This window comes from Lentzea waywayandensis (genome assembly GCF_900115955.1).
GTDB lineage: Bacteria > Actinomycetota > Actinomycetes > Mycobacteriales > Pseudonocardiaceae > Lentzea > Lentzea waywayandensis.
On sequence record NZ_FOYL01000004.1, the window covers coordinates 683086 to 794652 of the forward strand.

Genomic DNA, 111567 nt, shown 5'->3' on the forward strand with positions numbered 1-111567 from the left:
ACGATCGAGACCGACGAGTACCTCGACAGCGATGAGGCGTGCGAGGCCCTGGCCTCGGCCGCGCTGATCGCCGCGCAGTGTCCGGGCGGAACTCCGATCACCACGGCATACGCCCCCGACAAGCCGCTGCCGGTCTTCTCACCTGACCTGCGACCCCTCGCCGTCCAGGCCTTGGACCGCATCCTGGCAGCGGATTCGGAGCTCCCTGAACTGTGGGACGACACCGAGCACGGCCCGCAGTGGCGGCAGAGCGTCATCGACCTCAAAGCCGTCCTTCTCACCTGACGGACGGCGGACTTCCGGGACGTTCTGCTGCTGGTCGCTCAACTTCTCCAGGTGCCGAACGACCGGGCACCGCGGAAGGCCTCAGTGAACCCGGTGCAGCGATGTCCTTCGTTGGCCAGGACGTCGAGCAGTTCGTCCACGGAACGCGGCGCTCGCCGATACCGGGACACCTGTCGCCGCAGTGCTGCGATCACCAGTTCAGGTGCGAGATCAAGCTGGTCGAGCAGGAACTCGTCTTGGTGCAGGACCTCGATGCCGAAGCGTTTGACGGCGGCATCAGGAAAGTCCTTCAGGTTCTCGGTGACCAGCAGTTCGGCACCGCCCCACACGGCTGCCGCGAGAACATGCCGATCCTTGGGGTCGTTGTCCATCGACTCGACCAGGTGCTGGTAGCCGGTCACCTCGGCGTCCGGGAAGTGTTGTTGCATCTGTTCGAGCCGGTGAGCCACCTGCTGCTCTGACGCGCCGCGCTTGCGGAGGTTCCGGTCAAGTTCGGCCATCACGTCCCTCGACCACAACGGACGGTAGACGCCACTTTCGCTGATCGTGAGCAGCGTGTCGCACAGGTACGGCTTGAGGAGGACGCACGTGTCGATGAAGACGGGAAGCACTGATCACCTGGGGTCGTCGTTCGTCGGCATCCGCTCGAACGGCGTGTCCAACGGGAGGTCGTACAGGCCGCCGTCCTCGCCGTCACGGACCATCTCGTCCAGTCCTGCGGCACGTGCCCTGCGGGAGCGGTCCTGGTAGGCGAGGAGGTCGGCCAACCGAACCCTGCGATGCCTGTTCGGCTGCTCGTAAGGAATCTCGCCCGCTTCGAGCAGGCGTACCAAGGTCGGCCGGGACACTCCCAGCAGGTGCGCGGCTTCGCTCGTGGTGAGCACGGTGTGTTGCGGGGCCACCGTGATCGCCAGACCCTGCGACATCGCGAACACGACCTCCCGCAGCACCTCGAAGATCTCTGCGGGCAGCTTGAGGTGCGTGCCGTCCGGTGCGACGAGCGCGGCGGTTTCGCTACCTGACCGTGCCAGTGCGGCCACCCACGGGGTCAAGCTCTCCGGCCGTGCCGGAGGCAGCACTGTTCGTTCGCCTGCACCTGCCGTCATGCCTCGATGCTAGCTCAAAACGAACAAAACGAAAGCGCCCACGATGTGGACGCCGGAACACCCCAACCGTCCACAGTGTTGGATACGGCCGTGACGACTGTGAAGCGCCGTGCCCGTGTCCGTGCCCCTGAACTGGCAGGACGGGGCTGGCTGAACACCGGCGGCGAGCAGATCAGCCTCAAGGACCTGCGCGGCAAGATCGTGCTGCTCGACTTCTGGACCTTCTGCTGCATCAACTGCCTGCACGTCCTGGACGAGCTGCGGCCCCTCGAGAAGGAGTTCGAGGACGTCCTCGTCACCATCGGCGTGCACTCGCCGAAGTTCGTCCACGAGGCCGACCCCGAGGCGCTCAAGGCCGCCGTCGAGCGGTACGAGGTGCACCACCCGGTCCTGGACGACCCGGAGCTCACGACCTGGCAGCACTACGCCGTCAAGGCGTGGCCGACGCTCACGCTGGTCGACCCCGAGGGCTACGTGGTGCACGTCGCCGCTGGTGAGGGGCACGTCGAGGCGCTGAAGACCATCATCAAAGAGCTGATCGACGAGCACGACGAGAAGGGCACGCTGCATCGCGGCGAAGGTCCGTACAAGGCGCCGGAGCCGGAGAACACCACGCTGCGGTTCCCCGCGAAGGCCATCGTCACGCCGAGCAAAACCATCCTCGTCAGCGACTCCGCTCACCACAGCATCGTGGAGCTCGAAGCGGACGGCGAGACGGTCATCCGCCGCATCGGCACCGGTGAACGCGGCCACCAGGACGGCACGACTCCGGCCTTCTCCGAGCCCGCGGGCCTCACGCTCGTCCCCAACACCCACGGCTACGACGTCGTCGTCGCGGACACGGTCAACCACCTCCTCCGCGGCCTCGACCTCGAAACCGGCGAGGTCACGACCCTCGCGGGCACCGGGGAGCAGTGGCGTGACGGCGAGACTGACGGGCCGGCCGACAAGATCGAGCTGACGAGCCCGTGGGACGTCGCCTGGTGGAACGGTGGCGTCGCCATCGCCATGGCCGGCAACCACACGCTGAGCTTCTTCGACCCCGAGACCAACACCGTCGAACGACTGGCCGGCACCACCGTCGAGGGCATCAACGACGGGCCGGCGGCAGGGGCGTTCTTCGCGCAGACGTCCGGGCTCGCGGCGGACGGCGACCGGCTGTGGATGGTCGACTCCGAGACGAGCGCGTTGCGCTATCTCGAGAACGGCGAGGTGCACACGGTCATCGGCAAGGGGTTGTTCGCGTTCGGTCACAAGGACGGCGCCGCGGACGAGGCCCTCCTTCAGCACCCGCTGGGCGTCACGGTCCTCAAGGACCACTCGGTCGCCATCAGCGACACCTACAACAACGCCATCAGGCGCTTCGACCCCGAGACGAACACCCTCACCACCATCGCCACGGACATCGCCGAGCCGTCCGACGCGCTGATCGTCGAGGACGAGCTCGTGGTCGTCGCGAGTGCGGCGCATCGGCTCGAACGGTTCGCGGCCGCCGCGACGAAGATCGACGGCGCGGCCCACGAGGTGAAGCGTCCGTCGACCGACATCGGGCCGGGAACGTTCGAGCTCGCGGTCGTCTTCACCCCGCCGAGCGGGACGAAACTGGACGAAAGGTACGGACCGTCCACCCGTCTGGAGATCACCAGCTCACCTCCCGAGCTGATCCTGGAGGGCGCGGGTGTCGGTACGGAACTGGTACGGGCGTTGCGGATCAACGATCAGGTCACGAACGGCGTGTTGCACGTTGTAGCGCAGGCGGCCAGTTGCAGTGACGATCCTGCCGACGAACACCCGGTCTGTCGTCTGACCAGGCAGGACTGGGGGGTGCCGGTTCGAGTTGTTGCCGATGCACCTACCAGGCTGCCGTTGCTCATGGGCGGCATGGACGAGGAAGGTTCGCAAGCCACGTAGACTCTGCGGGTGCCTGATGTCAAGCTCGAGATCCAGATGCTGTACGACCGCGTCATGGTCCGCATCTCGCCGGAGGACGGCGAGCGGCGTTCCAGCGGAGGCATCGTGATCCCCGCTACGGCCCAGATGGCGAAGCGGTTGGCGTGGGGTGATGTGTTCGGAGTCGGTACCAGCGTGCGCCACGTGAAGGTCGGCGACCGGGTGATGTTCAACCCGGAAGATCAGCTTGAGGTCGAGGTGCACGGCACCACGTATCTCGTGATGAGGGAACGCGATCTGCACGCGGTTGCGACGGAGCTCACCGAGCACGGTACTGGTCTGTATCTATGAGCCGCCGGTTCGTGATCGACGCCTGATAGCTGCACACATTTGCCACCTCAGGAGAGACAGGGCGACGGGGAGAGCTGTGCCGTACGACGCTGACAAGACGAGAGCGATGCCTCCGGTGGGTCCCGGCGGCACGTCCTCCGAGCAGACGACCAAGATCAGTCCGGTCCGGGTGGACGCCTCGACCGAGGCGTGGCCGTCTGAGGAGCCGGACTCGAGCGAGCCGACCGTCACCGCTGCTGTGCCCGGTGTCGGGTACCCGGCCAGCGAGGACGCCACCGAGTACATGAGGCCGGTGCTGCCACCGGAGCCGCAGCCGGAGGACTCCGGTGTCTACGGGCCGGTGATGATCGAGCCCGGCGAGGAAGAGGCCCAGCCGAAGTTCAACCGGAAGCGGGCGGTCATCGTGGCCGCGGCCGTGGTCGGTGCCTTCGGCCTGCTCTACGGCCTCGACATTCTCGTCTCCAGCGGCAACGTGCCGCGCGGCGTGACGGTGGCGGGCGTCGACGTCGGCGGCCTGAGCCACACCGACGCCGAGAAGAAGCTGCGCGACGAGATCGGTCCGCGCCTCGACAAGCCCGTCGCGCTCAAGGCCGGTGACGTCACCGCCGAGCTCGACCCGAAGGCCGCGGGCCTGGAGCTCGACTGGAACGGCACGATCGACCGTGCGGGCAGCCAGCCGCTCAGCCCGATCACGCGCGTCACCTCGTTCTTCACCAGCCGCGAGGTCGGTGTCGCGACGAAGGCGGACGACGCGAAGGTCTCCAGCGCGCTCGAGGCCCTGCGTCCCAAGCTCGACCACGAGCCGATCGAGGGCACCATCAAGTTCGAGGGCGCCAAGCCGGTCGCCGTCGACCCGCACGACGGCCAGAAGCTCAAGGCCGAGGACGCGGTCGGCTCGATCGTCGCGAACTGGGCGTCCGGCAGCCCCGTCGAGGTCCCGATGGACTTCACCCCGGTCAAGACGACCAAGGAGGGCGTCGAGAAGGCGCTCAACGACTTCGTCAAGACGGCGGTGTCCGGTCCTGTCGTGATCAAGGGCGAGGGCAAGGACGCGACGCTCACGCCGGAGCAGATCGGGGCCACGCTGGCCTTCGCTCCCGGTGACGGCGGCGCGCTGAACGTCACGCCCAACAAGGACAAGCTCGCCGAGGTGACCACGCCGCAGCTCAAGGACACGGTCAAGCAGGGCAAGGACGCCGAGATCGTCTTCGAGGGCGGCAAGCCGACGGTCAAGCCGTCGGTGGACGGCCTCGACCTCGACTGGGACAAGAACCTCCAGCCCTACTTCGACACGCTGAAGAAGACGGACGCGCGCGAGGTCAAGTTCGAGTACAAGCACACGCCCGCGAAGGTCACCACCGAGCAGGCGAACAAGATGGGCATCAAGGAGGTCATCGGCGAGTTCCAGACCGGCAACTTCGCCGCTGCCTCGGGCGTCAACATCCGCGTCGTGGCCGAGAAGGTCAACGGTGCGATCGTGAAGCCCAAGGAGACGTTCAGCCTCAACAAGTACACCGGCCCCCGCGGCACCGCGCAGGGCTACGTCGACGCGGCCATCATCGAGAACGGCATTCCCGGCGTCGCGGTCGGTGGCGGCATCTCGCAGTTCGCGACCACGCTCTACAACGCGTACTACTACGCGGGCATGAAGGACGCGGGCCACAAGGAGCACAGCTACTGGATCACGCGGTACCCGAAGGGCCGCGAGGCCACCGTGTTCATGGACGGCGCGGGCAACAGCCTGATCGACATCGCGTTCACGAACCCGGACGAGACGGGCGTCGCCATCCAGACGATCTGGACGCCGTCCTCGATCACGATCAGGCTCTGGGGCACCAAGAACTACGACGTCAGCGGCTCCACCAGCGGCGATTTCAACCCCACCCAGCCGCAGGAGAAGAAGGTCAACAAGGCCGGGTGCTCGCCGACCAACGGCTCCCCTGGCTTCTCGGTGACGGACACCCGCACGATCACGGACCGCCGCAGCGGCCAGTCCCGCAGCGAGTCGCGCACGGTCCGCTACGACCCGCAGTTCAAGATCATCTGTGAGCCGCCGCCCGGCGGCTGAGCAACATTCAGGTTCGCAGTGGCCACGCGGGGGTATTCACCCCTTCGTGGCCACTGTTGCGCAGGAAGCGCGAAGACATCCCGTCGTGCAGACGCTCGGACGGGCGGGGATGGTGTTGTACGGGGTCGTGCACGTCCTGGTGGCGTGGCTCGCGATCCAGGTCGCGTTCGGTGACTCCGAACAGGCCGACTCGAAGGGCGCGGTGAGCGACATCGCCCAGGGTGGCGTGTGGCTGCTGTGGACGCTCGGCATCGGACTTGTGTTCTTCGCGCTCTGGCAGCTGCTTCTCGCGTTCGTGGGTTACACGTACATCGGGAAGAAGCGGAAGCGGATCTCCAAGCGCATCGGGTCCGCCGCTCGCGCCATCACGGCGACCGGTATCGCACTGGGTGCGTTCAAGTACGCGACGGGCTCCGGCGGCGGCGGTGACCAGAACCAGCAGCAGCAAGAACTCACGGCGCAGGTGCTCGCCCTGCCCGCCGGCCAGTTCCTCGTCGGTGCCGTGGCGATCGGCATTCTCTCGATCGCCGGCGTGATCATCTACAAGGGCATCAAGAAGTCCTTCGAGAAGGACCTCGACATGGGCCGGGCTCCGAAGTGGATCGAACCGGTCGGCAGGATCGGCTGGATCGGCAAGGGCACCGCGTACGGCGTGATCGGTGTCCTCGTAGGACTGGCCGCCGTCAACGCGGACCCCCAGCAGTCCGGTGGCATGGACAAGGCGCTGAAGACGTTGGCAGCACAGCCCTACGGCATGTTCCTGCTGTCGGCCGTGGCGATCGGCATCGCCGCGTTCGGTGTCTACTGCTTCGCCGCCGCGCGGGCGCTCAAGGAGTGACGCCGGTGGCCGCGAGCCTGTGCCGATGCCGGGCCGCGGCCGCCTGTGCCTCCACCGTCATCGACGCCAGGACCTGCCCCGGCGCCACGTAGAAGACGTTGGGGCTGCTGGAGTCCGGCCCCCAGCCGGGACTTCCGCGCAGCAGCAGGAGATCGCCGGGATCCGGGTTCATCCCCTCGAGCCAGGAGTCCTGCTCGACTCCTGTCCGCTGCCACACGATCACGGCCTTGGTGCCGCTCTTCGCTCGTTGGTACACCTGCGCGACGCTCGCCAGTTCTGCTTCCGGCGACGCGTCGCGCAGCTCGTTCATGTGCCGCTGGTACCCGGACCACAGCGCGTCCTGGCGCACCTGCCGGTTCTTCAGGCGTCGCAGGACGACCGTCGCGAGCGCCACGACTCCGGCGACCGCGCACACCATCAGCAGGTACAGGAACACCGGCCAATCTTTGATTCCGAACGAGCGACTGTCAACTGACAACGAAATCAAGCTGCATCTGGTGAGGTGATCGCGCTAGCGTGCGGCTCATGTCGAGTCCTGAGGCATCCAGGGTCGGGTCTGCGGTCTAACCGTCAGCCCCGAAAAACCCTTCATCCCTCGGAGCTCCTCCGTGCCTCTTTCGCTGTACCTGCTTGCCCTGGCCGTGTTCGCCATGGGCACCTCCGAGTTCATGCTCTCCGGGCTGTTGCCCGCCATCGCCGTCGGCTTCGACGTGTCCGTCGGCACCGCCGGTCAGCTCACCTCTGCCTTCGCGGCAGGCATGGTCGTCGGCGCACCGCTGATGGCCGCGCTGGCCCGCAACTGGCCACCGAGGCTCAGTCTGTTCACGTTCGTCGCCGTCTTCCTCGCGGCACACGTGATCGGCGCCGTCACCGGGAGCTTCGCCGTGTTGCTCGTGACCAGGGTGGTCGCCGCGCTCGCGAACGCCGGGTTCCTCGCCGTGGCGCTGACGACCGCCACGGCGTTGGCGCCGCCCCAACGACGTGGACGAGCGCTCGCCGTGCTGCTGTCCGGCACGACGGTGGCCACGATCGCCGGTGTGCCGGGAGGGGCGTTGCTCGGCACCGCGTTCGGCTGGCGTGCCACGTTCCTCGCCGTGGCGGTGCTCTGCGTGCCGGCCGCGGTCGGTGTCCTCAAAGGGATTCCGTCCCGGCAGCGACACACCACCGTCGCGTTGCGACCTGAGCTGGCGGAGCTGCGCAAGCCACGGCTGGTGCTGGTGATAGCGCTCGCGGTGCTGGTGAACGCGGTGACCTTCGGGCACTTCACGTTCCTGGCCCCGGTCGTCACGGACGTCGCCGGACTGGGCGAGTGGTGGGTGCCGGTCGTGCTGGTGCTGTTCGGTCTTGGCTCGTTCGCCGGGGTCCACCTCGGCGGACGGCTGTCCGGCTCCGCGGCACGCCCGGTCGTCGTGATCGGCGGGGTGCTGATGCTCGCCGGGTGGTTCAGCCTCGACGTGCTCGGTCGTGAGCCCGTTGTGTTGCTGGCGTTGGTGTTCGTGCTCGGCGTGCTGTCGTTCGCGGTCGGCAGCGCGTTGATCGCGAAGGTGTTGCACCACGCGGCAGAAGCGCCGACGATGGCCGGTTCGTACGCGACCGCCGCGCTCAACATCGGTGCGGTGGCCGGTCCGCTCTTCTTCGTGGCGCAATGAGAAACGGGTCCGCGCACCCTGGGCAGGGGATGCGCGGACCCGTCGTCCTTGAGGTGCTTAGAAAGCGCTCTCGTCGATGTCCATCAGCGCGTTGTCCGTGGACTCGGCGATCTTGCGGCGAGAGGTGAGCTCCGGCAGCACGGTCTTCGCGAAGAACGACGCCACGGCGATCTTGCCCTCGTAGAACGCCTTGTCCTTGGCGGACGGCGTGCCACCGAGCTTCTCCAGCGCGACCTCGGCCTGGCGCAGCAGCAGCCAGCCGACGAGGACGTCACCCGCGGTCATCAGCAGACGGACCGAGTTCTGGCCGACCTTGTAGAGGTTGCGGACGTCCTCCTGCGAGGTGGTCAGGAACCCGACCAGCGCGCCGAGCATGCCCTGCAGGTCTTCGAGACCCTGCTTGAGCAGCGCCCGCTCCTCCTTCAGGCGACCGTTGCCGCCCTCGTTGTCGAGGAACTTCTGGATCTCGCCGTTGATGAACGTGAGCGCCTGGCCCTGGTCACGGATGATCTTCCGGAAGAAGAAGTCCAGCGACTGGATGGCCGTGGTGCCCTCGTACAGCGAGTCGATCTTCGCGTCGCGGATGTACTGCTCGATCGGGTACTCCTGCAGGAAGCCCGAACCGCCCAGCGTCTGCAACGACTGCGCCAGCTGCTCGTACGCGCGCTCGGAACCGACGCCCTTGACGATCGGCAGCAGCAGGTCGTTGACCTTCGCCGCCAGCTTCGCGTCGTCGCCGCCGAGCATCACCTTGTCCTGCTGCGTCGCGGTGTACAGGTACACGGCGCGCAGGCCCTCGGCGTACGCCTTCTGCAGCATCAGGCTGCGGCGGACGTCCGGGTGGTTGGTGATGGTGACGCGCGGAGCGGTCTTGTCCGTCATGCGCGTCAGGTCGGCGCTCTGCACGCGCTCCTTGGCGTAGGACAGCGCGTTCAGGTAGCCGGTCGACAGCGTCGCGATGGCCTTGGTGCCGACCATCATGCGGGCGTACTCGATGACGTCGAACATCTGCGCGATGCCGTCGTGCACCTCGCCCAGCAGCCAGCCCTTGGCGGGTACGCCGTGCTGGCCGAACGTCAGCTCGCACGTGGTGGACGCCTTGAGGCCCATCTTGTGCTCGACGTTGGTGACGAAGGCGCCGTTGCGCTCGCCCAGCTCACCGGACTCCGGGTCGAAGTGGAACTTCGGCACCAGGAAGAGCGACAGGCCCTTGGTGCCCGGCTTCGCCTCGACGCCTTCGCCCTCGGGACGCGCGAGCACCATGTGCATGATGTTCTCGGTCAGGTCCTGGTCGGCGGACGTGATGAAGCGCTTCACGCCGTCGATGTGCCAGGAGCCGTCCTCCTGCTTGAAGGCCTTGGTGCGGCCGGCGCCGACGTCGGAACCGGCGTCCGGCTCGGTCAGCACCATCGTGGCGCCCCAGCCGCGGTCGATCATCAGCTGCGCCCACTGCTTGTCGCGCTCGGTGCCGTTGTTGTAGACGACCGTCGCGAAGCTCGGACCAGCCAGGTACATGTAGACGGCCGGGTTAGCGCCGAGCAGCAGCTCGGACGCGGCCCAGGTGACCGACGGCGGGGTGCCGAAGCCGCCCAGCTCGTTCGGCAGGAACAGGCGGTACCACTCGCCGTCCCACACCGCCTGGTACGACTTCTTCAGCGACTCCGGCAGGGTGGCCGAGTGCGTCGCCGGGTCGAACACCGGCGGGTTGCGGTCGGCGTCGACGAAGGAGTCCCCCAGGACACCCTCCGCGAGGTTCTTCACCTCGGCCAGCACGCTGCGCGCCGTGTCCTCGTCGGACTGCTCGAACGGCCCCGTGCCGAGGTGGTCCTGCACGTTGAAGACCTCGAACAGGTTGAACTCGAGATCCCGGACGTTGCTCTTGTAGTGGCCCATCTCGTCAGCTCACTCCTCAGGGTCGCGGCGGGGTCGCCTACTGACCGGTAACAACAGGGTATTACTCGACAGTAACCCCGGCAAGGCCGACCACCCACTGGTGGCGAAGTAGACAGTCCACCCAGCGGCCTGAATCGGGCATGAGGGCCGGTCAGACGTGTATCGGGCGCTCGCCGACCATCTGCAGCAGTGCGGGGTTCGTCCGCTCGGCGAAGCTCACCGAACGGGGCAACATGACAGATTCGTAGGCCCGCACCCCGTCTCGGACGCCATCCGCGGCGATTGCGAGCGCCAACTCGGCCGCGTCCTGCATGGCGAGGTTCGCCCCGACGCCCAGCGGAGGCTGGAGGTGGGCGGCGTCGCCGAGCAGCGTCACGCCCGGCGTGTGCTCCCAGACGTGGGGCACCGGCAGCGAGTACAGCGGGCGGCGGATCAGTTCGCCTTCGAGGAACGCCAGCAGCGACGGGTGCCAGCCCGCGTAGAGGTCCCTCAGTTCGGTGTTGGAGGGCTTCCAGTCCTCACGCGCGCGCAGGCACGCGTACGCGCGGATGTGATCGCCGCTGTTGCGCTGCGACCAGATCATCAGGCCGTCGCCGCCGGCGACCATCGTGCCCTGGCCGGTGAGGTCGAGCAGGCGTTCGTCGTTGTCGTGCCGGGTCTCGACGAACATCACGCCGGTGTACAGCGGCACGGCCGGTGACAGGGCCTGACGGACCCGTGACCAGGCGCCGTCCGCCCCGATGACCAGGTCGAACGTGGCGGTGGAGCCGTCCAGGAACGTGATCTCGCCGGGTTTCGCCGAGTCGATGCCGAGGCCCCAGGTGACGGTGCCGGGCGCGAGCGAGTCGAGCAGGAGCTGACGCAGCTGGCCGCGGTCGATCTCCGGCCGGAAGTCGCCCTCCGCCGGTTCGTGCTCGATCAACGCGGCGGTGGCGTGGTCGACCTTGCGCTGCTCCTGGCCCTCGAAGCGGGCGAGCGAGCGCCACTGCTCGAACAGTCCGGCGGCGCGCACGGCCTCCTGGCCGCTGTCGGCGTGCAGGTCGATGGTGCCGCCCTGCTGGCGGGCCTCCGGCGAGCTCTCCCGCTCGAAGACGGTGACGTTCTCGAAGCCGTGCAGCTGGAGAACGCGGGCACAGGTGAGGCCGCCGATGCCGGCCCCTGCGATGGCGATGCGTGGTGTGGTCATGCCTCCATGAAAGCGTATCGACTACAAAAGTGCAATCACTACACTTTTGAACTCAGTCAACTCTCAGTTAGGATCGGGCGGTGACCGAACTCGGCCGCCGCGAGCGCAAGAAGCTGCAGACCCGCCAGTCGATCTCGGACGCGGCGCTGGAGCTGTTCATGGCGCGCGGGTTCGACGACGTGGGCGTCAAGGAGATCGCCGACCGTGCGGACGTGTCGGTGACGACGCTGTTCAAGCACTTCCCGAGCAAGGAGTCGTTGCTCTTCGACGAGGACGAGGAGCAGAAGTCCGCGCTGCTCGGCGCGGTGCGCGACCGGCCTGCCGGCGCGTCGATCCCACAGGCGCTGCGAGATCACTTCGTGGAGGCGGCCAAGGGGCACGCCGACCACCCGCTGTTCGCCGACTTCCAGCATCTGGTGCGGTCGACGCCGGCGCTGCGGGCTTACGCGCACCGGATGTGGATGCGTCATCAGGAGGCTTTGGCGCAGGTCATCGCCGCGGACATCGGCGTGCCCGAGGACGACGTGAGGTGCGCGGCGCTGGCCCGGTTCGCCCTGGAGGCGCGGGACCTGATCTTCGATCAGCCCGACCGCGGCCGGGCGGCGGACGAGGTGTTCGGGCTACTCGAGCACGGCTGGGCGGCCGATCAGCAGTCCTGACCGGTAGGCGAGCGACACCGCGTGCGTCCGGTCGCGCGCGCTGAGCTTGCGCAGGATGCCCTTCACATGGGTCCGCACGGTCTCCACGGACAGGATCAGTTCGTTCGCGACCTGCTGGTTCTCCAGGCCGTCCGCGATGAGCGTGAGCACCTCGTACTCGCGCTTGGTCAGTGTCGGCCGTTCCTTCGGCCGCAGGTCGGGGTGCACGTACCCGCGCGAACGGAAGGTCTCGGCAATCACCCGGACGATCTGTTCCGGCTGGGCCGATCGCGGTACGACGCCTCGGACACCTGCCTCTAACGCGGTCGTCACGTAGTTCGCGTGCGAGTGCGCGTCGCGGACCAGCCCGATGATCAACAGGGTCGGGTCGCGCTCGACCAGCAGCCGGGCCACGTGGCCGACCGGGTCGAGCACGGAGTCGATGAGCAGCACGTCGGGACGCAGTCGTTCATGCAGGTGAACGGCAGCGTGCAGATCGCCGGTCGAACCGAGCCAGCGCAGGCCTGGGGTCCTCCTGATCAGGGCGGACAGGCCTTCGCGGTAGAGCGGCACGGGATCGATCAGCGCGACGCCGGGGGCAGGCCGGCTGGGCGGGAGCATCAGCACCTCCGTTCGTGCTTCCAGAGGAGTGACGTACTTCCCTCGGACGTGTGACGCGGAATAGTCGGTTCATGTGGATGAACAAGGGTCACGAATGTGATTCAAGACGGCCGAAGGTCTTCCGCCCCACCGCAACAGTCTCGTAAGACCTACGTCACATATCCCGTGCGGATGTGCCAGGTTCCGCCGCCATGAGGCCTGGTGCTCTCGCGGGCACACGTGTGTGCACGCAAGGAGGTCACATGGGCACCCTCGATTGGGTCGTGGTTGTCGGCTATTTCTTCGTGATGGTCGGGATCGGACTCTGGTCGCGCGGGCGGGTCCACAACATCGCCGACTTCTTCACGGCGGGCGGCAAGATGCCGTGGTGGTTGTCCGGCATCTCGCACCACATGTCGGGCTACAGCGCGGTCATGTTCGTCGCGTTCGCCTCTGAGGCGTACCGGCTAGGACTGACCGTCTACGTGTGGTGGTCATTGACGATCGGCATCGGCGTCGGCATCGGCGCGTTCCTGTTCGCACCGCGCTGGAACCGGTTGCGCTCGAAGCACGACGTCAAGTCGCCGCTCGAGTACCTGGCCAAGCGCTACAACGTGCCCACCCAGCAGGTGATGGCCTACGCGGGCGCGTTGCTCAAGGTCGTCGACATCGCCGCCAAGTGGGCGGCCGTCTCGATCCTGCTCCGCGGCTTCGCGGGTGTCCCGATCACCTGGGGCATCATCATCATCGGCGTGGTCACGATGATCTACTCCGTGCTCGGTGGCCTCTGGGCCGACGCGCTCACCGACTTCGGCCAGTTCATCATCCAGGCGGCCGCGGGTTTCGCGATGTTGTTCGCCGTCGCCGGCGCCCTCGGCTGGGACTTCCCCGTGACGATCTGGGACAAGCTCCCGGAGAGCCACAGCGACCCGCTGGCGGGCCCGTACACGTCGACGTTCCTCATGGCGCTCTTCCTGATCAAGACGCTGGAGTACAACGGCGGCATGTGGAACCTGGCGCAGCGCTACATGGCCGCGCCGTCCGGCTTCGCGGCCAAGCGGTCCGCGCTGCTCTCGTCCGCGCTGTGGCTCGTGTGGCCGCTCGTGCTGTTCTTCCCGATGTGGGCGGCGCCGCTGATCGTGCCGGGCCTCGAAGGGGCGCAGGCGGAGAACGCGTACATCGAGATGGGCAAGCAGATGCTGCCCGCGGGCATGATCGGCCTGGTGCTGGCCGGCTTCTTCTCGCACACCATGGCCATGGTGTCGTCGGACGCGAACGTCATCGCCGCTGTCATCAACCGCGACATGCTGCCCCACCTGTGGAAGAAGGTGAAGACGTTCTCGGCGGACAACCAGTTGCTGCTGGCCCGGATAACGACGTTCACCTTCATCGGCGTCAGCATGATCATCGCGATCGCCTCCGGAGGCCAGGGCTTCGTGCTCAAGGTGGTGGTCGACCTGGTCGCCGCCACGATGGGCCCGATCGCGATCCCGCTGATGCTCGGCCTGCTGCCGTGGTTCCGCAAGGTCGGTTCGACGGCGGCGATCGCCTCGGTGGTCGGCGGCCTGGGCATGTGGGCGTTCCTGTACATCGAGCAGATGAACAAGGCCGCCTGGGTCACCAAGGGCGTGCTCGTGTCGTGGCCGCTGATGCTGTCGCTGGTGCTCTACCTGTCGATCGGCTTCCTGAAGAAGGAGCCCTCCACCGAGCGCGACATCCTGCTCGACTCGCTCAACTCGGATGAACCTGAATCGGAGAAGGTGAAGGCGTAACCCGTTCGTTCTTCATGATCCTCGCGGCGGCGCACCCGAACAGGGTCGCCGCCGCGAGCCACACGTAGGGCATCGGCGTACCGGTGTAGGTCTGCGCCGTGGACGCGAGAACCACCGTCGCACCAGCGACCAGTCCGGTCGTCTGCGTCACCGGGAACTGACTCTTCAGCACCGTGACGACCGCGACGGGCACGAGCAGGAAGCCATAGGCGAGCACACGCGTGAGCAGGTTGGCGTGCTCGGCGATCTCGTACTGGAGCGCGGGCAGCGCGAGCACCGTGAGAACCACGCCCAGAGCCAGCCCGACAGCGAGACTCTTCACGCTCTGTCCTTGCCAGGAACGCGTCATGCGCTACAAGACGCATGTGTGACCTGATGGTTGCCGTGGCGTGCGTCATCGTCACGAGACTCTTCCCTGCCGCCCATGCACAGTGGATGCATGGGTAAGTGGTCTCCTTCAGACGACGCGGAACTCGCCACGGGCTGGCGGCTCTGGCTGGAGCTGAGCGACCGCGTGTGGCCGGACCCGTCGTGGGACGGCACACCGGCCGACGCCATCCGCCAGGTCCGTTCGCTGCTCGCGGTCTGCGAAGAGATCCGGCTCTCCTACCTGGCCGAGTCGATGCGGCCTTCCACCGCTCTTTTGCAGCTGCTGCAGTCGATGTCGTTCGTCGCTTCGTTCGCCGTCGATCTGTGGCACGACGACACGCACCCGTTGGACGTGGAGCGCGCCGAACTCCTGCACGGCGACCTGGCGTCGTTCGCAGACCACGTCGCCGGGGTGCGGGCGGCTCTCGCACGTGGTGGTGGCTGGGTGGAACTGGACCGCCGCCCGTGGGGCCTGCCCGTCGACTAGCCGGCCTGTTGCGTTTCCAGGCGTGCGGTGACTGCCTGAACCAGCGCCTTCGAGTGCGGCTCGTCACGGGAAGCCCATGGTGACGCGGGCCGATGGCCTGCGGAAAGTAGTGGTCCCCCAAGCGCCGAAGCTGGCCCGGCGCGGATCTGCCTGACCCCAGAAACGACGAAAGCCCTCACGTGGAGGGCTTTCGGGTGGAGCGGGTGACGGGAATCGAACCCGCCTCTACAGCTTGGGAAGCTGTCGTTCTACCAATGAACTACACCCGCAGGATCAAGCTCGTCGCCGATCATACACAGAGCGGCCACGTGACGTCTCACGGTGCTGGCTCGCCAACGACGCCAACTCGGTTAGCCTGTCCCGGTGCTGCTGAGTGACCAGGATCTGCGCAAAGAGGTCGAGTCCGGCCGACTCGCTCTCGACCCCTTCGACGTCGAGATGCTTCAGCCGTCGAGCATCGACGTGCGGCTGGACCGGTTCTTCCGGGTCTTCAACAACACCAAGTACACCCACATCGATCCCTCGCAGCAGCAGGACGAGCTGACGAGTCTGGTCGAGACGCCCGAGGGTGAGCAGTTCGTGTTGCACCCCGGCGAGTTCGTGCTCGGGTCGACCTACGAGATGGTGACGCTGCCGGACGATCTGGCCGGGCGGCTCGAAGGCAAGTCCAGCCTCGGCCGGCTCGGGCTGCTGACGCACTCCACCGCGGGGTTCATCGACCCCGGCTTCTCCGGCCACATCACGCTGGAGCTGTCGAACGTCGCGAACCTGCCCATCACGCTGCACCCCGGCATGAAGATCGGGCAGCTGTGCCTGTTCAAGCTGTCGAGCCCGGCGGAGCACCCGTACGGCTCGAAGCAGGCCGGCAGCCGGTACCAGGGGCAGCGCGGGCCCACGCCCAGCCGCGCCTACCTGAACTTCAGCCGCACGGACACGCGCCGCTAGTCCAGGTCCCGCGCCGCTAGCCCAGGTCCCCGTAGCGCTCCAGCACGCGGCGCCGCAGTTCCGGGTCGGTCCGCGGGACGGGCTCCAGGAAGATCTCGTCGAGGTCCGGGAACTCCGCGCGCAGTTCTGCGGAGATGCGCACGCAGGCGTCTTCCAGCTGGTGGGCCGTCAGGGCGTCGTCGAAGTCCAGTCGTGCGCACAGCAGGACGCGGTCGGTGCCGATGAGCATCGTCAGGATGTCCACGACGGCGTCGACCTCGGGTACTTCGCCCAGCCTGCGCCAGATCGCCTTCACCATCACCGGGTCCGCCTGCCGTCCGATCAGCAGCCCGCGGTTGGTGCGGGCCAGTACGTAGGCCACCGACGCCAGCAGCACTCCGATCGCGAGTGACGCGAGGCCGTCCCACAGCGACGAGCCGGTCAGCTGGTGCAGGCCGAGTCCCGCGAACGCGAGCAGCAGGCCTACGAGGGCGGCCGAGTCCTCCAGGAAGACGGTCTTGACGGTCGGGTCGTCGGACACGCGCAGGAAGTCCCAGAAGCCGCGGCCGTGCGCGGCGGACTCGGAGCGGACCTGCCGGAACGCTTGCGTCCACGAGACGGACTCGAGCACGAACGCCAGGCCCAGCACGATGTAGCCGACCAGCGGGCGGGTCTGTTCTTCCGGCTCGCCGAAGACCGTGCGGAAGCCTTCGTAGAACGCGAACATCGCGCCCGAGGCGAAGATCGAGACCGCGGCCAGCAGCGACCAGAAGTAGCGCTCCTTGCCGTAGCCGAACGGGTGGCGGCGGTCGGCTGGGCGGTCCGAGCGGCGCAGAGCGGTCAGCAGGAGTGCCTCGGTGAACGTGTCTGCCACCGAGTGAGCTGCTTCGGAGAGAATTGCGGCTGAACCGGTCAAAACGCCCGCAACGGCCTTCATGATTGCAATCGCCAGATTGACCAGCAGGGCCAGTACGACGGTGAGGGTGCTTTCGCCGGAGGCCTGCGGCTTCTCGCTCATGACGATCAGCTTAGGGCGGCGGGCGTACGCGCACCTGCTGCGACAGGACATGGGGAACGTCCGGGAAATCGGCTGAAGAATGCGCGGCCTCCTGATGTGTGAAATGTTCCCGGGGACGTAAATGAGTACCGAGATTCGTGCTGACGGGATGCGTCAGGACGACGAGCCCGGAGCCGAGGACGACAGCGGGTGCACGGTCGGCTTCGGCGTCCGCACCGCGTGATCGTTACTGCATTCGAGTGACATTCGGCGGTCAGGGCAACATCCAGACGCCCTGACGTGTCTTAAGGCTGGGATCTGCTCCGGGGGGGACGCTGATCACCAGGGGGTAAGACGGAACGGCCCGCGTCCGGGGGAGAGACGCGGGCCGTTCTGCATGCGGGCGCAACTACCATCGTGGGATGGGCAAGCGTGGTGCGGACGACACCGATGCCGAGGTCGAGTCGTGGAGGGCCATGGTTCCGGCGATCGATCCGGTAGTCGAAGGCGTGGTCGACCGGGTGCACCAGATCAGCAAGTACCTCGACTTCCTCGCCACGGAGATCGCCGCGCCGCACGGGCTCAACCGCGCCGACTACGAGATCCTCGCCCGGCTCTTCTGGATCGGGCCGCCGCACCGGCTCACGCCCAAGCAGCTCGCGAACGGCACGCTGAGCCCGGCCACCACGATCACGAGCCGTCTCGACCGGCTGGAGAAGGCGGGCCTCGTCGTCCGCGAGCTCGACCCGAGCGACCGCCGGTCGTTGCCCGCGACGCTGACCGACGCCGGCCGCGAGATCTTCCTGCGGATCGTCGCGGGCCAGGCCGAACGGGAGCGCGACCTCTTCACCGCGCTGCCGGGTGGTGACCTGGAGAACCTGCGCGACCTGCTGCGTCAGGTGATGGAGGTGCTGTCCGGCGAACTGGGGCCCGCGCACCGTCGCACGAGGCTCGCGCTCGACGGCAAGGAGTAATTGCTACGAACTCGTACTATCCGATATCGTGCTAACTGCATGAGAGGGAGGGGTGCGAGATGGGTGGCTATCCGCTGTCCGAGTGACCGGTATCACGCAACGCTGATCCCCGGCGTTCCGATGTCCTAAGTGGAGCAATCGAACGCTGGGGGATCAGTGAAGAAGTTCTTCGCCGTCGCGATGACGGCCGCCCTCGTGCTGCCCGCTGTGGCCACTTCCGCCGCCGCGCAGGACGAGACGATCACCATCGAAGGCCTGTTCTTCGTCGACCGCAACGGCGACAACGCCTTCACCGCCGGCGAGACCGTCAGGGCCGGCAGCCCCGGCGTCGCCATCAGCGTCCAGGGCACCGGCGAGAAGGTCGGCACGTTTCCGACCGGCGCGGACGGCAAGTACAAGGCCGTTCTGCCGAAGGGGCCGAAGTACGAGATCGACATCATGGAGCTGGACTACTCGTACACCAGGCTGGGGTACGTCACGGAGGAGTCGAAGGCGGACGCCGACTTCGCGCTGCGCGGACTCTTCCTCAACGGCTTCACCTTCGTCGACGCCAACGGCGACGGCGTGAAGCAGGCCGACGAGAAGACGCACGGCGCCAAGGTCAAGGTCACCGGCAAGGCGAACTCCGGTGCCGACGTCAACGTGGAGACCACGGCCGGCTCGGACGGCGCCTACCTGCTCGACCTCCCGCTGGCCGACCTGACCGTCACCGCGCCGGACCTCACGGCGGCCAAGCTGACGCTGGCCGAGCCGAAGTCCGCCCACGACGTCGACTGGCTGACCGGCACGCGCGCGGTCGCGCCCCAGGGTGGCGACCGCGACGTGCGGATCGACCTGCGCTACGTGGAGGCCAAGGCCGACATGGCGCTCGCCTCCGCGATCACGCCGGTCAAGGACACCTACACCATCGGTGACCAGATCGACCTCAAGCTGACGCTCTCCAACAAGGGCAACGTGCCGGTGGCGCCGACCTTCGTCCTGGGCAGCTTCTCCGCGAAGCTCTTGTCCCACAGCGACAACGTGACGCTGCGGCCGGGCACCGACGAGGACTTCACCGTCAACGACAAGATCCTGCCCGGCAAGCAGGCCGAGGTGACTCTCAAGATCGAGCTGAACGACGTCACGTACACCGAGGTGCACGCCATGACGCGCTTCGGCTTCGGTCGCCTGCCGGACGTCGACCGCAAGAACAACGTGGTCAGCACGAAGATCAAGGTCGTGGAGAAGGGCGCGGAGACCACCACGCCGACCACGACGGAGACGACCGCCGCGCCGACCACCACGACCACCCCGGCCGTGGCCAAGGCGGGCAACAAGTCCGGCCTCGCGTCGACCGGTGCCTCACCGCTGGGCTTCCTCGCCCTCGGTTCGCTGCTGCTCGCGGCAGGCGTGGGAGCGTTCTTCGTGGCGCGCCGCCGCCGGTCCTGACCACTTAGGACCCGTCACGGTTAGTCTGCGGCATGGGCATCTTGGTGCAAGTGCTGCTGACTGCCGTGGCGGTCTGGGTGTCGACCGCCCTCCCGGGCATCGACCTGGGCGAGGGCTCCACGGGGTCGAGGATCCTCACGCTGATCGGCGTCGCGGTGATCTTCGGCCTGGTCAACGCGATCGTGAAGCCGCTCGTGAAGTTCTTCGGCTGCCTGTTCTACCTGGTGACGCTCGGCCTGATCGGGCTCGTGGTGAACGCGCTGCTGTTCATGCTCACCGGGTGGCTGGCCGAGCAGCTCGACCTGCCGTTCCGCGTCGACGGCTTCTGGCCCGCGTTCTGGGGCGCGATCATCGTCGCCCTGACCGGCTGGGTGCTGAACGTGGTCTACGACAAGGTCACCGACAACGACTGACACACCAACGAGAAAGGCCCTCGGTCCACAACGGACCGAGGGCCTTTCTCTTGCCTGAACTCAGACGCTCGCGTCTTCCGCGGCCGGTTGGCCCCGCTTCACGGACTCCAGCAGCATCTGCGCCACGTCCACGACCTCGACGTGCGCCCCGGCCTGGCCGTCGGCCTGACGCGCGGTCACGCCGTCGGTCAGCATCACGCGGCAGAACGGGCAGCCGGTCGCGATCTTCGACGGCGCGGTGGACAACGCCTCGTCCACGCGGTCGACGTTGATGCGCTTGCCGATCCGCTCCTCCATCCACATGCGGGCGCCACCGGCACCACAGCACATGGAGCGTTCCTCGTGCCGCGGCATCTCGCGCAGCTTCGCGCCGGACGCCCCGATCAGCTCACGCGGTGCCTCGTAGACCTTGTTGTGCCGGCCCAGGTAGCACGGGTCGTGGTACGTGACGTCCTCGGTGACCGGCGCGACCGGTACCAGACGGCGTTCGCGCACCAGCTTGTTCAGCAACTGCGTGTGGTGCACGACCTCGTACGTGCCACCGACCTGCGGGTACTCGTTGGCCAGGGTGTTGAAGCAGTGCGCGCACGTCACGACGATCTTGCGCTGGCCCACCGGCCGGTCCTCGAACACCGAGTTGAGCACCTCGACGTTCTGCTGCGCGAGCATCTGGAACAGGAACTCGTTGCCGGCGCGGCGAGCCGGGTCACCGGTGCAGGTCTCCTCCGGGCCGAGCACCGTGTACTTCACGCCCGCGGTGTGCAGCAGTTCGGCGACGGCACGCGTCGTCTTCTTCGCGCGGTCCTCGTACGCACCGGCGCAGCCGACCCAGAACAGGTACTCCGCGTCGCCCAGTTCGCCGTCGAACACCGGCACCTCGAACTCGAGGCCCTCGGTCCACGCCAGGCGGTCCTTGGAGTTCTGGCCCCACGGGTTGCCCTTGTTCTCCAGGTTCTTGAACATGCCGCCGAGCTCGGACGGGAAGTTCGACTCGATCAGCACCTGGTAGCGGCGCATGTCGACGATGTGGTCGACGTGCTCGATGTCGACCGGGCACTGCTCGACGCACGCGCCGCAGGTCGTGCAGGACCACAGCACCTCGGGGTCGATGACGCCCAGCTCGTCGGGGCCGCCGACCAGCGGGCGCTCCGACTCGGCCATCGCCAGCACGTCGATGGACTCGAGGCGCTTCTTGTAGTCCTCGTACTTGTCCTCGGTGAGGCCGACCTCGTCGCCCGCCATGTCCCGTGAGCCACCGGCCAGCAGGTAGGGCGCCTTGGCGTACATGTGGTCGCGCAGCTGAGTGATGACCAGCTTGGGGGACAACGGCTTGCCGGTGTTCCAGGCGGGGCACTGCGACTGGCAGCGGCCGCACTCGGTGCAGGTGGAGAAGTCGAGAACGCCCTTCCAGGTGAAGTCCTCGACCTTGCCGACGCCGAACACGTCCTTGTCCGGGTCGGCCTCCTCGAGATCGAGGACCTTGCCGCCGGACATCATCGGCTTCAGCGCGCCCAGAGCGACGCCGCCGTCGTCCTCGCGCTTGAAGTAGATGTTGAAGAACGCCGAGAACCGGTGCCAGGCAACGCCCATCGTGAGGTTCCGGCCGACCACGATCAGCCAGATCATGCCGCTCAGCAGCTTGACCAGCGCCATCACCGACACCCAGATGGGCGCGGACGGAAGGATCTGCGCGAGCGGCTGCGTCACGAACGACGTCCACAGCGGAGCGACCTCCAGGCCGCTCGACTGCTTGAACGCCTTGACCAGCAGGATGCCGACGCCCTCGATGATCACGACGGCCTCGACGAAGTACGCGGACTTGAAGTCGGAACCCTGGAAGCGGGAGAGCCGGTCGGCGCGGCGCGGGTGGTTGCGCTGGCGGATGACCGCCAGGGCGACACCACCGACGACGGTGCCGAGGCCCAGCAGTTCGACCAGCAGCAGCCAGACCGACCACGTGCCGATGATCGGCCAGTGGAAGTGCGGGTCGAACACCTCGCCGTACGCCTCGAACAGCACCGCGGACCCGATGAGGAAGCCCCACATCACCATCCAGTGCCACGGGGCGACCGAACGGAACTTCGCCATTCTGGTGTGCGCGACGAACTCGACGATCATCGTCTTCAGGCGCGGCACGAACGGCCCGAACCGGGTGCCGTCCGGCTGGCCGAGCCGGATGATCTTGATCTGCTTCAGCACGGCGGCGACGAACACGCCCCAGGCGACGACGCTCACCGCCACGGCGACGAGTCCGAGAACCAGCTGGAGGGTCATGGCGGGATTCTAGGCCACGTTACTGATCAGTAACCACTTGGACGTGGCCGGTGTCTCCTCACGTACCGGTCAAGTATCCGGAAATTGATCAAAAACTTGTGGAACACTTGTTCAGGTAGTTGTCCTGAGCAGCCGGAGGTCGCCGTGTTGTACCTGTATCTCGCCGCGGCGATCGTGGGAGAGATCGCCGCCACCGTGTCGTTGAAGCTGTCCGACGGCTTCAGCAGACTGTGGCCGTCGGCGGTTGTCGTCGTCGGATACGCCATCGCCTTCACCGCACTTTCGCGCGCGTTGAAGTTGGGTATGCCCGTGGGCGTCGCTTACGCCGTATGGTCCGCTATCGGCGTTGCAGCAGTCGCGATCATCGGCTGGAAGTTCCTCGGCGAAACCCTCAACCCCACGATGGTCATCGGCCTGGTCCTGATCATCGGAGGCGTGGTGACGCTCGAACTCGGGAGGACGCACTGACCGCGGTAGCAGACATCCAGAAGGTCGACGGCCGCAAGGCGCGCGGCGAGAAGAAGCGCCGCGCGATCGTCGAGGCCACCTTGCGCGTGATCGAACGCGAGGGCGTCGCGGGCGTGACGCATCGCAGCGTCGCCAGGGAAGCCGGTGTGCCCACGACGGCACCCACCTACTACTTCGCCACGCTCGACGACCTGTTGATCGCCACGCTGGTGTGGTCGGCCGAGTCGCTGTGCGACGACATGCTGAAGATCGTCGCGAGCGGCGGCACCGCCCGTGAGATCGCGAGCAGCCTCGCGAAGGCCGTCAACGAGAACCGCGGCCGCACGCTCGCCGAGTACGAGCTGTACCTGCTGGCGGGCAGGCGTCCCGAGCTGAAGCCCGCCGCGCGCCGGTGGCTCGACCTGGCCGTGGAGGTCGTGCGGCCGGAGGATCCCGTCGCGTTCCGGGCGTTCCTCGCGGCCATCGACGGACTGCTGATGCAGGGCCTGATCGCCGACGTTGCTCCGAACGAGGACGAGCTGGAGCCAATCGTGTCCTTCTTGATCCGCGGTCGCGACGAATTCACGGCCGCGCCGCGGGAACAATGAAGTCATGAGGTTCGCGCGAGAGGTGTCCGGCATCAGCCACGGGGTGAGCCTGGGGCTGCTCGCCGCGCTGTACGTGCGCGACTCGCTGGCGTTGTCGGTCGACGTCGAGCCGCACGTGCCAGGCCTGGAGCCGTCGTTGCCCGTGCAGGTGCCGCTGGGCACCGACCGCGCCGCCGTGACCGCCGAGTGGCCCGGCTGGTGGGCCGACGCGCTGGACGCCTGCAGGCGCGGCGCCGAGCCCGCGCTGCCCGAGGACGCCGAGGCGTTGCTGACCAGGCCGGCCAGCCGTGCCGTGGTGCTCGCGCTGAAGCCGGGCATCGAGCAGCTGCACCGGGTGCAGAGCCCGGCGGCGTTGCCGATAGGAGACGTGCTGCGCGGCATCGAGTCGCGCATCGGCCGGTGGGCGCAGAGCGTGGAGCTGCACATCGCCGAGGTGCCGGTCGAGGGCCTGCTGTGGGAACGCATCGCGCCCGCGCACGTGCTGGCGTCGACGAGGTTCCTGAACGACCCGGCGCGCACCGCTCCGGCGTTGCGCGCGGTGCTCGAGGATCTCGTCTGACTAGGTAGGGAGAACCCCACCCCGCCTTCGGGGGCTTGCTGCCGTGTAGCTGAGTCCCGCCACCTCTAGTTTTGTGCTCATGATGAGGACGGCGCTGGTGGCGTTGGTGACGGGGGCGGTGCTCACAGGGCTCACGGCCTGTGGCGGCATCCGCATCATGAAGTACGAGTTCCAGGACGACCACGTCGTCGCTGAGAAGTTCACGTCGGTCAAGGTCCGCAGCGACCAGGACTCGGGGGACGTGACGATCCGGTACCAGCAGGGCCTGACCGAGACCAAGGTCCACCGCAGGGTCGAGCACAACAAGGACAACAAGCCCTCCGGTGTCGCGCACCGCATCGAGGGCAACACGCTGGTGCTGGACGGCTGCGGCAACGACTGCGAGATCAACTACGAGGTCCTGGTCCCGGCCGCGGACATCACGGTGGTCGGTGACATCGGCTCGGGTGACGCGACCGTCGAGGGGCTGGCCTCCGTCGACTTCAGGACCGGCTCCGGCAGGGTCATCGCCCGTGACATCGCGGGGGACGTCAAGGTGAAGACCGGATCCGGCAACTTCGAGGGGGCCAGGATCGGTGGCGCCGTCACGGCGGACATGGGGTCCGGCCGGATCCAGCTGGACGCGATCAAGGGCAAGGCGCTGCTCGGCACCGGTTCCGGGGAGATCGACGGCACCTCGATGGAGAACGAGGTGATCGCGAACGCCGACTCCGGGGGGATCAGGCTGACGTTGTCGGCGGCGAAGTCCGTGCGCGCCACCACCGGGTCCGGCGACATCACCGTCCGGGTGCCGGGTGGTCCGTTCAAGATCGTCGGTTCGTCGGGCAGCGGTGAGCGCGCGATCCACGTTCCGACCGATCCGGGTGCGCCGCTCGAGCTCAACCTCAACGCGGGATCGGGGGACGTGCAGGTGCTCGCGGCCTGAGGTTGGTAAGGGGGAACGTGATGGAAGGCCGCTCGTGCGCGGCCTTCCATCACGTTCGTAGTTGTCTCTGGTTCGGGAGGCGCTGTGCTGAGGACCACTCCACAAGGGGTGGTCCTCAGTGCGTTGTGAGGGAACAACCAGACTTTGTCAGCCGTTGGGACAGTCAGAAACCTTGAGTCGGGTAGGCTCAACGTTGCGCGGATGGCAAACTTGAGCCAGCAACGCTCAACAAGTACTAGCGGAAGGAACTCCAATGGCGCGTGCAGTCGGCATCGACCTCGGGACGACCAACTCGGTCGTCGCAGTCCTCGAAGGCGGTGAGCCGACGGTCATCGCCAACTCGGAGGGCTCCAGGACGACCCCGTCCATCGTCGCTTTCGCCAAGAACGGCGAGGTCCTCGTGGGCCAGCCCGCGAAGAACCAGGCCGTCACCAACGTCGACCGCACGATCCGCTCGGTCAAGCGCCACGTCGGCACGAACTGGCAGACCGACGAGATCGACGGCAAGAAGTACACCTCGCAGGAGATCAGCGCGCGCGTGCTGATGAAGCTCAAGCGCGACGCCGAGGCGTACCTGGGCGAAGAGATCACCGACGCGGTCATCACCGTCCCCGCCTACTTCGAGGACGCGCAGCGCCAGGCCACCAAGGAGGCCGGCCAGATCGCGGGTCTCAACGTGCTCCGCATCGTCAACGAGCCGACGTCGGCCGCTCTGGCCTACGGTCTCGACAAGGGCGAGAAGGAGCAGACCATCCTGGTCTTCGACCTCGGTGGCGGCACGTTCGACGTCTCGCTGCTCGAACTCGGCGACGGCGTGGTCGAGGTCCGTGCGACCTCCGGTGACAACCACCTCGGTGGCGACGACTGGGACCAGCGCGTCGTCGACTGGCTGGTCGAGCGCTTCAAGCAGGCCAACGGCATCGACCTGACCAAGGACAAGATGGCCCTTCAGCGCATCCGTGAGGCTGCGGAGAAGGCCAAGATCGAGCTGTCCAGCTCCTCGCAGGCGTCGATCAACCTGCCGTACATCACCGTCGACGGCGACAAGAACCCGCTGTTCCTCGACGAGACGCTGTCGCGCGCCGAGTTCCAGCGCATCACGAACGACCTGCTGGAGCGCACCCGCGCGCCGTTCAACAACGTGATCAAGGACGCCGGCGTCTCCGTCGGCGACATCGACCACGTCGTGCTCGTCGGTGGCTCGACCCGCATGCCCGCCGTCGCGGAGCTCGTGAAGGAGCTGACCGGCGGCCGCGAGCCCAACAAGGGCGTGAACCCGGACGAGGTCGTCGCCGTCGGCGCCGCCCTGCAGGCCGGTGTCCTCAAGGGTGAGGTCAAGGACGTCCTGCTGCTCGACGTCACCCCGCTGTCCCTCGGCATCGAGACCAAGGGCGGCATCATGACCAAGCTGATCGAGCGCAACACCACGATCCCGACGAAGCGTTCCGAGACCTTCACGACGGCCGACGACAGCCAGCCGTCCGTGCAGATCCAGGTCTTCCAGGGCGAGCGCGAGATCGCGGCGCACAACAAGAAGCTCGGCATGTTCGAGCTGACCGGCCTGCCGCCCGCCCCCCGTGGCGTGCCGCAGATCGAGGTCACCTTCGACATCGACGCGAACGGCATCGTCCACGTGTCGGCGAAGGACCTGGGCACCGGCAAGGAGCAGTCGATGACGATCACCGGTGGCTCCGCGCTGCCGAAGGACGACATCGACCGCATGGTCAAGGACGCCGAGGCCCACGCGGAGGAGGACAAGCGCCGCCGCGAGGAGGCCGAGGTCCGCAACCAGGCCGAGACGCTCGTCTACCAGACGGAGAAGGTCGTCAAGGAGAACGACGACAAGCTCCCGGCCGAGATCAAGGACAAGGTCAACGCCGCGATCGCCGAGGCGAACGAGGCGCTCAAGGGCACCGACATCAACGCCATCAAGACGGCCGTCGAGAAGCTCGCGACCGAGTCCCAGGCCATCGGCCAGGCGATCTACGCCAACGCTCCGGGTGCTCCCGGCGCCGAGGCCCCTGGTGCCGACGCGCCGGGTGCCGCCGGTGCGGGTGCCGGTGCCAAGAAGGACGACGACGTCGTCGACGCCGAGATCGTGGACGAGGACGAGAAGAAGTGACCGAGCCGAGGCATGCCGCCCCTGACGAGGAGCAGCCTCAGGTCGTCGTGAACGACCGGCGCCGGATCGACCCCGAAACGGGTGAGGTCCGGGCGCCGGCCCACGTCGGCGAGGAAGGCACTGCTCCGGCCGAACCACTGGTCGCCGAGGTCGTGGACGAGGTGGCCGCCGAGCTGAAGACCCAGCTCGACGAGCGCACCGCCGACCTTCAGCGGCTCACCGCCGAGTACGCGAACTACCGCAAGCGGGTGGAACGCGACCGCGAAGCGGTGATCACCAACGCGAAGGCGTCCGTCGCCTCCGAACTGCTCTCGGTGCTGGACGACATCGAACGGGCCGCCGCCCACGGCGACCTGACCGGTGCGTTCAAGGCGGTCGCGGACAAGCTCGTGTCCACGCTGGCCAAGACCGGTCTGGAGCCGTTCGCGCACGACGGCGAGGCGTTCGACCCGTCGGTGCACGAGGCCGTGCAGCACAGCACGTCCCCGGACGTCGACGGCCCGACGGTCACCGCGGTCCTGCGTCGTGGCTACACCTTCGGCGACAAGCTCGTCCGGCCCGCGCTCGTCGCGGTGACCGACCACGAGCCCGCCGCGTCGTCCGAAGAAGCCTAGGGAGGAGGAGCCGTCCGGTGAGTCAGAGGGACTGGATCGAGAAGGACTTCTACCGCGAGCTGGGCGTCTCCTCCGAGGCGACAGCGGACGAGATCAAGAAGTCGTACCGCAAGCTCGCCCGCGAGCTGCACCCCGACGCGAACCCCGGTGACGCCAAGGCCGAGGCCCGCTTCAAGGCGGTCTCCGAGGCCTACGGCGTGCTGTCGGACCCGGCCAAGCGCAAGCAGTACGACGAGGCCCGTCGCCTGTTCGCGGGCGGCGGTGGCTTCCCCGGCTCCGGTGGCTTCGGCTCCGGCGGGTTCGACGTCAACGACCTGTTCGGCCGTGCCGCGCAGAACACCGGTGGGGGCGGCCTGGGCGACCTGCTCGGCGGCCTGTTCAACCGGCGTGGCGGCGCGACTCCCGGGTCGGCCACGCGTCCGCGTCGTGGTGAGGACGTCGAGACCGACGTCCGCATCGACTTCACCGAGGCGGTCAAGGGGGCGACGGTGCCGTTGCGCCTGTCGTCCCCCGCCGCCTGCACGACGTGCAACGGTTCCGGCGCCAAGCCCGGCACCACGCCGCACACCTGCGCGACCTGTTCGGGTTCCGGTCTCGTCACGCGGTCGCAGGGCGCGTTCGCGTTCAGCGAGCCGTGCCGCGACTGCCGTGGCACGGGCCGGATCATCGACGACCCGTGCCCGGAGTGCGGTGGCGACGGCGTCAGCACCCGCACCCGCACGCTGACCGTGCGGATCCCGTCCGGAGTCGACGACGGCCAGCGGATACGCCTTGCGGCACAAGGCGAACCCGGCCGCAACGGCGGTCCGAACGGTGATCTGTTCGTGCGCGTGCACGTCAACCCGCACAGCGTGTTCGGCCGTCAGGGCAACGACCTGACGCTGACGGCGCCGATGACGTTCTCCGAGCTCGCGCTCGGAACCACGTTGACCGTGCCCACGCTGGACGGCAAGGTCTCCTTGAAGGTGCCTGCCGGCACCGCCTCCGGGCGGGTGCTTCGGGCGCGGGGCAAGGGGATCACGAAGCGGGACGGGACCGCGGGCGATCTCCTGATCACCCTGGAGGTCGCGGTGCCGAACAACCTGTCGTCCGAGGCCCGCAAGGCACTTGAGGCGTATGCCGACGTGACGCAGGACCACGATCCGCGAGGCGATCTGAACGCACTCCTTGAAGGGCGGTGAGTCCGGTGGGTTTTCCGTTCCCTCCGGGGACCGATGAGGACACGCCGTTCTTCGTGATCTCGGTGGCGGCCCAGCTGTCGGGTCTGCACGCCCAGACCCTGCGGTCCTACGACCGGATGGGCCTGGTCTCACCGGGCCGCACGACCGGTGGCGGCCGCCGCTACTCGATGCGCGACATCGTGCTGCTGCGCGAAGTTCAGCGCCTCTCGCAGGACGAGGGCGTGAACCTCGCGGGCATCAAGCGGATCATCGACCTGGAGAACCAGGTCGACGCGCTGCGGTCGCGGGTCGCCGAACTTCAGCAGGAGCTCGCACAGGCGTTGGCGGCAGCCGATTCCACGGCCGCCGCCGTACACGCCTCCTACCGGCGCGACCTCGTGCCGATCCGGCAGGAGACCGCGCTGGTCGTGTGGAAACCGAAGCCCCGCAAGTGATTCAGCGCATCTACGAGGTCTTCGAGACGCCGCGTCCCCGTGTGGTCGACTTCTGCGACCACTGCGTCAAACCGGAGGACGTGGCGCCGTTCACGACCGTTCCGTTGCGCGACCTGACGGCCGAGCAGGTCGAGACGTACTGGCTGCGTTCCGGGACGATCGGCGACGAGAACTTCGCGCGCTACCTGCTTCCCCGCGTGCTGGACCTGATCGCGGCCGGTGAGCTCGACGCGGATTTCTACTGGCTGCGCATCGCGAACACCGCGCACCAGAACGGCGATTCGCGCGAACGGCAGGCGATCGAGGCGTACTACGACGCCACGCCGCGCGCCTTCGCAGCCCTCGTCGAGGAGTGCACGGGTCAGAACGCTCCCGGCGAACGCCTCGCGGAGTGGCTGCGCGAGCGCTGACTCAGCTCTGTTCGAAGTAGAACCCGGCTTCCAGATCCGCGAGGAGACCGGGTTCTTTCGTGTCCCAGCCCAGAAGTTCGCGGGTCTTCGTGCTCGACGTCGGTGCGTCACGCGTGACCATGAGCACGAACGGGCCGTAGTGCTCCTGCGCCTTCTCCTCCGGGATGCTGACCGCCGGCACGCCCAGCTGCCGTCCGATGGCCTCGGCGATCTCCTTCATCGTCACGGCTTCCTCGTCGACCGCGTGCAGCACCGAACCCGCCGGTGCCTCCAGCGCCAGCCGGTAGAGCCGTGCCGCGTCCAGCGTGTGCACGGCGGACCAGCGGTTCGCACCGTCGCCGGGGTAGCCGGACATGCCCTTGGCGCGGGCGGTCCTGATCAGCACCGGGATGAAGCCGCCGGTGTCCAGTGCACTGTGGACGGTCGGCGGCAGCACGACGACCGAGCCGCGCACGTTCTCCTTGGCAGCGTTGATGATCAGGTTCCGCGCGGTGCCGCGGCTGCCGTCGTCGGCGACCACCTCGTCCTCGGTGGCCGTGCGGACCAGCCCTGAGTACGACAGCGTGCCGCCGGTGCCGATCAGTGCCTTGCCGGTGCCGGACAGTTCGTCGACGAACGCCCGGACGACCGCGATGTCGGCGTCGGCCGCACCCTGGAAGTTCCCCGCGAACATCTCCTCGTGCTTGAACGCCAGGTGGATCACGGCGTCCGCCTCGGCCGCGCCCTTGCGCAACCCGTCCAGGTCGTCCAGATCACCGCGCTGGACCGTCGCGCCCTGGGCTTCGAGCTTGGCGGCGGACGTGTCCGAGCGAGCGAGTCCGACGACCTGGTGACCTGCTCGCAGCAGTTCCGGGACCAGCGCCGAACCGACGTGGCCGCTGGCACCCGTGACGAAGACCTTCATGACACTTCCTTCAAGTGATGGGACTTGGTCTCATCAACCGTAGCAGAGTGATAAGACCAAGTCCCATCACTTATGATGTGAGCCATGGGTCGATGGGAGCCGGACGCGCGGGATCGGTTGGTGCGCGCCGCACTCGACCTGTTCGACGAGCAGGGCTACGAGAACACGGCGGTCGCACAGATCGCCGAGCGCGCGGGCCTCACGAAGAGCACGTACTTCCGGCACTTCCGGGACAAGCGCGAGGTGTTGTTCAGCGGGCAGGACGAGCTGCTGGAGCTGGTCACCGGGGGGATCGCCGGCGCTTCCGAGTCGGCCGGTGCGCTCGGGGCGGTCGAGGGGGCGCTCGTGGCGATGGCCGTCACCTTCACCCAGGACCGCTGGGCGAACGGCCCGCGGCGGCTGGCGGTGATCGCCGCCAACGACGAGCTGCGCGAGCGGGACGCGTTGAAGATGGCAGGGTTCGCCCGCACGATGAAGGCCGGGCTGCTGGAACGTGGTGTGCCGGAGCTCGACGCCGACGTCGCCTCCGAGCTCGGCGTGCTGGCCCTGCGGCGTGGCTACGCCCAGTGGCTGGAGGCCGGCGGGGACTTCGCGGAAGTCGCCCGCCGGGCTCTCGAGGAGGTTCGCGTCGCGGCCGCGGGCCTAGAGGGTGCCGAGTAGCTCCTGAACTTCGGCGGCGATGCGGTCCAGCGCCTGGTCGTTGTCGTGGGCGGCGATCGCGCGGTCCATCCAGTTCGCGATCAACGGCATCTGCTCCGGCTTGAGGCCGCGCGTCGTGACGCCGGGGGTGCCGAGGCGGATGCCGGACGGGTCGAACGGCTTGCGGGTGTCGAACGGGACCGCGTTGTAGTTCAGCTCGATGCCCGCCCGGTCCAGGGCCCGCGCGGCCGGCTTGCCGCCGATCAGCTTGGACGTCAGGTCGATCAGGACCAGGTGGTTGTCCGTGCCGCCGGAGACCAGGTCGAAGCCGCGTTCCAGCAACGCCTCCGCGAGCGCTTGCGCGTTCTTCACGATCATGTGCGCGTACTCGCGGAACTCCGGCTGTGACGCCTCGTGCAGGGCCACGGCGATCGCGGCGGTCGTGTGGTCGTGCGGACCGCCCTGCAGACCGGGGAACACCGCGCGGTCGATCGCCTTCGCGTGCTCGGCGTCGCAGAGGATCATCGCGCCACGCGGGCCGCGCAAGGTCTTGTGCGTGGTCGTGGTGATCACCGGTGCGTGCCCGACCGGCGACGGGTGCGCGCCGCCCGCGACGAGTCCGGCGATGTGCGCGATGTCGGCCACCAGGATCGCGCCGACCTCGCCGGCGATCTCCGCGAACGCAGGGAAGTCGATGGTGCGCGGGATCGCCGTGCCGCCACAGAAGATCACCTTCGGGCGTTCGGCCTGCGCCAGCGCCCTGACCTCGTCCATGTCCACGACACCGGTGTCCTTGCGGACCTCGTACTGGACCGCGTTGAACCACTTGCCGGTCGCGGACACGCTCCAGCCGTGCGTGAGATGGCCGCCCATCGGCAGGGACATGCCCATCACGGTGTCGCCGGGCTGGAGGAACGCCAGGTAGACGGCGAGGTTCGCGGGTGCGCCGGACAGCGGCTGGACGTTCGCGTGGTCCACGCCGAACAGGGCTTTCGCCCGGTCGATGGCGAGCTGTTCGACCTGGTCGATGACCTGCTGGCCCTCGTAGTACCGCTTGCCGGGGTAGCCCTCGGAGTACTTGTTGGTCAGCACCGAGCCGGTGGCCTCGAGCACGGCGGACGACACGTCGTTCTCGGACGCGATCATGCGCAGCTTGCTCGCCTGACGGCGTTCCTCGGCCTGGATGAGAGTGGCGATCTCGGGATCGACTTCGCGCAGCACGGCATCACTCCGTGCCGGGCACCCAGGCGTTCGGTGCGCTCGGCCGTCGCTTCCCGGTGGTCAGTTCCACCCTCGGCACGCCAGTCGCTTACGACGTGCCGAGTTTAGTCCAGCGTGAACGGGTCGTACTTGATCCGGTCGAGAGGAGTTCCGGCGACGAGCATGCGGGACACCGTCGACCTGATCATGGCGGGGCTGCCGCAGACCAGGACGTCGCGGTCCTCCCACGCGCCGTACCTCGTGACCACGTCGGCGAGGCTGCCCTGCTCGACACCTCGGACGCCGGGGTCCGACTCCAGCACCGGCACGACCGTGAGCCACGGGTTCGTGGTCGCGATGCGTTGCAGGTTGTCCAGGTCGTAGAGGTCCTCGCGGGTGCGGCCGCCGTAGAACAGGTGCACGCGCGGGTTCTCACCGAACTGCGCCATCTCGTCGATGATCGCGTGCATCGGCGCGACGCCCGTGCCACCGGCCACCATCAGGATGTCCGATCCGGCCGTGCGGTCGACCGAGAGACGTCCCATCGGCGGTCCGATCCGCCATGTGTCACCGGCCTGCGTGTGGCCGACCACCGAGCGGGACACCCAGCCGCCGTCGACGGACCGGATGTGGAACTCGATGACGCCGTCCTCGCGCGGGGCGTTCGCCGGCGAGTAGTACCGCCACAGGCGCTTGCGCTGCGGCGTCTCCACGCTGACGTACTGACCGGCCTTGTAGCTGACGGGGTGGTCCGGTTGCAGCCGGACGACGGCCAGGTCCCACGAGACGCGCTGGTGCTCCAGCACCGTCGCGTGCCAGTACGCGGGCCCGTTGTCGGCGTCGGCCGCCTCCTGCATCGCCCTGGCCATGAGGGTGTAGGCCTCGGCCCACGCCATCTCGACCTTGGGCGTCCAGGCGGCGCCGGAGAACTTCTTCACCGCGGACAGCAGTGCCGTCCCGACCGCCTCGTAGTGGACGTTGATGACACCGAACTTGCGGTGGTCACGACCCAGCTGACGCAGGAAGGGAATGAGGTCGTCCGGGCGGTCGACCATCTGCACCACGTGCACGAGGGCGCGCAGCAGACGGCTGCGTTGCACCTCCATGTTCGCGGGGAACATCTCGCGTGTGGCAGGCGAGAGCGAGAAGAGCATTCCGTAGAAGAACTTCGCCACTTCTTCGGAGTGCGGCTCCACCACCGCGAAGCTCTCCCGGATCATCCGCACCATCGCGGTGACACCAGGCGGGGGTTCTCGGTGGGGCGGGGTAGGGATGGGGCTCAGCACAGCGTTCGCAGTCATGGTCCGCGCGCAGTCTCCACGTTCTCATTGGCGTTCAGTGGCGCCGGCAAGGCGCTGTTCGTCCTCGTCAAGCATCCGTCCCCCGACAGGGTGGACAGTAACCCCTGATCGGGCTGTTTGACTCCTTGATGCCACCTTTGAGCGAAGCATGGTCACTCTAGGTGAGTAGTTGTTACCGCAAGAGTGTGAATGTGAGGGTCCGTCTGTACCGGGTTGCGTGCTTGCGTGCTTGGGTTGGGCGCGTGTCCCTGCCTGAACTCACTGAAACCACCTCACCCGACCGTGTTGACCTTCCTGGCTCACGCGGTGAGCACTTCCTCCAATGTGCCCTGGAGACGTCCGATCGCGCCATGCGCTTCTACCAGGACCAGGTGCTGGACCACCTCAACCCCGCGATGACCGAGTTCGTCGGCCGCATGGAGATGGCCTTCATCTCGACGGCTGATGCCGACGGCGAGTGTGACTCGACCCTGCGGGCCGGGCCGGCGGGGTTCCTGCGCGTGATCGACTCCAGGACCGTCGCCTACCCCGAGTACCGGGGCAACGGCGTGATGGCCTCGCTGGGCAACATCATGGAGAACCCGCACGTCGGGATGCTGATGGTGGACTTCGCCGACGACCTGATCGGGCTGCACGTGAACGGGCGTGCGCGGATCGCTGGTCGGGAGGAGTTCGAGACCGAGGATCGGAAGGTGGAGAGGTGGGTGGTGGTGGACGTGCGGGAGGCCTACGTCCACTGCCGCAAGCACATCCCTCGGATGGTGCCGGTGGACCGTGTCCGGAACTGGGGGACCGATGACGTCAAGAGCAAGGGTGGCGACTTCTTCGGGGTCAAGGCGGAGAAGACGGACAAGACGGACAAGGCGGACGAGATGAGCGACACCGACAGCTGACGCCGACAGCTGACGCCGACAGCTGACACCGACAGCTGACGCCGACAGCTGACGCCGACAGCTGACACCGACAGCTGACACCGACAGCTGATTGCGATCTGCGGCTTTGCGCTGTGGTCACCTTGCGGGCGGCGACCTTGAGTTGCGTGCTTCCCCTGGGGCTCTGCCCCAGACCCCGGCAATCTGATCAGGGGGTCCACGCCGTGCGCGGGTAGATGGCACGCCTGTTGCTTTGGGCGGCTGCCTGTTGCGTAGCTGGGTGGCGTCGGTGGTGTGTCCCATCACGAGCCGCACCAAGAGCGGGCCACACGTGAGGAGGGGTGTCAAGCAGGCGAAGAGCGTGCCTGCTTGACACCCCTCCTCACGTGCAGCAAGTGCTGTGGCGCGACTCGTGATGGGACACACCACCCCTCGGTCTTGGCTCAAAAGCGAAAAGCAAAAGCCAAAGCTAAGCGCCTCGGCTTCGCCGTTGGGACTGCTCGCCTTCGGCCTCGCGGGTGATCCGGTGAGGCTGGCGAGATCGCGGCTTGAGTGCCCGGCGCGACCCTCGGGTGTGACCCATCAGCCACCGAATTAGTTGGCCTAGCTAACTATCTCCAGATATAGTTGTATGGCATCAACTAACTACTGGAGGTGTGCTTGAACCGGCCCTCGTCGCATCGGGAGATCCTTGAAGCGCTGTCCGGCATCTGGGTGGCGCTGCTTGTTGCGATCCTCAGCTCCACCATCGTCTCTAACGCTCTCCCGACGATCCTGGCCGAGCTCAAAGGCACGCAGACCCAGTACACGTGGGTCATCACCTCGATGCTCCTCGCGTCCACCGCCAGCACGCCCCTGTGGGGGAAGCTCGCGGATCTGTTCGACAAGAAGAAGCTGTTGCAGGCGGCGATCGTGATCTTCGTCGTCGGCTCGGTGCTGTCCGGGTTCAGTCAGAACATGGAGCAGCTCATCTCGTTCCGGGTCCTCCAGGGGCTGGGAATGGGTGGTGTGCAGGCGCTGGGGCAGGTCGTCGTCGGCGCGCTGCTCAGCCCGCGGGAACGTGGCCGGTACAGCGGTTACACCGGCATGGTGATCTCCGCGGGGACCGTCGGCGGGCCGCTGGTCGGTGGGTTCCTCGTCGACTGGCCCGGCTGGCGGTGGTGCTTCTTCGTTTGTGTGCCGTTGGCGCTGGTGGCGCTGGCCGTGTTGCACAAGACGCTGCACCTGCCGGTCAAGAAGCAGCACGTGAAGATCGACTACCTCGGGGCCACGCTGATCACCGGTGGTGTGAGCCTGGTGCTGATGTGGGTGTCGTTCGCGGGTAAGGACTTCGCCTGGATCAGCACGGAGAGCGCGTTGTTCGTCGCTGGGGCTCTGCTGGCGATCGTGGGTGCCTACTTCGTGGAACGGCGGGCGTCCGCGCCGGTCATTCCGCTGCACCTGTTCAAGAACCGGACCGTGGTGCTGGCGATGCTGGGTGGCGTCGCGGTGGGCACGGCGATGTTCGGGGCCTCGGTGTTCATGGGGCAGTACTTCCAGATCGCGCGCGGGTTCTCCCCGACCAAGGCCGGGTTGCTGACGGTGCCGCTGGTGCTCGGGCTGAGCATCTCGTCCACGGTGAGCGGGCAGTTGATCGCCAGGAGCGGCCGCTGGAAGAGCTACCTGGTCTGGGGATCGTTCTCGCTGGTCATCGGCCTGGCACTGCTCGGCACGATCGACCACGGCACCAACCTCGTGCTGATGGGCGGCTACCTGGCGCTGGTCGGCGTCGGGGTGGGGCTGACCATGCAGAACCTGGTGCTGGCCGTGCAGAACGGCGTGGGGATGGCGGACCTCGGGGCCGCGAGCTCCACGGCCACGTTCCTGCGGTCGCTGGGCGGGACGGCCGGCGTCTCGGTGCTCGGGGCGGTTCTGGCCGCCTCGGTGAGCACGAAGACGCTCGACCGCGGTTCCCTCTCCCCAGTGGTGCGCGACTCCTACGGCGACGCGATGGGTGAGCTGTTCCTCATCGCCGCCGGTCTCGCGGTGTTCACGGTGATCGCGGTCCTGCTGATCAAGGAGCAGCCGCTGCGGGACTCGGTGGAGGACGAAATTGTCACTCCAACGGGTTCTGGTGCACAGACGGTCGCCACTGAGCTTGATTCACCTGTGGATACTGACCAGCGGATTGTGGACAACTCGGTGTCCGCTGTGGACAAGCTGTTGGTGCTTTCGAGTGACGGCGATCAGGAGGTCGCGGCGCGTTCGGCTGCGCTGCGTTCAACGCAGAACTCGTTGCCCTCGGGGTCGCGCATCGTGACCCAGCCGGTGCCGTCCGGCCTGCGCTGATCGTCGAAGATCGTCGCGCCGATGCCGACGAGGCGTTCGACCTCCTCGTCGCGCGTGTTGTCGGTCGGCTGCAGGTCCAGGTGCAGGCGGTTCTTCAGGTCCTTGCCCTCGGGCACGTTGATGAACAGGTAGCCGATGCCGTTCGGCAGCTGGATCAGCGACTCGGGGTCGCCGGGGTTGTCGTCGGGGTGCAGCGGCAGGCCCAGCACCTTGCTCCACCAGGAGGCGATCTCGTACGAGTCGCGCGTGTCGATCGTGATGCTGTGGATGATTGAGGTCATGAGCTGATCTTCGCCTAGTCGGCGTGTGATCTGGAGCGATTTCAAGGTTGAGCGGAACACACTCAACTTTTCTGACGTTGTGCGGGATGATGGTCCATGCTGGAGGCTGACCACGAGGTGGAGGAATGGACGCTTTCAACCCGACGACCAAGACGCAGCAGGCCGTGTCCGCGGCGGTGCAGGCCGCGACTCTGAACGGGAACCCGGACGTGGGTTCCGTGCACCTGCTCAGTGCACTGCTGGCGCAGACGGACGGGTTGACCGCGCCGTTGCTGTCGGCGGTGGGTGCCGACCCGGCGCAGGTGCGCAAGGAGCTGGAGCAGCTCTCCCGTTCGCTGCCCAGCGCTTCCGGCTCGACCGTGTCCGCCCCGCAGTTCTCGCGCGACGCCGTGCGGGTGATCGGCAAGGCGCAGGAGCTCGCCACCGAGATGGGTGACGAGTACGTGTCCACCGAGCACCTGCTCGTGGGGCTGGCGCAGCACGGTGGCCAGGTGGCCGACCTGCTGCGGCGGCACGGTGCGACGCCCGACGCGCTGACCGAGGCCTTCGCGAAGGTGCGCGGGTCGGCGCGGGTGACGTCGGCCGATCCCGAGGGCACCTACAAGGCGCTGGAGAAGTACGGCGTCGACCTGACCGAACGTGCGCGCAAGGGCGAGCTCGACCCGGTGATCGGCCGTGACGCCGAGATCCGCCGGGTCGTGCAGGTGCTGTCGCGGCGCACCAAGAACAACCCCGTGCTGATCGGCGAGCCCGGCGTCGGCAAGACCGCGATCGTCGAGGGCCTGGCGCAGCGCGTCGTGGCCGGTGACGTGCCGGAGTCGTTGCGCGGCAAGAAGGTCGTGTCCCTGGACCTCGGCTCGATGGTCGCGGGCGCCAAGTACCGCGGTGAGTTCGAGGAGCGGCTCAAGGCCGTGCTCAAGGAGATCACCGACTCGGCCGGGCAGGTCATCACGTTCATCGACGAGCTGCACACGATCGTCGGCGCCGGCGCGACCGGTGAGTCGGCGATGGACGCCGGCAACATGATCAAGCCGATGCTGGCCCGCGGTGAGCTGCGCATGGTCGGTGCCACGACCCTGGACGAGTACCGCGAGCACATCGAGAAGGACGCCGCCCTGGAACGCCGCTTCCAGCAGGTGCTGGTCGGCGAACCGTCGGTGGAGGACACGGTCGGCATCCTGCGCGGGCTCAAGGAGCGCTACGAGGTGCACCACGGCGTGCGCATCACCGACGCCGCTCTCGTCGCCGCCGCCACGCTGTCCGACCGCTACATCACCGCGCGCTTCCTGCCGGACAAGGCCATCGACCTCGTCGACGAGGCCGCGTCCCGGCTGCGCATGGAGATCGACTCCCGGCCCGTCGAGATCGACACCGTCGAACGTGCCGTGCGGCGCCTGGAGATCGAGGAGATGGCGCTGGCCAAGGAGTCCGACCCGGCGTCGGTCGAACGGCTGCACGCCCTGCGTGCCGAGCTCGCGGAGAAGCGCGAGGCGCTGTCCGCGCTGACGGCCAGGTGGCAGAACGAGAAGGGCTCCATCGACCGCGTGCGCGGCCTGAAGGAGCAGCTGGAGTCGTTGCGAGGCGAGTCCGAACGGGCCGAGCGTGACGGCGACCTCGGTCGTGCCGCCGAACTGCGCTACGGCCGGATCCCCGAGCTGGAGAAGGAACTCTCCGTCGCCGCGGAGTCCACACAGGACGACGCGATGCTCAAGGAGGAGGTCGGCCCGGACGACGTCGCGGACGTCGTGGCGGCGTGGACCGGCATTCCGGCCGGTCGCCTGCTGGAGGGTGAGACCACCAAGCTGCTGCGGATGGAGGACGAACTCGGCCGCCGGGTCGTCGGCCAGGCCGAGGCCGTGCGGGTCGTGTCGGACGCGGTGCGCCGCACGCGCGCCGGAGTCGCCGACCCGGACCGCCCGACGGGCTCGTTCCTGTTCCTCGGCCCCACCGGCGTCGGCAAGACCGAGCTGGCCAAGGCGCTGGCGGCGTTCCTGTTCGACGACGAACGGGCGATGATCCGCATCGACATGAGCGAGTACTCCGAGAAGCACTCGGTGGCTCGCCTGGTCGGCGCGCCTCCCGGCTACGTCGGCTACGACCAGGGCGGCCAGCTGACCGAGTCGGTCCGCCGCCGCCCGTACTCGGTCGTGCTGCTGGACGAGGTCGAGAAGGCCCACCCGGACGTCTTCGACGTGCTGCTCCAGGTGCTCGACGACGGCCGCCTGACCGACGGTCAGGGCCGCACGGTCGACTTCCGCAACACGATCCTGGTGCTCACCTCGAACCTGGGTTCGCAGACCATCGTGAACCCGTCGCTGACCGAGCGGGAACGCAAGGACGCCGTGATGGCCGTGGTGCAACGGCACTTCAAGCCGGAGTTCCTCAACCGGCTGGACGACGTCGTGGTGTTCCACGCGCTCGCCACCGAGGAGCTGACGTCCATTGTGGACATCCAGATCACGCGGCTGGCGGACCGGCTCGCGGCCAGGCGGTTGACGCTGGAGGTCACGCGGTCGGCGCGCGACTGGCTGGCCCTGAACGGCTTCGACGCGATCTACGGTGCCCGGCCGCTGCGGCGGCTCGTGCAGTCGGCGATCGGTGACCAGCTGGCCAAGGAACTGCTGGCCGGTGAGGTGCGGGACGGCGACACGGTGCGGGTCGACGTGCTGGACGACAACAGCGGCCTGATCGTGGGCCGCAGCAACTGAGCACGGATCCCCCACGGCGGTCGGTAGGTTGGCCGCTGTGGGGGATCTTCGCTATGTGCGCTTCCAGGCGGCCGAGCCGTCGCCCAGCGGCATCCGGCCCGGCGTCTTCGGCCTGGTGAACGGCCTGTGGAGGTCCGGTCGGCTCACCGAGGAGCAGGAATCGTTCCGTCGCACCAACGGTGACTGGTACAACGCGGCCTACACCGATCCGTCGACGGTCGATCCGGCCGTCTACGACCGGGAGATCAACCCCGGTGCCGCCGCGTGGTTCAAGACCACCTCGACGCATCTGATCGACCGGGTCACGGGCTACCTGGCGATTCTCGACGCCCATGGCGTCCAGTGGTGCCGGCTGGAGTCCGACGATCCCGGCCGCGTCGTCTACGAGGACGCGGACCAGGTCGTCGTGGTGCCGCACTCAGCGGCGGCTCTCGACCGTCAGGCCGCCCGACATCACCGCGCGGATGTTCGAGACGCTCGCGCCGCTTCAGGACCCTGACCAGTCGCTGGTGATCTATCGCGCCGCGGGCCCTGGACGGGCTGTGCGGTGCCGCATTCGTGCGGCGTCTTGACAGGGGGAAAGGCACGCCCAGGTCACGACGCGCGGAAGTGATCTTCGTTCCTCGCCCCCGACCCACTAGGCTCTGGCTGTGGGCATACCGGCGTGGGTCTGGTTCACCGTCGCCGCGGTGGCGGGCGTGGCGGGGTTCGCCCTGCTCGCGACCGACCGGGCGCAACGAACCGCGCGTAATCGTGAACGGCGCCGTTGGGCTGCTCTGCGCGGCTGGCAGTTCGAGGAGACAGACCACGTGTTGCCGACCCGCTGGGAAGCGGGAGCCATCGCGTACTACGGCACGGGCCTGGCCCGTGACGTCGTCGCGGGCTCCACCTTCACCGCGGACGGGCGCAGGCAGGTCTACGTGCTCGATCACGAGACCGGCGGCAAGGTCAACTCGGTGCTGGTCGGCGTGCGCTGTCGCAGAGCGCTGTCGGTGGTGATCGAACTGTGGCTGTCGACGGTCCCGTTCCAGCGCGACAACGACAAGATGCCGATGCCCGACCTGCTCGGGCCGGTGGGCTCGCGGTACGCGTTCGTCACGGACGTCCCGGCGGCTCGCAAGGTCATCACGCCGGACCTGATCGACGCCGCCGAGGAGATCGGTGGCGACGTCACGGTCGTCTGGATGGAGAACGACTGGGTGCTGGCCGCCGCGCCGCCGAACTCGTCGCCCGCACGCCTCGAACGGCTGCTGCGCGACGTCGGTGAGCTGGCGGACGTCATCGACCCGTTCGACCCGGACCCCTCCGAGCGCGAAGAGCCGGTGGCCGAGGACGACGAGGGTGGCGAGGTCTACCGCCCGTCGTTCGGCCGCAAGCCCTGACCTCGGGCCGCTCGACGCTGGGTGATCACCGATTTTCCGACTACCGTTCGGTGGCATGCCAACCGCACTGGTGACCGGATCGACCGTCGGAATCGGGGCCGCCTTCGCCCGCAGGCTCGCGGCCGAGGGATATGACCTCGTACTGGTCGCGCGCACCGCGTCCGCCCTCGAGGAGCTCGCGAAGCAGCTGCACGACCGGCACGGCGTCCACGTCGACGTCCTGCCGGCCGATCTCAGCGACCACGAAGACCGCCTCAAGGTCGAGAAGCGCCTGAGCGAGTCGGCCGTCGACCTGCTGGTCAACAACGCGGGCTTCGCGAACACCGGCGAGTTCTTCGCCGCGGACATCGAGAAGCTCCAGGCCCAGCTGGACGTCAACGTCGCCACGGTGCTGCGCCTGAGCAGGGCCGCGATCCCGGCGATGATCGCGCGCGGCAAGGGCGACGTGATCAACGTGTCCAGCGTCGCCAGCTTCCTGCCCGGCCGCGGCACCAGCTACAGCGCCGACAAGGCGTGGGTGACGACGTTCTCCGAGGGCATGGCGCTCGCGGCCGAGGGCACCGGCGTGCGGATCATGGCGCTGGCCCCCGGCTTCGTGAAGACCGAGTTCCACAAGCGCGCGAAGATCGACATGTCGAAGACGCCGGACTGGCTCTACGTCGACGCCGACAAGCTGGTGCACGAGGCCCTGCGTGACCTGCGGCGGGGCAAGCCGCTGTCGATCCCCGGCCTTCAGTACAAGGCGATCGTGACCATCACGAGGCTGCTGCCGCGGCCGTTCGTGCGCAGGATGGCGTCGCGGTTCGCGGGTGGCCGCGGCCGCACCTGAGTGGAATCGTTCGGCCTGACGCCGGCTGGAAGCTCCTGGCTCAGCGAGGTTCACGGCTGTTCGACGTGGAGGGTGCCCACAGTGATGGAGGGTACGAGGCAGCGACGGCGAGGGTGTGCGAAGCTGACGACCCGTGCGAACTGAAGTGGTCTTGGACGCGAACGCGAAGTCAGAACTCGCTCGTCTTGTGAGCGAATTGGCCGTGGTGCACGGCAAGGTGACCCTTTCCAGCGGCAAGGAAGCCGACTACTACGTCGACCTGCGGCGGGCGACGCTGCACCACGCGGCGGCCCCGTTGATCGGCAGGCTGCTGCGGCAGCTCACGTCCGACTGGGACTTCGTCGCGGTCGGCGGTTTGACGCTCGGCGCGGACCCCGTCGCCTACGCGATGATGCACTCCGCCGGAGTCGACGGTGACGTGCTCGACGCGTTCGTCGTGCGCAAGGCGAACAAGGCGCACGGCATGCAGCGGCAGATCGAGGGCATCGACGTACGTGGGCAGCGTGTGCTCGCGGTCGAGGACACGTCCACCACGGGCGGTTCGGTGCTCACGGCCGTTACGGCGCTGCGCGAGCACGGGGCTGACGTCATCGGCGTCGCGACCGTCGTCGACCGCGGTACGGGTGCCAAGGAGGCCATCGAGGCCGAGGGTCTGCCGTACCGCTACCTGCTCGACCTGAACGACCTCGGGCTCGCCTGAGGTTTTATCGAGAGCGCTGCGAGCCACCCCGTCCTAGGCTGGAGGACGGGGTGGTGCGAATGGCCAGATGGTTCGCTGAAGCGGTCATGCTGTTGCACTTCGCGGTGCTGGCGTTCCTGCTCGTGGGCGGGTACGTCGCATGGCGGTGGCGCGGCGTGATCTACCCGCACCTGGCGATCGGTGCGTGGGCGATTCTCAGTCTGCTGATGCCGGTGACGTGCCCGTTGACGACCGCGGAGGAGTACTTCCGCGCGCAGGCGGGGATGCCGCCGCTGGGCACGGGTTTCATCGACCACTACATCGACGGCGTCTGGTACCCGGAGAGCGCGTCGACGCTGGTCCAGCTGGTGCTGGGGTCGATCGTGATCATCTCGTGGGTCGGCTTCTATGCTGGTCACCGTGCTGCTCGAAGGCTTTCACGCTGTTAAGCACGCGTTGCGCTTCGGCGCCGATGTGCACCCGCTGATCACGACGGACCTCGCCGCCGCGATCAGCCTCGCCGAGACGCACGCACCTGATCTGCGCGAGCGGTTCGCCGCTGCCACCGAGGTCGACCAGAACCACTTCAAGCTCCGGGCCGGCCGCACGCACCCGACGGGCGTGGCGGGGTTCGCGGAGCAGCCCGACCTGCCGTTCGACCGCGACGCCCCGATCGTCCTGCTGGACAACCCGCGCAACCTCGGCAACTTCGGTGCCGCGATCCGGGTGGCCGCCGGCCTCGACGCGGGTGGCGTGATCTCCACCGGCGACGTCGACCCGTGGCATCCCAACGTGCTGCGGGGATCGGCCGGGCTGCACTTCGCGCTGCCGGTCGCCAAGGTCGACAGCCTCGACTTCGCGGGCGAGCTCATCGCGTTCGACGCGGACGGCGACCTGCTCAAGGGCCCGATCCCGGACGACGCCGTGCTGGCGTTCGGCTCGGAACGCCACGGGCTCTCCGCCGAGGTCCGCGCGAAGGCCACCAGGATCGTCCGGCTGCCCATGCGCGAGAAGGTCAGCAGTTACAACCTGACAACTTCTGTGGCCATGGGTCTCTACCACTGGGTGATTCATCGAGCTTCTTGACCGGTCAAGCACGCACGATGACCTGGTGGTGATCGCGAAACTGCTGGCGGCACGCGCGGGTGTCGCGGAGCGCGCGGTGTACTCCAGGCACCTTCGGCGGGTCTGGGGTGTGCCGGGCACGCTTCTCGGGGCGCGGGCGTGGCCCCCGCTCTTCAAGGACAAGATCCACACCAGCTTCAACTACTGGTGGCAGGCGCACCTGCTCGACTGCATGATCGACGGTTACCTGCGCTCGCCCAACGAGCTGCGCAAGACGGCCATCGCGAAGGTCGTGCGGGGCATCAGGGTGCGCAACGTCCTCGGCTGGACCAACGACTTCTACGACGACATCGCGTGGCTCGGCCTGGCCCTGCAACGGGCCCAGAACGAGGTCGGCATCGCGAGGCCCAAGGCGCTCGACGCGATCGCCGTGCGGCTGCGCGACGGCTGGACCGACCACGCCGGCGGCGGCATCTGGTGGAAGCGCAACGACGACTTCAAGAACGTTCCCGCGAACGGCCCGGCCGCGATCTTCCTGGCCCGCCAGAACGAACGCACCGACCTCGCCCGCGCACGGTCCATCGTGGACTGGGTCGAGGAGCACCTCGTCGATCCGGGCAACGGACTCGCGTGGGACGGCCTGCACGTCCACCCGAACGGCGAGATCCGCGAGTACGAGAAGAACATCTTCACGTACTGCCAAGGGGTTCTGATCGGCGCGTGCGTCGAGCTGGCCAAGAACGGCCAGCAGGACAAGTGGCTAGACAAGGCCGCCCGCACGATCACCGCCGTGCACGACGACCTCGCCACCAACGGCGTGATCAGGGGCCAGGGCGGCGGGGACGGTGGCCTGTTCGCGGGCATCCTCACCCGCTACCTCGCCGAGGCGGCGCTGACGATCCCCGATCTCGACCCCGACCGGCACGAGACCGCGGACCTGGCCAGAGAGCTCGTGGTCCAGTCGGCGGAAGCGGCGTGGAACAACCGCGTGATGGCGGTGAGCGGCCCGTTGTTCGGTCCGGAGTGGACGGTTCCGGCGGACGAGAAGGAAGGGCGCGACCTGTCCGTCCAGCTCGGCGGTTGGATGTGTCTGGAGGCGGCCGCCCTGCTCGAACGGCACGGTCTGAACGTCGCTACTGCTTGAGCCAGCCCAGCAGCGCCCTGGCGTCCTCGCGGAACTGCTCCGGCGAGTCGTCCAGCACGAACTCCAGCAGCGCGTTGCGTTCGAGGCCGTCGCGCGCCAGTTCGGTCAGCACGGGCTTCCACAGGTCACGGCGTTCGGCGAGCGGGAACCGCTCCTTGAAGCCGCCGGCGCCCCACGAGAAGACGTGCGCCGTCACCGGTTCCAGCGTCCGCACCTCGTGCACGGCGGAGAACACGTCCTGGCCCCCGCGCGGCTGCCAGTACGACACCACGCCGTCGACCTCGTCGAGCAGCTGCACCGCCGAGTCGAGCGTGTCCGTGAGCGTGTTCGGGTGGTACTCCAGCGCGATCTTCGTGCCCATCGCGTCCGCGTGCTCGACGGCGTGCTGCAACGCCTCGACCACCGGACCGCGGTCGGGGCACTCGGCCGACCCCGCGGTGCCCGCCCAGACCCGCACGAACGGCGCGTCCAGCTCGGCCGCGGTCTCCAGGATCGGCGCCAGGTCGGCTCGATCCGACACGCCCGCGCGGTAGTACGACCCGTACGCGGCCACCTTCAGGCCGGTGTCCAAAGCTCGCCTGGCCGCCGCGAAGTCGCCGGGCGGCACGTGCACGTCGCCACCCCACTCGACGGCCTGCAACCCGCACTCCGTGGCGAGCTCGCCGATCTCGGAGACCGTGAGCTGCCGGAACGTCACCGAGACAAGTCCGGGGATCAGCATCCGCAGGACTGCCTGTGCCGCAGCGAGGGCGCCAGCCGGATGGTCTCCGGCGGCCGTTCCGGGTCGGCGATCCGGGAGAGCAGCAGTTTCACCGCGGTCCGTCCGATCTCCTCGACCGGCTGGGCCAGCGTGGTGAGCGGAGGCTCGATCAACGTGGCCCACTCGACCTCGTCGTAGGCGACGACGGCCAGGTCCGTGCCGAGCTTCAGGCCGCGGGCGCGTGCCTCGTGCAGCATGCCGACGGTGACCAGGTGGTCCGCCGCGACGACGGCCGTGGCCGGGTCCTCCTGGTCGAGCAGCGGCGCGAGCCAGCCGCTCTGCGAGACCAGGGCCTCGTCCCACTTCAGGCCCGCGCGGCCGAGACCGAGGCGGTAGCCGAGGATGCGTTCCTCGGTCGTCGCCACGCCGGCCTGGCCGCAGACGATGCCGATCCGGCGGTGCCCGAGTTCCGCGAGGTGCTTCACCAGACCCGAGGTGGCCTGCACGTTCTCCGGCCCGACCTGGTCGATGTCCTTGGCCACGGTCAGCCGGTCCACCAGCACGGTGGGGATGTTCAGCCGCTTGAGTTCAGGCAGCACGAGGCTTCCCCCGGTGCCGGCGGACGGTGTGAGCAGCAACCCGTCGACTCTTCGCGAGCGCAGCGTTCTGACCGCCGTCTGCTCGGACTCGGGGGTGTCTCTCGTGTCGATCAGCACGAGCGAATAGCCGTTGCGAGTCGCCTCGGACTCGATGGCGGCGATCAGCTCGGCGAAGTACGGGTGGGAGACCAGTGACACGGCCAGGCCCAGCGACTTCGTGCCGCCCATGACCAGCGAACGCGCGATCGCGTCCCCCGTGTACCCGGTCTCGTCGATCGCCTTCTGGACGCGCTCGCGCGTGTCCCCTGCGACCGGCCTCGTCTCGTTGATCACGTGTGACACCGTGGTGATGGAGACTCCCGCGAGAGCCGCTACATCCCGCATGGTGACCATGGCTCGGGACCTTACCCGTTTGGAGGAAGCCCAGATGGCAGCCGTGCTGTGTGTCGGGCTCACAACTCTCGACGTGACCCAACGGGTGGACGCCTTCCCCGAACCAGGCCAGAAGATCCGCTCGCTCGGCGCGGTGCTGTCGCCCGGCGGTCCGGCGGCCAACGCGGCCCGTGCGGTCGCGGCACTGGGCGGCCGGGCGGCGTTGCTCACCGCGTTGGGTGCCGACGCACTGGGTGAATTTGTCCGGGCTTCCTTGGAACCGGTTCAAGTGACCGCAGTGCCGGGCACGACACCCGTGAGCATGGTCGTCGTCAGAGACGCTGATGGGGAGCGCACGGTCGTTTCCCGCAACGCGTCGGTGCCGGTGGAGGCGCCGGATTTGTCTGATCTTCTGGACGCCGCGGACGTGGTGCTCTTGGACGGACACCACGAGGGCCTGGTGATCCCCGTCGCCCGGCAGGCGAAAGCCATGGGATTGCCTGTGGTGCTCGACGCCGGGAGCTGGAAACCTGTCCTCGATCACCTGTTGCCGCTGGTGGACGTGGCCGCCTGCTCTCACGGGTTCGAGCGGTCCGAGGCCGAGGTGCACTCCTACGGGGTGCCGCTGGTCATTCGCACGCAGGGTGCGAAGCCGGTCACCTGGTCCCGGAACGGCTCGTCCGGCGAGCTGCCCGTGCCCGCGGTGGAGGTGAAGGACACGAACGGTGCCGGCGACGTCTGGCACGGCGCGTACGCCTACGCGCTCGCGTCAGGAGCGGACCCGGTGGCTGCCATCGGCTTCGCTTCGGAGGCGGCCGCCGTTCGCGTCGGTGCGGTCGGGGACTGGGTTGAGAGGCTGGCGCGGTGGCAGGACAGCAGGTCAGGTTCGACGAGCTGCTAGAACGGGCTCGAGTGCTCACGGATCAGGGTGAGCGCAAGATTCTCGGCATCGGCGGCGCACCCGGTTCGGGCAAGTCGACACTCGCGCGGCGGCTGGTCGAGGCCCTCGACGGCCAGGCCGTGCTGGTCGAGATGGACGGCTTCCACCTCGCGCAGAGCGAGCTCGAACGGCTTCGGCTGGTGGAACGCAAGGGCGCGCCCGACACGTTCGACATCCCCGGCTACGTGGACCTGCTCGGCCGGATCAAGGCCTGCGGGCCGGACATGATCTACGCGCCGGAGTTCCGCCGCGAGATCGAGGAACCGGTCGCCTGCGCCGTGCCGGTGCACCCGGACGTCCCGCTCGTCGTCACCGAGGGCAACTACCTGCTGCTCAACTACGACAAGTGGAAACGCGTCCGGATCATCCTGGACGAGGCGTGGTTCCTGTTCATCGACGAGGACGTGCGCGTGCAACGGCTGATCGACCGCCATCTGCGGTACGGGCGCACCCTGTCGGAGGCGGAGGAACGCGTGCTGCACGGCACGGACCACGTCAACGCGTTGATGGTGAACTCGTCCAAGGGATCGGCCGATCTGCTGATCACCGAAGTCCTGTAGGCAACCGGATCGGCGGCCCGTGCGTGCATTGCCGCGGGGGGATGAACCGTGGACTCTGCGCTAGGAATCCTGTTACGCCATCACCGAATCGCCGTCGGACTCACCCAGGAGGCGCTCGCCGAGAAGGCCGGCCTGAGCGGTCAGGCCATCGGTTCCCTGGAACGGGGCGACCGCCGTCATCCACATCGCGCCACGGTGCTCCGGCTCGCCGAGGCACTGGGCCTGTGTGCGGACGAGCGGGCCGAGTTCGCCGCGGCCGCCGCCCGCACGCCGAGACCTCGTAGCGCCCCGTGCGCACCGGTCCGGCAGCTGCCCGCCGCGCCGGTGCGGTTCTCCGGGCGGGAGGCCGAGGTCGCCGAGCTGACCGGCCTGGTGGAACGGTCGGGCGTGGTGGTCGTCGCGGGAATGGCCGGCGTCGGCAAGACGTCCCTCGCGCTGCACGTCGCCCATCGCGTCGGTGACCTCTTCCCCGACGGCCAGCTCTACCTCGACCTGCGCGCGAGCCTCGCGCCGCAGGACGCGCTGGGTCAGCTGCTGCGCGCGCTCGGCCGGCCTGATCACGGCGGAACGCTGGCCGAGACGGCCGCGCGGTTCCGGTCCGCGCTGGCCGGGCGGCGGGTGCTGCTCGTGTTCGACGACGCGGCGACGGTCGGCCAGATCCAGCCGCTGCTGCCCGGCACCGTCGGCTGCGCGGCGGTCGTGACCAGCCGCCGGGCCATGGACACTCTGCCGCAGGCCCATCACCTGAGGCTGGACGTGCTGCCCGAACGCGAGGCGCTCGACCTGCTCGCGGCCTACGCGGGACCGGAACGCACCGGCGCCGACCCCGCGTCGGCGGTGCAGGTGGTGGAGCAGTGCGGACGGCTGCCGCTCGCCGTCCACCTCGCCGGCGCCCGGCTCGCGTCCCGCCCGGCCTGGCCGCTCGCCCACCTCGCGCGTCGGCTGGCGGTGCGCAGGCTCGACGAGCTGGACCGTGACGACGCGGGAATCCGGGCGAGCTTCGCCGTGTCCGTCGACCAGCTGGACGCGGCGGACCAGAGCGCGTTCACGCTGTTCGGCGTCTTCGAGGACGTGTCGCTGCCGGTCGCCGCCCGGCTGCTCGACGTGGACGGGCTCGCCGCCGAACTGGTGCTGGAACGGCTGGCGGACCTGCATCTGGTGCAGGCCACGACACCCGGCCGCTACCGGATGCACGACCTCGTCCGGACCTACGCGCGGGAACAGCCGGCGGATCCCGAGGCGCTGGGCCGGGTCGCCGACCTGTTCGTCGCGGTGGCGTGGCGGTCGGTGGCGCTGGCCGTGCCGCACAGCTTCCGCGGGACCTGGGCCGGCCCGGCGTGGGCGGCGGGCGCACCGGACTTCACCACGGCCGCGGCGGCGTTCGCGTGGCTCGACGAGCACCGCCCGCACCTGCTCGGCCTCTGCCGGACGCCCGGTGTGCCGGCTCGGGCCCTGGTCCGGCTCGCGATCGGCCTGTTCCCGTACTACCTGGGCCGCGGCCATCGCGCGGACTGGGCCGAGCTGTGCGGGCTGGCGTTGCCCGCGGCGAGCGACCCGCTGACGCGGGCGATCGTCGAGATGGACCTGGGCGTCGCGCTGCGCGACGTCGGCCACCTGCGCCGCGCCCTGGCCTCGTTCCGGGAGCTGGGCGACACCAACGGCGTGGCGGTCTGCCTCACCAACCTCAGCGAGGTGATGGAGACCGTCGAGACCGGTGAGGAGAGTCTCGCTGTGGCGCGCGAGCTGGGGCTGAAGTGCGTCGAGGCCGCGGTCCTGGAACACCTGGGCAGCGCGTACGGCAAGAGCGGCGACCACGAGCGCGAGTTCCGGTGCTACCAGGACAGCCTGCGGCTCAGCTCTCTCGAAGGCGACGATCGCGCGTGCGCGGGTGTGCTGCACCGGATCGGCGCGCTGCACCGGCGATGCGGCCGGGCCGAGGACGCCGCGACGGCGTTGGCCCGGAGCATGCACCTGTTCCGCGAGGGAGGAGACCCGACCGGCGAGGCGGCGTGCCTGGAGGAGCTGGGGCTGGTGCACCTGCTGCGCAGGGACCGTGCGGCGGCGGCCGAGACGTTGCGCCGAGGACTCGGCATCGCCGAGCGGCACGGCGATCTGAGACGCCAGGCGAGCCTGCGGCAGCACCTCGCCGAATGTGGGGGCTCATCGTAGAAGTTGTCGCTGTCGAGGTCCTTGCGTTCTCGCAACCATCAACGACATGAACAACTTCTCGAGGAAACTCGCCAGGACGGTCGTCGCCGGCGCACTCGCCGCCGTGGCCGTCGCCGTCGCCACGCCCGCCGCCTCGGCCGCGGCCCGCGACGGCGTGTGCAACGACAACGAGATCTGCCTGTACCACTTCAGCAACCTCGGCGGATCGCTCTCGGACTTCACCGGGAACATCGCGAACTACGGCGACTCGCAGCCGACCTGCTACGAGTTCAAGAAGCCGAGCGCGGCGGGCTACCTGCAGTGCGTCAAGAACAACGCCGCGTCGGCGTGCAACACGACCAACCGGGACATCCGCGTGTACTTCAACAGCAACTACGGCGGCAAGTACGACACGGTCCCGGCCAACACCTGCCGCAACCTCGTCAACACCTACTACGAGAACGCGTCACACAAGTTCATCTAGGACGCGACGTCGACGGTCTCGTCGATCGGCTTCTTCATCTCCTGGCGGTAGCGCCAGATGCCCCAGCCGGTGCCGCCGAGGAAGAACGCGACGCTGACGACGATCGCCGCCGTCTCGAGCCACGGGAACTGCTGCAGGATGCCGGCACCGTAGTAGCCGGCCAGCACCAGCGTCGGTACCCACGCGATGGCCCCGATGGTCGTGGCCAGCGTGAACCGGCGGATGTCCATCCGCGCGGCACCGGCGATCACCGGTGCCAGCGTGCGGATCCACGGGATCCAGCGGGCGAGCACGACAGCCCAGAATCCGCGCCGGTCGAGGAAGTCGCCCGCGCGTTTCAGGTTCTGCCGGTTCAGCACCTTGCCGCCCTTGCGGGCGAGCATGCGCGTGCCGGTACCTCGGCCGATGAAGTAACCGACCTGGTTGCCGACGACGGCCACGATCAGAGCCGCGAGGGACAGCAGCCATGCCGACAACTCGCTGTTGTGCGTCGCCAGCACCACGCCGGCGGCGAACAGCAGCGAGTCACCGGGCAGGAACAGCCCGAAGATGAAAGCGCACTCGACGAAGATGAAGCTCAGCACGATGACCCAGACGGCCACCGGACCCGCGGTCTCCAGCGAGGCGAAAGCATGCGCCACGGTGAGCCAGCCTACGTCGTGCCGTGCGAGCGGCACGGCGACATCGGGTTAACGGGTTGGCGAAATCTGGATTGAGCACGCTGAGTCACTGCGTGAACTCCCTTCTGCTGAGATCACCATCGAGTGAACCAGTCGAATCGGACTAGTGGGTTGGTTCGGCACATTGCCGTGGGAATTCGCGGTCAGACACCTGACTCGCGGTGCCCGCCCCCCGCGTCCGCGTACTGGACGTACGGTGCCGGTAGGCGCCCTGCTGAGCGTGAATTCACCGCCAATGTGCCCAGCCAGCCCACTAGCGTGGCGAGTATGGAGAGCTTGATCGCCGAACTCCGCACCGCCGTGGGCGACTCCGGTGTCCTGACCGATGCCGACGTCACCGCGAGTTACCAGCGCGACATGATGCCGTTGGCACCGCACGGCAGCCCGTTGGCGGTGGTGTTCCCGCTGAACACCGAGCAGGTCCAGGCCGTGGTGAGAGCCTGCGCGAGCCATCGCGTCCCGATCGTTCCTCGTGGCGCCGGCAGCGGGTTGTCCGGGGCCGCGAACGCCATCGAGGGCTGCGTCGTGCTGGTCACGACCAAGATGGACGCGATCGTGGAGATCGACACCGACAACCGCCTGGCCGTCGTCGAGCCCGGCGTGGTCAACCTCGACCTGCGCGGCGCCGTCGAGAAGGACGGCCTGTTCTACCCGCCGGACCCGAGCAGCTACGACTGGTGCACGATCGGCGGCAACCTCTCCACCAACGCCGGTGGCCTGTGCTGCGTGAAGTACGGCGTGACCACCGACTCGGTGCTCGGCCTGGAGGTCGTGCTGGCCGACGGCGAGGTGTTGCGCACCGGCCGCCGCACGGTCAAGGGCGTCGCGGGCTACGACCTCACCAAGCTCTTCATCGGTTCCGAGGGCACGCTCGGCGTGATCACCAAGGCCACGCTCGCCCTCAAGCCCCTCCCGCAGGCACCCGCCACGCTGGTCGCCGCGTTCAGCAGCACCGCCACGGCCGGCGCCGCGGTCAGCCGGATCGTCCGCGAGGGCCTGGTGCCGTCCCTGATGGAGATCATGGACCGCACCTCGATCGAGGCCGTCGAGCAGTACCTGAAGACCGAGCTCGGCGCCGGGCCCGGTTGCGCGGCGTTGCTGATCTGCCAGTCCGACGCGGGCGGCGAGCAGGCCAGGCACGAGCTCCAGAAGATCGAGGAGATCTGCCTGGAGGCCGACCTCGTCTACGCGACCCACGACGTCAACGAGGGCCGCGACCTGCTGACCGCGCGCCGGGCCGTGCTCACCGCGCTCGAGGTCTACGGCTCGTGGCTGACGGACGACGTGTGCGTGCCTCGCACCCGCATCGCCGAGCTCATCCAGGGCTGCGAGGACATCGCCGCGGAGGTCGGCCTGAAGATCGCCGTCGTCGGCCACGCGGGCGACGGCAACATGCACCCGACGATCGTCTACGACCCCGCCGACGCCGACCAGCTCGCGCGCGCCCGGAAGGCGTTCGACGACATCCTCGCGGTCGGGCTCTCGCTCGGCGGCACGGTCACCGGCGAGCACGGCATCGGCAAGATCAAGCGCGAGTGGCTGGCGAAGGAGATCGGGCCGGTCGGGCTCCGGGTCCACCGCGAGATCAAACGCGCGCTGGACCCGGAGAACCTGTTCAACCCCGGTTCGATGTTCAGCCTTTAGCAACAGGCGCTTACGGCCGTGGGGAACGGTTCCTGAGCGGCCTTCTCCACGTCCGCGAGCATCTTCTGCCGTTCGGCCGGCCCGAGGACCTTGCCTCGGGTCAGCACGGTGTGGAGCCGTTGCGTGTTGCGGATGTCCTTGAGCGGATTGCCGTCCAGCACGACGAGGTTCGCGGCCACACCGGGCTTCACCGCGGCGTCCCGCGTGCCGGCCTTCAGCGCCGCCTTGGGTGACAGGCCCGCCTCGACCAGCAGTTCCAGCTCGTCGTGCACGGAGAAACCGGGGAACGTGTACGGGTTGCCCGCGTCCGTGCCGGCCAGGACCTCGACGCCGTGAGCGTGCATCTCGGCGACCTGGTCCATGCGTCGTCGCAGGAACTCGGCCTGGTGCCTGATCTCCTGCTCGGTCACCGGAGCCCAGTTCTTCAGCCCGTCGCGCCAGAAGTCCCGGTAGAACGCGGGCATGTACTTCATCCGCGGGTCGTTCGCGAACCGGTCCAGCGGGCTGGCGAACACCCGCATCGCGACCATCGTCGGGACCAGGGCGGAGTTGTTGCGCTGCAACCGCTTCGCGAGTTGTGCGGCCTTGGCTCGGCTGTGCGACAGGGCTGCCTGCCGTTCGAACTCCAGCACCTGCCGGAACCACGCGAACGAGTTCGCCGGATCGAGCGGCAGGTCCGCGATCGCCTGGCGCAGCTGGGTTTCCCTCGTGCTCGTGGCGAGCGGGAGGCCGTACATGTGCTCGAACGTGCGCTGCCCCAGGTCACTCGCGTCACCCAGCGCCACGTGGTTCGAGCAGTGCCCGGCGAACGTGATGGCCTGCTTCGAGCATTCGTCCGCGATGGCCGCGAGCGTCGGACGGTCCAGGTACGAGTAGACCTTCACGAAGTCCGCGCCCTGCGTCTTCGCGTCCCGCACGGCCTGACGCCCCTCGTCGGGCGTGCTGACGATCAACGCGCCGGGCAGCGTCGAGTGCGGGCCGTCGATGATCGTGCTGCCGACGACCAGTTCAGGCCCGAGGACCTCGCCGCGCTCGATCCGTTCGCGCAGCTCGTAGATCGGCGGGAATCCCCACATCTCGCGGATGCCCGTCACGCCGTTCGCCAGGCACAGCGGCAACGTGATCCGGTCCATGTACGCGCCGTGCACGTGCATGTCCCACAGGCCGGGGATAACGAACTTGCCGGCGAGATCCAGCACCGTGGAGCCGCGCGGCAACGGCAGGTCGCACGAGCCGACCGCGAGAACCTCGTTGTCCGCCAGCACGATCGTCGTGCCAGAACGAACGCCGGACGAGTCGATGAGCGTGACGTCGCGCAACGCGGTGACGCCCACGGAGGCACTGGCACGGCCGGGCAGCAGGCCGATGCCCGCCGCCGCACCGAGTCCGGCCAGCCATCCCAGCACTTCACGTCGAGTGGTGTCGGTCATGCCGTTCAACCAACACCTTGACGTTACGTGAGACTCAAATCCTTTCGAGGACCTCGCGTGCGTCGGACGCCCACAGCGGGCTGGCGCACAGCTCGACGAGATCGGGCACCAGCGCCGCGCGTTGCTCGGGATCCAGTCTCTCGGCGACGTACTTCAGGGCGGCCGACACCTGCCACGCGTCCCGGCTTCGCAAAGCCTGGCGCAGCAACGCGATTCGGTTCTCTGCCTGATGCATCACCTAGCGGGACATGGCCTTCAGCAGCGAGTACTGGGCGTCGTCGTGCCCGAGCTCCCACATGAACGTGCCGAGCAGACCACGCGCGCGAGCGAAGTCCGCGCGGATCCCGATCGACCGCGGGTTCTCGTACGACACGAACTTCTTCTCGGCCGCGTTGTACAGCCACGGCGACTGCGCGACCGGGTGCCAGTACTCCCTCCAGCCCGGCGTCGCCTTCAGCCTCAACGCCTCGTCGTAGCCGTCGACCCAGAACGCGCTGTCGTAGGCCTGGTAGAGGCCGTGCTGCGGGCCTTCGGTCTTCACGTTGAAGCCACGGCCGTAGAACGGCGTGCCGAGCACCATCTTGCGTGGCGAGACGCCGTGCCGTTGGTAGTAGTCGATGGCACCGACGACGTTGTTCCACTTGCGGTCGGCGGCGGGCATCGGGTCGTTGGCGACCTCGCGGAAACCGGCGTTGAACGTGGACACGGGCGAGAAACCGGTGCCCAGGTCGTAGGTCATGACGTTGATGAAGTCCATGATCTGCGACAGCTCGCGCAGCTCGAACGACTTCGCCACGTCGTACGGTCCGTCGGTCTGCAGGCGGCCGGCGGGCAGCGCGGCGGTGACGAGCTTGCGCGAGCCCAGCGCCTTGCGGAAGTCGCGGGTCAGCAGCGTCATGTTGCGCTTGTCCGCGGGACGATCCGTGATCTCCGTCGGACCGCCGTAGACCGGGAACTCCCAGTCGATGTCGATGCCGTCGAAGGTCCCGTCCTCGAAGAAAAGGTCCACACAGGACTGAACGAGCGTCTTGCGCGAGGCCGGAGTCAGTGCCGCGTCGGAGAACCCGCCCGCACCCCAGCCGCCCAGTGAGATCAGCGCCTTCAACGAGGGCTTGCGCTTCTTGAGATCCCGGATGTCCGCGAAGTCCTTGGCCGCGGTCTCCGCCGGCATCACGCACTTGCCGTTGTCGATGAGCGCGAACGCGTAGAACAGGTGCGTGATCGGTGTGGTCGAGGGGATCGACGAGATCGGCTTCGAGCCGCTGTACCAGTTGCCGTAGTAGGCGCCGACGATCTTCTTGGGCGAGGCATCGGCGACACCGATGCCAACTGAGACGGACAGCGCGGCCAGGGTGACCGCCACTCCCTTGCGGAACAACGACATCGGTGGCCTCCACCCAGGTGGTCCAGACCACTAGCAACCTAGGGCCGATAGCCGACCTGGTGCAACACCTTGTGGAGGTAGGTCTCCAGTTCTTCCGGGGTGTTGTGTTCCGGGCGAGTCAGTGCGCGGTAGAAAAGCGCACCTCCGGCCATGTCCACGACCACGTCCAGATCGGTACCGGGCGGAAAACCGGAACGCACCAGGTCCTTGAGCACCGCCCGGCGCGGTGCGATGAAGAGCTCCCAGTACCGCCGCATCAACCCGAAGTTGTCCGCCGACGCGCCGATGATCCGGCGCAGCAACTGGACCGCCTCGCCCGTCGACATCAGCGCGGCCCAGCCCTTGATGATCTCCTCCTCCGAGGAGACGGCCATCCGCGCGGGATCGAGCGCCGCGACGTCGCGCGGCAGCTCGATCACGCTGAACAGCAGTTCCTCCTTGGTGGCGAACCGGCGGTAGACCGTCGCGCGGGTGACGCCCGCGCGTTTGGCCACCTGCTCGATCGACGTGCCGTCGAGGCCGCGTTCCAGGAACAGCTCGAAGGCCGCCGTCAGGATCGCGTTGTCAGCCTCGGGGTCGCGGGGGCGCCCAGCACTTCGTTCAGCCACGCAGAAAGCCTCTCCGGGGAAGACGGACCGCGCCACGCCAGGTGCCCGTCGGGACGCACCAGCAGCGTGTCGCCGGCGCGTTCATGGTGCACGACGTCCCCGAGTCGTTCCCGCGCCACCTCCAGGCACCCGGTGGGCCCCGCCAGCACCCACCGGCCGACCCTGGCGAACGCCGGCACCCGCGGCCCGCCCACCGGCCCCGAGTAGCGGACGCCGAGCTGCGAGGTGAACCGGATGAGACCGCGCTGCACCGGCGGGAGGCCCAGCAGCGGGAACAACAGGCCGCGCGCCACCCTCGCCACGCGCCCGGAGCCCATCGAGATCCGCGTCGCCGGCGTGGTCGACCCGAGCACTTTCGCGGCGACCGGCCGCCGTTCGGACTCGTAGGTGTCGAGCAACGACGCGGCAGCCCTGCCCCGCACCACCAGCGCGAGCTTCCACGCGAGGTTCTCCGCGTCACCGAGACCGGTGTTCATGCCCTGCCCGCCCAGCGGGCTGTGGATGTGCGCGGCGTCGCCGGCCAGCAGGACGTTGCCGCGCCGGTAGGCCGAGGCCAGCCGCCGGTGGATGCGGAACGTCGACTCCCAGTCCACGGCACCGATCGGCCCCGGCGTCCACCGCCCGCCGTCCGGCGACATGACCCGCCAGAGATCGTCGCCGGGCAGCGGGAAGATCGCCGTCAGGTGTCCCTGCTCGAGGTAGACGTGCACCGACGACCGGTCGAGGTCCCAGCCGGCGTGCAGGTCGCGCAGCAGGAAGTTCTCCATCACCGCCTCGCCGTCGAACGAGATCCCCGCGATCTTGCGCACCGCCGAGTGCGCGCCGTCGCAGCCGACCAGCCAGTCGTCGCCGCGCACCCGGACCGACGCGACCGGCGTGTTCCACTCGACGGCAACCCCCAGCTCGGACAGCCGGTCCCGCAGCCGTTGCTCCACCCACGTCTGCGACGCGATCAACGCCCCCGCGTCGCGCATCGGCGCCAGGTCGAGCCGCTTCTTCCCGTTGACGCGCAGCGCCTCCATCCGGATCGCCTTCTCCGGCAGGTCGCCCAGCGCACCCAGCCTCGCCAGCACCTCCGCGCCGCGTGGCTGCACCCCCAGCGCCCGTGACGTCGTGGCCGGCCCGTCCGCCGCGTCCACGACCCGCACTTCGTCCACCCCGAACTGCCGGAGTCCGCACGCCAGCGCCAAGCCGGTCGGACCCGCCCCCGCAACGATGACCATATGAATACAATACAGCTCTGTATTCTAACTGTGCCAGCAAAAAGCCCGCCTGCCGGAGCAAGCGGGCTTCGGTGCTGGTCAGCGCTCCACGCGGGGGATGACCTGCGTCGAGTCGTCCTGGAGCTGCGCCTGCATGACCTGGGTGATGTCGTCCGCCTCTTCCTGCAGGAGCGACTTCTTCTCCTTGCGCGCCTTGATCACCTCGATGATGATCGGCACGATCGACAGGAAGACGATGGCGAGCAGCGTGATCTCGAGGTTGTTCTTGATGAACGAGACCTGGCCGAGGAAGTAGCCCAGGATCGTCAGACCCGCGGCCCACGCCACGCCGCCGATCGCGGAGTACGTGAAGTACTTCTTCGGGTCCATCTTGCCGACACCGGCCATCGCCGTGATGAACGTGCGGACGATCGGCACGAACCGGGCGAGGACGATGGCGCGCGCGCCGTACTTGTCGAAGAACTCCTGCGTCTTGTCGACGTACTCCTTCTTGAAGATCTTCGACTCCGGCTTGCTGAACAGCGCCGGACCGGCCTTCACGCCGATGTAGTAGCCGGCGACGTTGCCGACGAACGCGCACACGGTCAGCAGCACACAGACGAGCCAGAGCGGGGTGTCGATGGTGCCCGCCGCGACGAAGAGACCCGCCGTGAACAGCAGCGAGTCGCCGGGCAGGAAGAAACCGACGAGGAGCCCGCACTCCGCGAAGATGATGAGGCACAACCCGATGAGCATGTACGGGCCGAGCCCGTTCAGCAGAACGGTGGGGTCCAGCCAGTCAGGGCCCAATGCAATCGTCACGGCGACAACGGTACAGGTCAGCTCAGGGTGATCACTGCGGCCACCGTGCCCGCTGCCAGGCCCAACAGCAGCGCGAGGCCCAGCACCCACCACGCGGACATGGGTGCGGGACGCTCGTCGTCAATTGGGACAGGTACGGCAAATCCGGCATTCGTGCTGGTCGCCTGCGCCCGCAACGCGTCGGTCACCAGTCGTTCCGGATCGTTCGCCATCCACCTATTCCTTGACCCACTCGCCCCTGACCATCACGTCCCTCGGCTTCAATTCTGCATCGAGGACGACGATGTCCGCAGCTAGCCCGGCTTCGAGCTTGCCCGTGTCGAGGCCGAGCAGCTCGGCGCCACGGGTCGAGGCGGCGTGCGTGGCCTCCACGAGCGACAGTCCGCACGAGTTGACGGCGTTGCGGAACGCCATGTCCATCGTGAGCGTGCTGCCCGCCAGAGAAGCGCCTCCTGCCAACGTTGGCACTCCGTCGACCACGCGCACTTCCAGGCCGCCGATGTCGTACACGCCGTCGCCCACGCTCGCCGCCGCGATGGCGTCGGTGATGAGGACGGTGCGCTTCAGGCCCGCGTGGCGCGCGGCGAGGCGGACGGCGGTCGGGTGCAGGTGCACCAGGTCGCAGATGAGCTCGACGGTCACGCGTTCGTCGTCCAGCAGCGCGCCGATCGGGCCGGGCTCGCGGTGGTGCAGCGGGCGCATGCCGTTGAACAGGTGCGTCGCCACCGACGCACCGGCGTCGACGGCGGGCCTGACCTGCGCCTCGGTCGCGTCGGTGTGGCCGATGGCGGCGATGACGTTGTTGTCCACGAGCTGACGCACGGCGTTGACGGCGCCCTCCAGCTCGGGCGCGATGGTGACCATGCGGATGGTGCCCTTGCCCGCGTCGAGCAGCTTCGCCACCGCGGTCTGTTCCGGCGGGCACAGGATCGCCGGGTCGTGCGCGCCGCAGCGGGCGGCGGACAGGAACGGGCCTTCGAGGTGAACGCCCGCGACGACGCCTTCCTGCACGAGCTCGGCCAGCGCGGACACCTGGTCAGCCAGTTCCGGCACGGGACGCGTGACCAGCGAGGCCAGCACCGTCGTGGTGCCGTGCCTGCGGTGCGCCGCCGCTGCCTTGCGGACCTTCTCCGGGTCGCTGCTGGTGAACGCGGCACCGCCACCGCCGTGGCAGTGGATGTCGACGAATCCGGGCACGATCGTGCAACCGCTGACGTCGGTCGTCTGGCCGTCGGGCGCGGCGCCTTCGCCGACCCCGGCGATCCTGCCGTCCCGGACGCTGACCCACCCGTTCTCGAGCACTCCGCCCGGCGTGACGACCCGACCCCCGGTCAGGATCACGTCGACAGGTCCACCCCACGTGCTCATCACGCCTCCAGCGTGTCGATGGCCAGCAGCGCCGCGCCGAGGAAGCCCGCCTCGTCGCCGAGCGCCGCGAGCCGAAGCTCCGGTCGGCGCTGGAAGGCGATCAGCCCGTCCAGCCTTTCCCTCAGGGGCTCCACCAGCAGGTCTCCTGCGAGTGCGAGCCCACCGCCGAGCACGACGGCCTCCGGACCGAGCAGCGTCGCCAGCACCAGGATCCCCCTGGCGAGCGCGTCCACGGCCTCGTGCCACACGGCGACTGCGTCCTGCTCCCCGTCCCGGACCCTGAGTGCGACCTCAGCGGCGCCTTTGACGGGGATGCCGGTACGTGCGGTGTACCGGCGGGCGATCGCCGCGGAGGACGCCACTGTCTCCACGCAGCCGATCTGGCCACAGGCGCAGGGCACGCCGTGGCCGACGTTCACATGTCCGATCTCACCCGCGTAGCCCTCGCCGCTGTAGATCTTCCCGTCCAGCAGCAACGCGCCGGCGATGCCGGTGCCGATGGGCATGATCACCGCGTTGCGCAGGTCCCTGGCGGCACCCATGCGGCATTCGGCCAGGCCCGCGGCGCGCACGTCGTGGCCGAACGCGACGGGCAGGCCCAGCCGTTCGGTGAGGACGGTGCTGAACGGGAACTGGCTCCACGGCAGGTTCGTCGTGTACACGCCGACGCCGTTCGCCTCGTCCACGATGCCCGGCGCCACGATCCCCACGGCGTCGATCTCGTGCTCGGAGGCGTTGCCGAGCTCGGTGACGAGCTCGGCGATGACGTCGAGGAGCGGCTCCAGCTCGCCGGGAGTCGCCCGGCGGGCGTGCTTCTGCGCCGCCACCGACTCCCGGGTCCCGGTGACCAGTGCCGCCTTGGTTTCGGTGCCACCGATGTCAACGGCGACCACGTGTCTGCGTGCCACGGGAACTGATCCTGCGGCATGGGAGGCCTATTGGTCTATACCAAGTACCGATTTGGGCGCGTGGTCTTACGAGCTGAAACCGCCCGCACCGGACGAAACGGCTTCAGCTGGGGAGACGGTGAAGTTTGCTTACTGTTGTGACTACCCGGCCATGATCTTCTGAAGGGCGTCGAGCGCACGGGACGCCGTCGACTTCACGGTGCCCTTCGAGATGCCGGTGGCCTCGGCGATCTCCGCCTCGGACAGGTCGCCGTAGTAGCGCAGCACGAGCACCTCGCGCTGCCGCGGCGGGAGCTGCTGCAACGCCTTGACCACGGCCTGGTGCTCCGCGGTCAGCATCGCCAGCGACTCGGCCGAACGTGCGTTCGCCACGTGCGGCGGGATGTAGTCGCGGGCCGTCTTGCGGCGGCGCAGCACGCTGCGGGAGCCGTTGACCACGGCCGTGCGGAGGTAGCCGACGGCAGCCTGTGCGTCGCGCAGGCCCTTCCAGTTGCGGTGCAGACCGGCGAAAGCCTCCTGCACCACGTCCTCGGCTGTGGACGGCTCGTCCACGAGCAGCAGCGCGAGCCTCACGAGGCGCATGCGGTGCTGCTTGTACAGGTCTTCGAGCGTGAGGGGCCCTGTGGGAGGTCCTGCGACGCCGTCCTTGATTCGCAGGTTGGTCAGGGTGTCCTGCACGGTGCGCGGGGTTTCTTCGCCAACCACAAGGTAGGACGGTACCGGTCACCGTCGCTACGGTGGTCGCATGGCCCGCTTTGCAGTCGAATTGGTGTTCGGTCCCGACAGTGAGAAGCGTCTCGCGGTACGCCCGGCGCACCGCGAGTACATCGCCTCTCTCGCCGAGAAGGGCGTGGTCCTCGCCGCAGGTCCGTACGCGGACGACACCGGCGCGTTGATCATCTACGAGGCGGCGGACGAGGCCTCGCTGAAGGAGATCCTCTCCGCCGACCCCTACACGCCGGCGAACGTGATCACGAAGTGGGAGATCCGCGTCTGGAACGCCCTGCTCGGGTCGTGGCTCCAGTGACACGGCCGCGCCCCGGCGCGGCGGCGAGTTCGTCGTCAAGTCGGTCGTCCGGCCGACACGAACTCGCGGATCAGCGGGCAGCGGCCTGACCGCCCGGTCCGACCAGCCCTGACGTGTCACTCGCGGCCATCTGCCTGTCCGCGTCGGCCACGTCCTCGACCGCCTGGCGGTCCACGACCATCGGCGTGAACGCGCGGAAGTACTTCAGAACGCCGACCCAGCCGGGGACGTGGACCGCCTTCGACCGCTTCTCGATGCCCCTGACCACGGCCTTGCCGACGTTGCGGACGGGGTACTTCTTGCCGGCCACGCCCGGCATGCCCTTGCGCAGCCTGCCGAAGACCGGGTGCTCGTCGGCGCTGTTGACCATGTCCGTGGAGATCCACGAGAAGTACGCGGTGCCGACGTCGACGCCCAGGTGCCTGACCTCGGCCCGCAGGCTGTCCGCAAACGCTTCGCAGCCCGCCTTCGCCGCCGAGTAGGCCGCGTTGCCGGGGATGTGGACGATCGCGGCGAGCGACGAGACGACCAGGCAGTAGCCGCGGCTGCGAATCAGGTGCGGCAGCGCCGTGCGGACCGTGCGCCACACACCTAGCAGGTTGACCTCGATGACCCGTTCGAACGCCTTCGGGTCCATGGAGCGCACGAACCCGGTGGCCGCGATGCCCGCGTTCGCCACCACGACGTCGATGCCGCCGAAGTGGGCCACGACCTCGTTCATGACGCGGTCGAGCGCGTCCCAGTCGGTGACATCTGCTTCCCACGCCTTGCCGCCGGTCTGTCGCGCGACCTCTTCGAGCTGGGCCTTCTCCAGCCCTACGAGCGCGAGACGAGCCCCGCGCGTGGCCAGTTGCCTCGCCACCTCGGCGCCGATGCCCCTGGCCGCGCCGGTGATCAGTACCACCTTGCCCGTGACGTCCATGCTCGTCACGGTAACGCAACCTACTCCCGGTAAGCTACTGGCAAGTTAAATTGCGCTCAGACGGTCCACCTCGGCCTGGCTGAGCTCCAGGGTCAGCACCGCGAGCAGGTCGCTGAGCTGCTCCAACGTGCGCGCGGACGCGATCGGCGCGGCCACCGTCGGCTGCTGGGCGAGCCACGCGAGGGCGACCGACGCGACCGAGGTCTCGTGCGTCTCGGCCAGCTCGTCGAGCACTTCGAGGACCTGCAGACCGTGCTCGTCGAGGAACTTCGAGGCGGCGCCGGCTCGTGCGCTCTGAACCTCGACGCCCGGCCGGTACTTGCCGCTCAGGAAGCCCTTGGCGAGCGACGAGTACGTCAGGGTGGCGAGGCCGAGCCTCGCCACGGTGTCCTGGAGCTCGCCCTCGAACTTGGCGCGGCTGACCAGGCTGTACTCGGGCTGCAACGCCACGAACTTCGCGAAGCCCTCGCGTTCCTGGATCTCCAGCGCCTTCGCCAGCCGGTCGGCGGAGAAGTTGGACGCCGCGATGTGACGGACCTTGCCGTCGCGGACGAGCTGGTCGTAGGCGGCCAGCGTCTCCTCGAGCGGCGTGTTCAGGTCGTCGAGGTGGTTGTAGTAGAGGTCGATGTGGTCGACGCCGAGCCGCTTCAGCGAGCGTTCGGCGGCGGTCAGCACCGTGTCGCGCTTCTGGTTGTTGAAACCGGCGAGCATGCCGACCTTCGTCGCCACCACGATCTGGTCGCGGTCGCTCCGCCCGGCCAGCCACCTGCCGATGATCGTCTCCGACTCGCCGCCGGAGTTGCCTTCGCCCCAGGCCGAGTACACGTCGGCGGTGTCGACGAAGTTCCCGCCCGCCTCGGTGTAGGCGTCGAGCACTGCGAACGACTGGTCCTCGTCAGCGGTCCAGCCGAACACGTTGCCGCCCAGGCAGAGGCGGGACACGTTCAGGTCAGTGGTGCTCAAGATCGGCATACTGCGAAAGGTAGTACGCCGCGGCGATTGGAGTTCGGATGCTGGGAACGTTCGGGGTATGGGGCTCGCACCACGAGTGGGCCGGGAGGATCGGCGAGATCGAGGCGCTCGGCTACGGGGCGTTCTGGATCGGCGGATCGCCGGACATCTCCCTGGTCGGGCAGGCGCTGGACTCCACGAAGTCGATCACGATCGCGACCGGCATCGTCAACGTGTGGCAGTCGGAGCCGGAGGTCGTCGCCGCCGAGTTCCGCCGGCTCGCCAGTGACAGGTTCCTGCTCGGCGTCGGTGTCGGTCACCGCCAGCTCGACCAGGCCTACGAGAAGCCCTACGACAAGCTCGTGTCCTACCTCGACCGGCTCGACGTGCCCGCCGACCGGCTGGTGCTCGCCGCGCTCGGGCCGAAGGTGTTGAAGCTCGCCGCCGACCGGACCGCCGGCGCCCACCCGTACCTCGTGCCGGTCGAGCACACGGCCGAGGCCCGCAAGGTGCTCGGCGACAAGCTCCTCGCGCCCGAGGTGACCGTGGTCGTCGAAGAAGACGCGGAAGCCGCTCGGGCCATCGCGCGCGAGAAGCTCTCGTTCTACTTCTCGCTCACCAACTACACGAACAACTGGCGGCGGTACGGGTTCACCGAGGAGGACGTGAAGGGATCGGACCGCCTGCTCGACGCGCTGGTGGCGCACGGCAGCCCGGACCAGGTGGCCGCGAAGCTGCGTGCGCACATCGACGCCGGCGCCGACCACGTGGCCGTCCAGTCGCTGAACGGCCACCACGCGGAACTGGCCGACGCCCTCGGGCTCAAGCGCTGATCTCGACGCCCTTCCAGAACGCCACGCGGCCCTTGATCTGCGCCGCCGCCTCCTTCGGCTCGGCGTAGTACCAGGCCGCGTTGGCGTTCTCGGTGCCGTCGACGTGCAACGAGTAGTAGTTCGCGTCGCCCTTCCACGGGCAGTGCGAGGTGTGCTCGGTCGGCTTCAGCACGGCCGGATCGACGGACTCCAGCGGGAAGTAGTGGTTGCCTTCGACCACGACGGTGTCGTCGCTCGAAGCGATGATCTTGCCGTTCCACTGAGCGGTTGCCATGTCATCCACTATGCCCGTACCGGCGAGTAGCGCGGACCGCCTGGTCAACTGGTACTTGATCGATCACTCTGTGAGGACGGCCACCGAGTTGGCCCCGTGACACAGCCTCGTAGGATGCGGACTGACACCCGTTCAGGGCGCCTGAGGAGGACCACCGATGCCCATCGCAACTCCCGAGGTCTACGCGGAGATGCTGGACCGGGCCAAGGCGAACGAGTTCGCCTACCCCGCCATCAACGTCACGTCGTCGGAGACGCTCAACGCGGCTCTGCGCGGCTTCGCCGAGGCTGAGAGCGACGGCATCATCCAGGTCTCGACCGGCGGTGCCGAGTTCGCCTCGGGCACCAAGGTCAAGGACATGGTGACCGGCGCCGTGGCGCTCGCGGAGTTCGCGCACGTCGTCGCGGCCAAGTACCCCGTGAACATCGCGCTGCACACCGACCACTGCCCGAAGGACAAGCTCGACGGGTACGTGCGTCCGCTGATCGCCATCAGCCAGGAGCGCGTCGACAAGGGCGGCAACCCGCTCTTCCAGTCGCACATGTGGGACGGCTCGGCCGTCGCGCTGGACGAGAACCTCCAGATCGCGAGCGAGCTGCTCGACCTGTCCGCCAAGGCGAAGCTCGTCCTCGAGATCGAGGTCGGCGTCGTCGGTGGCGAGGAGGACGGCGTCGACAACGAGATCAACGACAAGCTCTACACGACGCCCGAGGACTACCTGAAGACCGTCGAGGCCCTCGGCGCCGGCGAGAAGGGTCGCTACCTGCTGGCCGCGACCTTCGGCAACGTGCACGGCGTCTACAAGCCGGGCAACGTGAAGCTGCGCCCGGAGATCCTCAAGCAGGGCCAGGACGTCGTGGCGGAGAAGCTCGGCCTCGCGGCCGGCTCGAAGCCGTTCGACCTGGTCTTCCACGGCGGCTCCGGCTCGCTGCTCGAGGAGATCCACGAGGCCGTGTCGTACGGCGTCATCAAGATGAACATCGACACGGACACGCAGTACGCGTTCACCCGTCCGATCGCGGCGCACATGTTCGCGAACTACGACGGCGTGCTGAAGATCGACGGCGAGGTCGGCAACAAGAAGGCCTACGACCCGCGCAGCTACCTCAAGGCCGCCGAGACGGCCATGGGCGCGCGCATCGCGCAGGCGTGCGAGCACCTCAAGTCGTCGGGCCGCATGATCGCGGGCTGACAGCGGTTGTGAGAAGGGCCCCGGCTTCGTGCCGGGGCCCTTCTTGTTTCAGCGGAAGGCTTCGACGTTGCGTCCGGCCCAGTCGGCGAACGTGTGCGGTGCGCGGCCGAGGACTTCTTCCACGTCCGGGCTGACGCGCTGCTCGTGCTCAGTCGGCGCGCCGAGGATGTCCAGGGTGTCGTCGGCGAGCTCTCCCGGCATCAGATCTTCCAGACCGGCCTTGGCCTCGGCACGGGTCAGCTCGTGGAACCGCACCGGTTCGCCCAGGGCCGCCGTGATGGCCGCGGTCTGCTCGCGCGGCGTGATCACCTCGGGGCCGGTCAGCTCGTACACGCCGCCGTCGTGCCGCTGGTCCGTCAGGCAGGCCGCCGCGACCTCGGCGATGTCCAGCGGGTCGAGGATCGGCAGTCCGACGTCGCCGAACGGCGCGGCGACCGTCCTTCGTGCGCGGACGGATTCGGCCCACCACAACGCGTTCGACGCGAAGCCGCCCGGCCGCAGGATCGACCAGTCCAGCCCGGAGTCGCGGACGACGTCCTCCAGTTCGCGCGTCGCGATCCGCGTCGGGCCGAACGGCCTCGTCGCCACGCCCTGCGTGGACAGCAGGACGATCCGCCGCACGCCGCTCGCCTTCGCGTGTCCGACGACGTCGGCCGGAACCGCCCCGACGGCGTGCAGATCTCCGGACAGCAGCACGAACAACGCCTTCGCTCCTGCCAGTGGGAGCGAGTCGGGACGGGCGAGGTCGGCCTGCACGTGCCGGACGCCCCGCGGCACCTCCGCCGCGTGCCGCGACACGGCCGTCACCTGCTCGCCGGCCTCCGCCAGCGCCCTCGTCAGCGGCCTGCCGATGTTCCCGGTGGCACCGGTCACCACGATCATGTCCAGCTCCTTCGTCGATGTGGGCACGACGCTAGGAACCGGGCTTACATTTCGTAAGGACGTACCTCTGGGTAAGCTCCGGACATGGCGGTCGGAGCTCAGTTCACGCGCCCCGAGAACAACGGGCGCTATGACGTGTTTCACACCAACTGCCCCGCGCGCGAGATGGTCGACCACGTCACCAGCCGCTGGGGCATCTGGGTGCTGATCTCGTTGCAGACCAACGACCTGAGGTTCTTCGAGCTGCGCGACGGCATTCAGGGCATCAGCGAGAAGATGCTGTCCCAGACCCTGCGCGGGCTCGTCGAGGACGGCCTGATCTGGCGGAAGGTCGAGCCGACGACCCCGCCCCAGGTCACCTACGGGTTGACCGAGTTCGGGCGGGACGTCGGCGAGCCGCTGGCCGATCTGTTCGGCCGGATCACCACCAGGTTGTCAGCCGAGCTTCAGTCTTGACGCGATCAGCTGTGTTTCCGGTCGATGGATCACCATGTCCCCGACCGTCCACAGCACCGCCAGCAGCACGGCCGTGACCGCCGCCGACGAGAACGAGATGGGCGGCCCCCACAGGTACTCCTGCTGGAACCAGATGCCGACGTACCCGACCGTCGTGACGGCCGCCGACCCGAGCACCGCCGCGGCCGGCGTGGGCATCTTGATCACGTGCGCCGCGTCGATCGCGAGCCCGACCAGGATCAGGAACAACGGCACGGCGGACTTCGGGAAGTCGATCCCGGCGAGCAACGGCCAGATCAGGCACCGGTACGCGACGTAGCCGGTGGCGACCATCGTGGCAGCCCACGGCCATTCGATCGTCCGCCGGGCGATGACCAGCACGATCGCCGCCGCGACCAGTCCCCACACCGGGTAGACCCAGTCCGCGATGGGCAGCGCGAAGTGCACGACCGCCTCGCGTCCGACCGGCACGCCCAGCTGGTCCGCGGCGAACTGCAACAGGATCGGCTCGGCCTCGGCCTTACCGCTGTCCCAGGCCTGCAACGCGCGCACGCCGTACTCCTGGTGCTGGTTGGGGAACCAGACGTTCTCCAGGAAGAAGAACCACAGGGCCGTCAGGCCGAGGGTTCGCGCGTTGCCTGCGGGGTAGTACTTCATCCAGCCGCGGATGGCGCCGGCCAGCATCACGGCCGTGCCCAGGTAGAGCAGCGCGTGTGAGCCGCTCCAGCTAGTGATGTCCAGTCCGTTGATGCGGTGGTTGATGATGTCGATCGGCAGGGCGATGAGGAAGATCCCGCTTCCGACCTGCATCAACCGGATGGTCAGCTTGTCGCCGCCGTACCCGGTGAACGTGTGGAACAACGTCAGCCCGACCACGATGACCGTGCCGACCGTGTTGATCAGGTGCGGCGGCGCGAGATCGTCGCGCAACCACTTGAAGTGCCACGAGACGTCCCACGACGACCCGATCAACTTGAGCAGGAGACCGACGAGCCACAGCTGGTAGAGCTGCTTCGTGAGCGCCGCCGGTGTCTCCCTGCCGGGCGCGCCCCGCTCCCAGTACTGGTCCCGGAACTGCCTAACCCCCTGAATCATCCGAACATCATGAGCGCCGCTCGGGTGTCCAGGTAGGGCGAACGTCCCTGGTTTTACCCTGATGTTTCCAATTCGTGTGCACGATGGAGTGAACGAAGTTGAACTTCGGTGGGAGGGATCGGCAAGGTGCTCGGCCATGAGCTCTGACGGTTACGACGACAGGTACAAGGCGACCACGAAGCAGCGGATCATCGCCGGGGTGCTTGTCACCGTGCTGATGCTGGCCGTTGTGGCGGCCGTCATGAGGATGTTCATCTAGCTGGGTTCTGGGGATGCGGCACGATGGGGCGCATGGTTGAGAACCTCCTCGGGCCCGAGCCGACTCGTCTTCCCGAACGCTCTGAGGCGCAGGCTGCTGCTGATGGCGGTACTGATCCTGCCAAGATCGTTCGGGCTTATCCGGATTTTTCTGAGGCTTGGGCGTTGCTGGCTGAGCGTGCCCTTCATTCGGGCGACCCTGTCGCTGCTTACGCCTATGCGCGTACCGGGTACCACCGTGGGCTTGACCAGCTGCGGCGGTCCGGGTGGAAGGGTTTTGGGCCTGTGCCCTGGTCGCACCGGCCCAACCAGGGGTTTTTGAGGGCGCTTGCCGCGCTTGCGCTGGCTGCTCGGGAGATTGGCGAGGATGAGGAGTGGGAGCGTTGCTCGAAGTTCCTCGCTGACTCGGATCCTGAGGCGCCGGCCGCGTTGGGGCTGAACTGATGATCTTGTCTGATCTTGTCGGACCCTTTGAGTACGTTGTGATGTAGGGGTTCCCAGATCGGGGGGACGCCTGCGTCAGCGTGGTCGCCTTGCTTGCGGCGGGTTCTGTCCTTGGCGGTCCCTGGCTTGTGGCCTGCGGCTTTGCGGGGTGGTCACCTTGCGGGCGGCCGGCTTGCGTTGCGTGCATCCCCTGGGGGCTCTGCCCCCAGACCCCCGGCAATCTGATCGGGGGAGGGCGCCGCCTGCGGGTTGATGGCACGCCTGTTGCTTTGGGCGGCTGCCTGTTGCGTAGTTGGCTTGCGTTGGCGGTGGGGTCCCGTCACGAGCCGCACCAGGAGCGGGCCACATGCAGGTAGGGGTGTCAAGCGGGCGAAAAGCGTGCCCGCTTGACACCCCTACCTGCATGCAGCAAGAGCTATGGCGCGACTCGTGACGGGACCCCACCGCCTGGCCCGTTCGGTAGGACGGCTCGCCTTCGGCATCGCGTTCGAGCAGGGGTGTGTGTTGTGAGGTTGCTTGCCTCTGGGCAAGGAAATGCCTGGCCGTTGGTTGTGCGGGTTGTGGCTGGTGGTCGTTGGTTCGAGACTGGCGGCTTGCAGGTGTCGCAGCGGGCGGGGTGAGTGGTGGGCGCGGTCAAGGAAGCGGTCGGGCGTGGGCTTGGCCGGTGGCGCGGGGCCGCGTTGCCGATCGTCCAAAGTGCCCTGTCCGCTGGGCTTGCCTGGCTTGTGGCGACTTTTGTCATCGGGCACCAGCATCCGTTTTTCGCGCCGATCGCCGCTGTTGTGTGCCTTGGGGTTTCGCTGGGGCAGCGGTTGCGGCGTGTTGGTGAGCTTGTTGTCGGCGTTTCGGTCGGTGTCGGTGTCGGGGACGCGCTGATCAGCTGGATTGGCAGCGGGCCCTGGCAGATCGCGCTTGTCGTCGGGCTGGCCATGTCGGCCGCTGTGTTGTTGGACGGCGGGTCGGTCATCGCGTTGCAGGCTGGGAGCAGCGCTGTTCTCGTGGCCACGTTGCTGCCGCCCAGCGCTGGTGGTGGGTTCGATCGGATGATCGACGCGTTGACCGGCGGGCTCGTCGGGTTGGCTGTGGCGGCGCTCATCCCGGCCAACCCCGTCACGGTGGCGCAGCGGCAGTTGAAGGCGCTCACGAACACGCTGAGCTTGGCGTTGCGGAACCTCGCGGAGGCCCTGGAGGAGAAGGACTCGGTCAAGGCCGCTGGGGTGCTTGCCGAGTTGCGGACCAGCCAGTCGACGATCGACGACTACAAGTCGGCGTTGCAGACCGGGAGTGAGATCGCGCGGATCGCGCCCATTCGGTGGCGGTCCAAGGACGAGCTCAAGCGGTATCAGGCTGCTGCCGGGCCGGTGGACTACGCGATTCGGAACACTCGGGTGCTCGCGCGGCGGGCGATGGCGGCGTTGAAGGCCGACGAGGGGATTCCGGACGGGGTGCCGGACGTGCTCAAGGACTACGCGGACGCCGTGGACTGCCTGAAGGGTGAGTTGGAGAAGGGGCAGGAGCCCAAGAAGACTCGGGAGGCCGTGCGGGACGCCGCGCGGGTGCTGACCGCGCGGCGTCTCGGCGGGGACGGGTTCTCGTCCAAGGTCGTGCTGGCGCAGATCCGGAGTGTCGCGGTGGACCTGCTGCAGGCGACCGGGCTGAACCGGAGTGAGGCGATGGAGGCGTTGCCGCCTCTCAGCCCTCCGGCCGGTTCAACAGGCCCAGCAGAAGAGAGTGCACCTGTTCGTGATCGCGAGGATCAGACAGGACGCACGAAGCACCCGTGATCGCGTACCACTCTTCCGCGCCCTCGTAGCGGACCAGTGCGCGGAGCTTTCCGTCGTCGGAGAGTTCTGTGCACAGTTCCAGGTCGCCTGTCACGACGCCGACCTCGTCGGTCATCACGCCGCCTGGGCCCGCTACGAACAGCGCGGAGAGTGAGGCCATCAGCAGGTACCGAGCATGCTTGTCAACGCCGCCTTTTCAGCCGAGTCCAGTTTGAGGTTGTACCGGTACTTGGTGTGTACCCACATTTTGGCGTACGTGCAGTAGTAGGACGTCAGCGGCGGCTTCCAGGTGCCGGGGTCCTGGTCGCCCTTGGACTGGTTGACGTTGTCGGTCACCGCGATGAGCTGCGGGCCCGACATGTCGTTGGCGAACGCCTGGCGCTGCGGCGTGGTCCAGCTGCTCGCTCCTGACCTCCAGGCCTGCGCCAGCGGCACGATGTGGTCGATGTCCACGTCGGAGGCCGCGGTCCACGTCGCGCCGTCGTACGGCGAGAACCAGCGGCCCGACGTGGCGGCGCACGACGAGTTGGTCACCACGTTCGTGCCGTCGCGCTTCAGCACGGCCTCGCGGGTGTTGCAGGTTCCCGACTGGGTGATCCAGTGCGGGAACAGGTCGCGTGAATAGCCCGTCATCGAGCCCTCGGTGGCGACCGTCAGGCCGGCCAATTCGGACTTCGCGGTGGCGGCGCTGGGGATGTTCGGCGGTGTCGCGAGTGCAGGGGAAACAAAACCAATGGTGAGAGCTGCTGCGGCAACTAAAACACCAATGGTTTGGTTAACTTTTGACATCGTCCCGACCTTCCTTGTTGGAAAGTGATCGGGACCTACCCTCAGTCACATTATGAAATTAGGCAATGCCTTCGTGTGACACTCAAGTGAATGACAGGCGCACGCCTAGAGGCCTCGGACGAGCCTCAAGTCCTCGGTGTGGCGGTACCAGGTCCACTTGTCGACCGGGCGCGGGTGCTTGTGGCCGTCCAGGACCGCGGTCGTGGGGAGGCAGCCGAGCTGGAACGCGCGCGGGCGGCTGACGCGGATCCTGGAGCCGATGAGGCGCTTGTTGATGATCCGGATCTGGAGGCCGAGACCGCCGTCCGGGTCGGGCGTGCACTCGATCCGGCTGGCCTGGCCGCGCAGCACGTTGTCCGCGTCGCTGTAACCAACGCCACGAACCGGGGACAACACGCCGAGGCCCATCAGCACTCCGCCGACGTCGTCGCGGACGAGTGGAACGGGATCTACGTCACCGTTCAGGGCGATGTCCAGGGCCCGCGCGGGATCGGTCGAAAGCCCCCAAAGCGCGGCAACGGACGAATCGGCGACCGGCACGTAGCCCAGTGCCACCGAGCCGAGCTTTTCCTTGCGCAGCAACCTCAACGCCACGGCCGCGAGGTCTGCGTCGGTGCCCACGACGACGAGCCGTTCGGCGTCCAGATGTCGATCTACGTGGTCCTTGCCGGGGCGGGTGGGAACCACCTGCACGTCGTCACGTTGAGCGATCATTGGCGACTGCGTGTTTCCGCAGGCCAACACGATTCCGCGCACGGTCATCTCCTGGTCTACCCTCACGTACCGGCATTCGCTTGAACCAGTCCAAGTGCTTGGAGTTTCACATGCCGGCCGTCGTGCTGATCGGTGCCCAGTGGGGCGATGAGGGCAAGGGCAAGGCCACCGACATCCTCGGTGAGCGTGTCCAGTGGATCGTTCGCTACCAGGGCGGCAACAACGCGGGTCACACCGTCGTCCTTCCGGACGGTCAGAAGTTCGCCCTGCACCTCATCCCGTCCGGCATCCTCACGCCCGGAGTGAAGAACGTGATCGGCAACGGTGTCGTGGTCGACCCCGGCGTGCTGCTCACGGAGCTCGCGGGCCTGGAGGAGAAGGGCGTCGACACCAGCGGTCTGCTGATCTCGTCGGACGCGCACTTGATCATGCCGTACCACGTGGCCATCGACAAGGTGACCGAGCGCTACCTGGGCAAGGCCAAGATCGGTACGACCGGCCGCGGCATCGGGCCCGCCTACCAGGACAAGCTGGCCCGCGTCGGCGTCCGCGTGCAGGACCTGCTGGACGAGAAGATCCTCCGGCAGAAGGTCGAGGCCGCCCTGGACTTCAAGAACCAGGTGCTGGTCAAGGTCTACAACCGCAAGGCGCTCGACCCCGAGCAGGTCGTCGACCAGGTGCTGGAGCACGGTCAGCACTTCGTGCACCGCATCGCCGACACCCGCCTGCTGCTCAACCAGGCGCTCGACCGCGACGAGATCGTGGTGCTGGAGGGCTCGCAGGGCACGCTGCTCGACGTCGACCACGGCACCTACCCGTTCGTCACGTCGTCGAACCCGACCTCGGGTGGCGCGACCGTCGGTTCCGGTGTCGGCCCGACCCGCATCAGCACCGTGATCGGCATCCTGAAGGCGTACACGACCCGCGTCGGCTCCGGTCCCTTCCCGACCGAGCTCAACGACGACATGGGCGAGTACCTGCGCAAGCAGGGCGGTGAGTTCGGTGTCACCACCGGACGTTCGCGCCGCACCGGCTGGTTCGACGCCGTGATCGCCCGCTACGCCTCGCGCGTCAACGGCATCACCGACTACTTCCTCACGAAGCTCGACGTGCTGTCGGGCCTCGAGAAGGTGCCGGTCTGCGTCGCGTACGAAGTGGACGGTCGCCGCACCGACGAGATGCCGATGACGCAGACCGACGTGCACCACGCCGTCCCGGTCTACGAAGAGCTGCCGGGCTGGTTCGAGGACATCTCGTCGTGCCGCACGTTCGACGAGCTCCCGGCGAACGCCAAGGCGTACGTCGAGTACCTCGAGAGCATCATCGGCGCCCGCGTCTCGGCGATCGGCGTCGGCCCCGGCCGCGACCAGACGATCGTGCGCCACGACGTGCTCAGCTGATCGCTCGTTTCTGGGCCTCGATCAGCGCGGTCTGCGTGACCTCCAGCTGGTCGAGGCCCTTCAGGAACTCGGCTGCCATCGAACCGTCGTCCTTGCCCGCGTCCCGGAACACGACGAGGCACGAGCGCGTGCCGTTCTCCATGGCCCGCAACCCTTCCGTCCACGTCGTGGCGATCTTCGCGTCCGGCGGCAGCGGGAAGGGCTCGCGCAGCACGGGCCCGAGCTCCGCGCACCCGGCCGCGATCGCCGCCGGGTCCGCGGCCCGCACGCCCGCGAACACCTTGTCCTGGGCCCGCACCACGGCCATCATCCGGTCCCAGCCGCCACCGAAGATCCACGTGTTCACGGCCTCGTCGGTGTCGATCTTCGTCTCCGTCGGGGGCGCCGGCTGCAACTGCGTCGCCGTCGATGCCGCGTGGGGCCACCAAGCCGCCACCGCGACACCCAGGACCGCGATTCCGGCCGCCCAGATCGGCCCTGAGCGGGCGTAGCCGCGCTGAAGGCCGTAACCACCCGCGACGAGTGCCGCGAGGGTTCCCAGGACCGGCAGGACCTGGTGCGGCCGCGTCGCGAGGACGCTGTCGACCTCGGACCCGTTCAGGTGCGTCAGCCAGATCGCCGCCGTCCCCGCCAGCCCGATCAGCCACGCCGTGAGCAACGCGGCCACCCGGTCCACCCGTGTCACCGCCACCGCGACCAGTTGCACGGCCACGACGGCGACGATCTGCCAGGCCGTGGCCTCCAACGGCGTTCCGGCCGAGCCGAGCAGCGCCACCGCGGCGGCGGCGAGCACGCCGCCGAGCACCCCGGCGAGCGCGGCGAACCGGGGGAACTCGCGGCGCAGCACCAGCGGCACCAGCCACAGCAACGCCAGTGCCACCACCGTGGGCACCCGGTTGAAGTTCAGCAGGAACGGAAGGGCCACGGCCTTCGTCACGGAGGCGTCGATCAGGTCCATCACCGGCACGATGTTGTTGCGCCACAACGTCTCCGCCACGCGGATCTCGTTGAACCAGCCCAGCAGCGTGTACGTGACCACGGCGATCGAAAGCCCGAGGAACCAGCCGTGCCAGCGGGTGCGCACGAGCGTGGCGCAGTACCCGGCCCAGATCGTCACGAGCGTCCCGGTGCCGGCCAGAGCGATCGAGGCGATGACGCCGTGCGGAGTGATCGGGAGGAAGTTCTGCGCGTCCAGCCGGTCGCCGAGCATCAGGCTGAGCCCCACGGCCAGTCCTGGCAACGCGAACGTGCCGCGCCGGGGGCCGAAAGCCGCACCGCGCCAGGCGATCAGGCCGATGAGCCCGGCCACCACCACGGCCCAGGCGATCCGCATGACCAGGAACGACTCGTTGCCCTCGTGGTACCAGGTCAGCTCGCGCAACCCGGCCACCGCGTGCCACCAGGCGATCTGCACGGCGAGCGCGCTGCCGAACGTCTCCCAGAAACCCGGTCGCAGCAACGACTTCGGGTCGCGCATGACGGCCTGGCGACTGGCGGGCGCGGGGTGGTGGCCCAGCCAGCGGCGGAACCGGCTGGACGGCAACAGCAGCCGGTACGGGGCGGGGTCGCCCGTCCACCGCGCCACCAGCGCGTCCGCGTGCTTCTCACGAGCCCTCAGCACGCCGACGCGCGCGCCGAACACGAGCAACACCAGCACGGTCAGGCCCCAGATCTGGGCGTAGGAGACGTAACCGACCGGCATCGGCCTGAACAGCGTGATCACGTACGGTGCCAGGATCGCGACGACGAAAGCACGCCAGATCGCCAGCGTCGCGTAGGTGATCGAGACGTCGTTGCGGACGTGCGCGAGCTCGTGCAGCACGATGGCGCGGAACGACTCGGGTTCGATGCGGCGCAACGCCACCATGCCGACGTTGAGCGCGACGTACTTGCGGCGATGGGTGCCGAACGCGACGCCGCCCGCGCGGGTGTTCGCCCGGTCGAGCAGGAACGTCGGTGCTTTCGAGAGCCCTGCCTCCGCGACCAGTTCGGCGAGCGGCTCGAGGAGTTCCTCCGGAACGGGGGCCAGGTTTCGCCGGTACCGCAACCACGCCGGGCGCAGCGCGTAGATCAGCGATGCCACCGCGAAGAGCAGCACCAGCCCGCCGGCGAGCCACAGAGCACGGCTACCGAGGAACGCCGCCATGCACGCCCGATAACCGTCCCATTTGGACTCGTCGGGATCGACCGCGAACGTCGACGTGAGGTAGAGGCCCGACCGCACCTGGCAGCGGGCCTCGTCGAGCGAAGTGGCGGCCCACCACACGGACGCGTACCGGCCGAAGACGTACAACGTGGTCGCGACCGCCAGCAGCACCAGCGACGCGAATCGCAGCGTGGTCCCCGAAGGCACCCTGCGTCTGTCCCCCTCTTCCATGCCTGCATGTTGATCGTCGCGGGCCGTGCTGTCACTAAGCCGTTGGCGGGAAATATGTCCGTGTGGGGAACATCTCCATGTCCGACGCATTTTCACGATTTGGGCGTCGTTGACTCATCTCGTGGGCTCGCCTGTACTTCCGCCCATGACCTTGTCCATAGCGGGAGTGGCCGCGCGGCCGAAAACCGCGACGCCTTCGCAGGCGCGGAAGTTCAAGCTGCCGCTGCGCTGGATCAGCCCGGTCGCGCTGGTCCTGCTGTGGCAACTGGCCAGCTCAACGGGTGTGCTGTCGCCCGACAAACTCGCTTCTCCGCTCACCGTCGCGCAGTCCGCCGGTGAGCTCATCGCGGACGGCCAATTGGGCGAAGCGTTCGCGGTGTCGATCGGACGCGTTTTCTTCGGATTCCTTATAGGCGGCTTTGCCGGTGTTGTTCTGGGGCTTGCCTCCGGCCTTTCCCGCTGGGGCGAGACATTGCTGGACCCGCCGGTGCAGATGTTGCGGACGCTGCCGCACCTCGGCCTGATCCCTCTGTTCATCCTCTGGTTCGGCATCGGCGAGGAGCCCAAGCTCGCGCTGGTCGCGGCCGGGGTGGCGTTCCCGCTCTACCTCAACCTGCACGCCGGGATCCGGCAGACCGATCCCGGCCTGGTCGAGGCCGCGCGCGTGCTCGGCTACAGCAGGATCGAACGGGTCGTGCACGTCGTGCTGCCGTCCGCCGTGCCGCAAACCCTGGTGGGGCTGCGGATCGCGTTCGGCACCGCCTGGTTGTCGCTGATCGTCGCCGAGCAGGTCAACGCCGACGCCGGCCTCGGCTTCCTGATCAACAACGCCCGTGAGTTCCTCCGCACCGACGTCGTGGTCGTCGGCCTCGTGGTCTACGCGCTGCTCGGCCTGACGACGGACGCCCTGGTGCGGTTGCTGGAAAGGAGGATCCTGCGATGGCGAGCGCGGTGAGTGTGCGCGGGTTGCGCAAGGCGTTCGGTCCGCGGACCGTGCTGGACGGCATCGACCTGGAGGTCCAGCCGGGCGAGTTCGTGGCGTTGCTCGGCCGCAGCGGCTGCGGCAAGTCGACGTTGCTGCGCATCCTCGCCGGCCTGGACCGCGAGGTCGAAGGCCAGGCAGAGGTTCCCGGCACGGTGTCGATCGCGTTCCAGCAGCCGCGTCTGCTGCCGTGGCGCAAGGTCTGGCGGAACATCTCGCTGGGCCTGCACAAGCCGGACGGCCGCGCGGTTGCGTTGAAGGCGCTGGAAGAAGTGCGGCTGACCGACCACGCCGACGCGTGGCCGCTGACGTTGTCCGGCGGTGAGGCGCAACGGGTCTCGCTCGCTCGGGCGTTGGTGCGCGAGCCGGACGTGCTGCTGCTGGACGAACCGTTCGGCGCGCTGGACGCGTTGACCCGGCTCGCCATGCACCACCTGGTGGAAGACCTGTGGACCAGGCACAAGCCCGCCGTGCTGCTCGTGACGCACGACGTCGACGAGGCGTTGCTGCTGGCCGACCGGATCCTCGTGCTCGACGAGGGCCGGATCGTCGCCACGCACCACGTCGACCTGCCCCGCCCGCGCCGCCGGGCCTCCGTTGTGGAGCAACGCACCCGCGTGCTCGCCGATCTGGGAGTGGACGTTGAAGAAGCTGCCTGACCGAAAGCTGCTCGCCCTTCTCGCCGCGATCCTCTTCGCCACCGGGTGCTCGACGGCCGCGCAGTCCCAGGACACCCCGGCCGGCGACGTCGTGCTCAAGGTCGGCGACCAGAAGGGCGGCGCGAAGTCGGTGCTGACCGCCGCCGGTCTGCTCGACGACTTCCCGTACAAGATCGAGTGGTCGACGTTCACCTCCGGCCCGCCCCTGCTCGAAGCCGCTTCCGCCGGCGCGATCGACGTCGGCGCGGTCGGCAACACACCGCCGATCTTCGCCGCCGCCGCGAACGCCAAGATCGCCGCGGTCGGCGTGTCCAAGGGCCAGGTCGAGGCGGACGCGATCCTCGTCCCGGAGAACTCGCCGTTGAAGTCGGTCGGCGACCTCAAGGGCAAGAACATCGCCGTGGCCAAGGGAAGTTCCGCGCACGGCCAGATCCTGCTGACGTTGCGTTCGGCCGGTCTCACGACCAAGGACGTCACGCTGAACTTCCTGCAGCCCGCCGACGCGTACGGCGCGTTCACGCAGGGCAAGGTCGACGCGTGGGCGATCTGGGACCCCTACACCGCGCAGGCGCAGCAGGAGGCCAAGGCGCGCGTGCTCACCACCGGTGAGGGCAGGTCGAACGGTTACGGCTTCAACGTCGCCGGCAAGAAGGCCTTGGACGACAAGGGGAAGAACGCCGCGCTCAAGGAGTACCTGATCCGGTACTACAAGGCGCAGAAGTGGGCCGACACGCACCGCGAGGAGTGGGCGAAGGCGTGGGCGGCCGAGACGGGCCTGAAGTACGAGGTGGCGCTCGCCGCGGTGCAGCGCAACGGCGACCAGGTCGTGAAGCTGGACGACACGGTGATCAAGTCCGAACAGGAGCTCGCGGACGCGTTCACCGAGGACAAGACGCTGCCGGGCAAGGTCGACTTCGCGAAGTTCGTCGACACGAGGTTCCAGGGAGATCTCGCATGAGCATCACGCTGCACTGGTTCCTGCCGACCTCCGGTGACGGCCGCACGGTCGTGGAGCACTTCCACGCCAACCGCGCGCCCGCTGCCGGGGCACGCCGTGAGCCGGACATCGACTACCTGGCGCAGATCGCGCGCACGGCCGAGCAGGTCGGGTTCACCGGTGTGCTCACGCCGACCGGCACGTGGTGCGAGGACGCCTGGCTGACCACGGCCGCGTTGATCGCGCAGACCAAGACGCTCAAGTTCCTCGTCGCGTTCCGGCCGGGCGTGCTCTCGCCGACGCTGGCCGCGCAGATGGCCTCGACGTACCAGCGGATCTCGCGCGGACGGTTGCTGCTCAACGTGGTGACCGGCGGAGATTCCGTTGAGCAGCAACGGTTCGGCGACTGGCTCGACAAGGACCAGCGCTACGAGCGCACCGACGAGTTCCTTCAGGTCGTGCGCGGCATCTGGACCGGGAAGCCGTACACGTTCCAGGGCAGGCACTACCAGGTGCAGGACGCCACGCTGCTGGCCGCGCCGGACCCCGTTCCGCCGATCTACTTCGGTGGCTCCTCCGACGCCGCGCTGCCGGTCGCGGCCGCCCGCGCCGACGTCTACCTGACCTGGGGCGAACCTCCTGCCGACGTCGCGGAGAAGATCGCGCGGGTGCGGGCGCTGACCGATCGCCCGATCCGGTTCGGCATCCGGCTGCACACGATCAGCCGGGACACGTCGGCGGAGGCGTGGGCGTCCGCCTCGAAGCTGCTCGACGCGCTGGACCCGGCCGTGGTCGCGAAGGCCCAGGAACAGCTGGGCGCGTCGGAATCCGTTGGCCAGCAACGGATGTTGGCGCTGCACGGCGGAGATCTCAGCCGTGGCGTTCGCGGGCTGGAGATCTATCCGAACCTGTGGGCCGGTGTCGGACTCGTGCGTGGTGGCGCGGGAACTGCGTTGGTGGGGTCGCACTCCGAGGTCGCGGATCTCGTCGAGGAGTACCACTCCATCGGGATCGACGAGTTCGTGCTGTCCGGCTACCCGCACTTGGAAGAGGCCTACTGGTTCGGCGAGGGCGTGCGGCCCCTGCTCAAGCAGCGTGGGCTGCTCGACGGGGACCGCACGCTCGCACTGGCTAGCGCTTGACCTTGGCCTCGACGGCCGTGTCGGGGTTGTCCGCGAACACGCCGTCGATGCCCTGCTTGAAGAACAGGTCGTACTCCTCGAAGGCCCGGCCGTACGCGGCCGGGTCGGTCGAGGACCGGAAGTCCGCGGGCAGGAACGAGTTCTCGTTGCGGAACGTCCAGGAGTGCACGATCAGGCCGGCCTTGTGGGCGTCCTTCACGACCGTGGTCGGCGCCTTCAGGAACCCGCCCGCGTCGCGCGGGATGATGATGTCCTTGGTGAGGCCGACGCCGTCCGCGTAGGAGCGGACCTCACGCAGACCGGCCGGGGTGACCAGGTCGGCGTAGGTGCGCTTGTCGCCCGCCGCGATGAAGTCGTACGGCGCACCGGAACCGTTGACCAGCTGCACGATCGGCACGCGCAGCGACCTGTTGAGCTCCTTGAGGTTCGCGACCTCGAACGACTGCACGTAGACCTTGGCGCTACCGCGGTTCAGGCCGTTGCGGTTGAGCAGGTCGACGAGCTTCGGCTCCAGGGCGAGACCGATCGACTTGAAGTACGTCGGGTGCTTGGTCTCCGGGTAGATGCCGATCTCGCGGTGCAGCTCGCGGGACAGGCGCTTCGAGAGGTCGATGACCTCCTGCAGCGTCGGAATCTCGAACCGGCCGTCGTAGAGGGTGTTGCGCGGGCGGATCGCCGGGATGCGTTCCTTGGCGCGCAACGTCTTCAGCTCGGCGAGCGTGAAGTCCTCGGTGAACCAGCCGGTGACGGCGACACCGTCGATGGTCTTGGTCTTCTTGCGGTCGGCGAACTGAGGCACGGTGGCGACGTCGGTCGTGCCGCCGATCTCGTTCTCGTGCCGGGCGACCAGCTTGCCGTCCTTGGTGGGCACCAGGTCGGGCTCGATGAAGTCGGCGCCCATGCGTGCCGCGAGCTCGTACGCCGCGAGCGTGTGCTCGGGCCGGTACGCCGACGCGCCACGGTGCCCGATGACGATCGGACCCTTGTCGTCGTGTGCCGAGGCGGAGGGCAGCGACGCCACCACCGCACCCGCGAACACGAGGACCACGGCGGCAAGACCTCTCCGGTACATCGTTCGACCTCCCCTTTTCGGTTGAGAGCGCACCCAAGCATCGCAACACGAAAAGCAGGTGAACGGTTACTCACGAGAAAGTGCCGCTTCCTCCAGGTCCAGCTCCCGCATGACCCGGAACAGCACCTCGTCGTCGATCTCGCCGTTGTCCCTGGCCTTGACGAACTCGTCGCGCTCGGCGCTGAGCATCAGCCTGCGCAGCCTGCGGTAGGCGGCCGCCGGGCTCTCCTGCTCCTGGCGCCCGAGCCGTTCCCACGCGGCGTTGCCCCGGTGCTCGGCAAGCGATCGCAGCTGGTCGCGGACGTGGTCGGGGACGTCCTCGATCTCCTCGTCCAGCCTGGTCACCGCCGCCTGCGCGGCCCGGTGCTGCACCTGAGCCTCGGCCAGCGCGTCCTCGCGGGCGTCGTCGCCCTCGAAGCCGATCTTGTTGATCACCCACGGCAACGTCATGCCCTGCAACAGCAGCGTGCTGATCGTCACGATGAACGCGCAGAACACGATGATGTCGCGTCCCGGTACCTCCGGCGGGATCGCCGCGGCGGCGGCGAGCGTGACCACGCCGCGCATGCCCGCCTAGGCGATCACGGTGACCTGGCCCAGGTGCGGCGTGCCCTCGCGTTCCCGCCTGCGTTTGGACGTGTAGATCGGGATGTAGGAGGCCGGGTACATCCAGATGAACCGCGCCGCGATCGCCGCGAACACCACCGCGGCCGCCCCGAGCAGCAGGCTCGCGTTCAGGTCGACGTCGCTGATGATCGACGAGACCTGAAGGCCGATGAGCGCGAAGACGAACGACTCCAGCAGCACGTCCGCCGACCGCCACACGGCCGCGTCCTGAAGCCGCGTCGAGTACTTGCCGCGCGGCGAGTTGTGGCCGACGTAGAGGCCGGCGACGACGACCGCGAGCACCCCGGAGAACTGGATGCCGAACCCGTGCAGGCCCTCTTCCGCGAGCAGGTAGGCGCCGAACGGCACGAGCAGGCCGAGCGCGCTCTCCAGCACTCCCTCGCAGAGCCGTTTGCGCAGGTACCTGACCACCACGCCGACGAGCAGCCCGACCGCGATGCCGCCCGCGGTGATGTACAGGAACATCCAGATGCTCGCGACCGGATGCATGGCCGTGCCCACCGCGGCCGCCACCGCGACCTTGAACGCAGTGAGCGCCGTGGCGTCGTTGATCAGGCTCTCGCCGACCAGCAGCGTCATCGCCCGGCGTTGCAGACCCAGCTTGCGGCCGATCGCGACCGCGGCGACCGCGTCCGGCGGCGCCACGACCGCGCCCAGCACGAGCGCGGCGGCGAACGGCAGGTCCGGGAAGACCAGGCTCGCCGTGACCCCGACCAGCAGCGTCGTGAACAGCACCAGCCCGACCGCGAGCAGCCCGATCGGCCGCAGGTTCGCGCGGATGTTGAGGTACGAGCTGTCCAGCGCGGCGCTGTAGAGCAGCGGCGGCAGCACCAGCACCAGGATCAGGTGGGGATCGAGCTGGAACTCCGGCACGCCCGGTATGAACGAGACCACCAGACCGACGGCGACCAGCACCAGCGGCGCCGGCCAGTTCAGGCGGCGGGCGAGGGACGTGACGATCAACGCCCCGAGGAGCAGCAGCAGTAGTTCAGGCCCGTGCATGCCGCTCATTCTGCGTAATGATGGAAGCCATGACCTGTCCGCACGTCGAAGCGCTGCCTCAGTCGGTGGAACCGGAGTCGACCGAGGGCTGCGTCGACTGCCTCGCTCTGGGCGAGCGCAACTGGGCTCATCTGCGGATGTGTCTGTCCTGCGGGCACGTGGCGTGCTGCGACTCGAGTCCCCACAGGCACGCGACGGCGCACTTCGGCTCGTCCCAGCATCCGGTCATGCGCTCGTTCGAGCCGGGCGAGAACTGGCGCTGGTGCTATGTGGACAGTGCCATCGTGTGACCTCGCTCCGAGTCTTTGCAGTTCCTTTGGATTGATCCCCTGGGGCTGTGATCGGCCCCACAGTACGGTCGGTTCGTGGCCAACCCGGACCTCGCCCGCATCGTCGCGGAGCACGACGAGGAGATGCCGTCGCGTTCGCTCTCACCCAGGTGGGAGCGGGCACTGTGGATCGCCGGCCTGCTGATCGCCCTCCTGGTGCTCAAGCAGGTGTTCTTCCCGTTCGCCAAGGGAAGCCAGTACTACCTGATCATCTTCCTGGCGGTGACGCTGCCGCTGGTGTTCCTCGCCTACGGCCGCGGGCACACGCCGCCCTGGTGGGACTGGATCCTGGCCGGGCTCGCCTTCGTGGTGGGCGCGTATCCGCTGTTCGGGGGCTACGACGAGTTCCTGAACCGGCAGGGCCAGCTCTCGACCCTGGACGTGATCGCGGGCTCGGTGCTGCTGGTGCTGATCCTGGAGGCCTGCCGACGCACGACCGGGTGGGTGCTTCCGGTGGTGTGCCTGGCGTTCATCGCCTACGCCTACTACGGCGGGTTCCTGCCGGCGTCGTGGTCGATCTCGCACTCCGGCATCGACTTCCCGCAGATCATCAACGGGTTCTTCAACGACTCCAGCGGGTTCTACGGCATTCCGCTGGACGTCGCCGCAACCTACATCGTGCTGTTCACGATCTACGGCGCCGTGCTGAACGCCTCGGGTGCCGGCAAGTTCTTCGTGGACGTCAGCTTCGCCGCTTTCCGCAAGTCGCGGACGGCGCCCGGTCGTACGGCGGCGACCGCGGGCTTCCTGCTGGGCACGGTTTCCGGATCCGGCACCGCGACCACGGTGTCGTTGGGCGCCGTGACGTGGCCGATGCTGCAGAAGGCCGGATATCCCAAGGAGAACGCGGGCGGGCTGCTCGCGGCGTCCGGCATCGGGGCGATCCTGTCGCCGCCCACGCTGGGTGCGGCGGCGTTCATCATCGCCGAGTACCTGCAGGTCTCGTACCTGGAGGTGCTGATCTGGGCGATCATCCCGACGCTGCTCTACTACCTTGGCATCGCGCTGGCCGTCGAGGCGGACGCGCGGCGGTTCGGCGCCCATCCCGTCGACGTGGACGCGCCGCGGTTCTGGGACGTGCTGAAGCTCGGCTGGTACCACTTCCTGTCGCTCTTCATCATCATCGTGTTCCTGGCGCTGGACATCCCGGTCTACAAGGCCGTCGTGTACGCGACGGGTGTGGCGGCGCTGTTCGCGTTGATCAACCACCGGCGTGACTGGTTCCGGCTGATCGCCGACGCGCTGTCGGTCGGGGTGCGCTCGGCGTTCCCGGTGATCGCGGTGTGCGCGGCGGCCGGTGTGGTGACCTCGACGATCACCAAGACCGGGCTGGGGCAAGCGTTCGCGGGGTCGTTGGTGGACCTGGCTTCTGCTTTGACCTCGGAACCCGTCGTGGTGCTGATGCTCACGGCGGTGCTCGCGGCCGTGGCGGTGTCCGTGCTCGGGCTGGCGGTGCCGGTGACGGCGTCGTTCATCATCTCTTGGGTCGTGATCGGGCCGGCGTTGATCACGCTGGGCGTCGAGCCCGCCGAGACCGCGATGTTCATCTTCTACTACGCGGTGTTGTCCGAAGTGACGCCGCCGACCGCCCTCGCGGCCGTTGCCGCCGCGGCGCTGACCGGCGGCGACGTGATGAAGACGATGTGGCAGACGTGGAAGTACACGCTGCCCGCGTTCCTCGTGCCGCTGGCGTTCGTGCTCACCGACGCCGGTGCCGCCCTGCTGCTGCGCGGGCCGTTGCTGGACTCGGTGTGGGCGTTCGGTGCGTCCGCGCTGGGGGTGGCCGCTCTCGCCGTGCTGACGGGCGGCTGGTTGTTCGGTCCCGCGCGCTGGCCGGAACGCCTGCTGTGCGTGCCGGCCGCGTTGTTCCTGCTCTATCTGCAGCCGTTGACGATCGCCATCGGGGCCGGGTTCCTCGTGGTGGCCGTGGCGGTACACCTGGTTTCCCGTGGGAGGGTTCGTGATGCTGCGTAGGTACGCGATCGGCGCGATCGCATTGGCGCTCGTGGTTTCCGGGTGTGGCGGCAAGCGCACACCCACCACGCCGGACGCTTCGGGCGGCGGCGCGTCCTGCGAGGCGTCGGACGGCCGGATCACGATCGCGACCGGCAACTCCGGTGGCGTGTACTTCGTGGTCGGCGGCGGTCTGGCGAAGCTGATCTCCGACAACTCGAAGCTGAAGGCCTCGTCCGCCGAGACCGGCGCGTCGGTGCAGAACATCCAGCAGCTCGTCTCCGGCACCTACGACATCGCGTTCTCGCTGGCGGACACCGCCGCGGACGCCGTCAACGGCACCGGGGCGTTCAACGGCAAGAAGGAGAAGATCGCGGCGCTGTCGCGGATCTACCCGAACTACACGCAGGTCCTCGTCCGGGCGGACTCCGGGATCAACTCCGTGGCCGACATGAAGGGCAAGCGGATCTCGACCGGCTCGCCGAAGTCCGGCACCGAGGTGATCGCCGGACGCCTGCTGAAGACGGCCGGCCTCAACATCGACTCCGACGTCCAGGCCCAGCGGCTCGACCTGACCAAGACCGCGGACGGCATGAAGGACGGCAGCATCGACGGCCTGATCTGGTCCGGCGGGTTGCCGACGCCGCAGATCACCGACATCACCACGTCCCTCAAGGACAAGGTGAAGTTCATCGACATCACCCCGCTGCTGCCGGAGATGAAGAAGATCAGCCCGGTGTACGACACGGCGCCGATCCCGGCGGCGACCTACGGGGTCGCCGAGGTTCCCACGATCGTGGTGCCGAACCTGCTCCTCGTGCGCGAGGACTTCGCGGCCAACAACGCCTGCGCCGTCACCAAGCTGATCTTCGACAAGAAGGCTGACCTGGAGAAGGTGCACCCGGCCGTGAAGGACATCTCGAAGGACAAGGCTTCGGCCTCCGACCCGGTCCCGCTGCACCCTGGGGCGAAGCAGGCGCTCGGCTGAACTACGCTGGGCCCTCGTGCGCGTCCTGGTCATCGGGTCTGGAGCCCGTGAGCATGCCCTTGTCCTCGCGTTGTCGCGCGACCCGCAGCTGACTGCTTTGGCGTGCGCGCCGGGCAACGCAGGCATAGCGGGACACGCCGAGCTCTACGGCGTCGACGTCGCCGATGCCTCGGCCGTCGCCGGCCTCGCGAAGGAGTGGAAGGCCGACCTCGTCGTCATCGGCCCCGAACAACCGCTGGTGGTCGGGGCCGCGGACGCTGTCCGTGAGCTCGGCATCCCCTGCTTCGGCCCCTCCCGCGCAGCCGCGCGGATCGAGGGTTCCAAGGCGTTCGCGAAGGACGTCATGAACGCCGCGGGGGTGCCGACCGCGCACAGCGAGGTCGTCGACAACCCGGCACGCCTGGACGCCGCTCTGGCCCGTTTCGGCCCGACGTGGGTCGTGAAGGACGACGGCCTGGCGGCCGGCAAGGGCGTCGTCGTGACGTCCGACCTGGCCGCGGCCCGTGCGCACGCGATGACGTTGCTCGACGGCGGTCACCCGGTGCTGCTGGAGTCGTTCCTCGACGGTCCGGAGGTGTCGCTGTTCTGCGTCACCGACGGCGTGTCCGTGGTGCCGCTGATCCCGGCGCAGGACTTCAAGCGCGTGGGCGACGGCGACGCCGGCCCGAACACCGGCGGCATGGGTGCCTACGCGCCGCTGCCGTGGGCGCCGGAGGGCCTGGTGTCCGAGATCGTTTCGCGCTGCGTGCAGCCCGTCGTGGACGAGCTGCGCGCACGGGAGACGCCGTTCGTCGGCCTGCTGTACGCGGGTCTGGCGCTGACGTCCAACGGCGTGCAGGTGATCGAGTTCAACTGCCGCTTCGGTGACCCGGAGACGCAGTCCGTGCTCGCTCTGCTGAAGTCGCCGATCTCCGCTCTGTTCCTGGCGGCTGCTTCTGGTGAGCTTGCTGATCTTCCGGCTCTGGAGTGGGAGAACGGCTACGCCGTGACCGTCGTCCTGGCGGCCGAGGGCTACCCGAACCGCCCGCGCACCGGCGACGTGATCACCGGCTCCGAGGCCGACGGCGTCCTGCACGCCGGCACGCGCCGCCGTGAAGACGGCGCCGTGGTCTCGGCAGGCGGCCGAGTGCTGTCGGTCGTGGGCACCGGCAAGTCGCTGTCGAAGGCCCGCGAGCGCGCCTACAAGCGCATCGCGGACATCCACCTCACCGGCTCGCACCACCGTTCGGACATCGCTTCCAAGGCCATCGACGGGAAGATCACGCTGCCGTGAGCCTGCTCGGGTGTGTGCTGGGCGGTGCTGTGGGCGACGGCCTGGGCGCGCCGATCGAGTTCTCGTCGATCGACACGATCCGCAGCCAGCACGGCCCGTCGGGTGTCGTCGACCTCCCCGCGCTGGAGATCACCGACGACACCCAGATGGTGCTGTTCACACTCGAAGGTCTTTTGCTGGCAAGGAATCACGGCATCGACCCGCTCCTGACCGTGCGGGCCGCCTACGCGCGCTGGCTGCACACGCAGGGCGGCCCGGAGGTCGCTTCGGACGGTTGGCTGATGGCGGACCAGCGCCTGCACTCACGGCGGGCGCCGGGCCACACGTGCATAACCGCGTTGAAGCACAACGAAAAGAACAACTCGAAGGGCTGCGGCGGCGTGATGCGCGCCGCCCCGGTCGCCGTCTGGTCTTCTGACGTGCGCGAGGTCTTCGAGCTTGCCGTCGGCACGGCTCGCATGACGCACCACCACCCGAGCGGCTACCTGTCCGCAGGCGCCCTGGCAGCGATCGTCCACGCGTTGCTGTCCGGCTCGGACCTGGTAGCGGCCGTAGCCGTGGCACGCGCCGAACTGGTCCGCTGGGACGGCCACGAGGAGCAGACCTCGTTGCTGGACAAGGTGATGGGCCTGGGGCCGTTGACCCCGGAGGAGATCGAGTCCGAACTCGGCGGCGGCTGGGTGGGCGAGGAGGCCCTGGCCATCGGCCTGCACGCCGCCCTGGTCGGCGCGAACTTCGCCGACGCCGTCCGCATCGCCGTGAACCACTCGGGCGACAGCGACTCGACGGGTTCGATCTGCGGCAACATCCTCGGCGCCCGCGACGGCGTCACCGTGATCCCCGCCGACTGGCTTTCCGTTCTGGAACTACGAGACGTGATGGAACGCCTCGTCCTCAGCTGGTGACGGGAATCCACAACTCCGCGGTCGCCTGGTCACCGTTGATCTGCGTGCGCAACATCGACGGCCCCTCAACGCTCTCGTAGCTGTTGGACGGGAACCACTGCGTGTACACGTCCCGCCACATGTACTGAATCGTCTCGGGATAGGGCCCCTCGGCCGTGAACACAGCCCACGTGTTCTTGGGTACTTGCAGGGTCTCCATGTCCTCCGGCGCCTCCTGGCTGGTCACCACCCCCTGGAAGTAGTCGAGCAGGTCGCCCTCCTCGACCCCTTCCTGGTTGAAGGTGAGGGCCAGCATCCCCTCCGGCTCCCCGTCGCTCAACGCCTTCATCCGGTCCAGCGTGGGCATCCCGATGCCCTTGACGAACTCGACGATCGCGGGGTTCATCCCCAGGTGCACCAACGGCACCCGCGTCCCCCGGCCGACCACCTGGAACGCCTCTTTCTCGACGACCCGGTACTCCATGCTCGTACTCCCCTCCACAACCAGTCTGAACGTGAGAATCTGCTGCGACCGCAACACCTTCTTGCTGGCCCGCGCCTCCTGAGGCCCAACCCCGTGCATGGCCTTGAAAGCCCGCGCAAAGGCCTCGTTGGACCCATAACCCCACCTGACAGCGACGTCGAGCAACGAACCCCGTCCACTGAGGACTTCATTCGCCGCCTTGGTGAGCCGCCTGCGCCTGATGTACTCGCTCAGCGGAATGCCGGCGAGCGCACTGAACATCCGGCGCAGGTGGTACTCACTGGTGCCCGCGATCCGCGCGAGCACCTTGACGTCCACCTCGCCTTCGAGGTCGTCCTCGATGCGGGCCATGGCCTCGTTGAGTCGTTCCAGCACGTGCTCAACGCTATGGGGCTCGATGCCTTCTCACCCGACTAGCTGTGCCCTATCCGATCGCCTGCCGCACCTCGTCCGCCATCTTCTGCGCGATGGGCGTGAACGTCCGGACGTAGGTCTTCGGGTCGTCCGGCGCCCAGTCGCCGTACCCCGTGAGCTGCACCTGCGTGCGTCCAGCCACGAAGGAAATGGTCGGCGAGTCACCCGTCAGGTAACTGCAGGCCGCGAAGTCGCCGATCTTCTCCGTGCTCATCACCGCCTCGCCGGTGATCTTGCGCGACGGCGAGGCGGGATTGCAGTCCTGCGCGTCCTTGATCGCCATCTCGGCGTCGCGGTACGTCCTGAGGCTGATCTTCAAAGCCTGGCCCCGGCTGCGTTCCGCGGCGTCGAACCACTCCGGGGAGAGCCGCCGGCACTCCTGCAGGTTCGAGTAGAAGTACCGCACCTCGTTCTTGTCGTTCTCGAACCGGTCGAAGGTCTCCCGCTCGTAGTAGTCCGCCTCGACCACACCGGAGTCCTTGCCGTTCGTGATCTCCCGGAAGAGCTGACTGCTCAGGACGTCGCAGGCGTTGGGCACGCTCTCGTACCGTCCTGTGTGCACGTGCGTCGTTCTGCCTTGCGGACCTTTCGCGAGGTTGGCCGCAACACCCTCCAGCAGCTTCATGAACGTCGCCTTGGGATCCGTGATCTCCTTGACGTTGCTCATCCTCGACGCACCCAGGTGAGCCTCGGCCTTGCCGTCCGCGCTGATGATGCGAGCGTTGAAGCTGTCGGGCTTGAGGCCAGGGCTCGTGTACGCCCGGAGCCCGGCCGCGGTCACCGGCGTGTCGTCCTTGCCCTGGAAGTCGGCCGGCAGCACGTCGTTGAACGGCAGCTGGCTGATGGAGAGCGTGAACCGCTCGATCCCACCCTCCGCCGTCGACTCGTAGAGGCACGTGGAGATCGCGTCGGTCTCGCCCTTGACAGTCGCATCGGCAACCGGCACGGACTGCGGCAGGTGACTCTGGCTGTGCCAGCCGTGGGCTGCGTCCCGGAAGCCGATCTCCTCGAGCAGCGTGGCCGGCATGACCGTGCAGGCGTCGATCACCGCCATCTCGCCGTACTTGACCGACTGCCGCTCGACCTTCTGCGCGATCACGCTGGTGTCGGCCACCTCAGGTTCCGGCACGATGGCCTGCCTGCCGTCACTCTTGATCAGGATGGCCGTGGTGACGCCTCCGCCGACCAGCAGAACCGCCGCGAGGACGGCCGTGACGATCAGTCCGGTGCGCCTTTTCTTCGGCGGCCGCGGCGGATGCTGTTGAAACGGATAAGGCTGTTGATACGGGTGTTGCGCCGGGTTCGGCTGCTGTCGCGGCGGGTATGGCTGTTGTGGCCCGTGCACTCATTCCCCCAGGTGGTCGCGCGTGGTTCCTCCCCCAAGTCGCGGAAGCTACCGGAATCGCGACACGCCGCCAGTGGAATCGGAACGGAGAGTGATGTGGAACCAACGAGGGGTGGTCTTCGTCCAACCACAGGTACGTCTTACGCAGGCGTTGGTAGCCTGCGAAGCGGGACCGAACCGTTACCAACCGTACGGGGGTAGGACGTGGTGACACAGAACGCGGGGGCGGATGCCGCTCTCAGTGCCGTCGCGGGCATGGCCGGGGGCGCGATCGGGGCCGCGGTCAGCACGTTCCACGCGGCATCGGCGTTGCTCGACGGGATGACGTCGGGTCCGTCTAGCCAGAACTTCCACGTCAACAAGGACAACGTCCTCAAGGCCGGCGTGATCATCCAGGACCAGGCCGAGGTGCTGGCGAGGGCGCTCAGGAAGGCTGAGGCTCACCTCGACGTCGATGTCAACAGCACAGAATCAGGCATCGTCAGTTCGAACATCGCAGGCGCGTGGAATCGCCGCCTGACGGTGGGTGACGACTCTTACGTCGGTCGTATCAGGCTGTATGTCGAAAGCCTGGACAAGTTGTCCCAGCAGCTCAGGGAATCGGCAAAGCAGTACGGATTCACCGAGGAAGAAATCACCACGACGTTCGGACCGGTGACGTGAGCAAGTCGATCCTCAAAATCATGGCTTTGGCGTCCGTTCTCGCGGCGACCGCAGCTTGTACGACGAACGGTGTCGGAGGGACGCCTGGGCCGACATCCGGTGGGTCTCCGACATCGGAATCCTCAAAGCCCAACGTTGACGTGCCGAAGCGCCCTGCGGATTTGAAGGTCAACGGAGTCGATCCGTGCAAGCTGCTCACGGCTTCGCAGATGACCGAGGTCAAAGTTGCCGAGGCCGTGCCTGACCAGATCGAAGTGTCGGATCTGGGAAAGCAGCCCGGTTGCTTCTACGAAAATGGCGTCAAGTACGCCTACACGGTCGTCGGACTGACGAACAGGGATATTCGGGCCTGGCTCGACGGCGGTGGGAACACCACATCGAGGCTCCTGGACGTCGCAGGATTCGGCGCCGCTGAAATCGTTCTAACCGGCACAGAAGGCGTCAACTGCGCCGTTGCTGTGGATGTTTCTGATGGTCAGGCGCTGTACGTCAACTACTCGCCGACCACCCAGAAGGGCGAGTCTCAGGATCAGCTGTGCGGCAACGCGAAGAAGGCGGCCACGCTCGCGGTCGAGACTCTCAAGACTTTGAAGTGAGGGGGAGGCATGTCGGGTAACGAGCAAATCGCAGACTTCAACTTCGACGGCTGGTCCAACCAGCAGCTCGCGGATGAGGTCAAGAAGCTCAGCAACGGTGATCTCGCCCGCAAGTTCGCGTCGGCTTCCGACGTACTTCGCGACCTCGCAGGCAGCCTGGAGGACGTGGACACGGAGCTGCGCAACCAGCTCAAGGTTCTCGGGATCGACTGGGGCGGTGTGGCCGGCGAGAAGGGCCAGCAGAAGACCAAGGTCTCAGCGGAGGGCATCGGCGACGCCGGCGAAGCGACCCAGGGAAACTCGGACGCTGTCGCGCGCCAGAGTGAGAGCACCACGACAGCCCGCAACAGCTCGCCTGAGTCTCAGACGCTGCGTGGCGACACGGAGCAGAACTTCGGCGACAAGGTCGGCGGCTTCTTCGGCGTCGAGACCGACCACGCCAAGGAGGTCGCGGCGACCAACGCGGCCCGTCAGCAGGCCATCGACAGCCTCAACGGCTACACCTCGAACAGCCAGAGCGCGATCGACTCGTTCCGCACACCCAACCCGCCGCCGGACATCGTGGTGGCCAGCGCTGCTGTCGCCACGCCCGTCGGACCCCAGGTCGGCACGCCGGCGGGCGGTCCTCCCGGCATCCAGGGCGGCCCCGGCTTCACCGGGTCGCCAGGCACCCCCGGCTTCACCGGCACGCCCGGCGCACCCGTCCCGAGCATCCCCGGCAACGCCACCGGCATCCTTCCCGGCGGCAACACGCCGACCCCGCTCGCGGCTGGTCCTGGGCTGCCCAAGCCGTTCGGCGTCCCGTCCATCGGCGTGGCAGCCGCGACCGCTGCGGCCGCCGGTCTCGCCGGCGGCACGGCCAGTGCGCGTGGAGCGCAGGTCGTGGGTGGTGGACGTGGGCCCAGCCAGGCTCCGAAGACGCCCATCGCGCCCGCCGGGCCGAAGGGTGCGCCGAGCACGATCGGTGGCGGCAAGGCCGGAGCCGGCGGCGCTGGTGCTGGTGCTGGTGCCGGCGGTACCGGGGCTGCGGGCAAGGGGCCCGGTGGCGCGATGACGCCTGGTGGTGCCAGTGGCGTCGGGCCTGAGGCGAACCGGGCCGGTGCTGCCGCCGGCAAGGGTGGCGTCGGTGGCAAGGGCGCAGGGTCGCTCATGTCGCCCGCGGCCAGTGGTGCCAAGGGTGACGGCGAGGAGGACGGCGAGCACGTGCGCAAGTACGGCGTCGACTCCGACGAGATGTTCGGCGATGATCGCATGGTGGTTCAGTCCGTCATCGGCGAAGACCCGAAGGACAAGTAGATCCCTTGAGCTCACCAGGTTCTGTGGTTCTGTCCACAGTGGAGTTCGCCGTGGTCTGGGAGGCGCAGCGCCTCCCAGCCGCGCACGTCGCGCTCGACACGCGGATTCCCTCCGTCACCCACACGGAGAAGGCCGAGGTGGTGAAGCGGGCCTGGGAGTCACTGGAGGCACGCGGCCTGGCCCGCAACGGCCGGGTCGTGCCTGAGCTCGCTGACGGGTTCGCGTTGCTGGCGAACCACCAGGTGTCGATCGACCTGTGGATCTGGGCCGACCGGGAGATCAGCGGGCTGGCGGCGGCCATCGGGGACGAGGCGATCCTGGCGGTGCGGGATCGTGACGAGATGTGGTTGATCGAGGCTCGTGGCACGGCACTCGCCGAGGCCGCGGTCTCGGTCGCTGGTGAGATGCCTGCCGGGTTCGGACGCTCGATCAGCGCGCCCTACGACGAGCTCGTGGCCGCTGCCAAGGACGTCGGGCTCGACGCGCAACGGATGATCACCACGCTGGAGCGGCGGGGCATGCGGCTCGGTGACGCGCAGGAGCTCGCCGGAATGCTCGACGGCATGTCCACGCGCGGGCAGTTCGGTGTGCAGCGCAACGGACAGCGCGCCAGCCGTGTCGTTTCCTTCCACGACACGCACAACGGGCGTTACCTCCGTCAGCTCAAGCCGAGCAGCGACGGGCGCAGCTGGTGCACCATCACGCCCGTCGACAACCATCGGCTCGCCGGTTCGATCTGGGAGCTCTTGCAAGAAGTCTGATCGTGGAACCCTCGTTCATGCCCGCCCGTCGAACTTGACGGGCGGGCATCGTCGTTCGAAAGAGCGAATCGGCGCACTGCCCGGCGCAATTCGTTCTAAGGTCGGCGAGTAGACGTTGAGGGGGTAGGCGCGCATGGCTGCGACGAAGTTCAACACTGAAGCCATGGAACAGTGCCGAACGACCGTGAGCAGTCAGGCCGGGCAATTCGGCGCGATCGGTGACGGCTTTTCTGGCCAGTACGGCAATCCGGACATTTTCGGGAAACTCGGCTCTTCCGGCGCGATCTCGGGCGCGGTGTCCGCAATGGACCAGGCCGGCACGCAGGAGTTCGAAGCGGCAGAGAAAGTGCTGCGCAAGGTCGAAGGCGCGCTCGACGCGATCCAGACCAATGTCGCGAACGTCGAGGAAGCCAACAAGAACTCCATGAAGGCGGTGTGACGTGAGCGCGCTGGACGAAGTCGCGGCGTTGCCCGGCGGCGCGGAACTGGCCGCGCTCGCGGACAAGATCGAGACCGCGCAGCCCCAGGCCGTGCGCGACATCGCGAGCCGCTGGAAGCAGGCGGCGGGCAAGTGCGGCGACCAGACGAACGTCCTGCAGCGGTCGGTGACGCAGCTCGACGGCGCCTGGGAAGGCAAGTCCTCGGACGGTTTCGTCGCCTACATGGCCAACGTCACGAAGTGCGGCACCTCGATGGCCGACGCGCTCAACAGCGCCGCGACCGACCTGGAGGCGGCCGCGAACGCGTTGGAAACCGCGAAGACCTCGATGAGCCGCATCTGCGAGAACCTCCTGAGCCGCGCCCGCCAGACGCGCCAGCAGCTCCACGGCCAGCCGCAGGAGGACGTCAACAGCGTCATCCGCGGCTACTGCTCCGAGGCAACCAGCGACGCCCAACCCGTTGTCTCCCAAGCGGAAAGCGCAGTCAACGCCGCCGCCGGCACCCTGAAGGGCCGCCCCGGCGCGCTGACCCCGAAGTTCTCGTCGCTCGAGGACCCGAACACCCAGTCCTTCACGCCCGCACCGGGCAAGCCCGTCGAGTGGGCCCCGACCGCACCGCCCGACGACTCGACCAAGACTTCGTCCGCATCGGACTCGAAGCCCGCCCCCACCCCTACGCCTGCGGCTTCCGGCCACGGAGGCGGTGGCGGCGCGTCCGGTGGTGGAGGCGGTGGTGGAGGTGGAGGTGAGGGCGGCGGCGGTACGGGCGGCCTCGGCTCCGGCGGCGGCCCGCCCTCGGGCAGCCCGCCTCCCGGCAACGTCGAGGAATGGATCCGCGAAGCCATCAAGATCCTTCAGGCCAACGGCATTCCGGTCACCGACGAGAACATCGACGAGATCTGGAAGATCATCGAGAAGGAGTCGAGCGGCAACCCGCACGCCATCAACCTCTGGGATTCCAACGCCCAGGCGGGAACGCCCTCCAAGGGCCTCATGCAGTGCATCGACTCGACGTTCAACGCCCACAAGCTGCCCGGCCACGACGACATCTGGAATCCGATCGACAACATCATCGCCGGCGTCCGCTACACGTTCTCGCGCTATGGCGGCTTCGAAGGCCACCCAGGTTTGAAGGCGATGTCCCAGGGCGGCGGCTACCAAGGGTATTAGCCTCGCTCGATCAGGTGAGATTTGTCCGGAACCCGGCACTTCTCCGTCAGGTATCTCGTGACGGAAATGTGCCGGGTTTCGGTTATCCACACCCACACGGGTAACGAATGTCCTGAAACGCTGTTATCTGCGCCCGCATATTGCGGAAGCGCGGGGGGTGCGACAGGGCGTGCTGCACCTCAGGTGTGACGACCTTGGTGTGGGGGCCCTGAGGTGGAGGGCCCGGAGACCTGAGGTGGAGAGGCCTGGAGATCTGAGGCGTGGAGGTCTGAGGCGTGGAGCGATGGATGGGATCTGACGAGGGTGCCGGGACCTGGGGCGAGGCCTGAGGTGAGGTGAGAAACGGACAGAGGTGAGGAGAGGTGCTGGGGAGTTAGCCTGGCGGCATGCTGACCGTGGCTGCCCGCGCCGACGTCCCGCCCTTCCACGTCATGGACGTGCTGTCCGCCGCCGCACAACGGCAGCGAACGCACGGGGACGTGATCTCCCTGGCCGCCGGACAGCCGTCGAGCCCCGCCCCGCGCCCGGTGCGAGAGGCCGCCGCGCGAGCCCTGGGCGAGCACGCGCTGGGCTACACCGAGCAGCTGGGGATTCCCGAGCTGCGGCAGGCCATCGCCGGGCACTACAAGCGGCAGTACGACCTCGACGTGACGGCGGACGACGTGGTCGTGACCACGGGGTCGTCGGGGGCGTTCACGCTGGCGTTCCTGGCGGCCTTCGACGCCGGGGATCGGGTCGCCCTGGCGCGGCCGGGATATCCGGCTTATCGCAACATCCTCAAGGCGTTGGGGTGTGAGGTCGTCGAGTTGCCGTGCGGCCCGGAGACGCGGTTCCAGCCCACGGTCGAGATGCTCGATCCCGGGCTCAAGGGTGTGATCGTGGCGAGTCCGGCCAACCCGACGGGGACGACGGCCAATGTCGAGCCGATCGCGACCTGGTGTGCTGCCAACGGGGTTCAGCTCGTCAGCGACGAGATCTACCACGGGATCAGCTACGGGGAGCCCCTCCGGTGTGCCTGGGAGACGTCGCGGGACGCGATCGTCGTGAACTCGTTCTCCAAGGCGTTCGCGATGACCGGGTGGCGGCTCGGGTGGATGTTGTTGCCGGAGCGGCTGCGCAGGGCCGTGGACTGCCTGACGGGCAACTTCACGCTGTGTCCGCCCGCACTGGCGCAGTACGCCGCGGTCGAGGCGTTTCACGAGGACGCGTACGCGGAGACGGCTGAGCATCTTCAGCGGTACAGGGTGAACCGGGACCTGCTGCTCGAAGGGTTGACGAACCTCGGCATCGACAAGTTGGCGCCGGCGGACGGGGCGTTCTACGTGTACGCGGACGTCCGGCATCTCACGGACGACTCGATGGGGTTCTGCAAGAAGCTGCTCGACGACACCGGGGTCGCGATCGTGCCCGGCATCGACTTCGACCCTGTGGACGGGCACCACTTCGTGCGGATGTCGTTCGCGGGCGCCACGCAGGACATCGAGGAGGCGCTCCGGCGGTTGAAGGCCTGGCTCTGAGCCCCGGATGCGCACCAGAACCCGGCCCACACCAGAACCCGGCCCACACCAGAACCCGGCCCACACCAGAACCCGGCCCACACCAGAACCCGGCCCGCGCTGGGACCCGGCCCGCGCTGGAACCGGGAGCGCGCTGGAACCGGGAGCGCACGAGGAGCTGACCCGCACCTGGACCTGACGCGCACCAGAACCAGGCGCCCATCAGAACCAAGCGCGCTAGAACCAGGCGTGCACCAGGATCAGACGCGCACCCGAGCCGGACGCGCACCAGGACCGGACGCGCACTCAAGCCGGACGCGCGCCCGAGCCGGGGCCGCGCAACAAAACCGGCCGGCCGGACGTTCACGGAGCGGAGGAAGGGGAGTCCAATGTGGGCGATCATCGGGTGGCTGGTGGCGATCTGGATCGTGCTGGCCGTCGTCGGGGCCGTCGTGAAAGGCCTTTTCTGGCTCGCTGTGATTGGAGGACTACTCCTCGCAGGCACCGCGGCTTACGGTGCGATCAAATCCAAGCGATGACTCTGGATTAATGACTACGCACCGCTCACCATGGGGCGGTGTTGTTAGCCAACGAGGCCCGCCTCGAGCGGTGGGAGCGAAAGGTCGAGTGGCCGTTGACGGCACTCGCCGTGGTGTTCCTCGCCGCCTACGCGTGGCAGGTTTTCGACGATCACGGGGCCATGCACTTTCCCCTGGAGATCGCGTTGTGGCTGGTCTGGGCGTTGTTCGCGGCTGATTTCGCCACGCGGCTGACGTTGGCGCAGAACAAGGTCAAGTTTCTGAAAACGCACATCTTCGATCTTGCCGCGGTCGTTCTGCCGATGGTGCGGCAGCTCAGGGTGCTCAGGCTGATCACGGTCATCACGTTGCTGAACAAGAAGTTCCAGGACAAGATCAGGCAACGGGTCAGCATTTACGTCGCGGGCGTGACGGTAATCGTCGTGTTCTGCGCGAGCCTCGCGGTGCTGGACGCCGAAAGGCACGCGGAGAACGCCAGCATCACCACGTTCGGCGACGCGCTGTGGTGGACGCTGACGACCATGTCGACGGTCGGGTACGGCGACCGCTACCCCGTCACGGGTGAGGGGCGGCTGGTCGCCGGGTTGTTGATGGTCGGTGGCATCGCGCTGCTCGGTGTCATCACCGGCACGATCGCCAGCTGGCTCGTGGAGAAGCTGCGCGGTGTCGAGGAAGCCGAGCTCGAGACCGCGCAGGAGCTGCGGAACCTACGCGCCGAGATCGCCGAACTCCGTGCGGAGCTCGGCGCGCGCAACAGCGGCTGACGTCCACAGTCGCGCGTCCCAGCCCGCGACCAGGGCGCCCTCCACATTGGACAGCCGATCGTCGAAGAAGATCACGTCCGACGAGTCGATCACGGACGACGTGTGCTTCCAGATCGCCGCGTCCGGCTTCGCGCAGCCGAGGTCGCCGGAGAAGATCAGGTGCCGGAAGTGCTTGGCCCACGGCACCTTCTCGGCCAGTCGCCCGAACGTCGACGGCGCGTTCGACAGCAACGCCAGCGGCACGCCTAGTGCTGCCAGGTCCTCGATCAACGCGACGGTCTCCACCACCGGGTCGTCGAGCCAGCCCGCGTTGTCCATGGCGGTCAGCTCGTGGACGAGCGTGTCGTCGAGGGTCAGCCCGAGCACAGAACCGATCCGTGACCAGTACTCGGCGTCCGACCCGCCGCGGTCGTAGGCGTCCCGGTCCCAGTACGCCGCCTCGAAAGCCTCCAGCGTGACCCCGAGCTTCGCCGCCATCGCGGGCCGCGCCGGGTTCCGCTGGCTGATCACCTCGCCGAAGTCGAACACGATCCAGCGCATCTCAGACGTCCTCTCGAAGCCGGCGCAGCACCTCGGCGATGTCGGACGAGTCCACGTCGCCGTGCGTCACGAACCGAACCTTGCCTGACATGGGACTGGCGAAAACCCCGACCTCGCGCAACGACAGCAGCGTCTTGTCCAGGTCGGGCACCGACGCCAGCACGATGTTCGTGGCGGGCTCGGCCACCTCCCAGCCCAGCGACCGCAGTCCGGAAGCAAGTACATCAGCGTTCGAATGATCGTCGGCCAATCGATCAATCCGGTCGAGGGCGACTAGACCCGCCGCGGCCAGCACCCCGCCCTGCCGCACGCCGCCACCCAGCATCTTCCGCACCCGCCGGGCCTCGACGACGAACGACGCGGACCCGGCGACCACCGATCCGACCGGCGCGCCGAGCCCCTTCGACAGGCACACCTGAACGGTGTCCACCCCCGCGGCCAAGTCCACCAAAGGCACCCCGAGAGCAACGGACGCGTTCCACAGCCGGGCCCCGTCGAGGTGCACCGCCAGCCCGATGGACCGAGCCGCCGCCACGAGCGAAGCGTGCTCGTCGACCGAGGTCACCGTGCCACCGGCAGCGTTGTGCGTGTTCTCCAGGCACAACAGCGTGGTCCGCAGCCCGTAATAAGGAGACTCGCCACCACCAGCGGCGATCACGGTCTCCGGCGTCACCGGGGCAAGCGCGTGCGGCATCCCGCCGGCCAGCCACGCGGCCGTCCCGAGCTCGGCGTCGAGCACGTGCGCGCCGAGAGGAGCCAGGAACCGGTCACCGCGCTCCAGGTGCAGGAACAAGGCGATGAGATTGCCCATGGATCCAGAGGGAACCCACAGGGCGGCCTCGACGCCGAGCAGTCCCGCCACCCGCTCCTCCAGAGCGGCCATGGTCGGGTCGTGGTCCAGCACGTCGTCGCCGACCTCGGCCGCCGCCATCGCCCGGCGCATGGCCTCGTCGGGCTGGGTGACGGTGTCCGAGCGCAGGTCGATGGGGGTCACGAGCTCGATCACATCACATCCGGTGAACGACCGAGGGGGTGATGTAGCTCTCGCCGATGGTTCGTGCAACCGTTGGTGCCTCAGTTTCCGTCCAGTCAGTGCAACTCGAAGAACGAGCGGAGAGCAGTCCGCGTGGATCAGCGCGACGAGCAGGAGTTCGCGGAGTACTTCGTGGCTCGCCGTGAGGCTGTGCGCCGAACGGCATACCTGCTGTGCGGCGACTGGCACCGCGCTGACGACTTCGCGCAGACGGCCTTCGTCGCGGTGCACAGGAGGTGGCGGAAGATTCGGGACAAGCAGGCTCTCGACGCCTACGTCCGCCGCACCGTCGTGCGCGCGGTGATCGACGAGTCACGCCGTCCGTGGCGTCGCGAGAAGTTCACCGACGAGATGCCCGAGTCGCCGACGACGGACAACGAGATCGGCGAGACGGTCGCGACCCGTGAGGCGTTGCTGAAGGGCCTGCGCAGAGTCCCGCCCAGGCAACGGGCCGTGCTCGTGCTCAGGTTCCTCGAGGGCCTCGACGTCACGGCCACGGCCGAGGCGCTGAAGTGCTCGGAAGGAACTGTGAAGAGTCAGACCGCGCGCGGACTGGCAGCGCTCAGGGAAGCTCTGGGTGACGCCATCGACGACCTGCGACCGGCGTCGTGACCAGCGAGAGGAGGACGTAGATGGACGAGCAGAAGCTCGCGGACCTGTTCCGCGACGCAGCACAGGACGCGCCACCGGCGTCCTTCGACGCGGGCGATGTCCGCACGGCTTCGCGCCGTGCCACGCTGCGCAGGCGCAACTCGATCGCCGCCGGCACCACCCTGGTCGTGGTGCTCGGATTCGGCGGGGTCTTCGCCGCCAACAGCTGGGTGAGTCAGGACTCGAGCAGTTTGAACAGCGTGGGTTCTGGGCAGAACCGTGACAACGCGGCAGAATCCCCGATGTCTCCATTCGAGGCGAAACCGCCTACGGGCTTCTCCGGTGAAAGCGAGTCCACGCAGGGGGACTCGCAGACGCCGGGAAGCACTGGCCCTTCGGCCAGTGAAAGCGCAGTGCAGGGCTGCGCAGGTGTGGACCGAGAGCTCGCTGACGCCCTCGCCGACGAGCTTTCGGTCTCACCGGACTTCGCAGTGGCACCCACGCAGAGCTGCCCGCCCGGCTCGCGCTCGGTCGCGTTCAAGATCGACGGGCTGACGATCACCGCGATCGTCACGCCGCAGCCGTTCGACGCGCCCGCCGGTGCGGAGAAGGTGAAGACCGCCCAGGGCCTGGACCTCTACGTGTTCACCCAGGGCGACGGGGAGCTGAAGGGGCAGGCCAAGCGGTTCGCGGACGCACTGGCCCCCAGGTTCTGATCGTCCGCCCAGTACTCTGGCTCGACTATGACGGCAGCAACCCCCAAGGGTGAGCGCAGGCGGCAGGCGCTCGTGGAGGCCGCGTCCGGCCTGTTCGCGGAGGGCGGGTTCGACGCGGTCCGGCACCGCGCGGTCGCCGAACGCGCTGGTCTGCCGCTCGCGTCGACCACGTACTACTTCGACTCGCTCGACGAGCTGATCATCGCGGCCGTCGAGTTCCACGGCCGCAGCGAGCTCGCGAACTTCCGGCAACGGCTCTCGTCGCTGCCCGAGCAGACGACCGACGACGTGCTCGTGGAGTTCATGCTCGACCTGCTGGTCGGTGAGGACGCGACCGACATCGAGGCCGTGCTGCTGCGCTACGAACGCCTCGTCGCGACCGGCCGCCGCCCGTACCTGCGGCCGTTGATGCGCGTGCTGTCGACCGAACTGCGCGAGCTGATCGCCGACGTCTTCGCCCGCTCGGGCCGGGACATCGGGAGCGACCGGGTGGAGGAACTGATCGCGTTGGTGGACGGATCCGTGGTCAACTCGTTCATCGAGCTGAAGTCGGACCCCCGCGGCGTGGCGGCCAGGATGCTCCGTTCGGCTCTTTCGCGTCACGCCTGATGCAACCTGGCGTTCCTCCGATGCGTTCCCCTGGTTGAGGACGCGAGAGGGGAACGCATGCGCAAGGCCGATGAACAGGGCTTTCGCGAATTCGCGGCAGCCAATGCCGCGTCTTTGCGACGTACTGCGTATCTCTTCTGTGGCGACTGGCACACAGCCGAAGACCTGATGCAGTCGAGCCTCATGAAGATGTACGTGGCCTGGAAGCGCATCAAGGACCTCGACAACCTGATCGCGTACGCCCGCAAGGTGCTGCTGCGCACCTGGCTGGACGAGAAGCGCAGGCCGTGGCGCAGAGCCGAGCAGCGGGACGGGGAGCTGCCCGACGCCGCGGACGCCACCGTGGATCCCGACACGACCAGCGCGAAGCTGTGGGCGCGCGAGCTCGTGCACACCGCGCTGCTCCAGGTGCCGCCGAGGCAACGGGCGGTGCTCGTGCTGCGGTACTTCGAGGACCTGTCGGTCGCCGAGGTGGCGGTGGCCATGGGGTGCACCGAGGGAACGGTCAAAAGCCAGACGGCGCGCGGTCTCGCGACACTGCGCACCATCGTGGAGAAGCTCGACAACAGTTCGGGGAGGGTCGCGTCGTGAGTGAGCAGGAGATCCGCGAGGGAATGCTGCTGGCCGTCTGGGACGAGCCGCCGCTCGACTTCGACCCCGACACCCTGATCAGGCGGGTCGAGCAGAAAAAAAGTCGTCGACGAGCGCTGGTCGCTGTGGGCGTGGCTACGGCGGTGATCGCCGTCGCGTCGCTCGCGCTACCCGGCCTGCTCCCGCGCGACCGGGACAGTCAGCTCGGCGCCGACACCCCGGCGAGCTCGTCGGCGCCGCCGAGCGTGTCGGTGGAGAAGAAGGCCCAGCGCGCCGGCGACCAGCTGGCGGCCAAGCTCGGGGTGACGATGACGAACCTCACGGACATCGCCGGGTCGTTCAACCCCGGCAGGCTCACCTACCCCCCGTTCACGACGTCGACCCCGGCGCGGGCGCCAGGGGACCCGGAGTTCTCGGGCTATCTCTACCTGACCGACCAGATCGGGCCGACCTCGCTGCGCGTGGAAGCCGGCGTCAAGGGGCTCTCGACGAAGGACTTCTGCGGCGGCGCGACCATGTGCAAGGACGTCCAGCAGAAGGACGGGTCGGTCGTCACCGAGGCCGAGTTCAACGAAGGGACACCGGAGATCGCCAGGGCGGAGGTCCAGCGCGTGTTCCAGAGCGGATACGTCGTGCGCATCTCCAGCCACAACTACAACCCGGCGACGAGCGCCGGTCTGCGGCAGACGGTGCCGGTGCGCGTGGGGGTCCTCACAGAGCTGGTCACGGACCCCGCCGTCGCCTGGCAGTGAGGTCCGCGTGCACTAATCTTGCGACGTGACGAAGCCCCGCATCGCCAACGTCCTCGCAGGTCGCTACGCCTCCACGTCGCTCGCGACGCTCTGGTCGGCCGAGCACAAGATCGTGCTGGAGCGCCAGCTGTGGCTCGCGGTGCTGCGGGCGCAGGCGGCCGCGGGCATCGACGTTCCGGCGACCGCGATCGCGGACTACGAGCGTGTGCTGGAGCAGGTCGACCTGGAGTCGATCGCCGCGCGTGAGCGGGTGACGCGGCACGACGTGAAGGCGCGCATCGAGGAGTTCAACGCGCTCGCGGGCCACGAGCAGGTCCACAAGGGAATGACCTCGCGCGACCTGACCGAGAACGTCGAGCAGCTCCAGGTGCTGCGGTCGCTGGAGCTGATCAGGTCCAAGGTCGCCGCGGTCCTCGGCCGCCTCGCGCGCCTCGCGGCCGAGCACTCCGACCTCGTCATGGCCGGTCGTTCGCACAACGTGGCCGCGCAGGCGACGACGCTGGGCAAGCGGTTCGCGACGGGCGCCGACGAGCTGCTGGTGGCGTTCTCCCGCCTCGACGAGCTGATCGCGCGCTACCCGTTGCGCGGCATCAAGGGCCCGGTCGGCACGGCTCAGGACATGCTCGACCTGCTCGGCACGCCCGAGAAGCTGGAGGAGCTGGAGCGCACGGTCGCGGGCCACCTCGGCTTCGAGCGCGTGCTCACGAGCGTCGGCCAGGTCTACCCGCGCTCGCTCGACTTCGACGTCGTCTCGACGCTCGTGCAGCTCGCCGCGGCACCGTCGTCGGTGGCGAAGACCATTCGTCTGATGGCGGGCCACGAGCTGGTGACCGAGGGCTTCAAGCCCGGCCAGGTCGGGTCCAGCGCGATGCCGCACAAGATGAACACCCGTTCGTGTGAGCGCGTGAACGGCTTCGCGGTGATCCTGCGCGGCTACCTGTCCATGGTCGGCGAGCTCGCGGGCGACCAGTGGAACGAGGGCGACGTGTCGTGCTCGGTGGTCCGCCGGGTCGCGCTGCCGGACGCGTTCTTCGCGTTCGACGGGCTGCTGGAGACGTTCCTGACGGTGCTGGACGAGTTCGGCGCCTACCCGGCCGTCGTCGCCCGTGAGCTGGACCGCTACCTGCCGTTCCTCGGCACGACGAAGGTGCTGATGGCGGCCGTGCGCGCGGGTGTCGGCCGGGAGACCGCGCACGAGGCCATCAAGGAGAACGCGGTGGCCGTCGCGCTGGCGATGCGCGAGCAGGGCCTGGCGCAGAACGACCTGCTGGACCGGCTCGCCGCGGATGAGCGGCTGCCGCTCGACAAGGCCGCCCTGGACGCACTGCTGGCCGACCGCCTGTCGTTCACCGGCGTGGCGTCGGCGCAGGTCGCGTCCATCGTGGAGCAGGTCGCCGCGGTCGTCGACAAGTACCCGGCCTACGAGCCAGAGCCGATTCTGTGATCGTTTCGGATCTGGTCGTCTACCCGATCAAGGGATGCGGCGGGTACTCCGTCGCATCCTCCGCGGTGGACGCCACCGGACTGCGTGGCGACCGGATGATGATGCTGGTCGACGACGGCGGTGTGTTCCTGTCGCAGCGCAAGGTCCCGGAGATGGCCGCGCTGCGTCCGCACCTGACGGACTCGGCGTTGTTCCTGGGTGGACAGTCGTTCCCGATCATCGCCGACGGGCCTCGGGTGCCGGTCGCCGTGCACACCTGGAACGGCTTCGGCGTGGACCAGGGCGACGAGGCCGCAGAGGCGTTCTCCCTGGCCCTCAAGCGATCCGTGCGGCTCGTGCGGACGCCACCGGACCTGAGTCGGGAGACGACCGGCGAGACCACCGGACTGGTCGGGTACGCCGACGGCAACGCGTTGCTGGTGCTCTCGCTGTCCTCATTGGACGGGTTGAACGAGCGCATCCTGGAACGCGGCGGGGACCCGGTGCCGATGAACCGCTTCCGCCCCAACGTGGTCGTGTCCGGCTGGCCGGAACCGCACACCGAGGACCGGGTTCGGCGCGCGGCGATCGGTGACGTGGAACTGGCCTACGCCAAGGACTGCGTGCGTTGCGCCGTGCCGATGGTCGACCAGGAGACCGGGCTGAAGGACGGCCCCGAGCCGATTCGCTCGCTGGCGGCCTACCGGCGTGACCCCGATGGCGGCGTCACGTTCGGCATGAAGGCACAGGTGACGCGCACCGGCACCATCGCGGTCGGCGACAAGATCGACGTGCTGGAGTGGCGCGCTTAGGGCTCAGGCCTTCTGCCAGCGCAGCCGGTCGCCGCGCTGGGGATCCTTGCGGCACACCAGCTTCTCGCCGAGCAGGCCGATGCCGTTCGCGCCTTCCGGATCGCAGCGGGCGCCCTCGTTGACCAGGAGTCCCTGCTGCGGGGGCTCGGTGGTCGTCGGCTGCTGCACGGCAGGAGGAGTCTGCGTGGGTGGCGGCTTCGGCTGCGTGGTCTTCGTCGTGGTGGTCGTCGTCGCCGCTGAGGACGACCCCTTGACCGTGATCTCGACGTCGTCCGGAGTCGGGACGATGGTCACGGACTGGGGCGTGCTCGAGGTGAGCGAACCTCCTGCGGCAGGCGACGAGATGGGGCTGGAGTCGAAGCTCCACCCGGCCACGCCCAGCACGATGAGCAGTCCCAAGCTTGCCAAAGCCGGGATCCACAGGGCCTTTCTAGGGAGCACGGGTGCACCTTAAGCTTCTTTTGCCTTGATCTGTAGAGGTGAAGGGGTGTAGGTCGGTTGACGGAACTCGGCCACGTAGGCTGACCAGCGTGCCTACGCTCGCTGACTACCAGCACGTCGCCCGCGGCAAGGTTCGCGATCTGTACGACGTGGACGACGAGCTGCTGCTGTTCGTCGCGTCCGACCGAATCTCGGCGTACGACCACATCCTGAGCACGGAGATCCCCGACAAGGGCCGCGTGCTCACCGCGATGAGCGTGTTCTGGTTCGAGCGACTCGCCCCGAACCACCTGGTCGCGTTCGACGACCCGCGCATCCCCGCCGAGGTCCGCGGCCGCGCGTTGCTCGTGCGCAAGCTGCAGATGGTCGACGTCGAGTGCGTGGCGCGCGGGTACCTGACGGGCTCGGGCATGGCCGACTACACCGCGACCGGCGCGGTCTGCGGGATCGAGCTGCCGGCCGGTCTGGTCGAGGCGTCCGAACTGGACCCGCCGATCTTCACGCCCGCCTCGAAGGCCGAGATCGGCGCGCACGACGAGAACGTGTCGTTCGACGTCATCGCCGAGAAGCACGGTGTCGAGCTGGCCTCGAAGCTGCGCGACCGGACGATCGAGCTGTACAGCGAGGCGCGCGCGTACGCGTTGACGCGCGGCCTGATCCTCGCGGACACGAAGTTCGAGTTCGGGCTGGACGCCTCCGGTGAGCTGATCCTGGCGGACGAGGTCTTCACGCCGGACTCGTCGCGGTACTGGCCGGCCGAGGGCTACGAGCCCGGCCGCGTGCAGCCGTCGTTCGACAAGCAGTACGTGCGCGACTGGCTGACGTCCTCCGCGTCCGGCTGGGACCGCAAGAGCGACGTTCCGCCGCCTGCCCTGCCCGCGGACGTCGTCGAGGCGACCCGTCAGCGGTACGTCGAGGCCTACGAGCGGCTCACAGGCCGGTCTTTCGCTGACTGGCTGGCGTGAGTTAGCGCCGGTTTCACGCGGATGTCACCACGGCATGGCGCACTCATACGGTGCACTCACAGCTCGTGGTCTCTCTGTCCGGCATCGGTCCGCAGACACTCGACCGATGCGCTGATCTCGCCGCGGCGCTTGATCCGCGGCAGGTGCCGTTGTCGCTGCTCGTAGCACCTCGCGAGCTGGGCAAGGCGCAGGAATGGGTGCGGCACCGCACCTCGCTCGGCGATGCCGTCGTGCTGCACGGTCTCGGTCAGCGGCGGCTGCCGGCCTATGAAGCCGGGTTGTTGTTGATGGGCGCGCGTCTGCAGATGGACGCCATCGGGCTCAAGGCCGACACGTTCGCGCCTCGGCGTTGCGTGGCGTCGCCCGGGACGTTGATCGCGCTGGCCAAGCACAGGTTCCAGCGTTGCGCCGACGCGCACGCCGTCCGTGAGGTCGGCAGCGGCCTGGCGACCTTGGGCCGCCTGCACGCGCTGACCGAACGCACCAGCTTCGGTGAGCTGCGGTCGCTCGCGCTGGTCTACGCGGCCGCCAGGTCCGCGCGCCGCGGCGGGCTGACCCGGATCACCGTCGACGCGCGCGACCTGCACCGGCCCGGTGCGCGGCAGGCCGTGCTCGACGCCGTGGACATCGCACTCGCCCACGACGCCGCGCCGACCACCTACGTCAAACTGCCGTCTCCTCGCCTGGCGTCAGCAGCCTGACCTCGGTGCCGTCCGGCTTCAGCAGTTCGAAGAACCGGACGGCCATCTGCGGGCTCGCGAGCGTCTTCTCGTGGATCGGCACGGCGACACGCGGCTTCACGGCGCGTAGGAAGTCGACGGCCTCACCGGTGCGCAACCACGGCGCTCCGGCGGGCAGTCCGAGCACGTCGACGTCCTCGTCCGGCACGAACAGCGAGTCGCCGGGGTGGTAGAACGCGCCGTCGTCGATCACGTAGGCGGCGTTCGGCACGATCGGGATGTCCTCGTGGATCAGCGCGTGCTGCCCACCGGTGACCTTGACCGTCGTGTCGCCGACCTTGAGCACGTCACCCGGCCGTGCGACGGTCGCGTTCTCGACGGTGGGCGCCGTGCCCTCGTCGACGATGAGCTGCGCCTGCGGGTTCGCCTTGAGCAGCGCCGGCAGCTTCTCCATGTCGATGTGATCGAAGTGCTGGTGCGTGACCAGCACCGCGTCCAGGTCTGTCAGGTCCTCGAACCCCGTGGAGAACGTGCCGGGGTCGATCAGGATGCGCGTTGTCCCGGTGTCGAGAAGTACGCAGGCATGACCGAAATGGACAAGTTGCACAGATTCCTCCATTACCGACGATTGGCGGGCTGACACGGTCAGGTGACGTCGGAAGTATCAAATGGCATGAGGAAAACCCTGCAACTCCTCACGGCACTGGCGCTTGCCCTGCCGATGACGTCCATCGTCCCTGCTACCACCACCTCTACACCTGCTGAGGCCTCGTCGCCGCAGACGCAGGAAATCGGAACTGAGGAAAACGTCTCAGTCCGCGTGGGTGGCGCGAATCGTTCGACGTTGATCGAACGACCGGGCTCCGGGTACGTGAAGCTGCATTTCACGGACCTGCGGATCCTGCCCGGTGACGTGCTCACGGTGTCGAACCCTGACGGCACCGAGAAGTACACGTACACGAGAGATCTGAAGGCCTCGCTGACCGCCACGATCGACGCGTCCGGTTTCTGGGCCATGTCGATCACGGGTGACCGCGCCCTGGTGTCGGTGACGAACCCGCTGTCGCGCGTCCGGATCGACAAGCTCACGCGCGGCTACACCGACGCCGAGATGTCCTCGCAGCCGTCCGTGCAGAGCATCTGCGGCACGAACGACTACAAGGACGCCGTCTGCTACCAGTCGAGCAACCCGACCGAGTGGGGCAAGACCGCGTCCGTGGCGAAGCTGCTGCGCAACGGCAGTTCGCTGTGCACGGCGTGGCGCGTCGGCCCCAACAACCGCATGCTGACCAACGAACACTGCTTCACCAGCACCAGCGGCATCGAGGTCTGGTTCAACTACCAGTGCCCGACCTGCGGCGGCACCGCGTCCGCCACCGTCACGAAGGTCCTGGCGGCGCAGGTGCTGAAGGTGAACGCCGCTCTCGACTACACCCTCTTCACCGTGAACAACTTCGCGGCCATCAGCTCGTTCGGTTACCTCGAACTGGACGCGCGCGTTCCGGCCGTGGGTGAGGAGATGTACATCGTCGGCCACCCGGCTGGGAAGCTGAAGAAGCTGTCGTTGCGCGACAACAACAACGGCGGCGGCTACTGCGTCGTGCGTGCCGTGCGGGTGAACGGCAGCTCGTCGCAGTCCGACATCAGCTACATGTGCGACACCGAAGGCGGCTCGTCCGGTTCGCCGGTGCTGTCGAGGCGCACACACAAGGTGATCGGGCTCCACCACTTCGGCGGCTGCCCGAACCAGGGCGTGCGCATCGACCTCGTCGCCGCGCAGATCAACTCACTGCTGTAAGGATTTCCTGCTCTTCCGCAGCCGTGAGCCCGGCCTTGCGGGGCCGGTCCAGTCCGAGGCCGCGCTCGTACTCCAGCGAGTCGAGCGCGGTCTCGGCCAGCGGTCTCACCCGCAGCCCGTTCGCCAGCGCGTTGCTGACGTCGCGGCCGACCATCTTGGCCCACTCCTGCGGCAGCCACAGCGGCAGCGACCGAGGCCCGGCCCACGGGTTGATCCCGAGCTCCTTGAGCACGCTCTCCTGCACGGAAACGAGCTGCGTCCCCGGCTGCGCGGTCGCCCCGGCGATCTCGCCGATGGCCATCTGGAACGGCATGACCGGCCCGGTGGAGTCATACGTGCCCGTCACCCGCTCCTCGGCCGCGAACACGATCCACTGCGCCAGATCCCGCGCGTCGATGTGCTGGAACCCCAGGTCAGGGCTGTCCGGCACGACCACGCGCCCACCCTGGGCCATCCGCGCGGGCCAGTACCCGAACCGGTCGCTCGGGTCGTCCGGCCCGGTGATGAGCCCGGCCCGCACGATGAACTCGCGGCTCGCCACGGCTTCGCGCACCGCGATCTCGCTGGCCACCTTGACGCTGCCGTACCGCTCGGCGGTGAACTCCTGCGCAGGGTCGTCCTCCAGCGGCGGCAACAACTCGTCGCTGCCCGTCGAGTGGTCCGCGTAGACGGAGATGCTGGACACGAACGTCCAGTGCGGCGTGGTCGCCCCGAACGCCTCCAGCGCGTCCCGGACCCAGTTCACCGAGTACTTCGACACGTCGATCACCGAGTCGAACTGCTCGCCGGCCAGCGCGTCGAACGCACCTGGTCTGTTCCTGTCGACCGGAACGAGCGTGGCTCCCTCCGGCACCCCGCCGGAGGCACCGCGGGCAGCGCAGACCACGTCGTGGCCGCGGCGGACGGCCTCCGCCGTGATGGCCTTGCTGAGGAACACGGTTCCGCCGAGCACGAGGATCTTCATGATCTCCAGCATCCGTCCGATCGGGCCGGACTGCCACCGGTCTCGCTTTCGGCGAAATAGCTTGTTGGAATAGGTCCAACACCTGGTCGTTCGGACCCGATCAGTTGGACTTGATGAACTGTCGTTCGGGTTCTGCCGATGGACGTTCCGTGAGTCTGCACGCCTTCGTCGACGAGTCGCGGCGAAACAACACGTACCTGCTGGCTGCTGTCCTCGTCGACCCCGGCGACCTGGCGCGCACGCGAAAAGCGCTGCGCCGGTTGCTGTTCCCCGGTCAGCGAGAGCTTCACTTCAAGAAGGAGAAGACCGATCGACGCAAGTTGATCGCGTCCAGGCTGGTGTCCATCGGCGCCACCGTGCACATCTACACCTGCGACTGCTCCGCTGGGGAAGAGATCGCGCGGCAGGAGTGCCTCATCGCCCTTGTCAACGATCTCGTCGACCTGGACACGAGGAGACTGGTGCTCGACAGCCGAGAAGAGCGCAATCTCCACGACGCGCAGACGATTCGCGCGACGCTGGGCAAGCGGCCAAGCCACTCGAAGATCATCTACGAGCACTTGGAGAGCTCGCACGACGAGTTGCTCTGGATTCCGGACGTGGTGGCCTGGTGCCACGGCGCAGGAGGTGACTGGGCAAGGCGCGTGCGCTCGCTCGTCGCGAAGGAGACTGTCGTGGACAAATGGTCCAGATAGCGCAAAGCACGGCGGCCGACCGTCCGGACGGGCACCGTGCTCACTTCCTCGGCCTACGGGGCCTCGGCGCGTTCAGATTACCAAACCCCACCGTCGAGGCAAGGTCGTTCACCCGAAGGTGGACCGGTGACGATGTGCCCCCGAACACGTGTCGGGAGGATGAACGCACAGGTCAGATAGGCTCTCGAGGTACCGCCAGCCCCTCCAAACCCGGGAGCAGTCTGTCGTGGCCCGAGTCGTCGTCGACGTCATGCCGAAGCCCGAAATTCTCGACCCCCAAGGCCAGGCGGTGGCGAACGCGCTGCCCCGTCTCGGCTTCGACGGCATCACCGCCGTCCGTCAGGGCAAGCACTTCGAGCTGGAGGTCGCCGACGACGTCGACGACGCCACGCTCGCCAAGATCGCCGAGACCTTCCTCGCCAACCCCGTGATCGAGGACTGGACCGTGCGCAGGGTCGAGGCATGAGGGTCGGTGTCATCACCTTCCCCGGCACTCTCGACGACGTCGACGCGCAGCGGGCCGTCCGATACGCAGACGGGGAAGCCGTGCCGTTGTGGCACGGGGATCACGACCTGAAGGGCGTTGACGCCGTCATCGTGCCCGGTGGGTTCTCGTACGGCGACTATCTGCGGTGTGGCGCCATTGCGCGGTTCGCGCCCGTCATGCAGGAAGTGATCGAGGCCGCGAACAAGGGGATGCCGGTTCTCGGCATCTGCAACGGTTTCCAGATCCTCGCCGAGGCCCATCTGCTGCCCGGTGCGCTCGTGCGCAACCACAAGCTGCACTTCGTGTGCCGCGACCAGTGGCTGAAAGTCGAGAACAACACCACGGCGTGGACCGGCCGGTACGACCTGGGCGCCGAGATCCTCGTGCCGCTGAAGTCGGGCGAGGGCGGTTACCAGGCCGACGAGGACACCCTCAAGGAGCTGGAAGACGACAACCGCGTCGTGTTCCGGTACGTCGGCGACAACCCGAACGGCAGCCGCAACAACATCGCGGGCATCTCCAACGCCAGGGGCAACGTCGTCGGCCTCATGCCGCACCCCGAGCACGCCATCGACGCGCTCACCGGCCCCACGGACGACGGTCTGGGCGTGTTCCTGTCCCTGCTCGACACGG

The 111567-nt window shown here is 68.1% G+C and carries 120 protein-coding genes, 1 tRNA gene, 1 pseudogene and 1 riboswitch (2 of these 123 cut by a window edge); of the genes and pseudogenes, 77 read left to right on the top strand and 45 right to left on the bottom strand.

Features of this window, described 5'->3' with window-relative positions; all coding sequences use genetic code 11:
• Nucleotides 1–285: the 3' portion of a DUF4259 domain-containing protein gene (locus tag BM417_RS18980; protein ID WP_245821996.1), read on the top strand. It extends 141 nt beyond the left edge of the window; only the last 285 of its 426 coding nucleotides appear in the window; the start codon falls outside the window, past its left edge; the stop codon is at nt 283–285.
• 38 nt (nt 286–323) lie between these two features.
• Here BM417_RS18980 and BM417_RS18985 read toward each other — a convergent pair whose 3' ends face one another.
• Nucleotides 324–896, bottom strand: coding sequence for a PIN domain-containing protein (locus BM417_RS18985; RefSeq protein ID WP_093595442.1), 573 nt, complete (start codon nt 894–896; stop codon nt 324–326).
• Between the two features lie 3 nt (nt 897–899).
• Nucleotides 900–1391, bottom strand: a complete 492-nt coding sequence (locus tag BM417_RS18990; protein WP_177320486.1) for a helix-turn-helix domain-containing protein — start codon at nt 1389–1391, stop codon at nt 900–902.
• Nucleotides 1392–1481: 90 nt separating this feature from the next.
• Between BM417_RS18990 and BM417_RS18995 the strand changes: the two genes are divergently transcribed.
• The 4 genes from BM417_RS18995 to BM417_RS19010 all read left to right on the top strand — a co-directional run bounded on the left by BM417_RS18995 (nt 1482) and on the right by BM417_RS19010 (nt 6538).
• Nucleotides 1482–3302 (top strand): NHL domain-containing thioredoxin family protein, encoded by a 1821-nt coding sequence (locus BM417_RS18995; RefSeq protein ID WP_245821997.1) that lies wholly within the window; start codon nt 1482–1484, stop codon nt 3300–3302.
• A 36-nt stretch (nt 3303–3338) separates the two neighbouring features.
• Nucleotides 3339–3632, top strand: coding sequence for a GroES family chaperonin (locus BM417_RS19000; RefSeq protein WP_084401587.1), 294 nt, complete (start codon nt 3339–3341; stop codon nt 3630–3632).
• 283 nt (nt 3633–3915) lie between these two features.
• On the top strand, nt 3916–5700 hold the full coding sequence (locus BM417_RS19005; protein ID WP_407656159.1) for a VanW family protein: 1785 nt from the start codon (nt 3916–3918) through the stop codon (nt 5698–5700).
• Between the two features lie 46 nt (nt 5701–5746).
• Nucleotides 5747–6538: a DUF1206 domain-containing protein gene (locus BM417_RS19010; RefSeq protein ID WP_245821999.1), complete on the top strand. Its 792-nt coding sequence runs from the start codon at nt 5747–5749 to the stop codon at nt 6536–6538.
• Here BM417_RS19010 and BM417_RS19015 read toward each other — a convergent pair.
• Complete coding sequence (locus BM417_RS19015) at nt 6528–6974, bottom strand: hypothetical protein (RefSeq protein ID WP_093595451.1); 447 nt, start codon at nt 6972–6974, stop codon at nt 6528–6530. The two genes, BM417_RS19010 and BM417_RS19015, sit on opposite strands and share 11 nt — an antisense overlap.
• Before the next feature lie 172 nt (nt 6975–7146).
• Between BM417_RS19015 and BM417_RS19020 the strand changes: the two are divergent.
• Nucleotides 7147–8169 (top strand): annotated as a pseudogene (locus BM417_RS19020) (Cmx/CmrA family chloramphenicol efflux MFS transporter); the annotation flags it as partial.
• A gap of 75 nt (nt 8170–8244) precedes the next feature.
• On the opposite strand, the gene BM417_RS19025 reads toward BM417_RS19020, so the two are convergent.
• Nucleotides 8245–10080, bottom strand: a complete 1836-nt coding sequence (locus tag BM417_RS19025) for an acyl-CoA dehydrogenase (protein WP_093595457.1) — start codon at nt 10078–10080, stop codon at nt 8245–8247.
• A gap of 151 nt (nt 10081–10231) precedes the next feature.
• The gene (locus tag BM417_RS19030) at nt 10232–11266 is read right to left on the bottom strand and encodes an FAD-dependent oxidoreductase (protein ID WP_093595460.1); all 1035 of its coding nucleotides are present in this window, start codon (nt 11264–11266) and stop codon (nt 10232–10234) included.
• An 80-nt stretch (nt 11267–11346) separates the two neighbouring features.
• Here BM417_RS19030 and BM417_RS19035 point away from each other — a divergent pair, with 80 nt between their 5' ends.
• Nucleotides 11347–11925: a TetR/AcrR family transcriptional regulator gene (locus BM417_RS19035; protein WP_093595463.1), complete on the top strand. Its 579-nt coding sequence runs from the start codon at nt 11347–11349 to the stop codon at nt 11923–11925.
• On the opposite strand, the gene BM417_RS19040 is transcribed toward BM417_RS19035, so the two are convergent.
• Nucleotides 11887–12525: a response regulator transcription factor gene (locus tag BM417_RS19040; protein WP_093596254.1), complete on the bottom strand. Its 639-nt coding sequence runs from the start codon at nt 12523–12525 to the stop codon at nt 11887–11889. The genes BM417_RS19035 and BM417_RS19040 overlap by 39 nt on opposite strands.
• 242 nt (nt 12526–12767) lie before the next feature.
• On the opposite strand from BM417_RS19040, the gene BM417_RS19045 reads away from it, so the two are divergent.
• Complete coding sequence (locus BM417_RS19045; RefSeq protein WP_093595466.1) at nt 12768–14276, top strand: sodium:solute symporter family protein; 1509 nt, start codon at nt 12768–12770, stop codon at nt 14274–14276.
• On the opposite strand, the gene BM417_RS19050 is transcribed toward BM417_RS19045, so the two are convergent.
• Nucleotides 14236–14598 (bottom strand): hypothetical protein, encoded by a 363-nt coding sequence (locus BM417_RS19050; protein ID WP_143138704.1) that lies wholly within the window; start codon nt 14596–14598, stop codon nt 14236–14238. The genes BM417_RS19045 and BM417_RS19050 overlap by 41 nt on opposite strands.
• A gap of 117 nt (nt 14599–14715) precedes the next feature.
• On the opposite strand from BM417_RS19050, the gene BM417_RS19055 reads away from it, so the two are divergent.
• On the top strand, nt 14716–15132 hold the full coding sequence (locus BM417_RS19055) for a hypothetical protein (RefSeq protein ID WP_093595472.1): 417 nt from the start codon (nt 14716–14718) through the stop codon (nt 15130–15132).
• A gap of 195 nt (nt 15133–15327) precedes the next feature.
• Here BM417_RS19055 and BM417_RS19060 read toward each other — a convergent pair.
• Nucleotides 15328–15401 (bottom strand) — tRNA-Gly (locus tag BM417_RS19060).
• Between the two features lie 94 nt (nt 15402–15495).
• Between BM417_RS19060 and dcd the strand changes: the two genes are divergently transcribed.
• Entirely contained in the window at nt 15496–16077 is a 582-nt protein-coding gene (dcd, locus tag BM417_RS19065; RefSeq protein WP_093595475.1) for a dCTP deaminase, read from the top strand.
• 16 nt (nt 16078–16093) lie between these two features.
• Here the strand turns inward: dcd and BM417_RS19070 are convergent, their stop codons facing one another.
• The gene (locus tag BM417_RS19070) at nt 16094–17074 is read right to left on the bottom strand and encodes a cation diffusion facilitator family transporter (RefSeq protein WP_093595478.1); all 981 of its coding nucleotides are present in this window, start codon (nt 17072–17074) and stop codon (nt 16094–16096) included.
• Nucleotides 17075–17475: 401 nt separating this feature from the next.
• Between BM417_RS19070 and BM417_RS19075 the strand changes: the two genes are divergently transcribed.
• From BM417_RS19075 to BM417_RS19085, 3 genes are all read left to right on the top strand, one after another.
• Complete coding sequence (locus BM417_RS19075; protein ID WP_093595481.1) at nt 17476–18027, top strand: MarR family winged helix-turn-helix transcriptional regulator; 552 nt, start codon at nt 17476–17478, stop codon at nt 18025–18027.
• Between the two features lie 156 nt (nt 18028–18183).
• Nucleotides 18184–19455 (top strand): hypothetical protein, encoded by a 1272-nt coding sequence (locus BM417_RS19080; protein WP_093595484.1) that lies wholly within the window; start codon nt 18184–18186, stop codon nt 19453–19455.
• Between the two features lie 32 nt (nt 19456–19487).
• A complete protein-coding gene (locus BM417_RS19085; protein WP_093595487.1) occupies nt 19488–19868 on the top strand; it encodes a phage holin family protein in 381 nt (126 codons plus the stop codon).
• A 60-nt stretch (nt 19869–19928) separates the two neighbouring features.
• Here BM417_RS19085 and BM417_RS19090 read toward each other — a convergent pair whose 3' ends face one another.
• Nucleotides 19929–22142 carry a (Fe-S)-binding protein gene (locus BM417_RS19090; RefSeq protein ID WP_093595490.1) on the bottom strand — a complete coding sequence of 738 codons (2214 nt, stop codon included), beginning with the start codon at nt 22140–22142 and terminating at the stop codon, nt 19929–19931.
• Nucleotides 22143–22286: 144 nt separating this feature from the next.
• On the opposite strand from BM417_RS19090, the gene BM417_RS19095 reads away from it, so the two are divergent.
• From BM417_RS19095 to BM417_RS19135, 9 genes are all read left to right on the top strand, one after another.
• Entirely contained in the window at nt 22287–22610 is a 324-nt protein-coding gene (locus BM417_RS19095; protein ID WP_093595493.1) for a DMT family transporter, read from the top strand.
• A 14-nt stretch (nt 22611–22624) separates the two neighbouring features.
• On the top strand, nt 22625–23197 hold the full coding sequence (locus BM417_RS19100; RefSeq protein ID WP_093596257.1) for a TetR/AcrR family transcriptional regulator: 573 nt from the start codon (nt 22625–22627) through the stop codon (nt 23195–23197).
• A 4-nt stretch (nt 23198–23201) separates the two neighbouring features.
• Nucleotides 23202–23756 carry a hypothetical protein gene (locus tag BM417_RS19105; RefSeq protein ID WP_093595495.1) on the top strand — a complete coding sequence of 185 codons (555 nt, stop codon included), beginning with the start codon at nt 23202–23204 and terminating at the stop codon, nt 23754–23756.
• Between the two features lie 79 nt (nt 23757–23835).
• On the top strand, nt 23836–24681 hold the full coding sequence (locus BM417_RS19110; protein ID WP_143138705.1) for a DUF4097 family beta strand repeat-containing protein: 846 nt from the start codon (nt 23836–23838) through the stop codon (nt 24679–24681).
• A gap of 253 nt (nt 24682–24934) precedes the next feature.
• Nucleotides 24935–26803, top strand: coding sequence for a molecular chaperone DnaK (gene dnaK / locus BM417_RS19115; RefSeq protein ID WP_093595501.1), 1869 nt, complete (start codon nt 24935–24937; stop codon nt 26801–26803).
• Nucleotides 26800–27417 (top strand): nucleotide exchange factor GrpE, encoded by a 618-nt coding sequence (gene grpE, locus BM417_RS19120; RefSeq protein WP_093595504.1) that lies wholly within the window; start codon nt 26800–26802, stop codon nt 27415–27417. Before dnaK ends, grpE begins: the two co-directional genes overlap by 4 nt.
• 17 nt (nt 27418–27434) lie before the next feature.
• Nucleotides 27435–28598, top strand: a complete 1164-nt coding sequence (gene dnaJ / locus BM417_RS19125) for a molecular chaperone DnaJ (RefSeq protein ID WP_093595507.1) — start codon at nt 27435–27437, stop codon at nt 28596–28598.
• Nucleotides 28599–28603: 5 nt separating this feature from the next.
• Entirely contained in the window at nt 28604–29032 is a 429-nt protein-coding gene (locus BM417_RS19130) for a heat shock protein transcriptional repressor HspR (protein WP_093595510.1), read from the top strand.
• Nucleotides 29029–29442, top strand: coding sequence for a hypothetical protein (locus tag BM417_RS19135; RefSeq protein ID WP_093595513.1), 414 nt, complete (start codon nt 29029–29031; stop codon nt 29440–29442). The genes BM417_RS19130 and BM417_RS19135 overlap by 4 nt, the downstream gene beginning before the upstream one ends.
• Nucleotide 29443: 1 nt before the next feature.
• Here the strand turns inward: BM417_RS19135 and BM417_RS19140 are convergent, their stop codons facing one another.
• The gene (locus BM417_RS19140; RefSeq protein WP_093595516.1) at nt 29444–30346 is read right to left on the bottom strand and encodes an SDR family oxidoreductase; all 903 of its coding nucleotides are present in this window, start codon (nt 30344–30346) and stop codon (nt 29444–29446) included.
• An 84-nt stretch (nt 30347–30430) separates the two neighbouring features.
• On the opposite strand from BM417_RS19140, the gene BM417_RS19145 reads away from it, so the two are divergent.
• Entirely contained in the window at nt 30431–31006 is a 576-nt protein-coding gene (locus BM417_RS19145) for a TetR/AcrR family transcriptional regulator (RefSeq protein ID WP_093595519.1), read from the top strand.
• Here the strand turns inward: BM417_RS19145 and BM417_RS19150 are convergent.
• The gene (locus BM417_RS19150) at nt 30989–32206 is read right to left on the bottom strand and encodes a serine hydroxymethyltransferase (RefSeq protein ID WP_093595522.1); all 1218 of its coding nucleotides are present in this window, start codon (nt 32204–32206) and stop codon (nt 30989–30991) included. The two genes, BM417_RS19145 and BM417_RS19150, sit on opposite strands and share 18 nt — an antisense overlap.
• A gap of 13 nt (nt 32207–32219) precedes the next feature.
• A riboswitch (ZMP/ZTP riboswitch) is annotated at nt 32220–32304 on the bottom strand.
• A 6-nt stretch (nt 32305–32310) separates the two neighbouring features.
• Nucleotides 32311–33414: an FAD-binding oxidoreductase gene (locus tag BM417_RS19155; protein WP_093595525.1), complete on the bottom strand. Its 1104-nt coding sequence runs from the start codon at nt 33412–33414 to the stop codon at nt 32311–32313.
• Between the two features lie 422 nt (nt 33415–33836).
• On the opposite strand from BM417_RS19155, the gene BM417_RS19160 reads away from it, so the two are divergent.
• Entirely contained in the window at nt 33837–34379 is a 543-nt protein-coding gene (locus BM417_RS19160; protein WP_093595528.1) for a pyridoxamine 5'-phosphate oxidase family protein, read from the top strand.
• Between the two features lie 639 nt (nt 34380–35018).
• Nucleotides 35019–36686 carry an MDR family MFS transporter gene (locus BM417_RS19165; protein WP_218164505.1) on the top strand — a complete coding sequence of 556 codons (1668 nt, stop codon included), beginning with the start codon at nt 35019–35021 and terminating at the stop codon, nt 36684–36686.
• Here the strand turns inward: BM417_RS19165 and BM417_RS19170 are convergent.
• Complete coding sequence (locus BM417_RS19170) at nt 36584–36967, bottom strand: VOC family protein (RefSeq protein WP_093595533.1); 384 nt, start codon at nt 36965–36967, stop codon at nt 36584–36586. The genes BM417_RS19165 and BM417_RS19170 overlap by 103 nt on opposite strands.
• A 125-nt stretch (nt 36968–37092) precedes the next feature.
• Here BM417_RS19170 and clpB point away from each other — a divergent pair, with 125 nt between their 5' ends.
• The 8 genes from clpB to BM417_RS19210 all read left to right on the top strand — a co-directional run bounded on the left by clpB (nt 37093) and on the right by BM417_RS19210 (nt 44774).
• Nucleotides 37093–39675: an ATP-dependent chaperone ClpB gene (clpB, locus tag BM417_RS19175; RefSeq protein WP_093595536.1), complete on the top strand. Its 2583-nt coding sequence runs from the start codon at nt 37093–37095 to the stop codon at nt 39673–39675.
• 37 nt (nt 39676–39712) lie between these two features.
• A complete protein-coding gene (locus BM417_RS19180) occupies nt 39713–40174 on the top strand; it encodes a hypothetical protein (RefSeq protein WP_245822001.1) in 462 nt (153 codons plus the stop codon).
• Nucleotides 40175–40325: 151 nt separating this feature from the next.
• Nucleotides 40326–41057, top strand: coding sequence for a type III secretion system chaperone family protein (locus BM417_RS19185; protein WP_093595539.1), 732 nt, complete (start codon nt 40326–40328; stop codon nt 41055–41057).
• 55 nt (nt 41058–41112) lie between these two features.
• Nucleotides 41113–41886 carry an SDR family NAD(P)-dependent oxidoreductase gene (locus tag BM417_RS19190; protein WP_093595542.1) on the top strand — a complete coding sequence of 258 codons (774 nt, stop codon included), beginning with the start codon at nt 41113–41115 and terminating at the stop codon, nt 41884–41886.
• A gap of 145 nt (nt 41887–42031) precedes the next feature.
• Entirely contained in the window at nt 42032–42586 is a 555-nt protein-coding gene (pyrE, locus tag BM417_RS19195; RefSeq protein ID WP_093595544.1) for an orotate phosphoribosyltransferase, read from the top strand.
• Nucleotides 42587–42645: 59 nt separating this feature from the next.
• On the top strand, nt 42646–43014 hold the full coding sequence (locus BM417_RS19200; RefSeq protein WP_093595547.1) for a DUF2784 domain-containing protein: 369 nt from the start codon (nt 42646–42648) through the stop codon (nt 43012–43014).
• On the top strand, nt 42974–43651 hold the full coding sequence (locus BM417_RS19205) for a TrmH family RNA methyltransferase (RefSeq protein WP_093595550.1): 678 nt from the start codon (nt 42974–42976) through the stop codon (nt 43649–43651). The genes BM417_RS19200 and BM417_RS19205 overlap by 41 nt, the downstream gene beginning before the upstream one ends.
• 25 nt (nt 43652–43676) lie before the next feature.
• Nucleotides 43677–44774, top strand: coding sequence for a glycoside hydrolase family 76 protein (locus BM417_RS19210; protein WP_093595553.1), 1098 nt, complete (start codon nt 43677–43679; stop codon nt 44772–44774).
• On the opposite strand, the gene BM417_RS19215 is transcribed toward BM417_RS19210, so the two are convergent.
• Nucleotides 44764–45495 (bottom strand): sugar phosphate isomerase/epimerase family protein, encoded by a 732-nt coding sequence (locus BM417_RS19215; protein ID WP_093595556.1) that lies wholly within the window; start codon nt 45493–45495, stop codon nt 44764–44766. The two genes, BM417_RS19210 and BM417_RS19215, sit on opposite strands and share 11 nt — an antisense overlap.
• A complete protein-coding gene (locus BM417_RS19220; protein WP_093595559.1) occupies nt 45489–46466 on the bottom strand; it encodes a LacI family DNA-binding transcriptional regulator in 978 nt (325 codons plus the stop codon). The genes BM417_RS19215 and BM417_RS19220 overlap by 7 nt, the downstream gene beginning before the upstream one ends.
• A 34-nt stretch (nt 46467–46500) precedes the next feature.
• On the opposite strand from BM417_RS19220, the gene BM417_RS19225 reads away from it, so the two are divergent.
• From BM417_RS19225 to BM417_RS19240, 4 genes are read left to right on the top strand one after another with little or no spacing between them, the layout of a single operon-like run.
• Nucleotides 46501–47346, top strand: coding sequence for a PfkB family carbohydrate kinase (locus BM417_RS19225; RefSeq protein ID WP_093595562.1), 846 nt, complete (start codon nt 46501–46503; stop codon nt 47344–47346).
• A gap of 11 nt (nt 47347–47357) precedes the next feature.
• Nucleotides 47358–47945, top strand: coding sequence for a nucleoside/nucleotide kinase family protein (locus BM417_RS19230; RefSeq protein ID WP_245822002.1), 588 nt, complete (start codon nt 47358–47360; stop codon nt 47943–47945).
• A gap of 48 nt (nt 47946–47993) precedes the next feature.
• Nucleotides 47994–50114 carry an ATP-binding protein gene (locus BM417_RS19235; RefSeq protein WP_093595568.1) on the top strand — a complete coding sequence of 707 codons (2121 nt, stop codon included), beginning with the start codon at nt 47994–47996 and terminating at the stop codon, nt 50112–50114.
• A gap of 46 nt (nt 50115–50160) precedes the next feature.
• On the top strand, nt 50161–50577 hold the full coding sequence (locus tag BM417_RS19240) for a peptidase inhibitor family I36 protein (RefSeq protein WP_093595570.1): 417 nt from the start codon (nt 50161–50163) through the stop codon (nt 50575–50577).
• On the opposite strand, the gene BM417_RS19245 is transcribed toward BM417_RS19240, so the two are convergent.
• Nucleotides 50574–51218 (bottom strand): DedA family protein, encoded by a 645-nt coding sequence (locus BM417_RS19245; protein ID WP_093596260.1) that lies wholly within the window; start codon nt 51216–51218, stop codon nt 50574–50576. The two genes, BM417_RS19240 and BM417_RS19245, sit on opposite strands and share 4 nt — an antisense overlap.
• 306 nt (nt 51219–51524) lie before the next feature.
• Here BM417_RS19245 and BM417_RS19250 point away from each other — a divergent pair, with 306 nt between their 5' ends.
• The gene (locus tag BM417_RS19250; protein WP_093595573.1) at nt 51525–52901 is read left to right on the top strand and encodes an FAD-binding oxidoreductase; all 1377 of its coding nucleotides are present in this window, start codon (nt 51525–51527) and stop codon (nt 52899–52901) included.
• Here the strand turns inward: BM417_RS19250 and BM417_RS19255 are convergent.
• The 10 genes from BM417_RS19255 to BM417_RS19295 form a co-directional block, all read right to left on the bottom strand.
• Entirely contained in the window at nt 52898–54331 is a 1434-nt protein-coding gene (locus tag BM417_RS19255; RefSeq protein WP_093595575.1) for an amidohydrolase family protein, read from the bottom strand. The two genes, BM417_RS19250 and BM417_RS19255, sit on opposite strands and share 4 nt — an antisense overlap.
• Before the next feature lie 34 nt (nt 54332–54365).
• Nucleotides 54366–54566, bottom strand: a complete 201-nt coding sequence (locus BM417_RS19260; RefSeq protein WP_143138707.1) for a hypothetical protein — start codon at nt 54564–54566, stop codon at nt 54366–54368.
• A gap of 3 nt (nt 54567–54569) precedes the next feature.
• A complete protein-coding gene (locus BM417_RS19265) occupies nt 54570–55715 on the bottom strand; it encodes a glycoside hydrolase family 18 protein (protein WP_093595580.1) in 1146 nt (381 codons plus the stop codon).
• Between the two features lie 38 nt (nt 55716–55753).
• Nucleotides 55754–56323 (bottom strand): TetR/AcrR family transcriptional regulator, encoded by a 570-nt coding sequence (locus BM417_RS49870; protein ID WP_177320488.1) that lies wholly within the window; start codon nt 56321–56323, stop codon nt 55754–55756.
• The gene (locus tag BM417_RS19275) at nt 56266–57546 is read right to left on the bottom strand and encodes an FAD-dependent monooxygenase (RefSeq protein ID WP_093595585.1); all 1281 of its coding nucleotides are present in this window, start codon (nt 57544–57546) and stop codon (nt 56266–56268) included. The genes BM417_RS49870 and BM417_RS19275 overlap by 58 nt, the downstream gene beginning before the upstream one ends.
• 78 nt (nt 57547–57624) lie before the next feature.
• Nucleotides 57625–58341, bottom strand: coding sequence for a DedA family protein (locus BM417_RS19280; RefSeq protein ID WP_245822029.1), 717 nt, complete (start codon nt 58339–58341; stop codon nt 57625–57627).
• Nucleotides 58342–58364: 23 nt separating this feature from the next.
• Nucleotides 58365–58559, bottom strand: a complete 195-nt coding sequence (locus BM417_RS46850; protein ID WP_143138708.1) for a hypothetical protein — start codon at nt 58557–58559, stop codon at nt 58365–58367.
• Nucleotides 58560–58563: 4 nt separating this feature from the next.
• The gene (nagA, locus tag BM417_RS19285) at nt 58564–59715 is read right to left on the bottom strand and encodes an N-acetylglucosamine-6-phosphate deacetylase (RefSeq protein WP_093595587.1); all 1152 of its coding nucleotides are present in this window, start codon (nt 59713–59715) and stop codon (nt 58564–58566) included.
• Nucleotides 59715–60623, bottom strand: a complete 909-nt coding sequence (locus BM417_RS19290; RefSeq protein ID WP_245822003.1) for an ROK family protein — start codon at nt 60621–60623, stop codon at nt 59715–59717. The genes nagA and BM417_RS19290 overlap by 1 nt, the downstream gene beginning before the upstream one ends.
• Nucleotides 60624–60764: 141 nt before the next feature.
• Nucleotides 60765–61328, bottom strand: a complete 564-nt coding sequence (locus BM417_RS19295) for a SigE family RNA polymerase sigma factor (protein WP_093595593.1) — start codon at nt 61326–61328, stop codon at nt 60765–60767.
• 40 nt (nt 61329–61368) lie between these two features.
• Here BM417_RS19295 and BM417_RS19300 point away from each other — a divergent pair, with 40 nt between their 5' ends.
• On the top strand, nt 61369–61650 hold the full coding sequence (locus BM417_RS19300; protein WP_093595595.1) for a YciI family protein: 282 nt from the start codon (nt 61369–61371) through the stop codon (nt 61648–61650).
• Between the two features lie 70 nt (nt 61651–61720).
• On the opposite strand, the gene BM417_RS19305 is transcribed toward BM417_RS19300, so the two are convergent.
• Complete coding sequence (locus BM417_RS19305) at nt 61721–62572, bottom strand: SDR family oxidoreductase (protein WP_093595598.1); 852 nt, start codon at nt 62570–62572, stop codon at nt 61721–61723.
• A 45-nt stretch (nt 62573–62617) separates the two neighbouring features.
• Nucleotides 62618–63544: an aldo/keto reductase gene (locus tag BM417_RS19310; RefSeq protein WP_093595601.1), complete on the bottom strand. Its 927-nt coding sequence runs from the start codon at nt 63542–63544 to the stop codon at nt 62618–62620.
• Between the two features lie 38 nt (nt 63545–63582).
• On the opposite strand from BM417_RS19310, the gene BM417_RS19315 reads away from it, so the two are divergent.
• Nucleotides 63583–64356, top strand: coding sequence for a TIGR03620 family F420-dependent LLM class oxidoreductase (locus BM417_RS19315; RefSeq protein WP_093595604.1), 774 nt, complete (start codon nt 63583–63585; stop codon nt 64354–64356).
• Here BM417_RS19315 and BM417_RS19320 read toward each other — a convergent pair.
• Nucleotides 64346–64630, bottom strand: coding sequence for a DUF427 domain-containing protein (locus tag BM417_RS19320; RefSeq protein ID WP_093595607.1), 285 nt, complete (start codon nt 64628–64630; stop codon nt 64346–64348). The two genes, BM417_RS19315 and BM417_RS19320, sit on opposite strands and share 11 nt — an antisense overlap.
• A 157-nt stretch (nt 64631–64787) precedes the next feature.
• Between BM417_RS19320 and fbaA the strand changes: the two genes are divergently transcribed.
• Nucleotides 64788–65822: a class II fructose-bisphosphate aldolase gene (gene fbaA / locus BM417_RS19325; protein WP_093595610.1), complete on the top strand. Its 1035-nt coding sequence runs from the start codon at nt 64788–64790 to the stop codon at nt 65820–65822.
• Between the two features lie 48 nt (nt 65823–65870).
• Here the strand turns inward: fbaA and BM417_RS19330 are convergent, their stop codons facing one another.
• On the bottom strand, nt 65871–66704 hold the full coding sequence (locus BM417_RS19330; RefSeq protein ID WP_093596266.1) for an SDR family oxidoreductase: 834 nt from the start codon (nt 66702–66704) through the stop codon (nt 65871–65873).
• 84 nt (nt 66705–66788) lie between these two features.
• Here BM417_RS19330 and BM417_RS19335 point away from each other — a divergent pair, with 84 nt between their 5' ends.
• Nucleotides 66789–67160 (top strand): winged helix-turn-helix transcriptional regulator, encoded by a 372-nt coding sequence (locus BM417_RS19335; RefSeq protein WP_093595613.1) that lies wholly within the window; start codon nt 66789–66791, stop codon nt 67158–67160.
• Here BM417_RS19335 and BM417_RS19340 read toward each other — a convergent pair.
• Nucleotides 67140–68255, bottom strand: a complete 1116-nt coding sequence (locus BM417_RS19340) for a hypothetical protein (protein WP_093595615.1) — start codon at nt 68253–68255, stop codon at nt 67140–67142. The two genes, BM417_RS19335 and BM417_RS19340, sit on opposite strands and share 21 nt — an antisense overlap.
• 136 nt (nt 68256–68391) lie before the next feature.
• Between BM417_RS19340 and BM417_RS49875 the strand changes: the two genes are divergently transcribed.
• The 3 genes from BM417_RS49875 (at nt 68392) to BM417_RS19350 (ending at nt 70741) form a co-directional block, all read left to right on the top strand.
• On the top strand, nt 68392–68514 hold the full coding sequence (locus BM417_RS49875) for a hypothetical protein (RefSeq protein ID WP_281251333.1): 123 nt from the start codon (nt 68392–68394) through the stop codon (nt 68512–68514).
• 32 nt (nt 68515–68546) lie between these two features.
• Entirely contained in the window at nt 68547–68957 is a 411-nt protein-coding gene (locus tag BM417_RS19345) for a DUF3151 domain-containing protein (protein ID WP_093596269.1), read from the top strand.
• A gap of 623 nt (nt 68958–69580) precedes the next feature.
• Nucleotides 69581–70741, top strand: a complete 1161-nt coding sequence (locus tag BM417_RS19350; RefSeq protein WP_093596272.1) for an FUSC family protein — start codon at nt 69581–69583, stop codon at nt 70739–70741.
• Between the two features lie 159 nt (nt 70742–70900).
• Here the strand turns inward: BM417_RS19350 and BM417_RS19360 are convergent, their stop codons facing one another.
• Together BM417_RS19360 and BM417_RS19365 are read right to left on the bottom strand one after the other, a co-directional pair.
• Complete coding sequence (locus BM417_RS19360) at nt 70901–71530, bottom strand: HNH endonuclease family protein (protein ID WP_093595621.1); 630 nt, start codon at nt 71528–71530, stop codon at nt 70901–70903.
• A gap of 105 nt (nt 71531–71635) precedes the next feature.
• The gene (locus tag BM417_RS19365) at nt 71636–72244 is read right to left on the bottom strand and encodes a hypothetical protein (RefSeq protein ID WP_245822004.1); all 609 of its coding nucleotides are present in this window, start codon (nt 72242–72244) and stop codon (nt 71636–71638) included.
• 110 nt (nt 72245–72354) lie between these two features.
• Between BM417_RS19365 and BM417_RS19370 the strand changes: the two genes are divergently transcribed.
• Complete coding sequence (locus BM417_RS19370; protein ID WP_093595627.1) at nt 72355–73644, top strand: adenylosuccinate synthase; 1290 nt, start codon at nt 72355–72357, stop codon at nt 73642–73644.
• Here BM417_RS19370 and BM417_RS19375 read toward each other — a convergent pair.
• Nucleotides 73637–76021, bottom strand: coding sequence for a M48 family metalloprotease (locus tag BM417_RS19375; protein ID WP_143138709.1), 2385 nt, complete (start codon nt 76019–76021; stop codon nt 73637–73639). The genes BM417_RS19370 and BM417_RS19375 overlap by 8 nt on opposite strands.
• 145 nt (nt 76022–76166) lie before the next feature.
• Between BM417_RS19375 and BM417_RS19380 the strand changes: the two genes are divergently transcribed.
• Genes BM417_RS19380 through BM417_RS19395 form a run of 4 tightly spaced genes read left to right on the top strand, consistent with a single transcriptional unit; the run spans nt 76167 to nt 79741 of the window.
• The gene (locus BM417_RS19380; RefSeq protein WP_093595633.1) at nt 76167–76976 is read left to right on the top strand and encodes an ABC transporter permease; all 810 of its coding nucleotides are present in this window, start codon (nt 76167–76169) and stop codon (nt 76974–76976) included.
• The gene (locus BM417_RS19385) at nt 76961–77662 is read left to right on the top strand and encodes an ABC transporter ATP-binding protein (protein WP_093595636.1); all 702 of its coding nucleotides are present in this window, start codon (nt 76961–76963) and stop codon (nt 77660–77662) included. The genes BM417_RS19380 and BM417_RS19385 overlap by 16 nt, the downstream gene beginning before the upstream one ends.
• Nucleotides 77646–78620 carry an ABC transporter substrate-binding protein gene (locus tag BM417_RS19390; RefSeq protein ID WP_456085506.1) on the top strand — a complete coding sequence of 325 codons (975 nt, stop codon included), beginning with the start codon at nt 77646–77648 and terminating at the stop codon, nt 78618–78620. Before BM417_RS19385 ends, BM417_RS19390 begins: the two co-directional genes overlap by 17 nt.
• Entirely contained in the window at nt 78617–79741 is a 1125-nt protein-coding gene (locus BM417_RS19395) for an LLM class flavin-dependent oxidoreductase (RefSeq protein WP_093595639.1), read from the top strand. The genes BM417_RS19390 and BM417_RS19395 overlap by 4 nt, the downstream gene beginning before the upstream one ends.
• Here the strand turns inward: BM417_RS19395 and BM417_RS19400 are convergent.
• The 3 genes from BM417_RS19400 to BM417_RS19405 all read right to left on the bottom strand — a co-directional run bounded on the left by BM417_RS19400 (nt 79731) and on the right by BM417_RS19405 (nt 82451).
• Entirely contained in the window at nt 79731–80813 is a 1083-nt protein-coding gene (locus tag BM417_RS19400) for a glycerophosphodiester phosphodiesterase (protein WP_093595642.1), read from the bottom strand. The genes BM417_RS19395 and BM417_RS19400 overlap by 11 nt on opposite strands.
• Nucleotides 80814–80879: 66 nt before the next feature.
• Nucleotides 80880–81380, bottom strand: coding sequence for a cation:proton antiporter (locus BM417_RS50130; RefSeq protein ID WP_322788972.1), 501 nt, complete (start codon nt 81378–81380; stop codon nt 80880–80882).
• A 6-nt stretch (nt 81381–81386) separates the two neighbouring features.
• A complete protein-coding gene (locus BM417_RS19405; RefSeq protein ID WP_322788973.1) occupies nt 81387–82451 on the bottom strand; it encodes a cation:proton antiporter domain-containing protein in 1065 nt (354 codons plus the stop codon).
• Between the two features lie 20 nt (nt 82452–82471).
• On the opposite strand from BM417_RS19405, the gene BM417_RS19410 reads away from it, so the two are divergent.
• From BM417_RS19410 to BM417_RS19430, 5 genes are all read left to right on the top strand, one after another.
• Entirely contained in the window at nt 82472–82732 is a 261-nt protein-coding gene (locus tag BM417_RS19410; protein ID WP_177320489.1) for a UBP-type zinc finger domain-containing protein, read from the top strand.
• 123 nt (nt 82733–82855) lie between these two features.
• Entirely contained in the window at nt 82856–84745 is a 1890-nt protein-coding gene (locus tag BM417_RS19415) for a TRAP transporter permease (RefSeq protein ID WP_093596278.1), read from the top strand.
• Entirely contained in the window at nt 84735–85712 is a 978-nt protein-coding gene (locus tag BM417_RS19420; RefSeq protein WP_093595648.1) for a TAXI family TRAP transporter solute-binding subunit, read from the top strand. The genes BM417_RS19415 and BM417_RS19420 overlap by 11 nt, the downstream gene beginning before the upstream one ends.
• Nucleotides 85713–85728: 16 nt before the next feature.
• Nucleotides 85729–86985 carry a phosphoribosylamine--glycine ligase gene (gene purD / locus BM417_RS19425; RefSeq protein WP_093595651.1) on the top strand — a complete coding sequence of 419 codons (1257 nt, stop codon included), beginning with the start codon at nt 85729–85731 and terminating at the stop codon, nt 86983–86985.
• A complete protein-coding gene (locus BM417_RS19430) occupies nt 86982–87890 on the top strand; it encodes an ADP-ribosylglycohydrolase family protein (RefSeq protein WP_093595654.1) in 909 nt (302 codons plus the stop codon). Before purD ends, BM417_RS19430 begins: the two co-directional genes overlap by 4 nt.
• On the opposite strand, the gene BM417_RS19435 is transcribed toward BM417_RS19430, so the two are convergent.
• Together BM417_RS19435 and BM417_RS19440 are read right to left on the bottom strand one after the other, a co-directional pair.
• Complete coding sequence (locus BM417_RS19435) at nt 87880–88728, bottom strand: AraC family transcriptional regulator (protein ID WP_093595657.1); 849 nt, start codon at nt 88726–88728, stop codon at nt 87880–87882. The two genes, BM417_RS19430 and BM417_RS19435, sit on opposite strands and share 11 nt — an antisense overlap.
• A 49-nt stretch (nt 88729–88777) precedes the next feature.
• Entirely contained in the window at nt 88778–89896 is a 1119-nt protein-coding gene (locus BM417_RS19440; RefSeq protein ID WP_143138710.1) for a hypothetical protein, read from the bottom strand.
• Between the two features lie 471 nt (nt 89897–90367).
• On the opposite strand from BM417_RS19440, the gene BM417_RS19445 reads away from it, so the two are divergent.
• The 9 genes from BM417_RS19445 to BM417_RS19480 all read left to right on the top strand — a co-directional run bounded on the left by BM417_RS19445 (nt 90368) and on the right by BM417_RS19480 (nt 97837).
• Complete coding sequence (locus tag BM417_RS19445) at nt 90368–90775, top strand: hypothetical protein (RefSeq protein ID WP_093595663.1); 408 nt, start codon at nt 90368–90370, stop codon at nt 90773–90775.
• Nucleotides 90772–91371: a DUF3558 domain-containing protein gene (locus BM417_RS19450; protein WP_093595666.1), complete on the top strand. Its 600-nt coding sequence runs from the start codon at nt 90772–90774 to the stop codon at nt 91369–91371. Before BM417_RS19445 ends, BM417_RS19450 begins: the two co-directional genes overlap by 4 nt.
• A gap of 9 nt (nt 91372–91380) precedes the next feature.
• On the top strand, nt 91381–92667 hold the full coding sequence (locus BM417_RS19455) for a hypothetical protein (protein WP_093595669.1): 1287 nt from the start codon (nt 91381–91383) through the stop codon (nt 92665–92667).
• Nucleotides 92668–92690: 23 nt separating this feature from the next.
• Nucleotides 92691–93428, top strand: coding sequence for an ESX secretion-associated protein EspG (locus BM417_RS19460; RefSeq protein WP_245822005.1), 738 nt, complete (start codon nt 92691–92693; stop codon nt 93426–93428).
• 133 nt (nt 93429–93561) lie between these two features.
• Nucleotides 93562–93867, top strand: coding sequence for a hypothetical protein (locus BM417_RS19465; RefSeq protein ID WP_093595675.1), 306 nt, complete (start codon nt 93562–93564; stop codon nt 93865–93867).
• Nucleotide 93868: 1 nt separating this feature from the next.
• Complete coding sequence (locus BM417_RS19470) at nt 93869–95038, top strand: WXG100 family type VII secretion target (RefSeq protein WP_093595678.1); 1170 nt, start codon at nt 93869–93871, stop codon at nt 95036–95038.
• A 386-nt stretch (nt 95039–95424) separates the two neighbouring features.
• Nucleotides 95425–96555, top strand: a complete 1131-nt coding sequence (locus tag BM417_RS19475) for a pyridoxal phosphate-dependent aminotransferase (RefSeq protein ID WP_093595681.1) — start codon at nt 95425–95427, stop codon at nt 96553–96555.
• Nucleotides 96556–96923: 368 nt separating this feature from the next.
• Nucleotides 96924–97073 (top strand): hypothetical protein, encoded by a 150-nt coding sequence (locus BM417_RS47830; protein ID WP_166049133.1) that lies wholly within the window; start codon nt 96924–96926, stop codon nt 97071–97073.
• 38 nt (nt 97074–97111) lie between these two features.
• Nucleotides 97112–97837, top strand: a complete 726-nt coding sequence (locus tag BM417_RS19480) for a potassium channel family protein (RefSeq protein ID WP_093595684.1) — start codon at nt 97112–97114, stop codon at nt 97835–97837.
• On the opposite strand, the gene BM417_RS19485 is transcribed toward BM417_RS19480, so the two are convergent.
• Both BM417_RS19485 and BM417_RS19490 read right to left on the bottom strand, forming a co-directional pair.
• The gene (locus BM417_RS19485; protein WP_093595687.1) at nt 97781–98377 is read right to left on the bottom strand and encodes an HAD-IA family hydrolase; all 597 of its coding nucleotides are present in this window, start codon (nt 98375–98377) and stop codon (nt 97781–97783) included. The two genes, BM417_RS19480 and BM417_RS19485, sit on opposite strands and share 57 nt — an antisense overlap.
• Nucleotide 98378: 1 nt before the next feature.
• Nucleotides 98379–99320: a threonine aldolase family protein gene (locus BM417_RS19490; protein ID WP_407656160.1), complete on the bottom strand. Its 942-nt coding sequence runs from the start codon at nt 99318–99320 to the stop codon at nt 98379–98381.
• Nucleotides 99321–99503: 183 nt separating this feature from the next.
• Here BM417_RS19490 and BM417_RS19495 point away from each other — a divergent pair, with 183 nt between their 5' ends.
• The 7 genes from BM417_RS19495 to BM417_RS19525 are packed head-to-tail and all read left to right on the top strand — an operon-like array spanning nt 99504 to nt 104904.
• Nucleotides 99504–100022, top strand: a complete 519-nt coding sequence (locus BM417_RS19495; RefSeq protein ID WP_093595689.1) for a SigE family RNA polymerase sigma factor — start codon at nt 99504–99506, stop codon at nt 100020–100022.
• A 20-nt stretch (nt 100023–100042) separates the two neighbouring features.
• Nucleotides 100043–100717 carry a hypothetical protein gene (locus BM417_RS19500; protein ID WP_093595691.1) on the top strand — a complete coding sequence of 225 codons (675 nt, stop codon included), beginning with the start codon at nt 100043–100045 and terminating at the stop codon, nt 100715–100717.
• 27 nt (nt 100718–100744) lie between these two features.
• Nucleotides 100745–101326, top strand: a complete 582-nt coding sequence (locus BM417_RS19505) for a TetR/AcrR family transcriptional regulator (RefSeq protein WP_093595694.1) — start codon at nt 100745–100747, stop codon at nt 101324–101326.
• Nucleotides 101327–101383: 57 nt separating this feature from the next.
• The gene (locus tag BM417_RS19510) at nt 101384–101917 is read left to right on the top strand and encodes a SigE family RNA polymerase sigma factor (RefSeq protein WP_093595697.1); all 534 of its coding nucleotides are present in this window, start codon (nt 101384–101386) and stop codon (nt 101915–101917) included.
• On the top strand, nt 101914–102669 hold the full coding sequence (locus BM417_RS19515; protein WP_093595700.1) for a hypothetical protein: 756 nt from the start codon (nt 101914–101916) through the stop codon (nt 102667–102669). The genes BM417_RS19510 and BM417_RS19515 overlap by 4 nt, the downstream gene beginning before the upstream one ends.
• A 25-nt stretch (nt 102670–102694) precedes the next feature.
• The gene (gene purB, locus BM417_RS19520) at nt 102695–104113 is read left to right on the top strand and encodes an adenylosuccinate lyase (RefSeq protein WP_093595703.1); all 1419 of its coding nucleotides are present in this window, start codon (nt 102695–102697) and stop codon (nt 104111–104113) included.
• Nucleotides 104110–104904: an MOSC domain-containing protein gene (locus tag BM417_RS19525; RefSeq protein WP_093595706.1), complete on the top strand. Its 795-nt coding sequence runs from the start codon at nt 104110–104112 to the stop codon at nt 104902–104904. The genes purB and BM417_RS19525 overlap by 4 nt, the downstream gene beginning before the upstream one ends.
• Before the next feature lie 3 nt (nt 104905–104907).
• Here the strand turns inward: BM417_RS19525 and BM417_RS19530 are convergent, their stop codons facing one another.
• The gene (locus BM417_RS19530; protein ID WP_143138711.1) at nt 104908–105345 is read right to left on the bottom strand and encodes a hypothetical protein; all 438 of its coding nucleotides are present in this window, start codon (nt 105343–105345) and stop codon (nt 104908–104910) included.
• Between the two features lie 89 nt (nt 105346–105434).
• On the opposite strand from BM417_RS19530, the gene BM417_RS19535 reads away from it, so the two are divergent.
• A complete protein-coding gene (locus BM417_RS19535; protein ID WP_093595712.1) occupies nt 105435–106310 on the top strand; it encodes a phosphoribosylaminoimidazolesuccinocarboxamide synthase in 876 nt (291 codons plus the stop codon).
• A gap of 50 nt (nt 106311–106360) precedes the next feature.
• Nucleotides 106361–107011, top strand: coding sequence for a polysaccharide deacetylase family protein (locus BM417_RS19540; RefSeq protein WP_093595715.1), 651 nt, complete (start codon nt 106361–106363; stop codon nt 107009–107011).
• Here the strand turns inward: BM417_RS19540 and BM417_RS19545 are convergent.
• Nucleotides 106974–107597, bottom strand: a complete 624-nt coding sequence (locus BM417_RS19545; RefSeq protein ID WP_093595718.1) for an MBL fold metallo-hydrolase — start codon at nt 107595–107597, stop codon at nt 106974–106976. The genes BM417_RS19540 and BM417_RS19545 overlap by 38 nt on opposite strands.
• Before the next feature lie 237 nt (nt 107598–107834).
• Between BM417_RS19545 and BM417_RS19550 the strand changes: the two genes are divergently transcribed.
• A complete protein-coding gene (locus BM417_RS19550) occupies nt 107835–108788 on the top strand; it encodes a trypsin-like serine peptidase (protein WP_177320490.1) in 954 nt (317 codons plus the stop codon).
• Here BM417_RS19550 and BM417_RS19555 read toward each other — a convergent pair.
• A complete protein-coding gene (locus tag BM417_RS19555) occupies nt 108772–109764 on the bottom strand; it encodes an NAD-dependent epimerase/dehydratase family protein (RefSeq protein ID WP_245822006.1) in 993 nt (330 codons plus the stop codon). The genes BM417_RS19550 and BM417_RS19555 overlap by 17 nt on opposite strands.
• 137 nt (nt 109765–109901) lie before the next feature.
• Here BM417_RS19555 and BM417_RS19560 point away from each other — a divergent pair, with 137 nt between their 5' ends.
• The 3 genes from BM417_RS19560 to purQ all read left to right on the top strand — a co-directional run.
• On the top strand, nt 109902–110447 hold the full coding sequence (locus BM417_RS19560) for a hypothetical protein (protein ID WP_093595724.1): 546 nt from the start codon (nt 109902–109904) through the stop codon (nt 110445–110447).
• Between the two features lie 226 nt (nt 110448–110673).
• Nucleotides 110674–110913: a phosphoribosylformylglycinamidine synthase subunit PurS gene (purS, locus tag BM417_RS19565; protein ID WP_030465889.1), complete on the top strand. Its 240-nt coding sequence runs from the start codon at nt 110674–110676 to the stop codon at nt 110911–110913.
• Nucleotides 110910–111567: the 5' portion of a phosphoribosylformylglycinamidine synthase subunit PurQ gene (gene purQ, locus BM417_RS19570; protein ID WP_093595727.1), read on the top strand. It continues 14 nt past the right edge of the window; 658 of the gene's 672 nt are visible here — the first part of the coding sequence; the start codon lies at nt 110910–110912; its stop codon lies beyond the right edge, outside the window. The genes purS and purQ overlap by 4 nt, the downstream gene beginning before the upstream one ends.

What these genes read in the sequence shown, in the direction of transcription:
- BM417_RS18990 (WP_177320486.1), bottom strand. Translation starts at nt 1,391, where the DNA reads ATGACGGCAGGTGCAGGCGAACGAACAGTGCTGCCTCCGGCACGGCCG.
- BM417_RS19000 (WP_084401587.1), top strand. Translation starts at nt 3,339, where the DNA reads ATGCTGTACGACCGCGTCATGGTCCGCATCTCGCCGGAGGACGGCGAG.
- BM417_RS19005 (WP_407656159.1), top strand. Translation starts at nt 3,916, where the DNA reads ATGAGGCCGGTGCTGCCACCGGAGCCGCAGCCGGAGGACTCCGGTGTC.
- BM417_RS19025 (WP_093595457.1), bottom strand. Translation starts at nt 10,080, where the DNA reads ATGGGCCACTACAAGAGCAACGTCCGGGATCTCGAGTTCAACCTGTTC.
- BM417_RS19030 (WP_093595460.1), bottom strand. Translation starts at nt 11,266, where the DNA reads ATGACCACACCACGCATCGCCATCGCAGGGGCCGGCATCGGCGGCCTC.
- BM417_RS19040 (WP_093596254.1), bottom strand. Translation starts at nt 12,525, where the DNA reads ATGCTCCCGCCCAGCCGGCCTGCCCCCGGCGTCGCGCTGATCGATCCC.
- BM417_RS19045 (WP_093595466.1), top strand. Translation starts at nt 12,768, where the DNA reads ATGGGCACCCTCGATTGGGTCGTGGTTGTCGGCTATTTCTTCGTGATG.
- BM417_RS19055 (WP_093595472.1), top strand. Translation starts at nt 14,716, where the DNA reads ATGGGTAAGTGGTCTCCTTCAGACGACGCGGAACTCGCCACGGGCTGG.
- BM417_RS19070 (WP_093595478.1), bottom strand. Translation starts at nt 17,074, where the DNA reads ATGAGCGAGAAGCCGCAGGCCTCCGGCGAAAGCACCCTCACCGTCGTA.
- BM417_RS19075 (WP_093595481.1), top strand. Translation starts at nt 17,476, where the DNA reads ATGGGCAAGCGTGGTGCGGACGACACCGATGCCGAGGTCGAGTCGTGG.
- BM417_RS19085 (WP_093595487.1), top strand. Translation starts at nt 19,488, where the DNA reads ATGGGCATCTTGGTGCAAGTGCTGCTGACTGCCGTGGCGGTCTGGGTG.
- BM417_RS19090 (WP_093595490.1), bottom strand. Translation starts at nt 22,142, where the DNA reads ATGACCCTCCAGCTGGTTCTCGGACTCGTCGCCGTGGCGGTGAGCGTC.
- BM417_RS19105 (WP_093595495.1), top strand. Translation starts at nt 23,202, where the DNA reads ATGAGGTTCGCGCGAGAGGTGTCCGGCATCAGCCACGGGGTGAGCCTG.
- BM417_RS19110 (WP_143138705.1), top strand. Translation starts at nt 23,836, where the DNA reads ATGATGAGGACGGCGCTGGTGGCGTTGGTGACGGGGGCGGTGCTCACA.
- dnaK (WP_093595501.1), top strand. Translation starts at nt 24,935, where the DNA reads ATGGCGCGTGCAGTCGGCATCGACCTCGGGACGACCAACTCGGTCGTC.
- BM417_RS19140 (WP_093595516.1), bottom strand. Translation starts at nt 30,346, where the DNA reads ATGAAGGTCTTCGTCACGGGTGCCAGCGGCCACGTCGGTTCGGCGCTG.
- BM417_RS19145 (WP_093595519.1), top strand. Translation starts at nt 30,431, where the DNA reads ATGGGTCGATGGGAGCCGGACGCGCGGGATCGGTTGGTGCGCGCCGCA.
- BM417_RS19155 (WP_093595525.1), bottom strand. Translation starts at nt 33,414, where the DNA reads ATGGTGCGGATGATCCGGGAGAGCTTCGCGGTGGTGGAGCCGCACTCC.
- BM417_RS19160 (WP_093595528.1), top strand. Translation starts at nt 33,837, where the DNA reads ATGCGCTTCTACCAGGACCAGGTGCTGGACCACCTCAACCCCGCGATG.
- BM417_RS19170 (WP_093595533.1), bottom strand. Translation starts at nt 36,967, where the DNA reads ATGACCTCAATCATCCACAGCATCACGATCGACACGCGCGACTCGTAC.
- clpB (WP_093595536.1), top strand. Translation starts at nt 37,093, where the DNA reads ATGGACGCTTTCAACCCGACGACCAAGACGCAGCAGGCCGTGTCCGCG.
- BM417_RS19190 (WP_093595542.1), top strand. Translation starts at nt 41,113, where the DNA reads ATGCCAACCGCACTGGTGACCGGATCGACCGTCGGAATCGGGGCCGCC.
- BM417_RS19200 (WP_093595547.1), top strand. Translation starts at nt 42,646, where the DNA reads ATGGCCAGATGGTTCGCTGAAGCGGTCATGCTGTTGCACTTCGCGGTG.
- BM417_RS19205 (WP_093595550.1), top strand. Translation starts at nt 42,974, where the DNA reads ATGCTGGTCACCGTGCTGCTCGAAGGCTTTCACGCTGTTAAGCACGCG.
- BM417_RS19215 (WP_093595556.1), bottom strand. Translation starts at nt 45,495, where the DNA reads ATGCTGATCCCCGGACTTGTCTCGGTGACGTTCCGGCAGCTCACGGTC.
- BM417_RS19220 (WP_093595559.1), bottom strand. Translation starts at nt 46,466, where the DNA reads ATGGTCACCATGCGGGATGTAGCGGCTCTCGCGGGAGTCTCCATCACC.
- BM417_RS19225 (WP_093595562.1), top strand. Translation starts at nt 46,501, where the DNA reads ATGGCAGCCGTGCTGTGTGTCGGGCTCACAACTCTCGACGTGACCCAA.
- BM417_RS19240 (WP_093595570.1), top strand. Translation starts at nt 50,161, where the DNA reads ATGAACAACTTCTCGAGGAAACTCGCCAGGACGGTCGTCGCCGGCGCA.
- BM417_RS19250 (WP_093595573.1), top strand. Translation starts at nt 51,525, where the DNA reads ATGGAGAGCTTGATCGCCGAACTCCGCACCGCCGTGGGCGACTCCGGT.
- BM417_RS19255 (WP_093595575.1), bottom strand. Translation starts at nt 54,331, where the DNA reads ATGACCGACACCACTCGACGTGAAGTGCTGGGATGGCTGGCCGGACTC.
- BM417_RS19260 (WP_143138707.1), bottom strand. Translation starts at nt 54,566, where the DNA reads ATGCATCAGGCAGAGAACCGAATCGCGTTGCTGCGCCAGGCTTTGCGA.
- BM417_RS19265 (WP_093595580.1), bottom strand. Translation starts at nt 55,715, where the DNA reads ATGTCGTTGTTCCGCAAGGGAGTGGCGGTCACCCTGGCCGCGCTGTCC.
- BM417_RS19275 (WP_093595585.1), bottom strand. Translation starts at nt 57,546, where the DNA reads ATGGTCATCGTTGCGGGGGCGGGTCCGACCGGCTTGGCGCTGGCGTGC.
- BM417_RS46850 (WP_143138708.1), bottom strand. Translation starts at nt 58,559, where the DNA reads ATGGCGAACGATCCGGAACGACTGGTGACCGACGCGTTGCGGGCGCAG.
- nagA (WP_093595587.1), bottom strand. Translation starts at nt 59,715, where the DNA reads ATGAGCACGTGGGGTGGACCTGTCGACGTGATCCTGACCGGGGGTCGG.
- BM417_RS19300 (WP_093595595.1), top strand. Translation starts at nt 61,369, where the DNA reads ATGGCCCGCTTTGCAGTCGAATTGGTGTTCGGTCCCGACAGTGAGAAG.
- BM417_RS19305 (WP_093595598.1), bottom strand. Translation starts at nt 62,572, where the DNA reads ATGGACGTCACGGGCAAGGTGGTACTGATCACCGGCGCGGCCAGGGGC.
- BM417_RS19310 (WP_093595601.1), bottom strand. Translation starts at nt 63,544, where the DNA reads ATGCCGATCTTGAGCACCACTGACCTGAACGTGTCCCGCCTCTGCCTG.
- BM417_RS19315 (WP_093595604.1), top strand. Translation starts at nt 63,583, where the DNA reads ATGCTGGGAACGTTCGGGGTATGGGGCTCGCACCACGAGTGGGCCGGG.
- BM417_RS19320 (WP_093595607.1), bottom strand. Translation starts at nt 64,630, where the DNA reads ATGGCAACCGCTCAGTGGAACGGCAAGATCATCGCTTCGAGCGACGAC.
- fbaA (WP_093595610.1), top strand. Translation starts at nt 64,788, where the DNA reads ATGCCCATCGCAACTCCCGAGGTCTACGCGGAGATGCTGGACCGGGCC.
- BM417_RS19330 (WP_093596266.1), bottom strand. Translation starts at nt 66,704, where the DNA reads ATGATCGTGGTGACCGGTGCCACCGGGAACATCGGCAGGCCGCTGACG.
- BM417_RS19335 (WP_093595613.1), top strand. Translation starts at nt 66,789, where the DNA reads ATGGCGGTCGGAGCTCAGTTCACGCGCCCCGAGAACAACGGGCGCTAT.
- BM417_RS19340 (WP_093595615.1), bottom strand. Translation starts at nt 68,255, where the DNA reads ATGATTCAGGGGGTTAGGCAGTTCCGGGACCAGTACTGGGAGCGGGGC.
- BM417_RS49875 (WP_281251333.1), top strand. Translation starts at nt 68,392, where the DNA reads ATGAGCTCTGACGGTTACGACGACAGGTACAAGGCGACCACGAAGCAG.
- BM417_RS19345 (WP_093596269.1), top strand. Translation starts at nt 68,547, where the DNA reads ATGGTTGAGAACCTCCTCGGGCCCGAGCCGACTCGTCTTCCCGAACGC.
- BM417_RS19360 (WP_093595621.1), bottom strand. Translation starts at nt 71,530, where the DNA reads ATGTCAAAAGTTAACCAAACCATTGGTGTTTTAGTTGCCGCAGCAGCT.
- BM417_RS19365 (WP_245822004.1), bottom strand. Translation starts at nt 72,244, where the DNA reads ATGATCGCTCAACGTGACGACGTGCAGGTGGTTCCCACCCGCCCCGGC.
- BM417_RS19370 (WP_093595627.1), top strand. Translation starts at nt 72,355, where the DNA reads ATGCCGGCCGTCGTGCTGATCGGTGCCCAGTGGGGCGATGAGGGCAAG.
- BM417_RS19375 (WP_143138709.1), bottom strand. Translation starts at nt 76,021, where the DNA reads ATGGAAGAGGGGGACAGACGCAGGGTGCCTTCGGGGACCACGCTGCGA.
- BM417_RS19380 (WP_093595633.1), top strand. Translation starts at nt 76,167, where the DNA reads ATGACCTTGTCCATAGCGGGAGTGGCCGCGCGGCCGAAAACCGCGACG.
- BM417_RS19385 (WP_093595636.1), top strand. Translation starts at nt 76,961, where the DNA reads ATGGCGAGCGCGGTGAGTGTGCGCGGGTTGCGCAAGGCGTTCGGTCCG.
- BM417_RS19395 (WP_093595639.1), top strand. Translation starts at nt 78,617, where the DNA reads ATGAGCATCACGCTGCACTGGTTCCTGCCGACCTCCGGTGACGGCCGC.
- BM417_RS19400 (WP_093595642.1), bottom strand. Translation starts at nt 80,813, where the DNA reads ATGTACCGGAGAGGTCTTGCCGCCGTGGTCCTCGTGTTCGCGGGTGCG.
- BM417_RS50130 (WP_322788972.1), bottom strand. Translation starts at nt 81,380, where the DNA reads ATGCGCGGCGTGGTCACGCTCGCCGCCGCCGCGGCGATCCCGCCGGAG.
- BM417_RS19405 (WP_322788973.1), bottom strand. Translation starts at nt 82,451, where the DNA reads ATGAGCGGCATGCACGGGCCTGAACTACTGCTGCTGCTCCTCGGGGCG.
- BM417_RS19410 (WP_177320489.1), top strand. Translation starts at nt 82,472, where the DNA reads ATGACCTGTCCGCACGTCGAAGCGCTGCCTCAGTCGGTGGAACCGGAG.
- BM417_RS19415 (WP_093596278.1), top strand. Translation starts at nt 82,856, where the DNA reads ATGCCGTCGCGTTCGCTCTCACCCAGGTGGGAGCGGGCACTGTGGATC.
- BM417_RS19420 (WP_093595648.1), top strand. Translation starts at nt 84,735, where the DNA reads ATGCTGCGTAGGTACGCGATCGGCGCGATCGCATTGGCGCTCGTGGTT.
- BM417_RS19445 (WP_093595663.1), top strand. Translation starts at nt 90,368, where the DNA reads ATGGCCGGGGGCGCGATCGGGGCCGCGGTCAGCACGTTCCACGCGGCA.
- BM417_RS19455 (WP_093595669.1), top strand. Translation starts at nt 91,381, where the DNA reads ATGTCGGGTAACGAGCAAATCGCAGACTTCAACTTCGACGGCTGGTCC.
- BM417_RS19465 (WP_093595675.1), top strand. Translation starts at nt 93,562, where the DNA reads ATGGCTGCGACGAAGTTCAACACTGAAGCCATGGAACAGTGCCGAACG.
- BM417_RS19475 (WP_093595681.1), top strand. Translation starts at nt 95,425, where the DNA reads ATGCTGACCGTGGCTGCCCGCGCCGACGTCCCGCCCTTCCACGTCATG.
- BM417_RS47830 (WP_166049133.1), top strand. Translation starts at nt 96,924, where the DNA reads ATGTGGGCGATCATCGGGTGGCTGGTGGCGATCTGGATCGTGCTGGCC.
- BM417_RS19485 (WP_093595687.1), bottom strand. Translation starts at nt 98,377, where the DNA reads ATGCGCTGGATCGTGTTCGACTTCGGCGAGGTGATCAGCCAGCGGAAC.
- BM417_RS19490 (WP_407656160.1), bottom strand. Translation starts at nt 99,320, where the DNA reads ATGCGCCGGGCGATGGCGGCGGCCGAGGTCGGCGACGACGTGCTGGAC.
- BM417_RS19500 (WP_093595691.1), top strand. Translation starts at nt 100,043, where the DNA reads ATGGACGAGCAGAAGCTCGCGGACCTGTTCCGCGACGCAGCACAGGAC.
- BM417_RS19505 (WP_093595694.1), top strand. Translation starts at nt 100,745, where the DNA reads ATGACGGCAGCAACCCCCAAGGGTGAGCGCAGGCGGCAGGCGCTCGTG.
- BM417_RS19510 (WP_093595697.1), top strand. Translation starts at nt 101,384, where the DNA reads ATGCGCAAGGCCGATGAACAGGGCTTTCGCGAATTCGCGGCAGCCAAT.
- BM417_RS19555 (WP_245822006.1), bottom strand. Translation starts at nt 109,764, where the DNA reads ATGCTGGAGATCATGAAGATCCTCGTGCTCGGCGGAACCGTGTTCCTC.